The 115343-nt window shown below is 53.9% G+C and carries 110 protein-coding genes, 1 other RNA gene, 1 pseudogene and 1 other annotated feature (2 of these 113 running past the window's edge); of the genes and pseudogenes, 59 read left to right on the top strand and 53 right to left on the bottom strand.

Features of this window, described 5'->3' with window-relative positions; all coding sequences use genetic code 11:
- Positions 1-571, top strand: partial view of a tRNA uracil 4-sulfurtransferase ThiI gene (thiI, locus tag EQV24_RS11085; protein ID WP_020686381.1) — the 3' portion only. The gene continues 878 nt to the left of window position 1, outside the view; 571 of the gene's 1449 nt are visible here — the last part of the coding sequence; its start codon lies beyond the left edge, outside the window; it ends in the stop codon at positions 569-571.
- A gap of 132 nt (positions 572-703) precedes the next feature.
- Here the strand turns inward: thiI and yajL are convergent, their stop codons facing one another.
- Together yajL and panE are read right to left on the bottom strand one after the other, a co-directional pair.
- Complete coding sequence (gene yajL, locus EQV24_RS11080) at positions 704-1297, bottom strand: protein deglycase YajL (RefSeq protein WP_013095845.1); 594 nt, start codon at positions 1295-1297, stop codon at positions 704-706.
- Entirely contained in the window at positions 1260-2171 is a 912-nt protein-coding gene (panE, locus tag EQV24_RS11075) for a 2-dehydropantoate 2-reductase (RefSeq protein WP_130626580.1), read from the bottom strand. Before panE ends, yajL begins: the two co-directional genes overlap by 38 nt.
- A 128-nt stretch (positions 2172-2299) precedes the next feature.
- Here panE and EQV24_RS11070 point away from each other — a divergent pair, with 128 nt between their 5' ends.
- Positions 2300-2791: a YajQ family cyclic di-GMP-binding protein gene (locus tag EQV24_RS11070; protein WP_008503327.1), complete on the top strand. Its 492-nt coding sequence runs from the start codon at positions 2300-2302 to the stop codon at positions 2789-2791.
- Between the two features lie 32 nt (positions 2792-2823).
- Here EQV24_RS11070 and EQV24_RS11065 read toward each other — a convergent pair whose 3' ends face one another.
- The 8 genes from EQV24_RS11065 to EQV24_RS11030 all read right to left on the bottom strand — a co-directional run bounded on the left by EQV24_RS11065 (position 2824) and on the right by EQV24_RS11030 (position 11697).
- Positions 2824-4185 (bottom strand): MFS transporter, encoded by a 1362-nt coding sequence (locus EQV24_RS11065; protein ID WP_097534047.1) that lies wholly within the window; start codon positions 4183-4185, stop codon positions 2824-2826.
- A 149-nt stretch (positions 4186-4334) separates the two neighbouring features.
- Positions 4335-5222, bottom strand: a complete 888-nt coding sequence (gene cyoE, locus EQV24_RS11060; RefSeq protein ID WP_013095848.1) for a heme o synthase — start codon at positions 5220-5222, stop codon at positions 4335-4337.
- 11 nt (positions 5223-5233) lie between these two features.
- Entirely contained in the window at positions 5234-5560 is a 327-nt protein-coding gene (locus EQV24_RS11055; protein WP_006176899.1) for a cytochrome o ubiquinol oxidase subunit IV, read from the bottom strand.
- Positions 5560-6174 (bottom strand): cytochrome o ubiquinol oxidase subunit III, encoded by a 615-nt coding sequence (locus tag EQV24_RS11050; RefSeq protein WP_003859057.1) that lies wholly within the window; start codon positions 6172-6174, stop codon positions 5560-5562. The genes EQV24_RS11055 and EQV24_RS11050 overlap by 1 nt, the downstream gene beginning before the upstream one ends.
- Positions 6164-8155 (bottom strand): cytochrome o ubiquinol oxidase subunit I, encoded by a 1992-nt coding sequence (cyoB, locus tag EQV24_RS11045; RefSeq protein WP_013095850.1) that lies wholly within the window; start codon positions 8153-8155, stop codon positions 6164-6166. Before cyoB ends, EQV24_RS11050 begins: the two co-directional genes overlap by 11 nt.
- 16 nt (positions 8156-8171) lie before the next feature.
- Complete coding sequence (gene cyoA / locus EQV24_RS11040; RefSeq protein WP_013095851.1) at positions 8172-9119, bottom strand: cytochrome o ubiquinol oxidase subunit II; 948 nt, start codon at positions 9117-9119, stop codon at positions 8172-8174.
- Between the two features lie 478 nt (positions 9120-9597).
- Positions 9598-11073 carry a muropeptide MFS transporter AmpG gene (gene ampG / locus EQV24_RS11035; RefSeq protein ID WP_130626579.1) on the bottom strand — a complete coding sequence of 492 codons (1476 nt, stop codon included), beginning with the start codon at positions 11071-11073 and terminating at the stop codon, positions 9598-9600.
- 45 nt (positions 11074-11118) lie between these two features.
- Positions 11119-11697 (bottom strand): lipoprotein, encoded by a 579-nt coding sequence (locus tag EQV24_RS11030; RefSeq protein WP_130626578.1) that lies wholly within the window; start codon positions 11695-11697, stop codon positions 11119-11121.
- Between the two features lie 305 nt (positions 11698-12002).
- Here EQV24_RS11030 and bolA point away from each other — a divergent pair, with 305 nt between their 5' ends.
- The 9 genes from bolA to EQV24_RS10980 all read left to right on the top strand — a co-directional run bounded on the left by bolA (position 12003) and on the right by EQV24_RS10980 (position 22366).
- The gene (gene bolA, locus EQV24_RS11025) at positions 12003-12320 is read left to right on the top strand and encodes a transcriptional regulator BolA (protein WP_013095855.1); all 318 of its coding nucleotides are present in this window, start codon (positions 12003-12005) and stop codon (positions 12318-12320) included.
- A gap of 330 nt (positions 12321-12650) precedes the next feature.
- Complete coding sequence (tig, locus tag EQV24_RS11015) at positions 12651-13949, top strand: trigger factor (RefSeq protein WP_013095856.1); 1299 nt, start codon at positions 12651-12653, stop codon at positions 13947-13949.
- Positions 13950-14207: 258 nt separating this feature from the next.
- Positions 14208-14831, top strand: coding sequence for an ATP-dependent Clp endopeptidase proteolytic subunit ClpP (gene clpP / locus EQV24_RS11010; RefSeq protein WP_013095857.1), 624 nt, complete (start codon positions 14208-14210; stop codon positions 14829-14831).
- 127 nt (positions 14832-14958) lie between these two features.
- Entirely contained in the window at positions 14959-16233 is a 1275-nt protein-coding gene (gene clpX / locus EQV24_RS11005; protein WP_013095858.1) for an ATP-dependent protease ATP-binding subunit ClpX, read from the top strand.
- A 184-nt stretch (positions 16234-16417) separates the two neighbouring features.
- The gene (lon, locus tag EQV24_RS11000) at positions 16418-18772 is read left to right on the top strand and encodes an endopeptidase La (RefSeq protein WP_013095859.1); all 2355 of its coding nucleotides are present in this window, start codon (positions 16418-16420) and stop codon (positions 18770-18772) included.
- A gap of 210 nt (positions 18773-18982) precedes the next feature.
- Positions 18983-19255, top strand: a complete 273-nt coding sequence (gene hupB, locus EQV24_RS10995; protein WP_002444653.1) for a nucleoid-associated protein HU-beta — start codon at positions 18983-18985, stop codon at positions 19253-19255.
- Between the two features lie 212 nt (positions 19256-19467).
- Complete coding sequence (gene ppiD / locus EQV24_RS10990; RefSeq protein WP_130626576.1) at positions 19468-21339, top strand: peptidylprolyl isomerase; 1872 nt, start codon at positions 19468-19470, stop codon at positions 21337-21339.
- 148 nt (positions 21340-21487) lie between these two features.
- Complete coding sequence (locus EQV24_RS10985) at positions 21488-21868, top strand: helix-hairpin-helix domain-containing protein (RefSeq protein WP_058661724.1); 381 nt, start codon at positions 21488-21490, stop codon at positions 21866-21868.
- Between the two features lie 99 nt (positions 21869-21967).
- Positions 21968-22366 (top strand): YbgC/FadM family acyl-CoA thioesterase, encoded by a 399-nt coding sequence (locus EQV24_RS10980; RefSeq protein ID WP_014830880.1) that lies wholly within the window; start codon positions 21968-21970, stop codon positions 22364-22366.
- A 63-nt stretch (positions 22367-22429) separates the two neighbouring features.
- Here the strand turns inward: EQV24_RS10980 and queC are convergent, their stop codons facing one another.
- Entirely contained in the window at positions 22430-23125 is a 696-nt protein-coding gene (queC, locus tag EQV24_RS10975; RefSeq protein WP_023621392.1) for a 7-cyano-7-deazaguanine synthase QueC, read from the bottom strand.
- Between the two features lie 66 nt (positions 23126-23191).
- Complete coding sequence (locus EQV24_RS10970) at positions 23192-24892, bottom strand: SgrR family transcriptional regulator (RefSeq protein ID WP_130626575.1); 1701 nt, start codon at positions 24890-24892, stop codon at positions 23192-23194.
- Between the two features lie 101 nt (positions 24893-24993).
- Here EQV24_RS10970 and cof point away from each other — a divergent pair, with 101 nt between their 5' ends.
- The gene (cof, locus tag EQV24_RS10965) at positions 24994-25812 is read left to right on the top strand and encodes an HMP-PP phosphatase (RefSeq protein ID WP_130626628.1); all 819 of its coding nucleotides are present in this window, start codon (positions 24994-24996) and stop codon (positions 25810-25812) included.
- Positions 25813-25853: 41 nt separating this feature from the next.
- On the opposite strand, the gene EQV24_RS10960 is transcribed toward cof, so the two are convergent.
- Positions 25854-26900, bottom strand: a complete 1047-nt coding sequence (locus tag EQV24_RS10960) for a PLP-dependent cysteine synthase family protein (RefSeq protein WP_130626574.1) — start codon at positions 26898-26900, stop codon at positions 25854-25856.
- A 115-nt stretch (positions 26901-27015) separates the two neighbouring features.
- On the opposite strand from EQV24_RS10960, the gene EQV24_RS10955 reads away from it, so the two are divergent.
- The 6 genes from EQV24_RS10955 (at position 27016) to EQV24_RS10930 (ending at position 34088) form a co-directional block, all read left to right on the top strand.
- Positions 27016-27474 carry an Lrp/AsnC family transcriptional regulator gene (locus tag EQV24_RS10955; protein WP_020686133.1) on the top strand — a complete coding sequence of 153 codons (459 nt, stop codon included), beginning with the start codon at positions 27016-27018 and terminating at the stop codon, positions 27472-27474.
- A gap of 30 nt (positions 27475-27504) precedes the next feature.
- Entirely contained in the window at positions 27505-29277 is a 1773-nt protein-coding gene (locus tag EQV24_RS10950) for a SmdA family multidrug ABC transporter permease/ATP-binding protein (protein ID WP_023621395.1), read from the top strand.
- Positions 29270-31051 (top strand): SmdB family multidrug efflux ABC transporter permease/ATP-binding protein, encoded by a 1782-nt coding sequence (locus tag EQV24_RS10945; protein WP_013095870.1) that lies wholly within the window; start codon positions 29270-29272, stop codon positions 31049-31051. Before EQV24_RS10950 ends, EQV24_RS10945 begins: the two co-directional genes overlap by 8 nt.
- A gap of 222 nt (positions 31052-31273) precedes the next feature.
- Positions 31274-31612 carry a P-II family nitrogen regulator gene (gene glnK, locus EQV24_RS10940; protein WP_008503304.1) on the top strand — a complete coding sequence of 113 codons (339 nt, stop codon included), beginning with the start codon at positions 31274-31276 and terminating at the stop codon, positions 31610-31612.
- A 35-nt stretch (positions 31613-31647) separates the two neighbouring features.
- Complete coding sequence (amtB, locus tag EQV24_RS10935; RefSeq protein ID WP_130626573.1) at positions 31648-32934, top strand: ammonium transporter AmtB; 1287 nt, start codon at positions 31648-31650, stop codon at positions 32932-32934.
- A gap of 152 nt (positions 32935-33086) precedes the next feature.
- A complete protein-coding gene (locus tag EQV24_RS10930; protein ID WP_243649028.1) occupies positions 33087-34088 on the top strand; it encodes an IS4 family transposase in 1002 nt (333 codons plus the stop codon).
- A gap of 270 nt (positions 34089-34358) precedes the next feature.
- On the opposite strand, the gene tesB is transcribed toward EQV24_RS10930, so the two are convergent.
- Positions 34359-35219 carry an acyl-CoA thioesterase II gene (tesB, locus tag EQV24_RS10925; protein ID WP_013095873.1) on the bottom strand — a complete coding sequence of 287 codons (861 nt, stop codon included), beginning with the start codon at positions 35217-35219 and terminating at the stop codon, positions 34359-34361.
- A 203-nt stretch (positions 35220-35422) separates the two neighbouring features.
- Between tesB and EQV24_RS10920 the strand changes: the two genes are divergently transcribed.
- The gene (locus tag EQV24_RS10920) at positions 35423-35950 is read left to right on the top strand and encodes a YbaY family lipoprotein (RefSeq protein WP_013095874.1); all 528 of its coding nucleotides are present in this window, start codon (positions 35423-35425) and stop codon (positions 35948-35950) included.
- A gap of 29 nt (positions 35951-35979) precedes the next feature.
- On the opposite strand, the gene EQV24_RS10915 is transcribed toward EQV24_RS10920, so the two are convergent.
- A complete protein-coding gene (locus EQV24_RS10915) occupies positions 35980-36291 on the bottom strand; it encodes an MGMT family protein (RefSeq protein ID WP_045292934.1) in 312 nt (103 codons plus the stop codon).
- A 169-nt stretch (positions 36292-36460) separates the two neighbouring features.
- Between EQV24_RS10915 and ffs the strand changes: the two genes are divergently transcribed.
- The 3 genes from ffs to EQV24_RS10900 all read left to right on the top strand — a co-directional run bounded on the left by ffs (position 36461) and on the right by EQV24_RS10900 (position 39102).
- Positions 36461-36557: signal recognition particle sRNA small type (gene ffs / locus EQV24_RS10910), an RNA gene on the top strand.
- Between the two features lie 109 nt (positions 36558-36666).
- Positions 36667-37737 (top strand): site-specific integrase, encoded by a 1071-nt coding sequence (locus tag EQV24_RS10905; protein ID WP_130626572.1) that lies wholly within the window; start codon positions 36667-36669, stop codon positions 37735-37737.
- 888 nt (positions 37738-38625) lie between these two features.
- A complete protein-coding gene (locus tag EQV24_RS10900) occupies positions 38626-39102 on the top strand; it encodes a hypothetical protein (protein ID WP_001572616.1) in 477 nt (158 codons plus the stop codon).
- A gap of 543 nt (positions 39103-39645) precedes the next feature.
- Here EQV24_RS10900 and EQV24_RS10895 read toward each other — a convergent pair.
- Entirely contained in the window at positions 39646-40260 is a 615-nt protein-coding gene (locus tag EQV24_RS10895) for a S24 family peptidase (protein ID WP_130626571.1), read from the bottom strand.
- Positions 40261-40362: 102 nt separating this feature from the next.
- On the opposite strand from EQV24_RS10895, the gene EQV24_RS10890 reads away from it, so the two are divergent.
- From EQV24_RS10890 to EQV24_RS10880, 3 genes are read left to right on the top strand one after another with little or no spacing between them, the layout of a single operon-like run.
- A complete protein-coding gene (locus tag EQV24_RS10890) occupies positions 40363-40629 on the top strand; it encodes a helix-turn-helix domain-containing protein (protein ID WP_130626570.1) in 267 nt (88 codons plus the stop codon).
- A gap of 14 nt (positions 40630-40643) precedes the next feature.
- Positions 40644-41201 carry a hypothetical protein gene (locus tag EQV24_RS10885; RefSeq protein ID WP_130626569.1) on the top strand — a complete coding sequence of 186 codons (558 nt, stop codon included), beginning with the start codon at positions 40644-40646 and terminating at the stop codon, positions 41199-41201.
- 35 nt (positions 41202-41236) lie between these two features.
- A complete protein-coding gene (locus EQV24_RS10880; protein WP_105604588.1) occupies positions 41237-41596 on the top strand; it encodes a hypothetical protein in 360 nt (119 codons plus the stop codon).
- Positions 41597-41786: 190 nt separating this feature from the next.
- Here EQV24_RS10880 and EQV24_RS10875 read toward each other — a convergent pair whose 3' ends face one another.
- The 3 genes from EQV24_RS10875 to EQV24_RS10865 are packed head-to-tail and all read right to left on the bottom strand — an operon-like array spanning position 41787 to position 44481.
- On the bottom strand, positions 41787-43433 hold the full coding sequence (locus tag EQV24_RS10875) for a hypothetical protein (protein WP_130626568.1): 1647 nt from the start codon (positions 43431-43433) through the stop codon (positions 41787-41789).
- On the bottom strand, positions 43430-44149 hold the full coding sequence (locus EQV24_RS10870) for a nucleoid-associated protein (protein WP_243649039.1): 720 nt from the start codon (positions 44147-44149) through the stop codon (positions 43430-43432). Before EQV24_RS10870 ends, EQV24_RS10875 begins: the two co-directional genes overlap by 4 nt.
- Entirely contained in the window at positions 44149-44481 is a 333-nt protein-coding gene (locus EQV24_RS10865) for a hypothetical protein (protein ID WP_130626566.1), read from the bottom strand. The genes EQV24_RS10870 and EQV24_RS10865 overlap by 1 nt, the downstream gene beginning before the upstream one ends.
- Positions 44482-44868: 387 nt before the next feature.
- Between EQV24_RS10865 and EQV24_RS10860 the strand changes: the two genes are divergently transcribed.
- From EQV24_RS10860 to EQV24_RS10845, 4 genes are all read left to right on the top strand, one after another.
- A complete protein-coding gene (locus EQV24_RS10860) occupies positions 44869-45489 on the top strand; it encodes a recombinase family protein (protein ID WP_175572505.1) in 621 nt (206 codons plus the stop codon).
- Positions 45490-45706: 217 nt separating this feature from the next.
- Entirely contained in the window at positions 45707-45934 is a 228-nt protein-coding gene (locus EQV24_RS10855) for a DUF2188 domain-containing protein (RefSeq protein WP_001572622.1), read from the top strand.
- A 489-nt stretch (positions 45935-46423) separates the two neighbouring features.
- Positions 46424-46675: a hypothetical protein gene (locus tag EQV24_RS10850; protein WP_020686138.1), complete on the top strand. Its 252-nt coding sequence runs from the start codon at positions 46424-46426 to the stop codon at positions 46673-46675.
- Complete coding sequence (locus tag EQV24_RS10845) at positions 46672-46887, top strand: hypothetical protein (protein WP_013095877.1); 216 nt, start codon at positions 46672-46674, stop codon at positions 46885-46887. Before EQV24_RS10850 ends, EQV24_RS10845 begins: the two co-directional genes overlap by 4 nt.
- Positions 46888-46965: 78 nt before the next feature.
- On the opposite strand, the gene EQV24_RS10840 is transcribed toward EQV24_RS10845, so the two are convergent.
- Positions 46966-48387: a PLP-dependent aminotransferase family protein gene (locus tag EQV24_RS10840; protein ID WP_130626564.1), complete on the bottom strand. Its 1422-nt coding sequence runs from the start codon at positions 48385-48387 to the stop codon at positions 46966-46968.
- A gap of 85 nt (positions 48388-48472) precedes the next feature.
- On the opposite strand from EQV24_RS10840, the gene EQV24_RS10835 reads away from it, so the two are divergent.
- The 3 genes from EQV24_RS10835 to EQV24_RS10825 all read left to right on the top strand — a co-directional run bounded on the left by EQV24_RS10835 (position 48473) and on the right by EQV24_RS10825 (position 53428).
- Entirely contained in the window at positions 48473-49084 is a 612-nt protein-coding gene (locus EQV24_RS10835; RefSeq protein ID WP_013095879.1) for a membrane protein, read from the top strand.
- A gap of 77 nt (positions 49085-49161) precedes the next feature.
- Positions 49162-50232: a LacI family DNA-binding transcriptional regulator gene (locus EQV24_RS10830; RefSeq protein ID WP_020686140.1), complete on the top strand. Its 1071-nt coding sequence runs from the start codon at positions 49162-49164 to the stop codon at positions 50230-50232.
- A 103-nt stretch (positions 50233-50335) separates the two neighbouring features.
- A complete protein-coding gene (locus EQV24_RS10825) occupies positions 50336-53428 on the top strand; it encodes a beta-galactosidase (protein WP_130626563.1) in 3093 nt (1030 codons plus the stop codon).
- A 33-nt stretch (positions 53429-53461) separates the two neighbouring features.
- On the opposite strand, the gene EQV24_RS10820 is transcribed toward EQV24_RS10825, so the two are convergent.
- Positions 53462-54283 (bottom strand): nickel/cobalt efflux protein RcnA, encoded by an 822-nt coding sequence (locus EQV24_RS10820; protein WP_045292924.1) that lies wholly within the window; start codon positions 54281-54283, stop codon positions 53462-53464.
- A gap of 134 nt (positions 54284-54417) precedes the next feature.
- Between EQV24_RS10820 and EQV24_RS10815 the strand changes: the two genes are divergently transcribed.
- Complete coding sequence (locus EQV24_RS10815; protein WP_014830896.1) at positions 54418-54693, top strand: metal/formaldehyde-sensitive transcriptional repressor; 276 nt, start codon at positions 54418-54420, stop codon at positions 54691-54693.
- On the opposite strand, the pseudogene EQV24_RS10810 reads toward EQV24_RS10815, so the two are convergent.
- Positions 54674-56252 (bottom strand): annotated as a pseudogene (locus EQV24_RS10810) (EAL domain-containing protein). The gene EQV24_RS10815 and the pseudogene EQV24_RS10810 sit on opposite strands and share 20 nt — an antisense overlap.
- Before the next feature lie 231 nt (positions 56253-56483).
- Here EQV24_RS10810 and EQV24_RS10805 point away from each other — a divergent pair.
- Together EQV24_RS10805 and ykgO are read left to right on the top strand one after the other, a co-directional pair.
- A complete protein-coding gene (locus tag EQV24_RS10805; protein WP_006176933.1) occupies positions 56484-56744 on the top strand; it encodes a type B 50S ribosomal protein L31 in 261 nt (86 codons plus the stop codon).
- Positions 56745-56746: 2 nt separating this feature from the next.
- Entirely contained in the window at positions 56747-56887 is a 141-nt protein-coding gene (gene ykgO / locus EQV24_RS10800; protein ID WP_003859006.1) for a type B 50S ribosomal protein L36, read from the top strand.
- Here the strand turns inward: ykgO and EQV24_RS10795 are convergent.
- Entirely contained in the window at positions 56884-57594 is a 711-nt protein-coding gene (locus EQV24_RS10795) for a GNAT family protein (RefSeq protein ID WP_130626562.1), read from the bottom strand. The two genes, ykgO and EQV24_RS10795, sit on opposite strands and share 4 nt — an antisense overlap.
- A 101-nt stretch (positions 57595-57695) precedes the next feature.
- Here EQV24_RS10795 and EQV24_RS10790 point away from each other — a divergent pair, with 101 nt between their 5' ends.
- Positions 57696-59156 (top strand): PLP-dependent aminotransferase family protein, encoded by a 1461-nt coding sequence (locus tag EQV24_RS10790; RefSeq protein WP_130626561.1) that lies wholly within the window; start codon positions 57696-57698, stop codon positions 59154-59156.
- Here the strand turns inward: EQV24_RS10790 and EQV24_RS10785 are convergent.
- The 6 genes from EQV24_RS10785 to acrA form a co-directional block, all read right to left on the bottom strand.
- A complete protein-coding gene (locus EQV24_RS10785; protein WP_013095887.1) occupies positions 59128-59595 on the bottom strand; it encodes a YlaC family protein in 468 nt (155 codons plus the stop codon). The genes EQV24_RS10790 and EQV24_RS10785 overlap by 29 nt on opposite strands.
- 115 nt (positions 59596-59710) lie before the next feature.
- Positions 59711-60262: a maltose O-acetyltransferase gene (gene maa / locus EQV24_RS10780; protein WP_013095888.1), complete on the bottom strand. Its 552-nt coding sequence runs from the start codon at positions 60260-60262 to the stop codon at positions 59711-59713.
- Positions 60263-60471: 209 nt separating this feature from the next.
- Entirely contained in the window at positions 60472-60690 is a 219-nt protein-coding gene (locus EQV24_RS10775) for an HHA domain-containing protein (protein ID WP_013095889.1), read from the bottom strand.
- Positions 60691-60717: 27 nt separating this feature from the next.
- Positions 60718-61092, bottom strand: a complete 375-nt coding sequence (gene tomB, locus EQV24_RS10770) for an Hha toxicity modulator TomB (protein WP_008499288.1) — start codon at positions 61090-61092, stop codon at positions 60718-60720.
- A gap of 512 nt (positions 61093-61604) precedes the next feature.
- Positions 61605-64751, bottom strand: a complete 3147-nt coding sequence (gene acrB / locus EQV24_RS10765) for a multidrug efflux RND transporter permease subunit AcrB (protein WP_013095890.1) — start codon at positions 64749-64751, stop codon at positions 61605-61607.
- Positions 64752-64773: 22 nt separating this feature from the next.
- A complete protein-coding gene (gene acrA, locus EQV24_RS10760; protein WP_023620093.1) occupies positions 64774-65967 on the bottom strand; it encodes a multidrug efflux RND transporter periplasmic adaptor subunit AcrA in 1194 nt (397 codons plus the stop codon).
- Positions 65968-66108: 141 nt separating this feature from the next.
- Between acrA and acrR the strand changes: the two genes are divergently transcribed.
- Both acrR and mscK read left to right on the top strand, forming a co-directional pair.
- Positions 66109-66762 carry a multidrug efflux transporter transcriptional repressor AcrR gene (gene acrR, locus EQV24_RS10755; RefSeq protein ID WP_013095892.1) on the top strand — a complete coding sequence of 218 codons (654 nt, stop codon included), beginning with the start codon at positions 66109-66111 and terminating at the stop codon, positions 66760-66762.
- A 113-nt stretch (positions 66763-66875) separates the two neighbouring features.
- Entirely contained in the window at positions 66876-70223 is a 3348-nt protein-coding gene (mscK, locus tag EQV24_RS10750; RefSeq protein WP_038418817.1) for a mechanosensitive channel MscK, read from the top strand.
- Between the two features lies 1 nt (position 70224).
- Here the strand turns inward: mscK and rsmS are convergent, their stop codons facing one another.
- A complete protein-coding gene (rsmS, locus tag EQV24_RS10745; protein ID WP_023620091.1) occupies positions 70225-70410 on the bottom strand; it encodes a pleiotropic regulatory protein RsmS in 186 nt (61 codons plus the stop codon).
- Positions 70411-70422: 12 nt separating this feature from the next.
- On the bottom strand, positions 70423-70950 hold the full coding sequence (priC, locus tag EQV24_RS10740) for a primosomal replication protein N'' (RefSeq protein WP_130626560.1): 528 nt from the start codon (positions 70948-70950) through the stop codon (positions 70423-70425).
- A gap of 50 nt (positions 70951-71000) precedes the next feature.
- On the opposite strand from priC, the gene EQV24_RS10735 reads away from it, so the two are divergent.
- From EQV24_RS10735 to EQV24_RS10695, 9 genes are all read left to right on the top strand, one after another.
- Positions 71001-71378 carry a DUF454 family protein gene (locus EQV24_RS10735; RefSeq protein ID WP_013095896.1) on the top strand — a complete coding sequence of 126 codons (378 nt, stop codon included), beginning with the start codon at positions 71001-71003 and terminating at the stop codon, positions 71376-71378.
- Between the two features lie 151 nt (positions 71379-71529).
- A complete protein-coding gene (apt, locus tag EQV24_RS10730) occupies positions 71530-72081 on the top strand; it encodes an adenine phosphoribosyltransferase (RefSeq protein ID WP_000127359.1) in 552 nt (183 codons plus the stop codon).
- A gap of 88 nt (positions 72082-72169) precedes the next feature.
- Positions 72170-74098 (top strand): DNA polymerase III subunit gamma/tau, encoded by a 1929-nt coding sequence (gene dnaX / locus EQV24_RS10725; RefSeq protein ID WP_047023616.1) that lies wholly within the window; start codon positions 72170-72172, stop codon positions 74096-74098.
- Positions 73428-73492, top strand: a sequence feature (DnaX frameshifting element). (Overlaps the previous gene by 65 nt.)
- A gap of 53 nt (positions 74099-74151) precedes the next feature.
- Positions 74152-74484 carry a YbaB/EbfC family nucleoid-associated protein gene (locus EQV24_RS10720; protein WP_003858972.1) on the top strand — a complete coding sequence of 111 codons (333 nt, stop codon included), beginning with the start codon at positions 74152-74154 and terminating at the stop codon, positions 74482-74484.
- A complete protein-coding gene (gene recR, locus EQV24_RS10715; protein WP_013095898.1) occupies positions 74484-75089 on the top strand; it encodes a recombination mediator RecR in 606 nt (201 codons plus the stop codon). Before EQV24_RS10720 ends, recR begins: the two co-directional genes overlap by 1 nt.
- Before the next feature lie 110 nt (positions 75090-75199).
- Positions 75200-77074, top strand: coding sequence for a molecular chaperone HtpG (htpG, locus tag EQV24_RS10710; RefSeq protein WP_023620089.1), 1875 nt, complete (start codon positions 75200-75202; stop codon positions 77072-77074).
- Positions 77075-77269: 195 nt separating this feature from the next.
- Positions 77270-77914 (top strand): adenylate kinase, encoded by a 645-nt coding sequence (gene adk / locus EQV24_RS10705; protein WP_006809841.1) that lies wholly within the window; start codon positions 77270-77272, stop codon positions 77912-77914.
- A gap of 124 nt (positions 77915-78038) precedes the next feature.
- Positions 78039-79001, top strand: coding sequence for a ferrochelatase (gene hemH / locus EQV24_RS10700; protein ID WP_013095900.1), 963 nt, complete (start codon positions 78039-78041; stop codon positions 78999-79001).
- A 62-nt stretch (positions 79002-79063) separates the two neighbouring features.
- Complete coding sequence (locus EQV24_RS10695) at positions 79064-80368, top strand: inosine/guanosine kinase (RefSeq protein ID WP_020685011.1); 1305 nt, start codon at positions 79064-79066, stop codon at positions 80366-80368.
- A 104-nt stretch (positions 80369-80472) separates the two neighbouring features.
- On the opposite strand, the gene ybaL is transcribed toward EQV24_RS10695, so the two are convergent.
- Both ybaL and EQV24_RS10685 read right to left on the bottom strand, forming a co-directional pair.
- Positions 80473-82149, bottom strand: coding sequence for a YbaL family putative K(+) efflux transporter (gene ybaL / locus EQV24_RS10690; RefSeq protein ID WP_040021505.1), 1677 nt, complete (start codon positions 82147-82149; stop codon positions 80473-80475).
- Positions 82150-82377: 228 nt separating this feature from the next.
- Complete coding sequence (locus tag EQV24_RS10685) at positions 82378-83598, bottom strand: MFS transporter (protein ID WP_013095903.1); 1221 nt, start codon at positions 83596-83598, stop codon at positions 82378-82380.
- Between the two features lie 163 nt (positions 83599-83761).
- Between EQV24_RS10685 and ushA the strand changes: the two genes are divergently transcribed.
- Positions 83762-85414 (top strand): bifunctional UDP-sugar hydrolase/5'-nucleotidase UshA, encoded by a 1653-nt coding sequence (gene ushA / locus EQV24_RS10680; protein ID WP_013095904.1) that lies wholly within the window; start codon positions 83762-83764, stop codon positions 85412-85414.
- Positions 85415-85536: 122 nt separating this feature from the next.
- Here ushA and ybaK read toward each other — a convergent pair whose 3' ends face one another.
- From ybaK to copA, 3 genes are all read right to left on the bottom strand, one after another.
- Positions 85537-86016 (bottom strand): Cys-tRNA(Pro)/Cys-tRNA(Cys) deacylase YbaK, encoded by a 480-nt coding sequence (ybaK, locus tag EQV24_RS10675; protein WP_010428207.1) that lies wholly within the window; start codon positions 86014-86016, stop codon positions 85537-85539.
- Positions 86017-86215: 199 nt separating this feature from the next.
- Positions 86216-87010 carry a TraB/GumN family protein gene (locus EQV24_RS10670; protein ID WP_013095905.1) on the bottom strand — a complete coding sequence of 265 codons (795 nt, stop codon included), beginning with the start codon at positions 87008-87010 and terminating at the stop codon, positions 86216-86218.
- Positions 87011-87158: 148 nt separating this feature from the next.
- Complete coding sequence (gene copA / locus EQV24_RS10665; RefSeq protein ID WP_130626559.1) at positions 87159-89657, bottom strand: copper-exporting P-type ATPase CopA; 2499 nt, start codon at positions 89655-89657, stop codon at positions 87159-87161.
- Between the two features lie 108 nt (positions 89658-89765).
- Here copA and cueR point away from each other — a divergent pair, with 108 nt between their 5' ends.
- Positions 89766-90176 (top strand): Cu(I)-responsive transcriptional regulator, encoded by a 411-nt coding sequence (gene cueR / locus EQV24_RS10660; RefSeq protein ID WP_013095907.1) that lies wholly within the window; start codon positions 89766-89768, stop codon positions 90174-90176.
- Here the strand turns inward: cueR and EQV24_RS10655 are convergent.
- Both EQV24_RS10655 and EQV24_RS10650 read right to left on the bottom strand, forming a co-directional pair.
- The gene (locus EQV24_RS10655) at positions 90173-90625 is read right to left on the bottom strand and encodes an NfeD family protein (RefSeq protein WP_020685017.1); all 453 of its coding nucleotides are present in this window, start codon (positions 90623-90625) and stop codon (positions 90173-90175) included. The two genes, cueR and EQV24_RS10655, sit on opposite strands and share 4 nt — an antisense overlap.
- The gene (locus tag EQV24_RS10650) at positions 90622-91536 is read right to left on the bottom strand and encodes an SPFH domain-containing protein (RefSeq protein WP_008499312.1); all 915 of its coding nucleotides are present in this window, start codon (positions 91534-91536) and stop codon (positions 90622-90624) included. The genes EQV24_RS10655 and EQV24_RS10650 overlap by 4 nt, the downstream gene beginning before the upstream one ends.
- Positions 91537-91698: 162 nt before the next feature.
- Here EQV24_RS10650 and fetA point away from each other — a divergent pair, with 162 nt between their 5' ends.
- Together fetA and fetB are read left to right on the top strand one after the other, a co-directional pair.
- The gene (gene fetA, locus EQV24_RS10645) at positions 91699-92370 is read left to right on the top strand and encodes an iron ABC transporter ATP-binding protein FetA (protein WP_038982815.1); all 672 of its coding nucleotides are present in this window, start codon (positions 91699-91701) and stop codon (positions 92368-92370) included.
- Entirely contained in the window at positions 92363-93145 is a 783-nt protein-coding gene (gene fetB / locus EQV24_RS10640; RefSeq protein WP_020685020.1) for an iron export ABC transporter permease subunit FetB, read from the top strand. The genes fetA and fetB overlap by 8 nt, the downstream gene beginning before the upstream one ends.
- Before the next feature lie 47 nt (positions 93146-93192).
- Here fetB and EQV24_RS10635 read toward each other — a convergent pair whose 3' ends face one another.
- The 3 genes from EQV24_RS10635 to tesA are packed head-to-tail and all read right to left on the bottom strand — an operon-like array spanning position 93193 to position 95528.
- Complete coding sequence (locus EQV24_RS10635; RefSeq protein ID WP_013095911.1) at positions 93193-94047, bottom strand: co-chaperone YbbN; 855 nt, start codon at positions 94045-94047, stop codon at positions 93193-93195.
- A 58-nt stretch (positions 94048-94105) separates the two neighbouring features.
- Positions 94106-94876, bottom strand: a complete 771-nt coding sequence (locus tag EQV24_RS10630; RefSeq protein ID WP_013095912.1) for an SDR family oxidoreductase — start codon at positions 94874-94876, stop codon at positions 94106-94108.
- Between the two features lie 28 nt (positions 94877-94904).
- A complete protein-coding gene (tesA, locus tag EQV24_RS10625; protein WP_013095913.1) occupies positions 94905-95528 on the bottom strand; it encodes a multifunctional acyl-CoA thioesterase I/protease I/lysophospholipase L1 in 624 nt (207 codons plus the stop codon).
- Between tesA and ybbA the strand changes: the two genes are divergently transcribed.
- The 3 genes from ybbA (at position 95499) to EQV24_RS10610 (ending at position 99924) form a co-directional block, all read left to right on the top strand.
- Positions 95499-96185, top strand: coding sequence for a putative ABC transporter ATP-binding protein YbbA (gene ybbA, locus EQV24_RS10620; protein ID WP_013095914.1), 687 nt, complete (start codon positions 95499-95501; stop codon positions 96183-96185). The genes tesA and ybbA overlap by 30 nt on opposite strands.
- Positions 96182-98596 carry a putative ABC transporter permease subunit YbbP gene (gene ybbP, locus EQV24_RS10615; protein ID WP_130626558.1) on the top strand — a complete coding sequence of 805 codons (2415 nt, stop codon included), beginning with the start codon at positions 96182-96184 and terminating at the stop codon, positions 98594-98596. Before ybbA ends, ybbP begins: the two co-directional genes overlap by 4 nt.
- 182 nt (positions 98597-98778) lie before the next feature.
- Positions 98779-99924: a porin gene (locus tag EQV24_RS10610; RefSeq protein ID WP_130626557.1), complete on the top strand. Its 1146-nt coding sequence runs from the start codon at positions 98779-98781 to the stop codon at positions 99922-99924.
- 123 nt (positions 99925-100047) lie between these two features.
- On the opposite strand, the gene mnmH is transcribed toward EQV24_RS10610, so the two are convergent.
- The 7 genes from mnmH to ppiB form a co-directional block, all read right to left on the bottom strand.
- Positions 100048-101118, bottom strand: coding sequence for a tRNA 2-selenouridine(34) synthase MnmH (gene mnmH / locus EQV24_RS10605; RefSeq protein ID WP_130626556.1), 1071 nt, complete (start codon positions 101116-101118; stop codon positions 100048-100050).
- A gap of 95 nt (positions 101119-101213) precedes the next feature.
- Positions 101214-102281 carry a 5-(carboxyamino)imidazole ribonucleotide synthase gene (purK, locus tag EQV24_RS10600; protein WP_013095918.1) on the bottom strand — a complete coding sequence of 356 codons (1068 nt, stop codon included), beginning with the start codon at positions 102279-102281 and terminating at the stop codon, positions 101214-101216.
- On the bottom strand, positions 102278-102787 hold the full coding sequence (gene purE, locus EQV24_RS10595; protein ID WP_013095919.1) for a 5-(carboxyamino)imidazole ribonucleotide mutase: 510 nt from the start codon (positions 102785-102787) through the stop codon (positions 102278-102280). Before purE ends, purK begins: the two co-directional genes overlap by 4 nt.
- Before the next feature lie 161 nt (positions 102788-102948).
- Complete coding sequence (locus EQV24_RS10590; RefSeq protein ID WP_020685024.1) at positions 102949-103134, bottom strand: hypothetical protein; 186 nt, start codon at positions 103132-103134, stop codon at positions 102949-102951.
- Between the two features lie 65 nt (positions 103135-103199).
- The gene (locus EQV24_RS10585) at positions 103200-103409 is read right to left on the bottom strand and encodes a YdgH/BhsA/McbA-like domain containing protein (protein ID WP_013095921.1); all 210 of its coding nucleotides are present in this window, start codon (positions 103407-103409) and stop codon (positions 103200-103202) included.
- Positions 103410-103549: 140 nt separating this feature from the next.
- On the bottom strand, positions 103550-104272 hold the full coding sequence (gene lpxH / locus EQV24_RS10580) for a UDP-2,3-diacylglucosamine diphosphatase (protein ID WP_130626555.1): 723 nt from the start codon (positions 104270-104272) through the stop codon (positions 103550-103552).
- 3 nt (positions 104273-104275) lie between these two features.
- The gene (gene ppiB / locus EQV24_RS10575; RefSeq protein WP_130626554.1) at positions 104276-104770 is read right to left on the bottom strand and encodes a peptidylprolyl isomerase B; all 495 of its coding nucleotides are present in this window, start codon (positions 104768-104770) and stop codon (positions 104276-104278) included.
- A gap of 174 nt (positions 104771-104944) precedes the next feature.
- Between ppiB and cysS the strand changes: the two genes are divergently transcribed.
- The gene (gene cysS / locus EQV24_RS10570; RefSeq protein ID WP_020685027.1) at positions 104945-106330 is read left to right on the top strand and encodes a cysteine--tRNA ligase; all 1386 of its coding nucleotides are present in this window, start codon (positions 104945-104947) and stop codon (positions 106328-106330) included.
- A gap of 89 nt (positions 106331-106419) precedes the next feature.
- On the opposite strand, the gene EQV24_RS10565 is transcribed toward cysS, so the two are convergent.
- The 5 genes from EQV24_RS10565 to folD all read right to left on the bottom strand — a co-directional run bounded on the left by EQV24_RS10565 (position 106420) and on the right by folD (position 110939).
- The gene (locus EQV24_RS10565) at positions 106420-106947 is read right to left on the bottom strand and encodes a metal-dependent hydrolase (RefSeq protein WP_057071960.1); all 528 of its coding nucleotides are present in this window, start codon (positions 106945-106947) and stop codon (positions 106420-106422) included.
- A 74-nt stretch (positions 106948-107021) separates the two neighbouring features.
- Positions 107022-108038: a Mal regulon transcriptional regulator MalI gene (gene malI, locus EQV24_RS10560; RefSeq protein WP_020685029.1), complete on the bottom strand. Its 1017-nt coding sequence runs from the start codon at positions 108036-108038 to the stop codon at positions 107022-107024.
- 83 nt (positions 108039-108121) lie between these two features.
- Positions 108122-109621 (bottom strand): PTS transporter subunit EIIC, encoded by a 1500-nt coding sequence (locus tag EQV24_RS10555; RefSeq protein WP_014830936.1) that lies wholly within the window; start codon positions 109619-109621, stop codon positions 108122-108124.
- Between the two features lie 237 nt (positions 109622-109858).
- Positions 109859-110071, bottom strand: a complete 213-nt coding sequence (ybcJ, locus tag EQV24_RS10550; protein WP_013095928.1) for a ribosome-associated protein YbcJ — start codon at positions 110069-110071, stop codon at positions 109859-109861.
- Between the two features lies 1 nt (position 110072).
- A complete protein-coding gene (gene folD, locus EQV24_RS10545) occupies positions 110073-110939 on the bottom strand; it encodes a bifunctional methylenetetrahydrofolate dehydrogenase/methenyltetrahydrofolate cyclohydrolase FolD (protein WP_130626553.1) in 867 nt (288 codons plus the stop codon).
- 311 nt (positions 110940-111250) lie between these two features.
- Here folD and fimA point away from each other — a divergent pair, with 311 nt between their 5' ends.
- The 4 genes from fimA to EQV24_RS10525 form a co-directional block, all read left to right on the top strand.
- A complete protein-coding gene (gene fimA / locus EQV24_RS10540; protein WP_013095930.1) occupies positions 111251-111814 on the top strand; it encodes a type 1 fimbrial major subunit FimA in 564 nt (187 codons plus the stop codon).
- A 68-nt stretch (positions 111815-111882) separates the two neighbouring features.
- Entirely contained in the window at positions 111883-112428 is a 546-nt protein-coding gene (fimI, locus tag EQV24_RS10535) for a type 1 fimbrial protein subunit FimI (protein ID WP_013095931.1), read from the top strand.
- Positions 112429-112462: 34 nt separating this feature from the next.
- Positions 112463-113155: a type 1 fimbria chaperone FimC gene (gene fimC / locus EQV24_RS10530; protein WP_013095932.1), complete on the top strand. Its 693-nt coding sequence runs from the start codon at positions 112463-112465 to the stop codon at positions 113153-113155.
- 14 nt (positions 113156-113169) lie between these two features.
- A protein-coding gene (locus tag EQV24_RS10525; RefSeq protein ID WP_013095933.1) for a fimbrial biogenesis usher protein crosses the window boundary here: on the top strand, positions 113170-115343 show its 5' portion. It continues 391 nt past the right edge of the window; the window shows 2174 of its 2565 coding nt (coding positions 1-2174); the start codon lies at positions 113170-113172; its stop codon lies off the right edge, out of view.

The raw sequence follows: 115343 nt of genomic DNA, 5'->3' as shown, positions 1-115343 counted from the left end.
TTCCAGCCAGACGCTGACCAACCTGCGTCTCATCGACAATGTCTCTGACACCCTGATCCTGCGTCCGCTGATCTCTCACGACAAAGAGCACATCATCGATCTGGCGCGCGAAATCGGCACTGAAGATTTTGCCCGTACCATGCCAGAGTACTGCGGCGTGATTTCGAAGAGCCCGACGGTCAAAGCGGTAAAAGCGAAGATCGAAGCGGAAGAAGAGAACTTTGATTTCAGCATTCTGGATAAAGTGGTGGAAGAAGCCTCCAACATCGACATCCGTGAGATTGCCCAGCAGACCGAGCAGGAAGTGGTTGAAGTTGAAACCGTGAGCGGTTTCGGTGCCAACGACGCGATTCTGGATATCCGCTCCGTTGATGAGCAGGACGACAAGCCGCTACAGGTGGAAGGGGTGGAAGTGGTTTCTCTGCCGTTCTATAAGCTGAGCACCAAATTTGGCGACCTCGACCAGAGCAAAACATACCTGCTGTGGTGTGAGCGTGGGGTGATGAGTCGCCTGCAGGCGCTGTATCTGCGTGAGCAGGGCTTTGCGAATGTGAAGGTGTATCGTCCGTAGTTTTTTGCGGGGGTGTGTGGCTTGATGCCCTCACCCCGACCCTCTCCCACGGGGAGAGGGCGCAAACATTAAAAACGGCAACCTGAGGTTGCCGTTTTGCTTTTACCTACCGCCACCCGGCTTTTCTTTGCACTACTCTTCATAGTAGTTATAAATCCCCGCCGCCATCACCAGCGTGGAGGCGACTTCGTAGGCTTTCTCCCGCCCGACCAGCAGGTCAACAATCTTTAAGCCAAAGTCTATCGCGGTACCAGGCCCCTGGCTGGTGAGCAGGTTGACGCGCGGATCCCAGACGACGCGTTTATCCACCCACTGCTCTTCCGGGATGGTCTCTTTCAGCCCCGGGAAACCGGTCATGTTACCGATGGGAAAGATATTATGCGGAACCAGCACGGTACCGGCGGCGGCACAAATGGCAGCAACGATACGTCCCGACAGATGAAACTGTCTGACGGTTTCGACTAACAGAGTGCTGTCGCGAAAATACTCCGCCCCTTTCAGGCCGCCGGGCAGCACGATGATGTCATAGTCCCCGTCGGCCACCTGTACCAGTGGCGCATCCGCGAGGAGTTTCACTCCTCGGGAGCAGGTAATAGCCAGGTTGCCATCGCTGGCGACGCTGGCGGTGGTCACCTGAATACCACCACGCACCATGATATCGATGGTGGTGACCGCTTCTGTCTCTTCGCTACCAGGGGCGAGGCAAACCAGTGCCGACGCGCTCATATTCACTCTCCTTACGTTTTACCAGGTCATACAGGCGGGCGTTTTCCGGCACAATGATACCGTGTGCGCGGGCGCGTTTTAGCAGATAGCCGGTGATGTAGTCGATTTCCGTGTGGCGTAGCGCCCGAACATCCTGCAACATGGATGAGATATTTTCTGCCGTACTATCAATAACCTGCTCGACATAATAGCGTAAATCATCCGCCGATGTGTGTAAGCCTTCACGCTCGATCACCGAGGCGACCTCGGCACAGAGGGTGGCAACCTCCTGCGGATGGTGCTTCAGTTCCCCGTTCGGGCAGTCCCACAGCGCCGTCAGCGGATTGATCACACAGTTAACGGCCAGCTTACGCCACAGCTGAGGGCGGATGTTGTTGTGCCAGGCCACGTCCGGAAGCACCGTTTGCAGAATGTCTGCCAGATAACTGTAGTCGCCGTCCTGATCCCGGGCAGGTCCAATATGCGTGACGCCGCTGGCGACATGCACAATGATATTGCCGTCACGGCGTGCGGCGTGCGTGGTGGTGGCCATCAGCAGCGGCTGCACAATGCTTTTCAGTTCATCAATCGTCCCCATGCCGTTATGCAGCAATAAAACGGGCGACGTGGGGGGAAGCTGGGCGGCCAGCGTTTTTACCGCATCTGAAACTTGCCACGCTTTGAGCGTCACCAGCAGCAGGTCGCTATGCGCCAGGAAATCAGGATCGTTCGCGGTGAGGGATTCGTTAAAGATACTTCCGTCTTCACCAATCAGGTTTACACTGCAATAGGGCTGAGGTACGCGCAGCCAGCCCTGAACTTCGTGTCCGTGCTTGCATAGTGCGGTCAGCCAGAGTTGACCAAGGGCTCCGCATCCGAGCACTGTAATTTTCATTGTTCCTCCTCACCTGCAACTGCGCCAGGTGTTACGGCCTAAGTATAGCGCCGTCAGCTAAGCTTCTGTTGAGTTATGCCTCGTAGCGGGTATTATGCAACGCAACAAAAATGAAGGGAGAAGAAAAGATGCCATCTTTCGATATTGTTTCCGAAGTTGATATCCAGGAAGTTCGCAACGGCGTAGAAAACGCAACCCGCGAAGTTGAGTCACGTTTCGATTTTCGTGGCGTTGAAGCCTCGTTTGAGCTGAACGATGCCAATAAGACCATTAAGGTGCTGAGCGAATCTGATTTCCAGGTCAACCAGCTGCTCGATATTCTGCGTGCCAAGCTGTTAAAACGCGGCATTGAAGGGACCTCGCTGGATGTACCGGAAGAGTTCGTGCACAGCGGTAAAACCTGGTTTGTTGAAGCCAAACTGAAGCAGGGCATTGAGAGCGCGGTTCAGAAGAAAATCGTTAAGCTCATCAAAGACAGCAAGCTGAAGGTTCAGGCGCAGATCCAGGGCGAAGAAATTCGTGTTACCGGAAAATCCCGTGATGATCTGCAGTCCGTCATGGCGCTGGTGCGCGGCGGCGATCTGGGACAACCGTTCCAGTTTAAAAACTTCCGCGATTAAAACGAAAAAGCCCGGTTTAACCGGGCTTTTTTTCAGGCTTTCAGCGCCTGTTCAACTTCAAAGCGGTTTGTCACCTTACTGTCTATTTTGACATACGCGCTGCGCTCTTCTGCCGCGAGAAGCACTTCACTCACGCCCTCTGTCGATGCAAGACGCTGTTTAAGCGCATCGTTGATCTCAACGCCGTCAGGAATTTCTACCCGCAGGCTACTGACGTAGCGCGGCTCTTTCATTGTACCGGCAACCAGCAGCCAGACCGTCGCCAGCAGTGCGCCTGCGAGGAAGACGGTTTGGGAATCAAACAGGCCGTCGACCCAGCCGCCGAGGGCACCGCCAATGGCCACGCCGATGAACTGGCTGGTGGAGTAAATCCCCATCGCCGTGCCTTTATAACCGGCAGGGGATTCTTTGCTGATCAGCGACGGCAGCAGGGCTTCCATCAGGTTAAACGCCAGGAAGAAGAGCTGCACACCGGCAACCAGTTCCCAGAAGTGGGGGCCAGCGCCCCAGAGCACGATCTCGGCAATCAGCAATACCGCCACACAGCCAATGAAAACGCGCTTCATTTTGCGCTTCACTTCGGCATAGATAATAAACGGTACCACCGAGACGAACGAAATCACCATCGTCACCAGATAGATTTTCCAGTGTTCTGCCGCCGGGAAACCTGCGGCAGCCAGTTGACCGGGCAGGGCGACAAAGGTCGACATCAGCAGAATGTGTAGACACATAATGCCGAAGTTAAGCTTCAACAGGCGCGGCTCAACCAGTACCTTGCTAAAGCAGCCTTTGACCATCCCGGATTCACGGTTGAGGACGTGGTTTTTGCTGTCCGGTACCACCCACAGCGTTAAGGCAATACCGATGGTCGCCAGCACGGCAATCATCCAGAACAGGGCGTGCAGGCCAAGCGTGTGGGTAATAATGGGGCCGAGCACCATCGCAATCGCAAACGTGACGCCAAAGCTCACGCCAATAAATGCCATCGCTTTGGTACGGTTCTGTTCACGGGTTAAATCCGACAGCAGCGCCATCACGGCGGCGGCAATCGCGCCGGAGCCCTGCAGGGCGCGGCCAAGAATAATTCCCCAGATGGAGTGGGAGAGGGCGGCGATGATGCTACCGAGCACAAAAACCAGCAAACCACCGACAATGAGCGGCTTGCGGCCGACGCGGTCAGAGAGCAGACCAAACGGGATCTGGAATACCGCCTGAGCCAGACCATAAATACCAATCGCCAGGCCAATCAGCGCTTCGCTGGCGCCCTGCAATGCCATGCCGTACGTGGTCAGAACAGGCAGGACCATAAACATGCCAAGCATCCGTAGCGAGAAAACAGTCCCTAAACCCCAGGTCGCACGCAGCTCGCCCGGTGTCATTTTATAATCGTTCATTGCCACCTCAATTCAAAAGCAGGCCATAGTGTAGTGCGGGGAAGGGGCGGGGTAAATAAAGGGTTATTTAACAAATATTACATGCGTTATTGATAGATTCAGTGAATAAAAAAGGGTGCCGAAGCACCCCTTTATTCACCTGTTGTGGCTTACCAGACGTAAGTCAGCAGGTTATGCGAATCCGGCACCATAAAGTCCACGGACATCATCACGGACAGCGAGGTGATGGCAACAATCGAGAACACAAACAGTTTGCGCGCCCAGACTTTGTCATCTTCCACTTTGTAACCGCGCAGGGCCATACCGAGCCACCAGACGCTTACCGCTGCGGCCACCGCCAGATATTTATACCCGGCGTAACCTCCCAGCGAGAGCATCAGCGTTGCCACGGCAAAGGCGATGATGTACAGCGTGATGTGGTTCTTGGCAACGGAAATACCTTTCACGACCGGCAGAACCGGAATGTTCGCTGCCTGATAATCCTTAAAGCGGAAAATCGCGATGGCATAGGAGTGCGGCATCTGCCACAGGCTAAAGATAGCCAGCAGGATCAGCGCACCGCTGTCGAACTCGTTCGTGACGGCGCAGTAGCCAATCACCGGCGGCGCAGCGCCGGAGAGAGAACCAATCAGCGTGCCGTAGACGGAGTGACGCTTCATATACAGGCTGTAAACGCCCACATACACCACGAACCCCATCACCCCCAGCCAGCAGGCCAGCGGGTTAGCACCAAACCACAGCAGCATAAAGCCAGCAATACCCAGCAAGGTGGCGTACACCAGCGAGACGGAAGGGGCGATCAGGCCTTTCACCAGCACCCGATTTTTGGTCCTTTCCATCTTCTTGTCGATATCCATGTCGATGTAGTTGTTAAATACACAACCGGACGCAACAACCAGTGACACACCGACCAGCGTGTAGATAAAGAGGGTGTAATCAATGCTGCCTTTGGAGGCCAGCAGGAACCCTCCGATCACGGAGATCAGGTTGCCAAAGATGATGCCTGGTTTCGTTACTTGCAGGTATTGCTTAAACATACTCGCCGCTCTTAGTGAACCATCATGTTGTAGTTAAGGTTCCACATAATCCAGATGGAACCGACTACCAGGATAGCGATGATAATCACGGTAAAGATGAAAGCCGTCATGTTCCAGCCTTCATCGGACTTGGTGTTCATGTGCAGGAAGCAAACCAGATGCACCAGAATCTGAATCACCGCGGTCACCAGGATTGCACCCAGAATAACCGGCTTAGACGCAGAACCGCTCATCACCATCCAGAACGGGATCACCGTCAGGATGATCGACAGGATAAAACCTGTCATGTAGGTTTTTACGCTACCGTGGGAAGCGCCATGATCGTTTGAATGACTCATTACATCGCCCCCATCAGATAGACAACAGAGAACACACAGATCCACACCACGTCCAGGAAGTGCCAGAACAGGCTCAGGCACATGATACGGGTACGGTTAGTGCTGGTCAGGCCGCGACGGGAGATCTGGAACATCAGAACCGCCATCCAGATCAGACCGGAGGTCACGTGCAGACCGTGGGTACCGACCAGCGCGAAGAACGCAGACAGGAAGCCACTGCGATCCGGCCCGAAGCCTTCCATAATCAGGTGATGGAATTCATAGATTTCCATCCCGATGAATCCAGCACCAAACAACCAGGTCAACGCCAGCCAGGAGACAACCTGGCTCTTGTTGTTTTTGTACATGGCGATAGCCGCCATGCCGTAGGTGATGGAGCTGAATAACAGCAGTGCGGTTTCAACCAGAACGAACGGCAGTTCAAAAATGTCCTTGCCGGTCGGGCCGCCCGCTGTGCCGTTCACCAGAACGGCATAGGTTGCGAACAGACAGCAGAACAGAATGCAGTCGCTCATCAGGTAGATCCAGAACCCGAAGACTTTCGTCGGTCCTGTATCGTGGTGCGCATGTTCATGCGCGTGGGCAGTCGAGTGCGCCAGAGTATCAGTTGCCATTTTTCAGCCCCGCTTTAGAAATCTCGTCGAAATGCTGATTTTCCAGCTTTTCAACTTCACGGACTGGTACGTAGTAGTCCACGTCCTCGTCAAAGCTCTTCACAATCCAGCTGATTACGATGCCAGCGAAGCCAACAATCGCCATCCACCAGATGTGCCAGATCATTGCGAAACCAAATACCGTTGCGAAAGCGGCAATCACGATGCCCGCTGCGCTGTTTTTCGGCATATGGATCTCTTCGTAATGGTCAGGTTGCTTGTACGCTTCACCTTTTTCTTTCATTTCCCAGAATGCATCACGTTCGTGAATGTGCGGCACTACGGCAAAGTTATAGAACGGAGGTGGAGAAGAGGTCGCCCACTCCAGCGTACGGCCACCCCATGGGTCACCGGTCAGGTCGCGGTTCAGGTTACGGTCACGGATGGACACGTAGTACTGAATCAGCTGGCACAGGATACCGCAGGCAATCAGCGCGGCACCGCCCGCTGCAACCATCAGCATTGGGTGGAACTGCGGATCGATCTGCTGGCTCAGACGACGGGTCATACCCATGAAGCCCAGCACGTACAGCGGCATAAATGCTACGAAGAAGCCAATGATCCAGAACCAGAACGCGCGTTTACCCCATTTCTCGTTCAGCGTGAAGCCGAACGCTTTTGGCCACCAGTAGGTTACGCCAGCGAAGCAGCCGAAGACCACGCCACCGATGATAACGTTATGGAAGTGCGCAATCAGGAACAGACTGTTGTGCAGAACGAAGTCAGCACCCGGTACCGCCAGCAGTACGCCGGTCATCCCACCTACAGAGAAGGTGACGATGAAGCCGATGGTCCACAGCATCGCTGAGTGGAACACGATACGGCCCTGGTACATGGTGAACAGCCAGTTGAAGATCTTCACCCCGGTAGGGATGGCGATAATCATGGTGGTAATACCGAAGAAGGCGTTTACGTTCGCGCCCGCACCCATAGTAAAGAAGTGGTGCAGCCAAACGATGAACGACAGAACGGTAATACAGACGGTTGCCCACACCAGAGAGGTGTAACCAAACAGACGTTTACGCGAGAAGGTTGCTGCGATTTCGGAGAACACACCGAAGACAGGCAGAACCAGAATGTACACTTCCGGGTGACCCCAGGCCCAAATCAGGTTGATGTACATCATCATGTTGCCACCCATGTCATTCGTGAAGAAATGGGTGCCCAGGTAGCGGTCCAGGGTCAGCAGCGCGATGGTGACGGTCAGAATTGGGAAGGATGCGATAATCAGTACGTTGGCGCACAGAGATGCCCAGGTAAATACCGGCATCTTGAACATGGTCATACCAGGCGCACGCATCTTCAGGATGGTCACGAAGAAGTTGATACCGGTCAGGGTGGTACCGACACCGGAGAGCTGAAGCGCCCAAATCCAGTAGTCAACGCCAACGCCCGGGCTGTACTCAATTCCTGACAGCGGTGGGTAAGCCAGCCAGCCGGTCTGAGCAAATTCGCCCACGCCCAGTGACAGGTTAACCAGGATAACGCCGACAACCGTAAACCAGAAGCTCAGGTTGTTCAGGAACGGGAACGCAACGTCGCGCGCGCCGATTTGCAGCGGAACGACAACGTTCATCAGACCGATAACCAGCGGCATCGCCACGAAGAAGATCATGATAACGCCGTGAGCGGTAAAGATCTGGTCGTAGTGGTGCGGTGGCAGGAAGCCGGCTTCACCCGCAGACGCGAGTGCCTGCTGGCTACGCATCATGATCGCATCCGCAAAGCCACGAATTAACATGACGATACCGACGATGCAGTACATGATACCGAGTTTTTTGTGGTCAACCGAAGTCAGCCACTCGTTCCACAGGTAGCTCCACTTACCGAAGTAAGTGATCAAGGCCAGTAAGGCCGCGCCACCGATGATAATGGCAGCCACCGTAACCATGATAATCGGTTCATGGTAGGGCACTGCATCCAGTGTCAATTTTCCGAACATTTTCTTCCTCGGCCCCTTAGTGAGCGGTTTCCGCGTGGCTCATGTCCATGCCTTCCATACCTTCATGCGCACTATGCTCGCCTTCAGGCTGGGTCATGTCCATGCTCTTGCCGTGATCCATAAATTTGCCAATAACGTCTTTGAACAAATCAGGTTTCACGTTAGAGAAGTACTCCACCTTGTTGTATTCGCTAGGTGCAGCCACTTTTTCGAACGCCGCCATGTCAGACATGGTGTTTGGAGACTGCTTCGCTTTTGCAACCCATTGGTCGAAAGCGGCACGGTCCGGCGTCGCAATAGCTTTGAACTTCATACCTGAGAAGCCCGGGCCGCTATAGCTGGCGGAGATACCATCATAGGTGCCTGCTTCATTCGCGATCAGGTGCAGGTTGGTCTGCATACCGGCCATCGCGTAAATCTGGCTACCCAGACGTGGGATGAAGAAGGAGTTCATTACGGAGTTGGAGGTCACTTTGAACTGAACCGGAGTGTTCGCCGGGAAGGCGATTTCATTCACGGTAGCAATGCCCTGCTCTGGATAGATGAAGAACCATTTCCAGTCCATGGAGACCACTTCGATGGTAATTGGTTTTTCATCGTGAACCAGCGGTTTGCTTGGCTCAAGTGCGTGAGTGGTTTTCCAGGTCAGCACAGCGAGGAACAGGATGATCAGAATAGGAACCGTCCAGACCACAGCTTCCACTTTATTGGAGTGTGACCAGTTAGGGCTATACTTCGCATCTTTATTGCTCGCACGATACTTCCAGGCGAAACCAACAGCCATCAAAATGGCTGGAATAACCACAATCAACATCAGGCCAAATGCCGTCAGTATCAGTGAACGTTGTTCCAGTCCAATCTGTCCTTTGGGGTCAAGTAGTGCAGAATCGCAGCCACTGAGTAATACAGTGCCTGCGAATAATGACAACCATCCCAAACTTTTATTGTATTTCCTGAGTCTCATTTAACGACCTCAATTCCACGGGAGTCTGGTGGCGTTTAAAGTGTGGGGGCATTTTACGGGAAGGTTACATTACTGTAAACATCATTAGGCCTGTGTCAGGAAGGTGTTACCGGGTTCTGCCGCACATGTCACAAGTGTTGCAAATTATGTCGGTTTTTATGACCGAAGCCGCATGGCATGGGCTTTATAACGAAAGGACCCCCAAGCATACCTTAAAAGGGGCAATTGGTATAACCATTGTTAAAAATAAACAAAAAATTAACAATTAATTATCAATAAAAAGACAATTAAAAAACGAAAATTCAATCTTTCCCAAGCTGAATCGTTTAATGAAAAATAGCCTGAAAGAAATGGCTCCAATAATTTCCGAATCCTATCCCGCACAAAACAACAAATATTTTTTTAGCGTTTGTCGGTTATTTCACCGTTATAATTTCGGCCGGTGATTACAACGGGAAATAACCTTTCGCTTTTATCTTCAGGTTGTCTGCGTTTTACGCAGAGCCAGAAAATCGAGCAACCCACCGAGCAGGATCCCGACGACCGCCAGCAGGGCGCCGACATCAAGGAGAAGGGCTTCAAGAGGAAGCACCAGGGGGGTAGTAGCATTGATGATAAGCACCACGAGCCATAACCCCAGCGCCAGACATCCCACCATTAACAGGCGTAGCGCAAAACGGTAGGCGCGCTGATATTCCGTTCGCGGCATAAAGTGTTCTGTTCGCTGGGTATATTCCAGCGTCTGGCGGCAGACCAGCAACAATAAAATGCCTGGCAAGGCTGCAACCACGGAGAAGAGATAAAACGTTGGCCAACCGTGCGCTTCAACAAACCAACCGGCAATCGGCCCCACATATACGCGGCCCACGGCAGAAAGCGCCGAGAGCAGGGCGAACTGCGTTGCAGAAAACGACTTGTTGCAGAGCGTCATCAGCAGGGCGACAAACGCCGCGGTACCCATTCCGCCACACAGGTTCTCAAAGAACACTGCTGCCGCCATGCTAATCATATGTTTATCGGTAATCGACAGCAGCCAGTAACCCGCGTTAGACGCCCCCTGCAGAATGCCGAAGATCAGCAACGCCCGGAACAAGGTCAGGCGCTGCATCAACACCCCGCCGTAAAGTGCGCCGACGATAGTGGCAAAGAGCCCGAGGGTTTTGTTAACCACTCCCACTTCACCGGCATCGAACCCGACGCCGCGGATCAGGAACGTGGTGGTCAGGCTCATCGCGAAGGCATCACCCAGCTTATAAAGGACGATGAGCAGCAGGATCAGCCAGGCATTGTTGCGGCCAAAGAAATCACGCAGCGGTTCGGCAACGGCCTGCTCCAGAGAACGGGGGACCGGGATCACGTCGCTCGGTTCAGGGGCGAGGAGGGTGGCAATAATGCACGGGATCAGCAGGGCGGCCATCAGCCAGTACATGCCCTGCCAGCCCAGATAGCGGTCAGCCAGCCACAGCGCCAGCCCGCCAGATACCAACATGCCGAGGCGATAGCCCAGTACGCTGATGGCCGCACCGGCTCCACGCTCTTCTGCGGGTAACACGTCCGTTTTCCAGGCATCAAACACGATATCCTGTGACGCGGAACAGAAGGCGATCACCACCGCAAGCGCCGCCATCCAGCGAAGCTGTGTCGACGGCTCAAGGAATCCCATGGCGGCGATGGCCAGCAACAGCAGGACCTGCGTCATCACCAGCCAGCCACGACGACGGCCCAGGAACGGCGGGGTGTAGCGATCCATCACCGGCGACCACAGGAACTTAAAGACATACGCCTGGCCGACGAGCGAGAAGAAGCCAATGGTTTTGAGATCGATATTCTCAACCGTCATCCAGGCCTGCAATGTGCCGGAAGTGAGCGCGAGGGGTAAACCGGAGGCAAAGCCAAGGATCAGCAGAATGGCTGATTTGGGTTGCTGGAAAATGCGTAAGTAATGACTGGACATGTTCTTAAAAACTGACCCGGTAAAACACCGGGTCAGTCAGCAGGATTAACGCGCGTTTTGCTTGATAAAGTCGTGAATGCTGGTGTCCTGCGCCATATCGGCGATGGTATCGGTCAGCACGCTGTTTACGGCGTTCGCAATGTTTTGGTTAGAGGCCTGGAAAGCACCTTCTACGGAGTAGCTGGCGCGATAGTTTTTGGTCATCTTGTTGCCGTTCTTCGCGGTAGCGATGATGGCGATGTCCGCTTTGGTGGAGATGTTGTAGCGCACGTTACCCTGGGAAACGTCAGCGTACAGGTTGTTAACGATGATCTGCAGATCAACCGCGCCGCTTGGGCCAATCATGTAACCACGAGAGGTCATCTGTTTCTCCAGCACTTCCTGCAGCAGGAAACGCAGGTCACGGGAAGCGGTCAACGTCACCAGCTGGTTGTCGCGGGTCACTTTCGCCAGGGCCTGATCCTGACGCTGATCGGCACCGTTAATGCTCACGGTCACGCCCATCAGGCTTGGATCCTGCTGAGGCAGCGTGATTTTTGGTGAGACATCAATGGTTGTTGGCGGGGTAGCGCAGCCTGCCAGCATAAAGAGGGCTACCAACGGAAAGAAGAATTTTTTTAACATTTTCGGGTTCTCAACGAATCGTAAGCATATAGAGAGAAAAATTGCCGCCATCATAACATCGCTAACGGCCAGGGGAAGTGGTCAACGCATGTAAATTCATCGCCTTGTCTGAAAACTGACCAGTTCGCCCTTTTTCTCAACCTGTGTGTGACAAAACGTATGAGCCTCACAGTGAACTTCATTCGTTTGAATGAGAAAATAAGACGAAAGCTAAATATTTGTTGTCTTGTTGTAATGGAACCGGTAAAAGCGGCTAACATTTAAAGGGATGGGTGACATCCTGGCGTTGTCGGAGGAGTAATTTCATGATGATACGTGAGCAGATAGAAGATAAATTAAGGGCAGCGTTCAACCCTGTGTTCCTCGAAGTCGTCGACGAAAGCTATCGTCATAACGTGCCGGCAGGTTCTGAAAGCCACTTCAAAGTGGTTCTGGTTAGCGATCGCTTCACGGGAGAACGTTTCCTGAACCGACACCGCTTGATCTACAGCACCTTGACGGAAGAACTCTCCACAACCGTACATGCGCTGGCATTGCATACCTACACCATTAAGGAGTGGGAAGGCTTGCAGGATACGGTTTTTGCTTCCCCGCCTTGTCGCGGTGCAGGCACCATCGCCTGATAAATCGGATTTGCAACCGCTGGAGTTTTTCCAGTATGTTGCTTACAGATTTCCTCAAAACGGCCTTCGGGCCGTTTTGTTTTGTCTGAGTTTTGAGCGGATGGTGCGATTTTAAGGCTAAAAATAGCCTTAAAGTGTGAAAAAAGCCGCAGCAACATGCCCCAACCGTTCTCGACTCACCTAAGTGATGCCGCTATAATGCCGCGTCTTATTGAATGTCTTCGGGATGATTCTGGCGACAGGGAATGTGAATCTGCACTAAGAGAGCATCCCGGTAAAACAGACAGATTCAGAGTTGACCGAGCACTGTGATTTTTTTGAGGTAACAAGATGCAAGTTTCAGTTGAAACCACTCAAGGCCTTGGCCGCCGTGTAACGATTACTATCGCTGCTGACAGCATCGAAACTGCTGTGAAAAGCGAGCTGGTCAACGTAGCAAAAAAAGTACGTATTGACGGCTTCCGTAAGGGCAAAGTACCAATGAATGTTGTTGCTCAGCGTTATGGCGCTTCCGTGCGTCAGGATGTGCTGGGTGAACTGATGAGCCGCAACTTTATCGATGCGATCATCAAAGAAAAGATCAATCCGGCCGGTGCGCCGAACTACGTTCCAGGCGAATACAAACTGGGCGAAGACTTCACCTACTCTGTAGAGTTTGAAGTGTATCCGGAAGTAGAACTGAAAGGTCTGGAATCTATCGAAGTTGAAAAACCGATTGTTTCCGTGACCGACGAAGATGTTGACGGCATGCTGGATACCCTGCGTAAGCAGCAGGCTAACTGGAAAGAGAAAGAAGGCGCTGTTGACGCTGAAGACCGCGTCACCATAGACTTCACCGGTTCTGTAGACGGCGAAGAGTTCGAAGGCGGCAAAGCGACTGACTTCGTACTGGCAATGGGTCAGGGTCGTATGATCCCGGGCTTCGAAGACGGTATCAAAGGCCACAAAGCGGGCGAAGAGTTCACCATCGACGTGACCTTCCCTGAAGAGTACCACGCTGAAAACCTGAAAGGTAAAGCAGCGAAGTTCGTCATCAACCTGAAGAAAGTGGAAGAGCGCGAACTGCCAGAACTGACTGAAGAATTCATCAAGCGTTTCGGCGTGGAAGATGGTTCCGTTGCCGGTCTGCGTACCGAAGTGCGTAAAAACATGGAACGCGAGCTGAACGGCGCTGTGCGTAACCGTGTGAAATCTCAGGCTATCGAAGGCCTGGTGAAGGCGAACGAAATTGACGTTCCAGCTGCGCTGATCGACAGCGAAATCGACGTACTGCGTCGTCAGGCTGCACAGCGTTTCGGTGGCAACCAGCAGCAAGCGATGGAACTGCCACGCGAGCTGTTCGAAGAGCAGGCAAAACGCCGCGTTGTTGTTGGTCTGCTGCTGGGCGAAGTGATTCGTACCCACGAGCTGAAAGCTGACGAAGAGCGTGTGAAAGGCCTGATCGAAGAGATGGCTTCTGCATACGAAGATCCATCAGAAGTTATCGAGTTCTACGGTAAGAACAAAGAGCTGATGGACAACATGCGTAATGTTGCCCTGGAAGAGCAGGCTGTTGAAGCGGTACTGGCGAAAGCGAAAGTGACCGAAAAAGCGACCTCTTTCAACGAACTGATGAACCAGCAGGCGTAATTTCGCCCCGAAGGTTTAAAGTTTGAACAAAAACCCGTTGCCTTCCGGCAACGGGTTTTTTTTATCGCACCAATAGCCCAGGAAGGGTGCTAAAACGCCCTTTCGGTGTTAGCGTAACAACAAAAGGTTGTTATGCTTGAAATAGGGCAATGTAAACCCCATAAGTGTGTAATCAGATGAATGAGACTGGCTGATAATCCGTCCGTAAGGTTACAATCAGTACAGCAGGTGTTTTCAATTTTGATCCAGGAGACGGAAATGTCATACAGTGGCGAACGAGATAACTTTGCACCCCATATGGCTCTGGTGCCAATGGTTATTGAACAGACCTCACGTGGTGAGCGTTCTTTTGATATCTATTCCCGTCTGCTCAAGGAACGCGTTATCTTTCTGACCGGCCAGGTGGAAGACCACATGGCGAACCTGATCGTGGCGCAGATGCTGTTTCTGGAAGCGGAAAACCCGGAAAAAGACATTTACCTGTACATTAACTCCCCAGGCGGCGTGATTACGGCAGGTATGTCCATTTATGACACCATGCAATTCATCAAGCCTGATGTGAGCACTATCTGTATGGGTCAGGCAGCATCTATGGGTGCCTTCCTGTTAACCGCAGGGGCAAAAGGCAAACGTTTCTGCCTGCCGAATTCCCGCGTGATGATTCACCAGCCGCTGGGTGGTTACCAGGGGCAGGCGACGGATATTGAAATCCACGCCCGCGAAATTCTGAAAGTAAAAGCGCGCATGAATGAACTTATGGCGCAGCATACGGGTCAATCTCTTGAGCAGATCGAGCGCGATACCGAGCGCGATCGCTTCCTCTCTGCTTCAGAGGCAGTTGAGTACGGCTTAGTCGACTCCATTTTGACCCATCGTAATTGATGCCCGCGACGCGAGTGTGCCGCTATACTAAGGTAAAGCGGCACTCTGCTTGAGAGCAGCTTGCGTCTGAAAATGGCATTTGCGTCGTCATGTGCGGCACAAAGAACTTAAAAAGAGGTTTGGACTCATGACAGATAAACGCAAAGATGGTTCGGGCAAACTGCTGTACTGCTCTTTTTGCGGCAAAAGCCAGCATGAAGTGCGTAAACTGATTGCCGGGCCGTCCGTGTATATCTGCGACGAATGTGTTGATTTATGTAATGACATCATTCGCGAAGAGATTAAAGAAGTAGCGCCTCACCGTGAGCGTAGCGCGCTGCCGACACCGCATGAAATTCGTCATCATCTGGACGACTATGTCATCGGTCAGGAGCAGGCTAAGAAAGTGCTGGCGGTAGCGGTATATAACCACTACAAACGCCTGCGTAACGGTGATACCAGCAATGGCGTAGAGCTGGGTAAAAGTAACATTCTGCTGATCGGCCCAACCGGTTCCGGTAAAACGCTGCTGGCTGAAACGCTCGCACGCCTACTGGATGTGCCGTTCACCATGGCGGATGCCACCACCCTGACCGAGGCCGGTTACGTGGGTGAAGATGTGGAAAACATCATCCAGAAACTGCTGCAGAAGTGCGATTACGACGTACAGAAAGCCCAGCGCGGGATCGTCTATATCGATGAGATCGACAAGATTTCCCGTAAATCAGACAACCCGTCTATCACCCGTGACGTATCAGGGGAAGGTGTACAGCAGGCATTGCTGAAGCTGATCGAAGGGACCGTTGCCGCAGTGCCCCCGCAGGGTGGCCGTAAACATCCGCAGCAGGAGTTCCTGCAGGTTGATACCTCCAAGATCCTGTTCATCTGTGGCGGTGCTTTCGCCGGTCTGGATAAAGTTATCTCCCACCGTGTTGAAACCGGCTCCGGCATTGGTTTTGGCGCAACGGTGAAGGCCAAATCCGAGAAAGCGAACGAAGGCGAACTGCTGTCTCAGGTTGAACCAGAAGATCTGATCAAATTCGGTCTGATCCCAGAATTCATTGGGCGTCTGCCGGTTGTGGCTACGCTGAATGAACTGAGTGAAGAAGCGCTGATCCAGATCCTGAAAGAGCCGAAAAACGCGCTGACCAAGCAGTATCAGGCGCTGTTTAACCTGGAAGGCGTTGAGCTGGAATTCCGTGATGAAGCGCTGGATGCAATTGCGAAGAAAGCGATGATCCGTAAAACCGGTGCCCGTGGTCTGCGTTCCATCGTTGAAGCTGCGCTGCTTGATACCATGTACGACCTGCCTTCCATGGAAGATGTCGAAAAAGTGGTTATCGACGAGTCCGTTATCGGTGGTCAAAGCAAGCCGCTGCTGATTTACGGGAAACCGGAAGCGCAGCAGGCATCTGGCGAATAATTCACCAAATCATACAAGCAGTTAATCAAAAAGGGGGGATTTTATCTCCCCTTTACTTTTTCCGTATTCATGGCGTTGAATGTGTGGGAAACATCCCCATATACTGGATTACATGTTAATGGTTGTGTGAAGCACAGTTACATGACCACTTTACCTGGCGGACACTAAACTAAGAGAGAGCTCTATGAATCCTGAGCGTTCTGAACGCATTGAAATCCCCGTATTGCCGTTGCGCGATGTGGTGGTTTATCCGCACATGGTCATACCCTTATTTGTAGGGCGGGAAAAATCTATCCGTTGCCTCGAAGCCGCCATGGATCATGATAAAAAAATCATGTTGGTTGCGCAGAAGGAAGCTTCGACGGATGAGCCGGGTGTAAACGATCTTTTCACCGTCGGGACCGTGGCCTCTATTTTGCAGATGCTGAAGCTGCCTGACGGCACCGTTAAGGTGCTGGTAGAAGGCCTGCAGCGTGCGCGTATTACCACCCTGTCTGACAATGGCGAGCATTTCTCTGCCAAGGCAGAGTACCTTGATTCGCCTCAGCTTGATGAGCGCGAGCAGGAAGTGCTGGTGCGCACCGCGATTAGCCAGTTTGAAGGCTATATCAAGCTGAACAAGAAAATCCCACCAGAAGTGCTGACGTCGCTGAACAGCATCGACGATCCCGCACGTCTGGCGGACACCATCGCAGCGCATATGCCGCTGAAGCTGGCGGACAAACAGTCCGTGCTGGAGATGTCCGACGTTAACGAACGTCTGGAATATCTGATGGCGATGATGGAGTCTGAAATCGATCTGCTGCAGGTTGAGAAGCGTATTCGCAACCGCGTTAAAAAGCAGATGGAAAAATCGCAGCGTGAGTACTATCTGAATGAGCAAATGAAAGCCATTCAGAAAGAACTCGGCGAGATGGACGACGCGCCGGACGAAAACGAAGCGCTGAAGCGTAAGATCGACGCGGCAAAAATGCCGAAAGAGGCCAAAGAGAAAGCGGAAGCTGAACTGCAGAAGCTGAAAATGATGTCTCCGATGTCGGCTGAAGCGACGGTGGTGCGTGGCTACATCGAGTGGATGGTTCAGGTGCCGTGGAATGCCCGCAGCAAGGTCAAAAAAGACCTGCGTCAGGCGCAGGAGATCCTGGATACCGACCACTACGGCCTGGAGCGTGTTAAAGACCGTATCCTTGAGTACCTTGCGGTACAAAGCCGTGTAAACAAACTGAAAGGCCCAATCCTCTGTCTGGTTGGACCGCCAGGGGTAGGTAAAACCTCTCTGGGTCAGTCCATTGCGAAAGCGACCGGACGTAAATATATCCGTATGGCGCTGGGTGGCGTACGCGACGAAGCGGAAATCCGCGGCCACCGTCGTACCTACATCGGTTCTATGCCGGGTAAATTGATCCAGAAGATGGCGAAAGTAGGGGTTAAAAACCCACTGTTCCTGCTCGATGAGATCGACAAAATGTCGTCGGATATGCGTGGCGATCCGGCCTCGGCTCTGCTGGAAGTGCTTGATCCAGAACAGAACGTGGCGTTCAGCGATCACTACCTGGAAGTGGACTACGATCTGAGCGATGTGATGTTCGTGGCAACCTCCAACTCCATGAACATTCCGGCTCCGCTGCTGGATCGTATGGAAGTGATCCGTCTGTCTGGTTATACCGAAGACGAGAAGCTGAATATTGCGAAGCAGCATCTGCTGCCGAAACAGATTGAGCGTAACGCACTGAAAGCCAACGAACTGACCGTCGAGGACAGCGCGATTATCGGCATCATTCGCTACTACACTCGCGAAGCGGGCGTGCGTAGCCTTGAGCGTGAAATCTCGAAACTGTGCCGTAAGGCGGTGAAACAGCTGCTGCTGGATAAGAGCCTGAAGCACATCACCATTAACGGCGACAATCTGCATGCCTATCTGGGCGTTCAGCGTTTCGACTATGGTCGTGCGGACAACGAAAACCGCGTGGGTCAGGTCACCGGTCTGGCATGGACGGAAGTGGGCGGCGATCTGCTGACCATCGAAACCGCCTGTGTGCCAGGTAAAGGTAAGCTGACCTACACCGGTTCTTTGGGTGAAGTCATGCAGGAGTCCATCCAGGCGGCCTTGACTGTGGTTCGCGCACGTGCGGAGAAACTGGGGATCAACCCGGATTTCTACGAAAAACGCGACATTCACGTTCACGTCCCGGAAGGGGCAACGCCGAAAGATGGCCCAAGCGCCGGTATCGCGATGTGTACCGCGCTGGTCTCCTGTCTCACAGGGAACCCGGTGCGTGCTGATGTAGCAATGACCGGTGAAATCACTCTGCGTGGTCAGGTTCTGCCAATTGGTGGGTTAAAAGAAAAACTGCTGGCGGCACATCGTGGTGGGATCAAAACCGTATTGATTCCTTACGAAAATAAACGCGATCTGGAAGAGATTCCGGACAACGTGATTGCCGATCTGCAGATTCATCCTGTTAAGCGAATTGAGGAGGTTCTTACTCTCGCATTGCAGAATGAACCCTCCGGAATGCAGGTTGTGACCGCAAAATAGTGACCTCGCGCAAAGAGCGTCAATAAAAACAAGGCTGGTAAGTCATTTCGCACTTGCCAGCCTTTTTTTGTATAGCTAATTTAGATTGCTGATTAGGTCAGCCATCAACAACGGGTGTTGTAAGGTCATGGCAGGCCTGATATAACTGCTGCGCGGTCGCGTTGTGAAGGATTCAGGCGCGATATAAATTATAAAGAGAGGAAGAGAACAGTGAATAAATCTCAACTGATTGACAAAATTGCTGCTGGTGCTGATATTTCTAAAGCTGCAGCTGGACGTGCGTTAGATGCATTAATTGCTTCTGTTACTGAATCTCTGCAGGCTGGGGACGACGTTGCACTGGTAGGCTTCGGTACTTTTGCTGTTAAAGAGCGTGCTGCCCGTACTGGCCGCAACCCTCAGACCGGTAAAGAGATCACCATTGCTGCCGCTAAAGTGCCGGGTTTCCGTGCAGGTAAAGCGCTGAAAGACGCAGTAAACTGATTGCTTTCCCGTTTCAGGGAAGCCGAAAAGTACAAGGGCGCATCATTTGATGTGCCTTTTTTATTTGTCCAGACCTGATTTGTGCGAGTTTATGCGAGTTGTGGGCTGACAATCGCCCCGTTTTCTTGTCACAATACGCCTTTACGCGCGACGGTCAGGATTTTCCGTTAGCGTCAGGTAACCAGTCACCTACAGCGGAGTGTTGTTACACCATGATGGACAGCTTACGCACGGCTGCTAACAGTCTCGTGCTCAAGATTATTTTCGGTATCATTATCGTGTCGTTCATATTGACCGGCGTGAGCAGTTACCTTATCGGCGGTGGCGCAAACTATGCCGCAAAAGTGAACGGCCAAGAAATCAGCCGCGGTCAGTTCGAGAACGCGTTTGCCGGTGAACGTAACCGTATGCAGCAACAGCTGGGCGACCAATTCTCTGAGCTGGCTGCGAACGAAGGATACATGAAAACCCTGCGCCAGCAGACGCTGAACCGCCTGATTGACGAAGCGCTCCTCGATCAATATGCCAAAAAACTGGGTCTGGGTATCAGCGATGAGCAGGTTAAAAAAGCCATCTTCTCGACTCAGGCTTTCCAGTCTAACGGCAAGTTCGACAATGCTCGCTATAACAGCATTGTGAATCAGATGGGCATGACGGCCGATCAATACGCGCAGGCGCTGCGTAACCAGCTGACGACGCAACAGCTCATCAATGCGGTGGTTGGTACTGATTTCATGCTCAAAGGTGAAACTGACGAACTGGCAGCCCTGGTGGCACAGCAGCGTGTTGTGCGTCAGGCGACCATCGATGTGAATGCGCTCGCGGCGAAGCAGCAGGTGAGCGACGCAGAGGTTAACGCCTGGTACGAGCAGAATAAAAACAGCTTTGTTGCACCTGAGCAGTTCCGCGTGAGCTATATCAAACTGGATGCTGCTGCGTTGCAGGAAACCGCGACTGATGCAGAAATCCAGTCTTACTACGATCAGCATCAGGATCAGTTCACTCAGCCGCAGCGCAACCGCTACAGCGTGATTCAGACCAAAACCGAAGCCGATGCCAAAGCGGTGCTGGATGAGCTGAACAAAGGCGCAGATTTCGCCACCGTTGCGAAAGCAAAATCCACCGACATCATTTCTGCCAAAAATGGCGGCGATATGGGCTGGCTGGAAGCGGCGACTACGCCGGATGAGCTGAAAAATGCCGGTCTGAAAGACAAGGGTCAGCTGTCGGGTGTGATTAAATCGTCCGTTGGTTTCCTGGTTGCGCGTCTGGATGATATCGAAGCCGCTAAAACCAAACCTCTGGCTGAGGTGCGTGATGATATCGCCGCCAAAGTGAAGCAGGAAAAAGCGCTTGATGCGTACTATGCCCTGCAGCAGAAAGTGAGCGATGCGGCGAGCAACGACAACGAATCTCTGGCCGGTGCAGAGCAGGCTGCTGGCGTGAAAGCGGTTGAGACCGGCTGGTTTGGCCGTGACAACCTGCCGGAAGAGCTGAACTTCAAACCGGTTTCGGATGCCATCTTCAACGGTGGTCTGGTGGGCGAGAACGGTACGCCGGGCAGCAACTCCGATATCATTACCGTTGACGGTGACCGTGCGTTTGTTCTGCGCGTGAGCGAGCACAAGCCTGAAGCGGTAAAACCGCTGGCGGAAGTGAAAGATCAGGTTGTGGCGCAGGTTAAACATAGCAAAGCGGAACAGCAGGCAAAACTGGATGCTGAGAAGATCCTGGCTGACCTGAAAGCCGGTAAAGAAGACGCCCTGAAAGCGGCGGGTCTGAGCTTCGGTGACGCGAAAACGCTGAGCCGTACCGGTCAGGACCCAATCAGCCAGACTGTGTTTGGTCTGAGCCTGCCAGCGAAAGACAAACCGAGCTTCGGGACAACAACCGACATGCAGGGGAACGTCGTTCTGCTGGCGCTGGATGAAGTGAAAGCCGGCACCATGCCAGAAGCGCAAAAGAAAGCAATGGTTCAGGGTATTACCCAGAACAATGCCCAGATTGCTTTCGAAGCGATGATGAGCAACCTGCGTAAAGAAGCCAAAATCAAGCTGGGCGATGCCATCACTCAGCAGCAATAATTACGTATCTGCTCGCAGATTTTCGTAACGCTCTGCAAACCCTGAAGGCCGCTTTCGCGGCCTTTTCCATTTCTGTAAATGCATATTTGAGCCTCCTTTGGCTGACGGCTATGGTGACATGGCTGTCAACAAACAAGGAGATAACAGCATGAAATGTGGAATCAAAGCACTGCTAATCACACTGGCTATTGCCACTACCGGAATGAGCGCAGGCGCACTGGCGGCGCCCCCCGCAGCCAAAACGCAGTCTGTACAGAGCAAAACTGACCCCGCTGCACAAGCATCTGCCCAAACCAAAGCCGCTGAACCTGGCAAAAGCACAGAGGACGACGGTACACGCGTCAGCATCAATACGGCCTCGGCTGAAGATCTCGCCCGAGTGATGAACGGCGTAGGGCTCAAAAAAGCGCAGGCTATCGTCAGCTACCGTGAAGAGTACGGCCCGTTTAAAACGGTTGACGACCTCAGGCAGGTTCCGGGGATGGGCAGTTCACTGGTTGAGCGCAACCTCTCACACCTGACGTTGTAATTTCAGTTTTACTTGCACAGCAGCAAAAGTTTGCCAGGATAAAGAGGTCATACCAGTCTTGACCTCTTATCCTATAACAACAGTAAAGGCTATTGCGCTATGCAGACAAAAATCAAAGTACGCGGTTTTCATCTTGATGTTTACCAGCACGTGAATAACGCCCGCTATCTCGAATTTCTTGAAGAGGCGCGCTGGGACGGGCTGGAAAACAGCGAAAGCTTTCAATGGCTGACCGCGCACAACATCGCGTTCGTGGTCGTCAACATCAATATCAACTACCGTCGCCCGGCCGTGCTGGGGGATGTGCTTACAGTGACCAGCCAGGTGCAACAGCTAAACGGGAAGAGTGGCGTGCTCAGTCAGGTCGTGACGCTGGATCCGGAAGGGCAGGTGGTAGCCGATGCGCTGATCACCTTCGTTTGTATCGATCTGAAAACGCAGAAAGCACTGCCGCTGGAAGGGGAGTTGCGGGAAAAGCTGGAGCTGATGATCGTGTAGGGAGCATTTATCTGAATGCCTGTGCTGTCGACTTTATCAGTGCGACAGCACAGTGAAGTAACTTTATTTCAGCCCGGTTTTTTTCTGCATTGCGGCCATCACACCGGCTTTATCTGCCAGGTAGTGATTCAAGCCATTGGCACGCAGGTTACAGGCGGCGCACTGGCCACATCCGTCGCCCTTAATGCCGTTGTAGCAGGTCAGGGTTTCGCTGCGAACCAGATCCAACTTGCCCCAGTAGTCCGCCAGTGCCCAGGTTTCCGCTTTATCAAGCCACATTAGCGGAGTTTCAAAGCGCGTCTCCTTGGCCATCCCCAGATTTACCGCGTGATTGAGCGCTTTCACAAACTCGTCGCGGCAGTCCGGGTAACCGGAGAAGTCGGTTTCGCAAACGCCGGTGATCACCGCTTCGGCTTGCACCTGGTAGGCGTAGATGGCCGTCAGGGTCAGAAAAAGAATATTACGCCCTGGCACAAAGGTATTGGGAATACCGCTGGCGTCAGGTGTGTAATCAGGAACAGGAATACTGTCGCGGGTGAGGCTGCTGACGGCCAGTTCGTTCAACAGAGTGACGTCCAGCACCTTATGCGCGCGTGCGCCCAGTTTCAGCGCCAGTTCGCGGGCAACGTCGATTTCAGCGCGATGGCGCTGGCCATAATCGAAAGTGACACAATGCACTTCATCGTACTGGTGAAGCGCCTGAACCAGGCAGGTAGTGGAATCTTGTCCTCCGCTGAACACGACGACGGCACGTTTCATAAATCATCTCGACAGTTACGGTAAAAACATTATGTTACCGTCTGACTTCGGCGACGACCAGCTTCTTCACGACCGGGGGGCTGGAAGCCAGGCTTCAGTGAAATCAAACCAGCCACGGGTATTCAGTCGTATTCCGTTTACCCCCGGTGGCGCGCTGATTTGATACTGGTAGTTAAACAGCGGCGTCAGCACCGCATTATCCATCAGCCGGGTAAAGATGGCCCTCAGGCCAGCGTGTCTTGCCTGTTCATCGGCCTGAGTCTGTACGGCATCCAGCGTGGCTTGCAAATGCGCAACTTGTGGCGCGCTTAGCAGATGCGGCCAGAGGGTATCGCACCGAAGCCACTGTTCAAGTGTATACTCCGGCGCTTCGCCAATCAGCCTGTCCCCCATCATCATGTCCGCATCGGCAAGCTGCGGACATCCGTCCCACGTCTTCGCATCGTGAAAGATAACGGTCAGTTCGCAGCCCTGCTGCGCAAGGTACTGTTTTAGCTGGTTTGCCATGGTGTGTAACTCAACGGGCAAATGGTAGACGAGGGTTAACGCTGCCGGTAAAGAAACGTGCGTTAAATCCGGCCACCGGGGAATAGGCAGGCCTGGAAGCAGCTCTTCTGTTGGTGTAATCAACCCTTCGTTCAGCGGGAGCGTATGCAGCAGCGTTGAGAGATGGATGATATTAATTAGCCGTCTAGCCTGCAGTTCACTCATCCGGTCGCTCTGTTTCAGGATGAGATAACAGAAGCCCAGGCTGGTGCTGTTACTTACCAGCCGCAGGCTCTCCAGTTCATCAGGCTCGCCAATGGCAATCTGGACCGGATGACGACAGCTGGTCCCCAGTCCGTAATCAAATAGCGTCGGCGTGATCCAGTATTCAATCGCCTTGATCAGCGGGTGGCTAAGATGGTACTGCTCGTGGCTTTCCAGACGCACCAGCTCGGAATCAAACACGCTCAGCCTGAAAGGGCCGCTGCCCGTCATGGGCTGGTCAGGGTGGGCCAGACGGCTACAGTAGGTCGCCAGACGATGGGGCAACCAGTAGTCCGGTTGATGCAGGGTAAACGTCAGGCACTGCGGGTGAGTGACCTCGATGTCTAATACGCTCTGGAACAGTTTGCGCAGGGCTGGCAGCATAAGCAGGGCCTTCAGGCTCCGCTGCAACTGCGCTGTCTCAATTTTGTCGCCGTTATGCCAGTGCAGGGTCGAGCGTATATAAAAATGCCAGCGCAGGCCGCCATCCGTGACTTCCCAGTGATGGGCAAGATCGCCCGTTGGTTCGCTGTTGTTGCCGTTAAAGCGCGTCAGCCCGGAGAAAACCTGGCCTGCCAGGTGCTGCTCCGCCCGGCCGGGTAAAAAGCCAGGCTGTAGCGCATCCAGTGAGCGGTAATAGGGAATGCGCAGCGTCGGCGTATCGTTTTGCCACTGTCCGCCCAAAAAGGGATGCAGCAACTCCCGCAACTCTTCCGGCGCAAGCTGGGCCAGCTCCAGGGCGTTATGCTGCTGCCCATGCTTCAGCGCTTCTTCCATCATCGTATTGCGCAGTGATTCCGGGCTGACATAAAACCTGAGCTCGCCGCGCTTGCCGCGACCAGACTGCGCATGCCAGTTCAGCCAGCCAGCCTCCTGCGCCTGACGCAGCAGGGTGCGAACATGCCGCTCGCTGCAAAAACAGCGGCTGGCGAGCTCCGCAATGGTGACCTGCTGCGGTGCCCCTTCGGAGGGTTGCCACAGGCGTTGATACTGTTTGAGGCGGTTGAGCTGGCGCATGATAAACCCGGAACAATAATTCTCATCTATTCACTATTACTTCCGTATATCTCACGCAATACTGATGCACAAGTTAATCGCATCACATTTCGGGAGTTATGATGGCTCGGCTCGCTGCATTTGATATGGACGGCACGTTGTTAATGCCGGATCACCGTTTAGGGGAGAAAACCCTGAACACCCTTAAGCGTCTGCGTGAGCGTGATGTAACCCTGACGTTTGCCACTGGCCGTCATGTGCTGGAGATGCGCCATCTGCTGGGCGCATTTTCCCTGGATGCATTTCTGATTACCGGCAACGGAACACGAATTCATTCGGTCGAAGGGGAGGTGCTGCACCGTCAGGATCTCAACCCGGAAGTGGCGGATATCGTGCTGCACAGTACCTGGGATACCCAGGCCAGCGTTCATGTCTTTAACGATAACGGCTGGTTTACCGGTCGTGAAATCCCTCAACTTCTCCATGCGCATGTCTACAGCGGTTTTCGCTATCAGCTAATGGATCTGCGCCGCATCCCTGCCCACGCGGTGACCAAGATCTGTTTTTGTGGCGATCACGACGATCTCTGCCGCTTACGTATTCAGTTGAATGAGGCGTTAGGCGACCGGGCCCATCTGACCTTTTCGGCGGTGGATTGTCTGGAAGTGTTGCCGGTGGAGTGTAACAAAGGTTCTGCCCTGGCGGTCCTGAGCGACCACCTGGGCTTGACGCTGCAGGAGTGTATGGCGTTTGGTGACGCCATGAACGACCGCGAGATGCTGGGCAGCGTCGGGCGCGGTTTGATTATGGGGAATGCTATGCCGCAGCTGATCTCTGCGCTTCCTCATCTGCCGGTTATCGGACACTGCCGTAATGAAGCGGTGTCCCATTTTTTAACACATTGGCTGGACAACAACACCCTCCCATATTCCCCCGAATAGTGAGACCCTTCCAGCAAGCCAGACTTCGGTCTGGCTTTTTTTTATTTCACCTGCTGTGCGATTTGCGCTTGCCACGGCGCAATATCGCCGATGTTTGCCTGCACCCACTCCGCGTTGTAGTAGGTTTCCAGGTAGCGCTCCCCGCTGTCGCACAACAGCGTGACGATAGAGCCCCTGCGGCCCTCTTCACGCATGCGTGCTGCCAGCTGCAGCGCACCCCACATATTGGTACCGGTAGAGGCACCCACCTTGCGGCCCAGCTGCGTCTCCAGCCAGTGGGCCGTCGCGACGCTGGCGGCATCCGGTACGCGGAGCATTTCATCCACCACATCAGGAATGAACGACGGCTCAACGCGCGGGCGGCCAATCCCTTCAATTTTACTGCCCACCGGACTGCGCAGGTCGGCATTGCGGCTTTGCCAGTAGTCGAGGAATACCGAGTTTTGCGGATCAACCACCATCAGTTGCGTATCGTAGCCCTGACAGCGGATATAGCGGCCAATGGTGGCCGAGGTTCCGCCCGTACCGGCGCTCATGACGATATATGACGGAACCGGATGGGGCTCATGAGTCATCTGACGGAAAATACTGTCCGCTATATTGTTATTGCCACGCCAGTCGGTTGCACGCTCGGCGAAGGTGAACTGATCCATATAGTGGCCGTTCAGCTCACGGGCCAGCATTTCCGAGGCGGCGTAAATTTCGCAGGCGCTTTCTACAAAGTGGCAGCGTCCGCCATAAAATTCGATCTGTTCGATTTTGCGTTTCGCGGTGCATGAGGGCATGACAGCGATAAACGGCAGGCCCAGTAAACGGGCGAAATAGGCTTCGGAGACGGCGGTCGAACCGGATGACGATTCAATAATTGTCGTGCCTTCTTTAATCCAGCCGTTACACAAGCCATACAGGAACAGCGAACGCGCCAGACGATGCTTCAGGCTGCCCGTAGGATGGGTACTTTCATCTTTCAGATACAGCTGAATCCCCGCAAACCCCGGCAGGGCGAGGCGGATTAAATGGGTGTCGGCCGAGCGCTGGTAGTCGGCATTGATTTCGCTGATGGCATGTTTAACCCAGTTGCTATTCATCGTAATTATCCGTTTGTCATTTTGTGCCCAGCATAGCGAAAAGCACAGAAAAAATTGTTGCTATCTGGCCTTTAAAATAGAATGAAGGGAGAAAAATTTTCTCTGTGAGGTGGGTATGCTAGATAAAATTGACCGCAAGCTGCTTTCATTGCTGCAAAGTGACTGCACCCTCTCTTTGCAGGCGCTGGCAGATGCCGTTAATCTGACCACCACACCGTGCTGGAAGCGCCTCAAGAAGCTGGAAGATGACGGCATTCTGCTGGGGCGTGTCGCGTTATTAGATCCCGAAAAACTGGGGCTGGGCCTGACGGCCTTTGTCCTGATAAAAACGCAGCATCACAGCAGCGAATGGTATTGCCGCTTCGTAAACCAGGTCTCTGACATGCCGGAGGTCCTCGGCTTCTGGCGTATGGCCGGGGAGTACGATTATCTGATGCGTGTCCAGGTGGCAGACATGAAGCGTTATGATGATTTCTACAAGCGGCTGGTGAATAGCGTACCGGGCTTGTCGGACGTCACCTCAAGCTTCGCCATGGAACAGATTAAATACACCACAGCGTTACCTATTGAATAACTCCATAAAATACCTTCAGGAACAAACCGCGTGCGATTATTTGCCCAACTAAGCTGGTACTTTCGTCGGGAGTGGCAGCGCTACCTCGGCGCAGTTCTCCTGCTTATCATCATTGCCATTTTGCAGCTGATCCCGCCGAAGGTGGTGGGCTACGTCGTGGATGGCGTTACGGAACAGCATTACACCACCGCACGGGTGTTGATGTGGGTTGGCACGCTGGTGCTGACGGCCGTCATCGTCTATTTGCTGCGTTACGTCTGGCGCGTGCTGCTATTTGGCGCGTCCTATCAGCTGGCCGTTGAGCTGCGCGAGGATTTTTACCGTCAGCTGAGCCGCCAGCACCCCGAGTTTTACCTGCGCCATCGTACCGGGGATCTCATCGCCCGCGCCACCAACGACGTCGATCGCGTGGTGTTCGCCGCCGGGGAAGGGGTGTTAACGCTGGTGGATTCGCTGGTGATGGGCTGCGCGGTTCTGATTGTGATGTCCACTCAGATTAGCTGGCAACTTACCCTGCTGGCATTGCTGCCGATGCCGCTGATGGCGCTGGCGATCAACCGTTATGGCGAACAACTGCACGAGCGTTTCAAGCTGGCGCAGGCGGCGTTTTCGTCGCTAAACGATCGCACGCAGGAGAGTATGACCAGTATCCGCATGATCAAAGCCTTTGGTCTGGAGGATCGGCAATCTGCCCTGTTTGCGGCCGATGCCGCAGACACCGGCGCAAAAAACATGCGCGTTGCGCGTATTGATGCGCGCTTTGATCCGACCATCTATATCGCTATTGGCATGGCCAACCTGTTGGCCGTCGGTGGCGGGAGCTGGATGGTGGTGCAGGGCACCTTGACCCTGGGGCAGTTAACCAGTTTTGCCATGTACCTGGGGCTGATGATTTGGCCGATGCTGGCGCTGGCCTGGATGTTTAACATCGTGGAGCGCGGCAGTGCCGCCTATAGCCGCATTCGCGCCATGCTGTCTGAAGCGCCAGTGGTCAACGACGGTACCGAACCGGTACCGGAAGGGCGTGGGGTGATGAACGTCGACATCCGTACGTTTGTTTATCCGCAGACGGAACATCCGGTGCTGGAAAACGTCAGCTTTACGCTGCAACCGGGGCAAATGCTCGGGATCTGTGGCCCGACGGGATCCGGTAAAAGTACCGTTCTTTCGCTGCTCCAGCGTCACTTTGATGTCACGCAGGGGGACATTCGTTTCCACAATCTTCCTCTCACGACACTGCAACTAGACGACTGGCGTCGCCGACTGGCCGTGGTCAGCCAGACGCCGTTTCTCTTTTCTGACACTGTGGCGAACAACATAGCCCTTGGCTGTCCATCGGCCACGCAGGAAGAGATAGAGCATGTGGCGCGCTTAGCCAGCGTACATGACGATATTTTGCGTCTGCCGCAGGGGTATGAAACGGAGGTGGGTGAACGTGGCGTTATGCTCTCTGGCGGGCAAAAACAGCGAATTTCCATTGCCCGTGCGCTGCTGCTTAATGCTGAAATCCTGATCCTGGATGATGCGCTTTCTGCTGTGGATGGTCGAACCGAGCACCAGATCCTGCATAACCTTCGCCAGTGGAGCGACGGACGGACGGTGATCATCAGTGCCCACCGTTTGTCAGCGCTGACGGAAGCCAGTGAAATTCTGGTGTTGCAGCACGGGCACATTGCCCAGCGCGGGCAGCATGACCAGCTTGCGGAGCAACCGGGGTGGTATCGCGACATGTATCGCTATCAGCAGCTTGAAGCGGCACTCGACGATGCCCCGGAACAGGAAGAGGAGGACGCTAATGCGTAAATCAAAAACGCAGTGGCCGACGCTAAAACGCCTGCTGGCCTACGGTTCGCCATGGCGAAAACCCCTTGCTCTTGCCGTCGTGCTGCTGTGGATTGCGGCGATTGCAGAAGTGAGTGGTCCGCTGCTCATCAGTTATTTCATCGACAATATGGTTGCGAAAAGCTATTTGCCGCTGGGGTTGGTGGCGGGGTTAGGCGTGGCCTATGTGGGGCTACAGCTGGCAGCGGCTGGCCTGCACTATGCGCAGTCGCTACTCTTTAACCGGGCGGCGGTGGGTGTGGTTCAGAAGCTGCGTACCGACGTTATGGATGCTGCGCTGCGCCAGCCGCTGAGCGAGTTTGATATCCAGCCGGTCGGGCAGGTGATTTCGCGGGTGACCAACGATACCGAGGTGATTCGCGATCTGTACGTGACGGTTGTGGCGACCGTGCTGCGCAGTGCCGCGTTGATTGGCGCCATGCTGGTGGCGATGTTCAGCCTTGACTGGCGCATGGCGCTGGTGGCGATCGCGATTTTCCCGGCGGTGCTGATTGTGATGGTGATCTATCAACGCTACAGCACACCTATTGTACGTCGGGTGCGGACCTATCTGGCCGATATTAACGATGGCTTCAACGAAGTGATCAACGGCATGAGCGTCATCCAGCAGTTCCGCCAGCAGGCTCGCTTTGGCGAGCGCATGGGCGAAGCCAGCCGTTCGCACTATATGGCGCGTATGCAGACGCTGCGCCTTGATGGTTTCCTGCTGCGTCCGCTGCTGAGCCTCTTCTCGGCACTGGTGCTTTGCGGCCTGCTGATGCTCTTTGGCCTGAGTCCGGGCGGAACGATTGAAGTGGGGGTTCTGTATGCTTTTATCAGCTATCTGGGACGCCTGAACGAGCCGCTGATTGAACTCACAACCCAACAATCCATGTTGCAGCAGGCGGTGGTTGCTGGCGAGCGCGTCTTTGAACTGATGGACAGACCGCGTCAGACCTATGGTGAGGATACAGCACCGCTGCAAAGCGGGGCCATTACCTTTGACCATGTCTCGTTTGCCTACCGTGAAGACAGGCTGGTGTTGCAGGACATCAATCTTGATGTGCCGTCGCGCGGCTTTGTGGCGCTGGTGGGGCATACCGGCAGCGGCAAGAGTACGCTTGCAAGCCTGTTGATGGGCTACTACCCGTTAACGAAAGGCGAAATTCGTCTGGATGGACGTCCGCTGGCGTCGCTCAGCCACAGCGTATTGCGTAAAGGTGTAGCGATGGTGCAGCAAGATCCGGTTGTGCTGGCCGATACCTTTTACGCCAACGTGACCCTGGGGCGTGATTATACCGAGGAGCAGGTCTGGGCAGTGCTGGAAAAAGTGCAGCTCGCGGAGCTGGCACGCGGATTCAGCGACGGAATCAACACCCGGCTGGGCGAGCAGGGGAATAATCTTTCTGTCGGGCAAAAACAGCTTCTGGCGCTGGCGCGTGTGCTGATTGAAACGCCACAGGTGCTGATTCTGGATGAAGCGACGGCCAGCATCGACTCCGGTACTGAACAGGCTATCCAGCAGGCACTGGCCGCCGTGCGCGATCACACGACGCTGGTGGTTATCGCGCACCGTCTTTCAACGATTGTCGACGCAGATACCATTCTGGTGCTGCATCGCGGACAGGCCGTTGAACGCGGTACGCACCGGGCGCTCCTGGAGGCGAAAGGCCGCTACTGGCAGATGTATCAGCTGCAACTGGCGGGTGAAGAGCTGGCGGCCAGCGTCCGGGAGGAAGAGTCGCTTAGCGCCTGATGCACCAAAAACAGGCAACGTGCTAACAGTCACCGCTGTTGGTGCAAAACCGAAACGCGCCATGCACTGCCATGGTGCGTTTTTTTTCACCTGTTGACAATGAATGGTCTTTTAACGCGCATTGCACCGCTTTTCCCTTCCGTTTTCATTTCTGGCACACCCCTTGCAATGTCTCCTGCGTGTTAGCTGCGGCCATTACCGAATTCTGACTGGAGGGGATCTATGAAGCTGGTTACGGTGGTAATCAAACCATTCAAACTCGAAGACGTGCGTGAAGCGTTGTCTTCAATGGGTATTCAGGGACTGACTGTCACCGAAGTGAAAGGCTTCGGTCGTCAGAAGGGTCATGCCGAGCTTTATCGCGGGGCGGAATACAGTGTTAACTTCCTGCCAAAAGTAAAAATTGATGTCGCGATTGCTGATGACCAGCTTGATGAAGTCATCGATGTGATCAGCAAAGCGGCCTATACCGGCAAAATTGGCGACGGCAAAATTTTCGTTGCCGAACTGCAGCGTGTCATTCGCATCCGTACCGGCGAATCTGACGAAGCGGCACTGTAAGTAACTCCTGGCACACAGTGATAGGGATCGAGAAAATGAAGATAGCAACAATCAAAACGGGTCTGGGTTCGCTGGCACTGCTGCCGGGCCTGGCAATGGCTGCTCCTGCGGTGGCAGACAAAGCCGATAACGCCTTTATGATGATCAGCACCGCGCTGGTGCTGTTCATGTCTATTCCGGGTATCGCGCTGTTTTACGGCGGCCTGATCCGTGGCAAAAACGTTCTCTCCATGCTGACGCAGGTTGCCGTGACGTTCGCGCTGGTTTGCGTGCTGTGGGTGGTCTACGGCTACTCTCTGGCCTTCGGTGAAGGTAACGCCTTCTTCGGCAACTTCAACTGGGCCATGTTGAAAAATATTGAACTGACCGCGGTGATGGGCAGTTTCTATCAGTACATCCACGTTGCGTTCCAGGGATCGTTCGCCTGTATCACCGTGGGGCTGATTGTGGGTGCGCTGGCTGAGCGTATTCGCTTCTCTGCCGTTCTGATCTTTGTAGTGGTCTGGCTGACGCTCTCCTATGTGCCGATTGCACACATGGTCTGGGGTGGCGGTCTGCTGGCGTCGCACGGCGCACTGGATTTCGCAGGCGGTACCGTTGTTCACATCAACGCTGCGGTGGCGGGTCTGGTGGGGGCATACCTGATTGGCAAACGCGTGGGCTTTGGCAAAGAAGCGTTCAAACCACACAATCTGCCGATGGTCTTTACCGGTACAGCAATCCTCTATTTTGGCTGGTTCGGCTTCAACGCCGGCTCTGCGAGCGCTGCTAACGAAATCGCTGCGCTGGCCTTCGTGAATACCGTGGTGGCCACGGCGGGTGCAATCCTCTCATGGGTGTTTGGTGAGTGGGCGGTTCGCGGTAAACCTTCTCTGCTGGGCGCGTGCTCGGGTGCCATTGCCGGTCTGGTGGGTATCACGCCGGCATGTGGTTACGTCGGTGTCGGTGGTGCGCTGCTTGTCGGCCTGGTGTCAGGTCTGGCGGGTCTGTGGGGTGTGACGGCGCTGAAACGTCTTCTGCGTGTGGATGACCCTTGCGATGTCTTTGGCGTGCACGGCGTGTGCGGTATCGTCGGTTGTATCATGACCGGTATCTTCGCCGCGAAATCGCTGGGCGGAGTGGGTTACGCTGACGGCGTTGACATGGTTCACCAGGTGCTGGTGCAGCTGGAAAGTATCGCCATTACCGTTGTGTGGTCTGCTGTGGTGGCCTTCATTGGTTACAAACTGGCGGACATGACTGTGGGTCTGCGCGTACCGGAAGAGCAGGAGCGCGAAGGTCTTGACGTCAACAGCCACGGCGAGAATGCGTACAACGCATAATAAACAGCAAAACGGCAATCTCCGATTGCCGTTTTTAGTATTTATTCCCTCTCCCCGTGGGCTGAGGGTTCCCCAGAAAAATGAAAAGCACGATGAAGTGTGATCTACTGGTTGCGCTAACAAATCAGAAGAGACCTCGAAGAGACCTCATCGTGCCTTTACAGACAGTCTGCCAGAAATTTTTCTCCGCGTCTTTACCGGACGTTCACAGCTTCCGGATTAATGTCCTTGTTTCCATGGCCGTTGCCCTCACGCACGGTGCGGATCTGACCCTGACCAGCCTTGGTCGCACTCTTCCCGGCAGAGCGCACGTCAAAAATAAAATTAAACGTGTTGACCGTGCCCTGGGTAATACCGCCCTTCACCGGGACATTCCCCGTATTCAGCACCTGCTCACACATTCCATCACTTCCCTGATGCCCTTCTGTGTAATTGCTGTCGACTGGACCGGCTGGCATGACAGGAACTGGCATCTGCTGCGGGCAAGCCTGGTCTGTAATGGTCGCTCACTGCCGCTTATGAGTGAGGTTGTCCCCGCAGAGCTGGCGCAGAACAGCGATGTACAGTGCCGCTTCCTTGACCGCCTGCATGATGCCATCCCGAAAGATAAAGCCGTCACCATCATTACGGATGCAGGCTTCCGGACAGACTGGTTCCGGCATGTCATCCAGCTGGGCTGGAGCTTCACCGGCAGGGTCAGGGGCTGCATCAGCTTCCGGCTGGACGGAGATAAAAAGTGGATGAAAATCAGTGAGCTTGAGGCTACCGGACAACCGGTCTGCGTGGGTTACAGTGTCCTGTCCCGTAAACCACGAACGCCCTGTTACGGCCGGTTCTATCTGCATAAGCGCCCTGACGCAGGGCGTCAGGGAAAAGGGGGGATGCCGAAAACACAGCGGGAACACCGCAGTAGCGCGCGGGAGCCCTGGCTGCTGTTCAGTAATGCAGAGGAACTGGAGCCGCACCAGATAATGGCCCTGTACAGCCGCAGAATGCAGATAGAACAAAACTTCCGGGACGACAAAAGTCCACGCTTCGGGTTCGGTCTGAGGCTGAGCCGGAGTCAGGGAAAAGGGCGACTGGAAGTGCTGAATATGGTCGCGGCAATGGCAAGCCTGGTGATGTGGCTGGCAGGTTACAGGGCAGAAAGGTAGTGTTTACACTGGCACTATCAGGCAAGCAGCATCAGGCACAGACGGGTTCTGTCATACCTGAGTCTGGCAGAAGAAGTCATCCGGCATGAACCCGGGAAAGTAAGACGGCTGAATATAGTTAACGAGATGAGAAAGCTGGGAAAAGAGTACAGTAATATGGTCATGGTGGCATGACCATATTACTGGGGATCCCTCAGCCCAAAGTGAGAGGGGGCCGTCTGTGCAGGCATTATTTATGGGTATCCCTCAGCCCTGTGGGTGAGGGCATCATCACCCGCGATTACGCATCACCCCTTCCTGCACCGTCGAGGCGACCAGCACGCCGTCCTGCGTATAAAACTCTCCACGTACAAACCCGCGAGCGCTGGACGCCGACGTGCTTTCCACGCTGTAGAGTAGCCAGTCATTCATGTTAAATGGACGATGGAACCACATCGAGTGATCGATCGTCGCAACCTGCATCCCTTTTTCAAGGAACCCCACGCCGTGCGGCTGCAGTGCAACCGGCAGGAAGTTAAAATCTGACGCATAGCCCAGCAGATACTGATGCACGCGGAAATCCTCTGGTACGGTGCCGTTGGCGCGGATCCAGACCTGGCGTTTCGGCTCGGCCGTATGGCCTTTCATCGGGTTATGGAATTCGACCGGGCGGATCTCCAGAGGTTTATCACAAAGGAACTTCTCTTTGACCTGCGGTGGCAGCAAGTGGGCCAGCGCGCGGGCGATATCGGTCTCCGATTTGAGATCGTCCGGCGACGGTGCCGCTGGCATCGTTTTCTGGTGCTCATAACCCGGTTCCGGTGCCTGGAAAGAGGCGGTCATGTAAAAGATGGGCTTGCCATTCTGAATGGCTGCCACGCGGCGCGCGCTAAAGCTGTTGCCGTCACGCAGCACTTCCACGTCGTACACAATGGGTTTTGCGCTATCGCCAGGACGCAGAAAATAGCTGTGAAAGGAGTGCACCAGACGGTCTGCCGGGACGGTCTCCTTGGCAGCGTACAGTGCCTGTCCGACGACCTGCCCGCCGAAGACCTGACGCAAGCCCAAATCTTCGCTCTGTCCGCGAAAGAGTCCTTCCTCAATTTTTTCCAGATTCAGTAATGTCAGCAGATTGTTCAGTGCCTGACTCATAGTTGTCCTCAATAAACGCCGTGGCGAAAGATAGGCAGAGTATAACGCAGAAATGAAAGTGGTCCGACGGGTAGAATTATCTGAATATCAGGGAGAATTTAGGCATTAATCAGTGATCTGTGCCACACTTGAATACGATATGTGTTTGAAACGACATCGGATGGGATCGATCCCGCTGGTGCATTGATGATAAGGAGACTTCAATGAAACTCGTGCCCATGCTAAGTGGTGTAGCTATTGCGGTGGCGTTGTCCGCCTGTGCAGGTAAGAGCGCCCAGGTGCCGGTGCCAGCAGCAGATCCAAATGGGATTAATACACTCTCACAGCAATCCATTCAGCAACCTAATGTTTCCGGTACTATCTGGATCAAACAGCGAGTCGCTTTACCACCGGATGCGGTATTAACGGTCACGCTGTCTGATGCTTCTCTGGCCGACGCGCCGTCGAAAGTGGTGGCCCAGCGTGCTGTTCGTACCGAAGGTAAGCAGGCACCGTTTAGCTTCGTGCTGCCGTATAACCCGGCAGACGTACAGCCGAACGCCCGTATCCTTCTGAGCGCTGCGGTAACCATCAACGGTAAGCTGGTGTTTATTACCGATACGGTTCAGGAAGCCATCAACAACGGTGGGACGAAAATCGACCTGAACCTGGTGCCGGTGCAGCAAACCGAAGTGCCGATTGCACCACAGACGAACCAACCGTCTGTACCTACCCCACCGACTCAGCTGTAATGTGTTCCCCTCTCCTTCGGGGGAGGGGGTCAATACACCCAGCGATACTTCTGCAAATCAATCTGCCCTGACCCGGACACCTGTATCCCTTCTGAAAGTAATGCCTGCCTCTGGCGCTGCAAATTCGGCCCGGTGAGCGAGATGGCACCATGACGATTCACAACCCGATGCCAGGGCAATGTACTGCCTTCAGGAAGCCGTTTTAGCACGCCACCCACCTGACGCGCCGCGCGGGGGGAGCCGGCAAGACGTGCGACGTCACCATAGGTTGTCACGTAGCCCTCCGGAATGGAGGCCACAATTTGCCACACTCGCTGTGGAAAGGAGTCGTGTTCGTCCATCAGTACACCTGTGGGGATGAGTGAAGTGCCATGTTAAACGAAGATTGCGCCGATTGCTGTGCCTGTTTGCGCAAGAAACCACCATCCGGTTGCTGGCAGCTTGCAATTGACCGTTAGCACAGGGATAATGCGCCAGCGCGTTGGGTAACAACGCTCACAATGGGGGCTCTGTTGGTTCTCCCGCAACGCTACTCTGTTCACCAGGTCAGGTCCGGAAGGAAGCAGCCAGGGCAGACGACGTGTGTGCCGGGATGTAGCTGGCAGGGCCTCCACCCATTTCTGGGTAAGTACTTGATAGCTGTACGCTAAAGTACTGAAACCTCTCTCCCTAAGCCTTAGTGGTACAAAAATTGTGTATCACCAGTAGGCTGCACTATGTCCCTTATGCTCTCCCGTCATGGGATCTGGTATTACCGTAAAGTTAACGTTTTACCCTGTGGTAAACGCCGTGAGTTTCGTCGTTCGCTAGGCACTCGTTCAAAGACTGAAGCGACAAAGCGATCTTTACGCTTTGCAGATCGCCCTTGGCTGATTGCTGAAACTGTCAGTCCTACAATCGGTATGAGCCAAACCCCTCAATCAGAATTGTCATTCCAAGAGCTAAAATTACAGGCTGTACAGTATGTTGAGTTTAAAAACCTTGAAGTTTGCGAGAGGGAAGCCGCTTCTATCAAACGCTGTATTGATAAGTACTTTAGCTTCACTGATGAGGTGTTTAAGCGTAGCAGAGCTGCTGAATTCATTAGCGGGCTGGATGTCGCGATTCCTACAAAGAACAAATATGTCAAGAAAATCAGTGGGTTTTTCCGATGGCTGAAACACCGTACTGACTATGATTTTCAGAATCCTTTTGAGGGATTGCTCCAAAAGGATCGAGAGCCAGTTTCCCAAAAGCGAGAGGCATATACCTCTGCTCAGATCAGATGCCTGGAGAATGGGGTCAGTACTTTACCTGAGTGGAAGAAATGGATTATTTTGCTTGGACGATTTACAGGGATGAGAGCTAACGAAATTTGCCAACTATATCATGGTGATATATTAGAAGATGGGGGGAAGTGGTGCATCAGGATTGATGATCGTCATGATGGACAGGTGGTTAAAACAGAGAACAGTAAACGTACAATACCAATTCATAACAAATTGATAGATGCCGGATTTTTGGTCTATGTACAGAAACAGAAGGGCAGGCTTTTCCCGCAGTTAACTTTCTATAAAGGGTCATACAGCCACTACTTCACCCGCTGGTTTAGCGGTTATCGCAAAAAATTAGGGGTTCCAGAGTTTCATTCACTGCGACATTACATTGCCACTAAGTTAAAAAATGCTGGTGTAGTGGAGCATTATGCTGCTGCATTCTTAGGACATGCAGATAATTCAATCACATACAGAAGATATGGTAAGTCAGTCGCGGTATCTCAACTATATGATCTATTAGAACATATTTGATTCGTACTAAGCGGCCTCTTCGCTGAGAGCCTGCTTAGTGACGGGAGAGCATAAGGGACATAGTGCAGCCTACTGGTGATACACAATTTTTGTACCACTAAGGCTTAGGGAGAGAGGTTTCAGTACTTTAGCGTACAGCTATCAAGTACTTACCCAGAAATGGGTGGAGGCCCTGCCATCAGCCATTAGTACTAAATTGTGTTGGTTAATCAATTGGTTATATTGGTAGTACTACAACAGTACTGTACCACTTTCGATAGTACCGTCCAGCACAAAATCTTGCAAGGTAACGTGTTTTCAATGATTTACAGATAATTTTTTGTCTTTAATAGTCCAGTATTCCATTGGATCGTACTGTGGCATAAATGTTTGTACCACTTGGAAAGTACAAGAGTACATTTGAAATAATTAATGAATGTATCAGTAAAGAAGTACAAAGATACCTGCGACTTAATTGAAGGATGTATCACTTAGAAAGTACAGCGATAGTGCTAAAAGCGGAAAATAATCTATGGACTATTAATCAACTGAATTGTCGAGAAAAGTTGCAACTACTCCTTGATTGAGCCATTTTTGCCCGTTAACATGTAACTAATCGAATAAGAACAGCGGCCTTAAAATATTTGCCATGAGATGAGTTTTTTAATAATTTAATAGTAAGTACAATGCATTATATTATCATTAAAAATAAATGAAACGAAAAATAAAGATAAGCTATAATATATCCTGAAATTAAATGATAGGTGGGACTATCAATGATGTTGACAATTGATATATTGACGCTGATTAAATTAGTACTGCACTAGAAATTAAGCAACATCATAGCAATAGTCTGATTATTGGAACACTACAGGTCAATAGTAATTGATTCAAATCATAGGGAGAATTATGGCAGGAAAAAAACAAAATTTCGATAATAGTGAATTTAAATCATTAGCTGGTAACTTTAAAGAATATAACGACCTAACAATTGAAGGGAAAAGAATAGTAATCGAAATTATTACGAAATGTGCTGGTAAGAAAGGGTATCCGAAAGATAAAGTGTATTATGTTCTCTTCAATTGTTTGAATGTTAACAGGGATAGTATTAGGTACTGGCTACAGTACTACTATGGATTACATAGGGATGATTCACCACCTTCTGATTACACGATACGTAAGTTTCTCACTATCACTAAGCAATTGTCCGTTGCGATGGTAGAGGCACACAACAATGGGGTAAAGTTATTCAAAACCGCACAAGATGGCATGTATTACATAACACCCGTACAGAAGTATGAAATCGATAAGATGTACGATAGCGGCCTTTCTGCACAGGAAATGATTACCGCATTACAGAAAATGATAGATGAATCTGCGAAATAAACGCGTTGCAACATGAGTGTTTACTTCGCAAGATGGCTGAGTGTGTGGCTGAATATAGCATGTTAATCATTGTTTTACTGCTATATATTGCGTTTCATGACATCTTGCGACCTTATATTAATATTAACCTATACCTATAACTTTGAAGTATAAAGGTCCTACTGATATTCAGTCTCTATAGAGCCTAACTTCGCTTTCGCTCGTTAGTCTCTATAAAAACAAATATTAGATCGTAACTTTGCGTTTTTCTCGCCAGTACTCGAAAGAACGCCAAAGCCCTTACTCGCTCTCGCTCAAACAGGTAACAGTACTGACAAACCGACTTGATCAAAATGATTTGGGTCGGCTTCCGGCCTAAAGTCTCCGTGAGTAACTACGCGTCGCATGGCTCCTTGTCGGAGTTATCGGGCTGTTCAAGCCCTTACTGTAAGACAACCCGCCGACAAAGCCCACAGAAAATTCTTGAAATCGAAGTGGCTTAAAACAGTACACAGGTATCGAACCTGTCAGAAAATGCCTCAGAAATATACCGAGAGCGTAAAACTACAGGTGATTCAGTACTACCAGTATTTCCCCTAGGACGTCAAAGGAAGATAGTGAATCCTGATTGACGGTCATCGTGCTGTACTTGGTGTTATCACTGCTTAAATTGTATCCATCAGGTACTACCTGAACTCGCTTGTACAAGTAGTCACCTTCTTTGTGCAGTGCTACAACTTTCCCGTCTCGTAACTGCTTTTGGTACTGATCTATAAGCAAGACGCTGCCAATCGTGAATGTTGGCTCCATTACATCAGTCTTAACGCGAAGGGCTGCGAGGTTTGCTCTTTTATCCAACAAATTGGGGAAAATACTTGAATTCAGTAAAAGGAACTCTTCTCTATCAATAAAAGGTATTTCCAATAGTTGTTCGGTTTGCTCTGTTCTTACTGACTTTGTTGATTCCTTGCCAGTAGCTAGCCATTCAACCGAGACGTCACCAGCTTTAGCAAGAAGTACAAGATTCTCAAGCGTAGGGCTTGATACAGCTTGTAGGTAGTTGTGTACAGTACTGTACCCTATGCCTGCTTTTTTGGCGAAATCTCGACCTGACCCAGAAGGTACTATCGATTTTAACCTTTCGCTGAACTGTTCAACGCTTTCTTTTTTGCCAGCCATGCAAAACCCATCGTATTAAAAGGAACTTTGTTCCTTACTTTTATTTGACGAATTCCTTTTAATGATCAATCATGTTCCCAATGTTAGTAATGAGTGGTCATTATGAGTATTCACAATAAGTTAGAATCTCAGATAAAGGAGCAAAATGCCAGTCCTAAGAACTGGCATAGAGCGGATATTTTGGCAGCTATCAAGAAGCGAGGAGGGACATTAGCACAGCTATCTAGAGACAACGGCTTACATGAAAGAACGCTTTACAACGCACTAGAGAGGCATTGGCCTAAAGGTGAAAGAATTATTGCCGATTACATAGGTGAAGAAGTACAAGATATTTGGCCTGAACGCTATAAAAAACTTAACGCAAACTAAATTTTGGGGGATTTATGTCTGGTTTGATTGTTTTTATTATCTGTATAGTTCTTGCTGTAATTACGTATAGGAAAGTTTCAAACCGTTCCAGAAATAAAGATTGGGGAAAGTTCCGTACTTTAACACTTTCCTTATTAATGAGTTTTATTGTGTTTTGTGTGTCGCTAGGTATTGGTGCAGGTGTTTTGTCTGAAGATAAAAGTACTGATGCAAAGACTTCAGCGGCTGGCAGTCCTGAAAAGACAAAGTCCAATGTTTATAAATGCGATAAGTTTGATGCGATAACCCAAACTCGACAAGGAACAAAAAATGATTCTGGATACTATTCAGATAAAGGTATTTTAATAGAATATACCGTTTCTGATGATAAGTTGATCATGCGAATGCCAATTCCAAATGATAAAGATAGTATCTATATAGGTACATTCAACAAGATTGCTGCTGATGGTTCAAGGAAGTACGGAAACTCATCAGCTAACTATTTCGTATCTAAGCTTAATGATAGTACGATAAAAGTAATAACCGTAAATTTTGATGTGCAAATGACACTGACACAAATTTGCTCCAAATAAATGGCGTTATTAAAAATTACTAAGGATAATAGCAGGTGAAGAAACTAATATGTGCAGTACTGCTGACCATTATTCCATTAACTACGGTTGCGGCTACTATTCCTGATGGGAAAATCGAAAATCCCTTTGTTGTTGGTAATGAAGTAGTTTGTCTAAAAGAAATTCAGAAGCAAATTACTCCTTATCTTAAGTCATTTGAAGAAGAAGAGGGAGTCAGATATAAGTATAATGTTAAATCAGGTTTGTCGTACAAAGATACTATGGGGCTACGGCTACAGATCAACCGCGTAGATTCGGGGCTGAATGTTCGTGTAGCCGACCTGGATTACTATTGGCTACAGGAGCGTGGAAGCATGTGCCAACCAACGTACATGGTACTTGATCGTTCTCAATAACTGCCTGTAATGGTATAAGGTCGCGTATGCGACCTTCGTCGAGTACAATTGAAACGTCGATAAGATTACTGGCCTTAAACAAACTATATTATAGAATTATAGTTTTCTTGCTTTTAGTGCTAAAAGTAAAGGAATCGTTTACGCAAATAAAAATAAAGGCTATTTTTTTCTACACGAATTAAAATATCACTTAATTTTTATTTAGATCTTGATTTTGCAATTTCTGCTTTGTATTTTGTGGCTGTGGCTGTGGCTGTGGCTGTGGCTGTGGCTGTGGCTGTGGCTGTGCTTTTACCTCTTCTTCTAATTTATTACTCGGTGACATATTATTATCTAAACAAAACAACCCCAATACCACTATTGCAATAACAGCATTAAAACTATTCCAAATAATTGAAAATCTTTTCCGTCTGGACTCTATATATGCAGTGTCATCTGCTTTTAATTTTTCCGTATTAATTATGTTATTCAAATCGTCTTCATTAAGAAGATCTTTATATCTATTTTTGATTGTGTCATAACGGCTGAGTAATCTATCTTTTTCTTCCAATACTTCTTTATTTGTAAAATACCAATAGACAACAGAGAATAAAATAAACACCAGAGTTACAACTAGAGTTTCTAAGGTTACAGTTCCTCTATAACTATTAGATGTGATTATCTTAATGAGAAATACCGAAATAAAGAATGTAATAATACTCCAAAAACTAGTTTTGAAGGTAGAAAACATGTTTTTAGTAATGTCAGATGCCTTGTCTGATTGCCCAACGAGAAACTCAGAAATTTTATTTTTTATTTCAATGTATTGTTTTACATTATCCTTAAGGTAAATGTCATAGCCTGATTCTATGGACTTTAATGTGCCATGATTTATCGATGTCATACTCTTATCCACCATATGAATGGATATTATATTTCGAGCAAGACCAATTTTATCTATGAAGTTGCCGCTATTATAGACCCACTTGTAAATATCGAAAAGCTCACTTGTGCTGTTATTGCTCATATCTTTTATTGCAATAACTTCACTGATTAGTCTATAACCTTTGAATTTATAATCAATATATAAATCATTACTATCATTCTCAACTGAAATCTCAGATGTATCAGCGAGATAAACAATGAGAAAAGTTGTTAACAGAGAATCAAATGTGTTTTTTATATCAGAATGACAAGACCCTGAAGGGGGCAGGAAAAAATCATCGGGAATGAATTTATATTGTGAATCATTTATAAAATGGCAGCTTTTATTTCTTTTTGAGATGATGGAATCCCGGGCTATGCTGAGAGTATTAGAACCAACCAAATCTTTTTGGCTAACAAATTTGATTGTTTCACTACCAAAGGAGTTAATGTCGTCCCAGACATTAAAAAGCAACTCCTTATGTAGATCAAAGCAGTTAAGATATGTCAGAATACTGGACACATTCGCCCCAAAGACATTTTTGATGAAATCATCAAAGTTAAAAATATGTATTTTATTGTCTTTATCTAAGGCGATTTTTTTATCAATAGAAATGCAAATAATAATGGTATCATCAGTTTCTGAAAATTGAATAGCATCGTCAATTTTATCTTTAACTTGTTGAAGATCACTACAATATTCTGGGGAAATAAGAAGGGTGAATGAATCACAAGTCTCAAACTTAAAGTCAATTTCAATATCTAGATTGTTAGCTATGACTTCATTTGTTAATTCTTCCACCCGTTGAGAATAATCCTGATGGATAGTAGTTTCTAAAATACGATATTCAGCCTTAAATAAATGAAAGTTATCGCAAGAAGAAACTTCTTGCGATGGCATGAATAAATCGGCTATTTTAGATACTATATTCATACGTTATCTTCTTTTCCTGCACTAAATTCTTCGTAACCAGTATCTGAGTAGATTTTCAGATATTTACCTAACGCATCTGATTCGGGAACAATTTTTTTACGGAAATCAGCAACTTCCCCGTTGATTCTTAATTCAATGTTGTCCGACAAAGCTATTGTTTTCTTTATTCTAGCACGAATTACATTTGGTTCTAATTGAAATTGCCTATCAAATTTCGAATTTTTATGATCTGGCAATGCTTTGAATTTCTCGATTATTTGGTCGAAACGTTCATCAATAGCTGGGCTTTCTGGCTTATGAGAACGTACTTTCTCTACTAATTCATCGTATGCAAATTGCTCATTATTTCTAAAGTAAGCAATAATGTCATTACGCATATACCAATAATCCACGGAAGAGTGCTTTTCAACTTCCCTTTTAAGAAAGTTTTCAATTGAACCAAACGCATTTTTTGTATTAAGTTCAGAGCTTTGAAGTTCTACAGTACTGAGGAAGTTTTTCCACCAATATTCACTAATTATAGCTCCACTATCCGATATAAGAATCTCTTCAACATCATATGTGTTGCTGAAACTAACTAAACATGATTTTTGGAGCCTTTGACGATTAAGAGGAAGTCCTTTTTTGATTTTTGACTCTATCTCATCAAAAAAATCGCTATGTTCAATTTTAAGTATTACGAAATTGAAATTATTGTCACGAGAAAGTAATAAAATTAATAAGGCTCCTTTTTTAATTTTTTCTTCATAGCCTTAATTTTATCTTGAGCATCTATTTCCACGGACAAAAGTTTTTCAGCAATTCCAAGTGTTCTCTTGTCCCACTCGTTTTGATCATTAACAAGCACGTTAAGATGAGCAGGGACAAATTCTTCTATTGCCCTGAATTTAAAGGATTTGCTGCGAGTATTTTCCAGTAACTCATCTAACAATTGGCCGCAATACTTCTGAAAATCGCCCTCACCGTGTTCAAGGTCTACCTTGCTTGCTTCTGCCTGTTCTACGGATATGTTAAACATTGCGTGTGATATAACTTTAAGTTCACTCATTGCTGATAAGTCCTTATAAGAAATCAAATCACAGCACTGGTTATTCATACAGTATATTCCGAATGAATCTATCTACCAGCACCTTTACAAAAAATTAGAAGAGGTTGTCACTAACATAAACACTGCCGACTTCGATACATCTAATTAAACATGAAAAATTCTCTATAAGCCAGACAGTTAGCTCGATTTTGTCTATGCGTAAATGGATATTATTTCATTGGAAATAGTAACTTTTTGTTATTGATGTGCAGTATTCCTAGTGCATCATACGTATACCTCAAGCAGACCTGCACAGATCTTCATTCAAAGTGGTTCATTAAATGAATTTTACAACCTAAAACAGACTATATATAATGAACCATATAAAACAGACTGAGGGTGAGTATCATGCGTGTATGGGCATATCTAAGAGCATCGACGAAAGAGCAAGATGCAGATAGGGCTTTGAAAGAGTTGGAGGCATTTGCTCATTCACATGATCTGAAAATATCAAAGTACTTTAAGGAAAATGAATCAGGTGCAAGCCTACAGCGGCCTCAATTGTTTTTACTCTTAGATATCGCGGAACGTGGCGACATTCTGCTCTGTGAGCAAATAGATCGTATAAGCCGACTTACAGCAGAGGACTGGAAAACCTTACGAGGACTCATCGAATCTAAAGGGATCAGGGTCGTATCGTTAGACTTGCCTACGAGCCATCAGCTTTTGCATGTTCAGGATGAGTTCACCGCTCGTATGTTTGAAGCAATGAATTCTATGATGCTCGATATGCTGGCGGCAATCAGCCGCAAGGACTATGAAGATCGCCGCAGACGACAAAAGCAAGGTATTGAAAGGGCCAAGAGAGAGAAAAAGTATCGTGGTCGTCCAGTCGATCAGATCTTGCATCATAAAGTACAAGAACTACTGTCTGACGGTAAAAGCTGGAGCAAAATTCAGGCTTTGATCGGTTGTTCAAGGGCTACTATCGCAAAGGTGGCTAAAAACTCATCTCTTACAGAAGAATAGTGGGTAATAAAGGGCAGAGTAGGCCAGCACTGCCAGATTGTTAACGAATATAGCGGTATAGGGTTAAGAAAGGGTATTTACAGTTTCGTAGTGAACGAATCCTTTCGATATCTATCCACTTTTTGTGATGAAAATCAATTTAAACACAATATGTAGTGTTGAGTAGTTGTTTTTGTCGCTATATGCTGATGTTTCCATGGAAATAGAGGGTTCGATTATGGGTAAAGATCAGCATGTTGTTCCTCATGATGGAGGTTGGGCCGTTAAGGGTGCAGGAAACAGTAAAGCGACCTCCGTTCACTCAACAAAGCAATCTGCGGTGGACGCTGCAAGAGGGATTGCTACAAATCAAAGAAGTGAGCTTGTGATCCATAACAAGGATGGCAGGATCGCAAAAAAAGATTCGCATGGTAACGATCCTTGTCCACCAAAGGACAAGAAGTAACTGAATAAGGGGCTTTTCGCCCCTTTTTTATGTACATCGGATAAGCACTTTCGACACTATAAATTTCGAAAATTACATGTCATGTCCCCAACCCTTAAGGCACGTTACCTTGCAAGATTTTGTGCTGGACGGTACTATCGAAAGTGGTACAGTACTGTTGTAGTACTACCAATATAACCAATTGATTAACCAACACAATTTAGTACTAATGGCTGATGGCAGGGCCCCCACCCATTTATGTTTCTGGCAACATCTCCCCGTTTTTTACTTCCTTCCGGCATGGCTATTCCACAGAATTAACAGGGTTTAATTCGTTATGTAATATATATTTCATCGCGCTGAAATATTACTGTCATAAACCTGTAATAATAGACTGTCATTTTATTTCTGGGCGTCTTTTTTCTGTCATAAGTTAAAAATATATATCTGGATTACATTGTTAACATCGTGTATTAAATAAAGCACTTATTCCGAAGGGAAGTGACAATCATGGCTACTGCGGTATTAAACGTTAAGATTGACGAAGCGCTAAAAGAAAGACTTCGCCACTATGCGGAAGTGAATAACGAGAACTTAAGCGTGACCACAGAGAAGTTGCTGCTGCTGGCATTTGAAGCCGCAGACGAGGTGGGAGTATCGGAAGAGGATATTGATAATCAGCATACGGAAGAAGAGAGTGTAACGCCTTTTACTCCTAAAGAAATCAAAGCTCTACGTAAACTTCTGAAGAAGAGAAAATGAAACAACAACTATCGACCGCCAGTGACTACAAAGAAGCCTGCGATCTGTTGCGTTCAGGCTACGTGAAGCATGTCCGTCTTGGCTGGAATGTAGGAAGTGATGAGTTCTTTCGTATTGCGTCTGACTGGTGTGATACCGGCGCAAAAATAAAGAAAGACGGTGAAAGTTTTGTTATTTCACTGAAGGGTTTTCCTATTCCTCCTCAGCACTGATTCCTGACTGGTGAAAACTGCTGACTGCCGTATGACAGTCAGCAGTTTTTATTTTATGATCCACTTCAAACTTTTATATTAAACAAGACTGCGTTTTACCGACGGCGCGGTTTTATTTAATGCGAGCCAAACCGGTTTGATTCGTAGCAACGCCTGCTCAAGCTCTGCCGACTCAAGCGAGAAGGGCATGCGTAAGTAGCGGTCAAACGCACCCGATAAACCAAAGCGTGTGCCGGTTCCCAGATTAATCCCCAGCATTTCTGCACGTGCGGCGAGCTGTGTCGCCAGCATGCCCGGCAGCTCGATCCAGTAGGATAGCCCGCCTTCCGCCTCCTGAAACCGCCACTGGGGAAAATGTTCGCGCAGCAGTTCACCGCAGCGGTCGCGTCGCTCCTTCAGTATTTTCCGGCGCGCAGGCAGAAATGTCTCGCTATTGTTGATGAGCCACAGCGTGGCCAGCTGTTCCAGCAGCGGCGAGCCTAAATCCAGCGTATCCCGCGTCTGGGCAAGTGTGGCAATGGTGCGCGACGAGGCGCGGATCCAGCCGAGGCGCAGCCCACCCCAGAAACTTTTTCCCGCCGAACCCAGGGTGATCACCGTAGCCTGCGAATTAAACGACGCCAGCGGCGGCGGGGGCGGTGCTTCAAACCAGAGATCGACCATCGTTTCATCGACCACCAGCGTGGTACGGGTGCGAGCGGCAATGTCGGTTATTTCCTGACGGGTGGCGATATCCATGCATCGCCCTGTTGGATTGTGAAAATCCGGCATCAGGTACGCCAGGCGCGGTGCTGTCTGCGCCAGCGTGGCGGCAAAGCCATCCGTATCCCAGCCGCTTTCCGGCAGCGACACGCCCACCGGCCGACACGATGCCCCCTGGATGGCTGCAATCGCCAGCGGATAGGTGGGATGATCGACCACGACGCGATCGCCCGGGCCGGCCATCATCCGCAGTACCAGCGCAAAACCGCTGACGGCACCATTGACCACCATCACTTCGTCTGCGCGGGTCGGCAGCCCGCGTGCGGTATAGCGAGCGGCAATGGCGTCGCGCAGAGCCGCCAGGCCGAGCTGATCGTAACCGGTCAGCGTAAGATGCTGGGTGATCGCGGTGAGCGCCCAGGTGTAAGCCTGGTGGATCTCTGGCCCGGCATTCAGGGCGGCAGTCGAGAGATCCAGCGCTGCGCTTGCCGCTGAAAGCGTCGGTACGGCACGGGTATCGGGCAGGATCACGCGTGAACCGCTGCCGTGGCGGCTCTCCAGATACCCTTCTTCTCGCAGATGGGCCAGCGCGCTGCTGATGGTCGTCCGGCTTACATCTAACGCCGTGGCCAGTTCACGTTCACCGGGCAGGCGCGTGCTCAACGCCAGCCTGCCGTCGAGGATCAGCAGGCGCAACGCGTCGGCCAGCTGTCGCCAGAGTGGGGTTCGGGACGGGGTTTGTTGCCAGTGGCCCAAAAGGCGAACCAGCGACTGACTTCCGAAACGGCGTGATGACATATGCAGTCCACTATTTGAAAACTGGACATTAATCATAGTGCCATTTTCGAACAAGATGAAAGCCTGGTTCACTGGAGAAGCTAAAATGGTACGTCGTCTGCTGCAACTGTACGTTGGTTTAGGCCTGTACGGGCTTTCAACCGCGATGTTTATTCGTTCGGATCTGGGGGTTGACCCGTGGGATGTGTTTCACCTTGGGGTGGGATTACAGCTGGGGATGACCATCGGTACGGTGATTATTTTGACCGGTGCCGCGGTGCTGCTGCTGTGGATCCCGCTGCGTCAGATGCCTGGGCTGGGAACGCTCAGTAACGTTGTCTGTATTGGCCTGGCGGCGGATGCCTCGATGGCCCTTATCCCCGAGCTGGATCTTCTCCCCATTCGGATTGCTCTGCTGGTTGGGGGCATTGTGCTGAACGCGATAGCAACCGGTATGTATATCGGTGCCGGGTTCGGGGCGGGCCCACGCGATGGACTGATGACCGGCATTCACGCCCGGCTGGGGTGGTCAATCCGCAGCGTTCGGACCTCAATTGAAGTGAGTGTTCTGCTGATTGGCTGCGTCCTTGGCGGAACGTTTGGCGTCGGGACGGTACTGTATGCCCTGACCATCGGCCCGCTTATCCAGCTCTGTTTGCCGTGGTTCCGTCAGAAGCCGCGTACGGATAACGTTCCTCAGCCAGAGCGGGTTGTTTAATTTTGCGAAGCGCTCACAGGTATTAATGGCCGCGCTGTGCCACAATAGACGGCTCTGTTAACACCAAGCCGGAACGCATGAAAGCCATTACCCTCTATGATGTTGCCCTCCTTGCGGGGGTGTCTTATCAAACCGTTTCCCGTGTGATTAACGACGCGGAGCATGTTTCTGCCCGGACACGGGAAAAGGTGCAGCAGGCCATGGCGGAGCTGCACTATGTTCCTAACCGTGGCGCGCAGCAGCTGGCGGGCAAGCGCACCCGTACGCTGGGACTGATCACTACCGATCTGGCGCTGCATGCGCCTTCGCAAATTGTCTCTGCGGTCAAATCCCGGGCGGTAGAAAAGGGGGCGAGCGTACTGATCTCAATGGTGGAACATCCGCAACAGTGCCAGGCCGCGCTTCAGGAGCTGCTGGCGCAGCGCGTGGAAGCCCTGCTGGTGAACGTGCCGCTTGACGATCCCCATGCCGAACAACTCAAGGCACTGGCGTCGCCCGTGCCGGTGTTGTTTCTGGATGTCTCTCCGTCGGCAGCGGTCAACAGCCTGGTGTTCAATGCTGAACAGGGCGCTCGTCTGGGCGTTGAACATTTGCTGTCGCTCGGGCATCAGCGTATTGCATTGCTGAGCGGGCCGGAAAGCTCTGTTTCCGCTCGTGCCCGTCTGGCGGCATGGAAAGCCGCGCTGGCGGAAGCTGGCCTTGAGGCGGCGGCGGTGGCCTACGGCGACTGGAGCGCAGCCTGCGGTTATGAGAAGGGGCATGCGCTGTTGTCTGCTGCAACGTTACCGGATGCCATTCTGGTGGCTAACGATCAAATGGCGCTGGGGGTGATGCGGGCCTGCGCGGAAAAAGGGGTGACGATCCCGGGCCAGATATCGATAGTGGGGTTTGACGATACCGCCGACAGCGCCTGGTTTTCACCTCCGCTTACCACCATCCGTCAGGCATTTCGCGAGGCAGGTGAACAAAGTGTGGAGTGGCTGCTGGCTCCCGCCCGCCATGAAGCTTGCTGGCAGGTTCAGTTGCCCGTCACGTTGATTAGCCGACAATCCAGTGCCCGTCGCACCCCGCAGCAGGCCGATCGTGAGGATCTTGCGCAGCAGCTCAGAAGCCTGGCCCTGCTGGCAGAGCAACTTGCTCGCCAGTAACACTTTTGTGATCTGACTCGCTACACGGCGATCCCACGCTTTACCGCGGCAGTTTGCCAGGGCATGTTGAGTAAAATTGTGAGCGCTTCGCAAAGAGGAAAACATGTCCAATACTGTCTCGCTGACTCTCAGCGCACTTCTGGCCCGTCGGGACTGGGAAAATCCCGGCGTCACCCAGTGGAACCGGCTGGCGGCGCATGCGCCATTTCATAGCTGGCGTAATGAACACGCCGCCAGAGAGGACGCGGCATCCATCAGCCGACGTTCCCTGAATGGGGAGTGGCGATTTAGCTTCTTTTCTGCACCTGAGCAGGTTCCGCAGGCATGGACAGGCGAAGATTGCCCGGATGCCGTTGCGATGCCGGTGCCGTCAAACTGGCAGATGCAGGGGTTTGATACACCTGTTTACACCAACGTCACCTATCCCATTCCCGTCAATCCGCCCTTTGTTCCGGCAGAGAATCCGGTCGGTTGTTACTCGCTCACATTTGAGGTGGAGGACGCGTGGCTCGAGGGCGGGCAAACCCGCATTATCTTTGATGGCGTGAACTCGGCGTTTCATCTCTGGTGCAACGGTCAGTGGGTGGGGTATTCCCAGGACAGCCGTCTGCCGGCCGAATTCGATCTCTCGGGCGTATTGCGTGCTGGCCAGAACCGCCTGGCCGTGATGGTTTTGCGCTGGTGCGACGGAAGCTATCTGGAAGATCAGGACATGTGGCGCATGAGCGGGATTTTCCGCGATGTGTCGCTGCTGCATAAGCCGGAGACGTACATCGCGGATTATCAGGTGGTCACCGACCTCAATGCGGAGCTGGATCGCGCCGTGCTGAAGGTGGATGTCGCCCTGGCGGGCGCTCACTTTGCGGAGTGCGAGGTGGCAATAACGCTCTGGCGCAACGGTGAACGCTGTGCCAGCGCCACCCGGCGGCCAGGCTCGGCCATTGTGGATGAACGTGGCAACTGGGCCGAGCGGTTGACGGTGGCGATCCCGGTTGCGTCACCCGCCTTATGGAGTGCTGAGACCCCAGCGCTTTATCGGCTGACGATCGCGCTGCTGGACCCGCAGGGTGAGGTGCTGGAGATTGAAGCCTGTGACGTGGGCTTCCGCCGCGTTGAAATCAGCAATGGCCTGCTGAAGCTCAACGGCAAGCCACTGCTCATCCGCGGGGTCAACCGGCATGAACATCACCCGGAAAACGGCCAGGTGATGGACGAAGCGACGATGCGTCGCGATATCGAAATCATGAAGCAGCACAACTTCAACGCCGTGCGCTGCTCGCACTACCCAAACCATCCTCTGTGGTACCGGCTTTGCGATCGCTACGGCCTGTATGTGGTTGACGAGGCCAATATCGAAACCCACGGCATGGTGCCGATGAGTCGTCTCGCTGACGATCCCCGCTGGCTGCCCGCCATGAGCGAGCGCGTGACCCGCATGGTGCAACGCGATCGTAATCATCCGTCCATTATCATCTGGTCGCTGGGCAATGAGTCTGGCCACGGTGCAAATCACGACGCGCTGTATCGCTGGCTAAAAACCACCGATCCGACGCGCCCGGTTCAATATGAAGGCGGTGGAGCGAATACGGCGGCGACCGATATCATTTGTCCGATGTATGCCCGTGTTGATCAGGATCAGCCGTTCCCGGCAGTGCCGAAATGGTCCATTAAAAAATGGATCGGGTTGCCGGATGAAACCCGACCGCTGATCCTCTGCGAATACGCCCACGCAATGGGCAACAGCTTTGGCGGCTTCGCCAGATACTGGCAGGCGTTTCGTAGCCATCCGCGTCTGCAGGGAGGATTTGTCTGGGACTGGGTCGACCAGGCGCTGACGAAGAAAGATGAAAATGGCACCCCGTTCTGGGCCTACGGCGGCGATTTTGGTGATACACCCAATGACCGACAGTTCTGCCTTAACGGGCTGGTGTTCCCCGATCGCACGCCGCACCCGGCACTGTATGAGGCTCAGCGTGCGCAGCAGTTCTTCACCTTTACGCGGGTAAGCACTTCTCCGCTGGTGGTGGACGTGCAAAGCGATTACCTGTTCCGTCATACGGATAACGAGCTGCTCAGATGGTCAGTGATCCGTGACGGAACGGTGCTGGCTAAGGGGGAGGTTACGCTCTCCATCGCGCCTCAGGAGACTCAGCGTCTGGAAATCTCGCTGCCCGCGCTGACGGCAGAGCCGGGCGAGGTCTGGCTGAATGTAGAGGTGTACCAGTTGAAAGCAACGCCGTGGTCACCGGAAAACCATCGCTGCGCGTGGGATCAATGGCCACTCCCGGCACCGTTGTTTATCGCCCCGCCCGCACCGGTGGGTGTGCCGCCGGTACTGACGCAAACCGATGAGATGCTGACCCTGACGCACCAGCAGCAGCGATGGATATTTGACCGTACCTCAGGACACCTGACGCAGTGGCTGAACAATGGCGTTGAAACGCTGCTCTCGCCGCTGACGGATAACTTTACCCGCGCGCCGCTGGACAATGATATCGGGGTCAGCGAGGCCACGCGTATCGATCCAAATGCATGGGTGGAGCGCTGGAAGGCAGCGGGGATGTACGACATCACCCCGCGGTTGCTGCGTTGTGAAGGAGAGCAGCATGCCCGCGAGGCGGTAGTCACGACGCTGCATGCCTGGGAACATCTCGGCAAAGCGCTGTTCCTGAGCCGTAAAGTCTGGCGGGTGGACGATCAGGGTGTGCTGCACGGTGAGGTTGAAGTAGAGGTTGCGTCTGATATTCCGGAGCCTGCGCGTATTGGCCTGAGCATGCATCTTGCCCGGCCGCCGGAAGCCGTTCACTGGCTGGGGCTGGGGCCGCATGAAAACTACCCGGACAGAAAGCTGGCAGCACAGCAGGGACGCTGGACGTTGCCGCTGCAGGCAATGCATACGCCGTACATCTTCCCGACGGAAAACGGCTTGCGGTGCGATACCCGTGAACTGGTGCTGGGGACGCATCAGTTGAACGGGCAGTTCCATTTCTCTGTGAGCCGCTACAGCCAGCAACAGCTGCGTGAGACAACCCATCACCATCTGCTGCGTGACGAGCCGGGGTATTGGCTCAATCTTGATGCGTTCCATATGGGCGTGGGTGGAGATGACTCCTGGAGCCCCAGCGTCTCGCCGGAATTCATCCTGCAAAATCGTCAGCTTCGCTATCGCTTTAGCTGGCGTCAGAACCTCAACTGACCTTCGGTGGCGGCCACGCGTTGGCCGCCTGGTTCAGGCCAGGATACCGCCTAACCCGTGCAGGATCATGTAACCCCCCACCAGGATAATCAGTGCCGCAGAGAACCACGGTGCTTTGCGAGAAAATTCGCTGAAACCCGGCCAGCGTTTTGTGGCATGTTTAAGGCTTAACGCGGCAATCGCGCCCGATGCCACCAGCGTTAACGCCAGACCAATACTGAAGCTAAATACCAGCGTGGCGCCCAGGGCAAAGTGCTTGAGCTGCAGACAGATCAGCAGGACGGTGATTGACGCCGGGCAGGGGATCAACCCGCCGGTCAGCCCAAACATCGCAATTTGCCCGGTGGTGACGTTTTGTCCGTTAAAACGACGATTGATATCCTGCGCATGGGCGCGCTGGTGGGCGTCTTGCCACTCCTCTGCAACCAGTTGATGTTCATGGTGGTGATGATCATGATGGTGGTCATGGTCATGGTCATGGTCATGGTCATGGTGGTGATGATGATCGTGCGGCTGATTCTCCTTCCAGGTACGCCACGCCATCCACAGCGCGATCAAAACGATCAATACCCCAGAGATAAGCTGGAACCAGGGTTCAGAGGTTTGCGCATCCCAGCCGCGACCAAACCATAATCCCGCCATGGCAATGATCCAGACCACCGCGGTATGGGAAAGCGTGGCCGCCAGCCCCAACAATACCGCCTGTTTCAGCGTGCCGCGGATCGCCACAATAAAGGCCGCCATCATTGTTTTAGAGTGGCCCGGCTCAAGACCATGCAGGGCACCGAGCAGGATCGCGCTGGGAATGAATAGCCATGCGTTGCCCTGTTGCAGAAGAGAAGCAAAATCGTTCATTACAAAATCCGCACTGGAAAAGGTGCGCAGATAGTACTCCCCCCCAGTAGTTGAATACTACCCCCCAGTAAAAAAATACTCAGGGGGAGTAGGGCGTGTTATGCTTTACCCGCCAGAAGAAGAAGGATGCAGAGATGTCACATACGGTTCGTCACAAGAAGATGTTATTGACTCGCCTGAAGAAAATTCAGGGACAGAGCACCGCGCTGGAAAAAATGCTCAGTAACGACGAGCATGAGTGTGCCGAGGTATTACAGCAGCTGGCCGCGATCCGCGGTGCGGTGAATGGCATGATGCTGCAGGTGATCGAAGGCCATTTAACCGATCACGTCGTCAAAGAGCCTGAGGAAGATCAGCGTGAGGCCGATCTTGGCGTGGTTTTACAGGTGATCAAATCTTATCTGAAGTAGAAGGGGCGTTAAGGTTATTTTCTGCCCATGCCATAAATTCCGCTTTTGGCAGCGCCTTACTGTAGTACCAGCCTTGCCCGTATTGCACGCCGTGACGGTGCAGCCAGGCGAGCTGCCCTGCGGTTTCCACTCCCTCAGCAACCATCGCCAGCTTCAGTGATTTCGCCATTTCTATAATGTGTGGCGTTACGTTTTTGTACTCCAGCGCATCCACGAACGACTTATCAATTTTCAGCGTGTCGACGTCCAGATCCTGCAGATAGCTCAGGCTGGAATAGCCCGTGCCAAAATCATCGATGTAAATGGCGTGGCCCGAACGGCGAAAAGCGGCGATGGCCGGGGCGCTGATTTTGGGATCGGCAAAGCCGCGTTCGGTTAATTCAAGCGCTATCTGTTCCGGGCGGACTTGCCATTTATTTAGTAGCTGGCTCAGAAGCGGCGGCAGCTTGCCGGAGGTTAAATCTGCAGGCGCGAGGTTGACGGAGATATGCTGATCGGCATGGAGATGCAGCCAGTTGCCCCATATCCTCGAACACTTTTTCGATCACCAGATGCGTGAGGCGCGAGATAAGCCCCGTTTGTTCCGCCAGCGGGACGAAACTGTCAGGCGACAGGCTACTCCCGTCAGGCTGAGGCCAGCGCGTTAGCGCCTCTGCGCCCACTATTTTCCCGCTACAGAGCGCCACAATAGGCTGGTAGTGAACCTCGAATTCGCGGTTATTGATGGCATCAAGCAGGCGGTTACGCGGTGACTGGATGCGACGCAATATCCGCAGAACAAACAGGGCGGCAAGCAGGCTTATCAGCATGCCAAACGGCAGCCAGAAAAGGAGCTGCCGGTGCCAGGTTTCCGCCAGCGGTTTTAGTGCAGCCCATGCAACAACGTTTATTCCCAGCTCCGGTACGGGCTTCATGACGTACATTGCACCGTTGTACTCAACACTGACCATCTCCTGATCTTTAATCATGTTGCGGATGTGCGGATCAAGTTTGCTGCTGCTGGAGAACACGAGATGCGTTGCGTTCGCTACCAGGGCGGCATCGATAGAAATATCGGCGAAGGGGATCACATCCACCAGCGAGGCGGGATCGACCAGTACAAGATAATGTCCTTGCCCCAGCACGGCCATGTTGCGGTTGAAACCGAGTTCATTTGGCCTCGTAAGCCACGCGCTATAGCCATCTTCCGTAATGCGCATGGGCGGCGGGAACGCGGTCGCTTTGCTGACCTGTTCCAGCGACGAGCACAGTGGTTTAAGGTTATCGGTGTAGATCACTTCCTGAACATAGAGCCACGAGAAGGCGATCCGGCGCATTTCCCGTAAATGCAAATGGCTACACGGAGGGCCTTTAAAGGTCTGCAGCTGCGTGAGTGCTTCCTTGGCCTGCCCAACAACCCTGTCCGTACGCAACAGCACGCGTGAGGCATAGCTGTCCAGCGCATCGACAAATTTTTCTTCCGCCTGGCGATGCGCCAGCCAGATACTGAGGCAAATCGGTATCAGCACAGAAAAGATCAGTATGCCAGTCACCAGGCTGACCAGATGTCGGGTTTTCATGCTGCCGTGTCCTTCCTCATATGCCCACTCCAGGGCACTGAGACGCTTGCCAGAGGAGAAAGTTTTTACCGCGAAATGATATAGTTATAGCACGTGAGCGTCATGGTTTTCGTTCCGCAGCAGCGAAATCAAAAAATATCGTCGGAAATGTGATGCACTCTCGGGGGTTGTTTTTACCGCAGAGCCTGGATATTATTTTGTTATGTTATAACAAAACATGAGTGATTCACGATGAAACCCAATATCCATCCAGCCTATCGCACCGTGGTGTTTCACGACACCAGCGCCAATGAATACTTTAAAGTTGGTTCAACCATCAAGACTGACCGCGAAATTGAACTCGACGGTGAAACCTATCCTTACATCACCATCGAGGTCTCTTCAAAATCGCATCCGTTTTATACCGGCAAACAGAAAACCTTCTCGACGGATGGCAGCGCGGCGCGCTTCCGTAAACGTTTTGGCGGCTTTCTTAATGCGAAGCGGGGGTGATCATGCAGGTACTTAACTCGTTGCGGAGTGCGAAACAGCGTCACCCGGATTGCCAGATAGTCAAACGTAAGGGACGCCTGTATGTGATTTGCAAATCAAACCCGCGCTTTAAAGCGGTGCAGGGACGTAAAAAAAGACGCTAGACGCCCGTTTCACGCCAGCTTTCCAGGGATCTTTTCTGTTTGCCATCGGCAGTAAAATTGTCGGTGGCAAGCCAGCTTTTAAAGGCGCTCGCCAGCGCTGGCCACTCTTTGTCGATAATCGAAAACCAGTCCGTGTCCCGGTTATGGCCTTTGGTGACCAGCGCCTGGCGAAAACGCCCCTCAAACAAAAAGCCCAGACGCAGCGCAGCCTTGCGGGAAGGCTCGTTCAGGCTGTTGCACTTCCACTCATAACGCCGGTAGCCCAGGGTATCGAACACGTATTGCATCAGCAGAAACTGCGCTTCGGTAGACATTGGCGTGCGGCTCAACAGCGGGGAAAAATGAACGTGTCCCACCTCCACAACGCCATTTTTGGGGTCGATACGCATCAGGGCCAGGGTTCCCACCGGGGAGCGGGTCTGATTATCGAAGACGGTAAAGTGTATCGGGTCTGATAATTCACTCACGCTTGCCACCCATGCGGCAAATTCACCTGCCGTGGCATCGGGTTCACGCAGAAGCCATGTCCAGCTTCGGGTATCCCCGGCGAGCGAATAAGCGGCAAACAGCGCACCGGCATGCTCCACCTGCAGCGGCTCAAGCCAGCAGTAGCGGCCCTGAAGGACCACCCGGGAAGGGTGCTGACGGGGCTGCCAGTCGATTAGCGCTTCGCCCACCGGTTGCCCAAACTGATTGAAAGTATTCATCTTCATCTCCGTGACGTTGTAAAGAGTTCCAGACTAGTGAAGAAGTGGTTCCTTAAAAAGTACCAACAGGCTATGTTTTGGTGGTACCACGAGGAGGGGCGATGAATATTCCAGGCGATGAACTGTATACCTTGCTGAATACGGCGCTGAAAAACCGCGGACAAGAGACGCTGCAGCGCACGCTTTATCTTTCATTGCGGGAGTACATATTGTCCGGCAGGTTACAGTCCGGTAGTCGCCTGTCTGGTTCCAGAACGCTGGCCGGGCATCTCTCCCTTTCCCGAAACACCGTTAATGGGGCACTGGAACAGCTCACCCTTGAAGGGTATCTGTTGCGTAGCCGCCAGGGAACGCGGGTGGCACCGCTGGCGGCCCGTCAGCTCGCGCAGGATTTACCGGCACCTGCGGTTGCGCTTGCCGGGCGGGTTAGCGCACTGCCTGCCCCTGTACCGCGTAGCACGCCGGTTCTGGCCTTTACGCCGGGGACACCGGCCATCAACTATTTTTCCTTGCCGCTCTGGCGGCGCCTGTACGATCGCGTGTTGCGGGAGGAGGGAAGTACCCTGTTGGGCTACGGCGATCCCGCCGGGGAACCTGCTTTGCGGGCGGCCATTGCCCGCCACCTTGCGCTTTCCCGCGGGATTGACTGCGACGCCAGCCAGATTGTGATCACCGAAGGCGCACTGGAAGGTGTGAACCTCTGCACCCTGCTATTGAGTGAGCCGGGCGATGTTGCCTGGGTGGAAGATCCCGGCTATGCCGGCGCAAAAAGCGCCTTTGTGAAAGCGGGTTTAGCCATAACGGGAATACCGGTTGATGGAGAGGGCATGTGCTGGGAAGGAACAGATGCGCCGTCCCCTTCGCTTATTTTTACTTCACCTTCACATCAGTTTCCGTACGGAAGTGTCCTCAGCGCGCGGCGGCGTCTGGCGTTACTGGATGTGGCGCGACAACATAACGCCTGGATTATCGAGGATGATTACGACAGCGAGTTTCGTTATAGCGGTGAGCCGGTACCGGCGATGCTGGGAATGATTAACCATGCGCCCGTTGTTTATCTGGGAACATTCAGCAAAACGTTATTCCCGTCGCTCAGAATGGGGTTTATGGTTTTCCCCCGGGCGCTGGCGAAAGCGGCACGCCCGGCCATCGGTTCGTTATTGCGCGGCGGGCATCGCGCCGAGCAGCGTACCCTGGCGCTGTTCATTGAAGAGGGTCACTATGCCCGCCATTTGGCAGCCATGCGCCGTCTCTATCGTAAACGCTATCGACAGTTGCGCGAGGCACTGAATGCGGAGCTTCATGTGCCACACCGGGTTCTGGCGGGGGAAGGGGGCATGCATCTGACGGTGGCGATTGACGGAATCGACGACAGGCAACTGGTGGAACAGGCCAGGGCGTATCAGCTGGCTCCTGCGGCATTGAGCGGGTATTACCTTGATACAAAACAGGGGCAGAGTGGTCTGGTATTAGGCTACGGGAACACATCGGCATCACTGTATGCGTCGGCTATCCGACGCATACAGATACTCATCACGCAACAGCAGGGCGGGAAAGGGTAAAGACATCATAGAAAGAGAGCTGGCCTTTGGTTGAGACCATTTTTTGCAGTTTCTCTTTTTGTTCGGTTTCTACCGCAGGTGAGTGCAGAATGCTGTCGATCAGCTCCGGCGGGACAAAACGGGTGTTGTACCACTCGCCGTTGTAGCAAACCCGGAAATCGAGCACGTCGATATCTTCATAACGATAGCGCGGATGCACGTCAAAAAAGAAAAACGCGTTAAACACCACAAACAGCACCACAAGCAGCCAGACGGAGTCCACCAGCGTTTCGGATTTCAGCATGACAATCAGCGTTGCCAGCCAGGCGGCATACATTGCGACAAACAGGCCTGGATGTTTGCGAATAAAGCTAATGCTAAAGCGCGGGCGATTATCGCGCTTTTCGCGGATGTTGAGATCGTCGATGGTGGCGGTAAGCAGGCGCTGTATTTCGGTCATTTTTTGCCTTCATGATTGTTGAATACAGGGGATCTGCCTATTTTAGGGGAGCCATTTGACTGAAAAAAGTAACAGTTATGTGCTGAAAGACCATAACAGTTGGCTCCCCACACCTTCACAGCATTTTGATAATTTTCGCCGGATTACCCCCGACGACGGCATTGGCCGGGACATCTTTTGTCACCACAGCGCCGGAGGCGATCACCACATTATCCCCCACCGTGACGCCCGGGTTAATCACTGCCCGTCCGCCGATCCAGACATTATTGCCAATGCGCACGGGTTTACCGTATTCCACTCCGCTGTTGCGTTCTTCGGCATCCAGCGGGTGGGTGGCCGTATAAATATGCACGCCAGGCGCGAGCATACAGTTATCACCAATATGAATAGGGCAGACATCGAGCATCACGCAGTCGAAGTTAGCGTAAAATTCTTTGCCCAGGAAAATGTTATAGCCATAGTCACAACGGAAAGCTGGCTCAATATAAGCCCCTTCACTTTGCCCCAGCAGTTCCGCCAGAATCTTCTGGCGTTCTGTTTTCTCATCGGGGGCGGAGTGGTTATAGCGGTGAACCAGATGGCGGGCGCGCAGTCGGTCGGCCCGTAATGTTTCATCACCAGGACGGTAATGTTCACCCGCAATCATTTTCTGCTTTTCTACGCTCATAGGATGCCTCTCTGGGTTCGATTACCGCAGGGTAATCGGGATAAGCCGGGAAGGGAACGTTCCCGAAAAGCGCGTGTGACTAAAGTCACAACATTGTTGCTAATGATCACGTTTTACACGGAGACCTGGCTTTAACACCGGGATCGTAATTCGAAAGGTATAAACAACTAAGAGAGTGGCGTAGAACCTCTACAGACACACTGCAACAACTAACGGACAAATTTCCACACGGAAGGAGGGATTTTGTCATACAGTTTATTCATGGTCAGCTCGGCAAGGCGATGGTCAGCGGCTGAATAAAATACGGTCAGTTCATTATCAGAAAGCTCGTATTTATTTTTTTCAATCACGCGTTCGAGTGTGTCAATTGACTGACAACGTCGTAAGCGCATCAAATAATCGGTTTTTGTGAGTGGTTTATCAGACATAAATTCACCTTAGTCATTGTAATAATTTTAACAGGAAAGGCTAACCGGGTTAGCTCTGCTCACGTTGACGAAACAGCGGAATAGCCGGTTTCCAGATTTACGCCATTTCTGCAAATCCTGCGCGTTAATGCCGTAGCTGCTGAACAACATAAAGGTGTCATCCAGGTATTCGTCAATTTGCTCAATCAGTTTATTATCTTCATTGTACTTAATTTTATAATTAAGTGCGAAGGTCGCGATATGCTCTATCAACTCATTCAATTGCAAATTGATGGCCGATGTTGGATCGTTCACCCAGCCATGATTACTTTCATCAAGATTGGCAAGGCAGTCATGGTACAAGGATTCGCAGAGAAATTTCAACTGCGCGATATCATGCCTTTTTGGCGAGTACTCGTCCATAGCGCATCCCCTTCTGAGTGATTTCTTACTCACCGAACATCATTGTCGGGATGGATACAACCTACTTAGCTCTACGGGTGCTGTGCTCCTGTTCACTCTAACTATAAGCCACTCTGATCAGGATTTCACCGCGCTATTACGAAAAATTACAATTAAAATCAGAGTCTGCGAGCGTTTACGCAATAGTACATCCTAAGATGAACACTTTTATCCAAATTAACGCTGGTTTTTTTTCGCTTCCTTACGTTTCATTGATTTAGCGTAAACACGCGGAAAAAGTCCGGATTCAGAATTTTCTTTGTATGGACTTGTTATTAGGAATATTCCTAATAAGTTAAGCGGCGAAATGGAATTAAAACAATCCTGAGTTCGCCCATTAAGTTTTCTGCTAATTATGATATGCCTTTTAAACATGGCATAAAATAAATAAAACGACAATAAGCGTATTTTATGATTTTTTTCAGAAATGAAAAAGGCCGCTAATGCGGCCTTTTTATCATGTGAAACCGGTATCAGTGAGGTTCTACCGAATGACTGTGTTCAATATCTTCATTCTTCCGGCTGAAGCGGCGGCGAACCACCACAAAGAACACCGGTACGAAGAAGATAGCCAGTACGGTCGCGGTGATCATACCGCCCATTACCCCGGTACCTACCGCGTTCTGTGCGCCGGAACCCGCACCAGAGCTGATAACCAGCGGCAGTACCCCGAGGATAAATGCCAGTGAGGTCATCAGAATAGGACGCAGACGCATACGAACAGCTTCAAGCGTGGCTTCGATCAGGCCTTTACCTTCTTTCTCCATCAGATCTTTGGCGAATTCGACGATAAGTATCGCGTTCTTCGCCGACAAGCCAATGGTTGTCAGCAGACCTACCTGGAAGTACACGTCGTTGGTCAGCCCACGGAACGTTGCGGCCAGCAGCGCACCGATAACCCCCAATGGCACCACCAGCATAACGGAGAACGGAATTGACCAGCTCTCATACAGTGCCGCCAGACACAGGAACACCACAATCAGTGAAATGGCGTACAGGGCAGGGGCCTGGTTACCGGACAGACGTTCCTGATAGGACATACCGGTCCAGTCATAGCCAATACCCGCAGGCAGCTTGCTGGCCAACTCTTCCATCAGGTTCATGGCTTCACCGGTGCTTCGACCCGGCGCGGCCTGACCCAGAATTTCCATAGATGGCAGCCCGTTATAACGTTCCAGACGCGGTGAACCGTATTCCCAGCGCGACGTCGAGAAGGCTGAGAACGGCACCATCTGGCCATCGCTGCCGCGAACGTACCAGTTGTTGATATCGTTCGGCAACATACGGTATTGCGCTTCAGACATCACGTACACTTTCTTCACACGACCGCGGTCGATGAAGTCGTTAACGTAGCTACCGCCCCAGGCTGCGCCCAGTGTGGTGTTGATGTCGCTGATGGATACACCCAGCGCCTGCGCTTTCTCCTGGTCGATGTCGATCTTGTACTGCGGCGTATCTTCCAGGCCGTTAGGACGCACGCCGACCAGCAGATCAGGGTGTTTAGCCACTTCGCCAAACAGCTGGTTACGCGCCTGAGTCAGTTTCTCGTGGCCCAGACCGCCCTGGTCAATCAGCTGGAAGTCGAAACCGGTCGCCGTACCCAGTTCAACGATCGCTGGCAGGTTAAAGGCGAAGACCATCGCATCTTTAATCTGCGAGAAGGTGCCCATTGCACGGCCGGTGATCGCTTCAACCTTGTTCTCTTCGCCCGGACGTTCAGACCAGTCTTTCAGTGAAACGAAGGCGATACCGGTGTTCTGGCCACGACCCGCAAAGCCAAAGCCGTTAACCGCAAACACGGATTCAACGTTCGCTTTTTCTTTGGTGAGGTAGTAGTCCGTCACTTCATCCAGCACTTTCTGGGTACGTTCTTGCGATGCACCCGCCGGAAGCTGCGCCATCGTCAGGAATACGCCCTGGTCTTCATCTGGCAGGAACGAGCTTGGCAGACGAACGAACAGATAGGCCATGCCCACCACGATGATAATATAGAGCAGCAGATAACGACCGGTGCTGCGCAGAATGTTCCCTACGCTGTCGGTATAGTGGTGCGTACTCTTATCAAACATGCGGTTAAACCAGCCGAAGAACCCTTTGTGCTCGCCGTGACCACCTTTCTGAATCGGTTTCAGCATGGTTGCACACAGCGCAGGCGTCAGGATCAGCGCCACCAGCACCGACAGCGCCATCGCAGAAACGATAGTGATGGAGAACTGACGGTAAATCGCACCGGTAGAGCCCCCGAAGAAGGCCATCGGAATAAATACGGCGGACAGCACCATCGCGATACCGACCAGCGCGCCCTGGATCTGGCCCATGGATTTACGGGTTGCTTCCTTCGGCGGCAGACCTTCTTCCGCCATGACGCGCTCGACGTTTTCTACCACCACGATGGCGTCATCCACCAGCAAGCCGATGGCGAGCACCATCCCGAACATCGTCAGGGTATTTATCGAGTAGCCAAATATTGCCAGTATGGCGAAGGTTCCGAGCAAGACGACCGGTACGGCGATGGTTGGAATCAGCGTCGCGCGGAAGTTCTGCAGGAACAGATACATCACCAGGAAGACCAGGATGATCGCTTCTACCAGGGTTTTAACCACTTCGTGAATCGAAATTTTAACGAACGGCGTGGTGTCATACGGATAAACGATCTTCAGACCTGACGGGAAGAACGGTTCCATCTTCTTCAGTTCTGCACGGATAGCCGTTGCGGTGTCCAGGGCGTTAGCACCGGTCGCCAGTTTGATACCCAGACCGGAAGCCGGTTTACCGTTAAACTTCGCAATGATGTCGTAGTTTTCGCCACCCAGCTCCACTTTTGCCACGTCACGCAGGCGAACCTGCGAACCGTCCTGATTCACTTTCAGCAGAATTTTGCTGAATTCATCGGCGGAGGTCAGACGGGTTTGCGCGATGATGGACGCGTTAAGCTGCTGGCCTTTCACCGGCGGCGTACCGCCTAACTGACCGGCTGCAACCTGGGCGTTCTGCGCTTTAATGGCGTTGATGACGTCAACCGGCGTCAGCTGGAAGTTGTTCAGTTTGTTCGGGTCCATCCAGATACGCATCGCGTACTGGGAACCAAACAGCTGAACGTCACCCACACCTGAAGTACGGCTGATGGCGTCCTTCATGTTGGCGCCCACGTAGTCGGAAATATCCTCCTGCGTCATGGTGCCGTTGGTGTTGATAACGCCAACAACCATCAGGAAGCTACTGGACGATTTCTCGACGCTCACACCCTGCTGTTGTACTTCCTGCGGCAGCAGCGGCATCGCCAGCTGCAGTTTGTTCTGCACCTGAACCTGCGCGATGTCAGCATCAGTACCAGACTCGAAGGTCAGGGTGATCTGAACCGTACCGGTGGAGTCACTGTTTGAGGACATGTACATCAGGTTATCGATACCGTTCATGTTCTGTTCGATAACCTGCGTAACGGTATCCTGCACCGTTTTCGCATCCGCCCCCGGGTAGGTTGCGGAGATCGTCACCGCCGGTGGCGCAATGGTCGGATATTGCGCAACAGGCAGCTTCAGGATCGCAAGTCCCCCGGCCAGCATGATAATAATGGCGATCACCCATGCGAATATGGGGCGATCGATAAAGAAATTAGGCATGTCTTAACGGCTCCTGTTTAAGTTAAGACTTGGTTTGTTCTGACTGGCCAGCGGCCGAAGCTTGTTGTTTATCGTCAGACTTCACTTCCTGTGCTTTAACCTGCGCGCCAGGACGAACTTTTTGCAAACCAGTAACAATCACGCGATCGCCATCTTTCAGACCGTCCGTCACCAGCCATTTATCGCCAATCGCCTGCGTAGCAGTGATATTGCGCATTTCGACTTTGTCACCAGCGCCAACAACCAGTGCGCTCGCATCGCCGCGTGGCGTACGGGTCACACCCTGCTGTGGAACCAGAAGTGCGGTTGGGTTAGTGCCTTCTTCCAGACGTGCGCGAACGAACATACCTGGCAACAGGGTGTGGTCAGGGTTCGGGAAGATCGCACGTAAGGTGATGGAACCGGTGGTCTGGTCGACCGTCACATCAGAGAATTCCAGCGTGCCCGCCTGTGGATATTTGATGCCGTCGTTAGTGACCAGCTCCACTTTGGCTTTACCGTTCTCCTGCTTCAGGGTGCCGTTTGCCAGCTCTTGTTTCAGTCGCAGGAAATCGTTGCTGGACTGCGTCACGTCAACGTAGATCGGATCAAGCTGCTGCACGGTTGCCATCGCTGTGGCCTGACCGTTTTGCACCAGTGCCCCTTCCGTCACGGAGGATTTACCAATACGACCGCTGATAGGGGAGGTCACTTTGGTATAGGCCAGGTTGATGCGCGCGGTTTCGACAGCTGCTTTTGCTGCCACAACGGCCGCGTTAGCCTGCTGTGCATCCGCCAGGGCTGTGTCGTAGTCCTGTTGGCTGATGTACTGCGTACCGAGCAGTTTTTTGTAACGATTCAACGTCAGCTGAGAGATTTTGGCCGCCGCTTCCGCTTTCGCCAGGTCGCCTTTCGCGCTTTCATACGACGCCTGATACGTTGCGGGATCAATCTGATACAGAGACTCACCGGCTTGCACATCGCCGCCTTCGGTAAAGTTACGTTTCAGGATAATGCCGCTCACCTGAGGACGAACTTCTGCAATGCGATAAGCACTTGTGCGGCCAGGCAATTCGGTGGTGATCTGAAGAGGTTCGGATTTGAGCGTCACAACGCCAACTTCTGGCATCTGCTGCGCTCCTTGTTGAGCCTGTTTGTCGTCACATCCTGTAAGCGCTAAGCTGCCTGAGAGCATCAGAACGACCGCCAGAGGCGTTAACCCTCTGTTTTTGTTCATATGTAAACCTCGAGTGTCCGATTTCAAATTGATCAATGGTCCTGAGTCCAAAAACCCATTGCTGCGTTTATATTATCGTCATGCTATGGTACATACATTCACAAATGTATGTAAATCTGACGCCTGTAAATTCACCCACTTATGGCACGAAAAACCAAACAACAAGCGCTTGAAACCCGACAACACATTTTGGATGTGGCAATCCGCTTATTTTCTCAGCAAGGTGTTTCGTCAACCTCGCTGGCACAGATTGCTCAGGCCGCTGGCGTTACGCGGGGAGCGATTTACTGGCATTTTAAAGACAAGTCAGATCTGTTCAGTGAAATCTGGGAGCTTTCAGAGTCCAGCATTAGCGATCTCGAGAGTGAGTATCGGGCAAAATTCCCTGACGATCCACTCTCAGTATTAAGAGAAATATTAGTATATATCCTTGAAGCGACGGTAGTTGAAGAGCGCCGTCGGTTAATGATGGAAATTATTTTCCATAAATGTGAGTTTGTGGGAGAGATGGCTGTTGTGCAGCAGGCGCAACGCAGCCTCAGCCTGGAAAGCTATGACCGCATTGAACAGAACCTGAACCAGTGCATGCAGGCTAAACTGCTACCGGCCAATCTCCTGACCCGCCGGGCGGCTATTCTGATGCGCAGCTACATTTCGGGCCTGATGGAAAACTGGCTTTTCGCCCCGCAATCCTTTGACTTAAAAGCGGAAGCCCGCAGCTACGTGGCGATTTTACTGGAAATGCTACAGCTCTGCCCGACGCTGCGCAGCGACGCGCCTTCGCTCACTGCCTGAGCCATTTCCAGGATTTATCTCAGAGGCTCACGTTCGCGCTATTCTGCTTCAGGCGAGCGTGATATTCTGCACGCCGGACTATTTTCGGTCATCTTCTGACATCACTCACGACTATGCTGCACACCAATCGCTCGCAACATCCTGTTCTTGCACTACTCTTCGCGACGCTGTTTTTCTTCGCAACGGCACCGCTTTCCTGGGCCCGCGCCGATAACGGCAATGACATTCCATCACGTGCTGATGTTCAGTCGCAGCTCGACGCCCTGAATAAACAAAAAGATCTCACGCCGCAGGACAAACTCGTTCAGCAGGATCTGACGGAAACGCTGGAATCACTGGATAAAATCGATCGCGTTAAAGCGGAAACCACCCAGCTTCGTCAGAAGGTGGCGCAGGCGCCTGAAAACATGCGTAAAGCAACGGATTCGCTAAATGCCCTGAGCGACGTGGATAACGACGACGAAACGCGCAAAACGCTGGCAACGCTGTCGCTGCGTCAGCTGGAGTCGCGCGTCGCACAACTGCTCGACGATCTGCAAACTGCACAGTCGGATCTCGCCACCTACAACAGTCAGCTTGTCTCTTTGCAGACTCAGCCCGAGCGCGTACAAAACGCGATGTACGCCGCGTCTCAGCAACTGCAGCAAATCCGCAATCGCCTGAACGGCACCACGGTGGGTGAAGGCACGCTGCGCCCGACGCAGCAAACGCTGCTGCTGGTTCAGCAGTCGTTACTGAATGCGCAGATTGAACAGCAGCGTAAAAGCCTGGAAGGGAATACGGTGCTGCAGGACACGCTACAAAAACAGCGTGATTACGTGACCGCCAACATTAACCGTCTGGAACATCAGCTTCAGCTATTGCAGGAGGCGGTGAACAGCAAGCGCCTGACGCTGACGGAAAAAACCGCCCAGGAGGCGGTATCGCCGGACGAAACCGCCCGCATCCAGGCCAATCCGCTGGTGAAGCAGGAGCTCGACGCGAACCATCAGCTGAGCGAGCGTCTGATTCAGGCGACCGAAAACGGTAACTCGCTGGTTCAACAGAACATTAAAGTTAAAAACTGGCTGGACCGCGCGCTCCAGGCGGAACGTAATATCAAAGAGCAAATTGCGGTGCTGAAAGGCAGCCTTCTGCTGTCACGCATTCTTTACCAGCAACAGCAGACGCTGCCCTCTGCCGACGAGCTGGAGGACATGACCAACCGCATTGCGGATTTACGTCTGGAACAGTTTGACGTCAACCAGCAGCGCGATGCCCTTTTCCAGAGCGATACCTTTGTCGCCAAAATAGAAGAGGGTCACTCCAGTGAAGTGAACCCGGAAGTGCACGACGCGCTGTTGCAGGTGGTGGATATGCGCCGCGAGCTGCTTGACCAGCTCAATAAACAGCTGGGTAACCAGCTGATGATGGCGATTAACCTGCAGATCAACCAGCAGCAGCTGGTGAGCGTTTCTAAAAGTCTGCAGGAGATTTTAACCCAGCAGATTTTCTGGGTTAACAGCAACAAGCCGATGGACTGGGACTGGGTTAAATCCTTCCCCGAAACGCTGAAAACGCAGATTAAAAGCATGAAAATCACCGGGAACTGGGAGAAAGCCTGGCCCGCGGTGATGATTGCCTTCCTGGCGGGATTACCGCTGCTGCTGATTGCGGGCGTGATCCGCTGGCGTCTGGGATGGCTGAAGAACTATCAGGCGAAGCTGGCCTCAGAAGTGGGGCAACTGCGAAATGACAGCCAGCTGCATACACCAAAAGCGATTCTGATCGATCTCATTCGCGCGCTGCCGGTGTGCCTGATCATCCTTGCTGTTGGCCTGATCCTGCTCACCATGCAGCTCAACGTCAGCGATTTGCTGTGGGCTTTCAGTAAAAAGCTGGCCCTGTTCTGGCTGGTGTTTGGTCTGTGCTGGAAGGTGCTGGAAAAAGACGGCGTGGCGGTGCGTCACTTCAATATGCCACAGCAACTGACCAGCCACTGGCGTCGTCAGATTGTCCGCATCAGCCTGGCGCTCCTGCCGCTGCACTTCTGGTCGGTGGTTTCCGAGCTTTCTCCGCTGCATCTGATGGATGACGTTCTGGGTCAGCTGGTCATTCTGCTGAACCTGCTGTTGATTGCCATCCTGATGTGGCCGATGTGCCGCGATAGCTGGCGTGATAAAGAGTCCCACAACCTGCGCCTCGCCACCGTCACGGTGCTGGCAATCATTCCGCTGGCGCTGATGGTGCTCACGGCGACGGGCTACTTCTACACCACGCTGCGCCTGTCTGGCCGCTGGATAGAAACCGTCTATCTGGTGATCGTCTGGAACCTGCTCTACCAGACCGTACTACGCGGTCTGAGCGTGGCGGCTCGCCGTATCGCTTATCGCCGCGCCATTGCGCGTCGTCAGCATCAGGTGAAAGAGGGCGCCGAAGGCGCGGAGCCGCAGGAAGAGCCGACCATCGCGCTGGAGCAGGTTAACCAGCAGACGCTGCGTATCACCATGCTGGTGATGATCGCCCTGTTCGCGGTGATGTTCTGGGCCATCTGGTCTGATTTGATTACTGTCTTTGCCTATCTCGACAGTATCACTCTCTGGCAGTACAGCGGGACCGAAGCAGGCGCTGCGGTGATGAAGAGCGTCACCATGGGCAGCCTGCTGTTTGCGGTGGTGTCGTCGATGGTGGCCTGGGCGCTGATTCGAAACCTGCCGGGTCTGCTGGAGGTGCTGGTGCTGTCGCGCCTGAACCTGCGTCAGGGGGCGTCCTATGCCATTACCACCATCCTCAACTACGTCATTATTATTGTCGGGGCGATGACAGTCTTCGGCTCGCTGGGCGTGTCATGGGACAAACTGCAGTGGCTGGCGGCAGCGCTCTCTGTGGGTCTCGGTTTTGGCCTCCAGGAGATTTTCGGTAACTTCGTTTCCGGCCTGATCATCCTGTTCGAACGTCCGGTGCGAATTGGCGATACGGTGACCATCGGGACCTTCTCCGGTACCGTCAGCAAGATCCGCATTCGTGCGACCACCATTACCGACTTCGATCGCAAAGAGGTGATCATCCCGAACAAAGCGTTCGTGACCGAGCGTTTGATCAACTGGTCGCTCTCTGATACGACGACGCGTGTGGTGATCCGCCTCGGCGTAGCCTACGGTTCGGATCTGGATAAGGTGAAAGAGGTATTGCTGAAGGCCGCAAAAGAGCATCCAAAGGTTATGCACGAGCCGGCGCCAGACGTCTTCTTCACCACCTTTGGGGCGAGCACGCTGGATCACGAGCTGCGTTTATACGTGCGTGAGCTTCGCGATCGCAGCTACACCGTGGATGAACTGAACCGCTCCATCGACCGTCTGTGCCGTGAAAACAATATCAATATTGCTTTCAACCAGCTTGAGGTTCACCTGCATAACGAGAAAGGTGACGAGCATACGGAAGTGAAGCGTGAGATTAAGGGTGACGATCCGACTCCCGCCTGAACTATTTTCCCTCTCCCTGTGGAAGAGGGTTAGGGTGAGGGCAACCGGCCTTCACCTTTCCCTCAAAATCCCGCCGCACAATCTCCAGTGCCTTCAGCACCGTCTCAGCCGGGATCTCATGATTCTCCAGCAGCATAATCAAATCGACGGCCAGTTTGACCTCATCGGGGGCATTTTCCAGCGACATGTGTGGCTCCTTTTAACGGGTCAGGCGTTCAATGACGCGTTCGATCTCATCCAGCGCATGACGGCAACGGACAAGACGTCCATCCAGCGCGTCGATTTCGCGCATCAATAACTGCTGCTCTTCCAGCGTTTCACTGTTGTTCAGACGTGCTTCCCGCTCGCGCTTCATCTCAAAGAGACGGCGTTCAAACTCCTGGTGCTCCAGCCGTTTTCGCTGCCATTTACCGAGGCCGGGCGACGCGCTATCCCAGGTACGCAGGGGCCAGGCTGCGATCTCCCGGTGCAAAGCGGTGATCTGACTGGTGAGATGCTCCGCAAGCCAGGCCACCTGCTCATGTTTACCGTCATTCACGGCCTGTCGCAGTTCGTCGAGGTTGATCTGCGCCTCATCAAGATAGTCTTTCATCAGCGTACTTCGCGTATGAAATAACTGCCGGTCAAAGCGCGGTTTGAGCGTCGCATGCTGCATCAACGGTGACGCCTGCGTGCGCAGGGCAACGAGCTGATTTTGCAGCGTCTCTAAAAGCAGGGCTATTTTCAAGGCGCGCTCCAGTGGTAAAGTAGCCGTTCAGTTTGATAACGATTCGCATTATGCAGCGTACTATTTTAATCATCATTGGCTGGCTGGCGGTAGTGTTAGGCACCCTGGGCGTGGTTTTGCCACTTTTGCCCACGACGCCGTTTATTCTGCTGGCAGCCTGGTGTTTTGCCCGCTCATCCCCGCGTTTTCATCACTGGCTGCTGTATCGCTCGTGGTTTGGCGGCTATCTGCGCCACTGGCAGAAACACCGGGCCATGCCGCCTGGCGCAAAGCCGCGTGCGATTGCAGTCATCCTCATCACCTTCGCCATTTCATTATGGCTGGTGAAAATGATGTGGGTGCGGATCCTGCTGCTGGTTATCCTGACCTGCCTGCTTATCTTCATGTGGCGGATCCCCGTGGTTGATGAAAAGCAACAAAAGCACTGAAGCCTTATAATGGCTGTTGCAATTATTGCGCGCAGCCAGTAAATTCGACCGTTTTCGAGCACAGGCGCGCCTGGTTAAAGGTTAAGCAATTGTTACCTTTGCCGCCTCTTTGCGCGCTGTGAGTAACACTGTTTCATTTAGGCACAAACCGATGACCGCAACTGCACAGCAGCTTGAATATCTGAAAAACAGCATCAAAAGCATCCAGGACTATCCAAAACCTGGCATTCTTTTCCGTGATGTCACCAGCTTGCTGGAAGACCCGAAAGCGTACGCGCTCAGCATTGAACTGCTGGTAGAGCGTTATAAAAACGCCGGGATCACCAAAGTAGTAGGTACCGAAGCCCGTGGCTTCCTGTTTGGCGCACCGGTGGCGCTGGCAATGGGCGTAGGTTTTGTGCCAGTGCGTAAGCCGCGCAAACTGCCGCGTGAAACCATCGCGGAGAGCTATGAGCTGGAATACGGCACCGATCAGCTGGAAATCCACGTTGATGCCATTAAGCCTGGCGACAAAGTGCTGGTGGTGGACGATCTGCTGGCAACCGGTGGCACTATCGAAGCGACCGTGAAGCTGATTCGTCGCCTGGGTGGTGAAGTGACCGATGCGGCCTTCATCATCAATCTGTTCGATCTGGGCGGCGAACAGCGCCTGGAAAAACAGGGTATTACCAGCTACAGCCTGGTGCCTTTCCCGGGTCATTAATCCCGTTTCTCACAACCTCGCTCAATGGGTGAGGTTGTGATAGCATTCCCCTCCATTAATTCACCTTCCAGCGTTGCAGAGCCTGCCCATGAGTTATCAGGTGTTAGCCCGTAAATGGCGACCACAAACCTTTGCCGACGTTGTCGGTCAGGAACATGTGCTGACGGCCCTGGCGAACGGCTTGTCGCTAGGTCGTATCCATCACGCCTATCTCTTCTCCGGTACCCGCGGCGTCGGTAAAACCTCTATTGCCCGTTTGCTGGCAAAAGGTCTGAACTGCGAAACCGGGATCACCGCCACGCCGTGTGGCGTGTGTGACAACTGCCGTGAGATCGAGCAGGGGCGCTTTGTCGATCTGATCGAGATCGACGCCGCCTCGCGCACCAAAGTTGAAGATACCCGTGACCTGCTGGATAACGTGCAGTACGCCCCGGCGCGTGGCCGCTTCAAGGTCTATCTGATCGATGAAGTGCACATGCTGTCACGTCACAGCTTCAACGCCCTGCTGAAAACGCTGGAAGAGCCGCCTGCGCATGTGAAATTCCTGCTGGCTACCACCGATCCGCAAAAGCTGCCGGTGACGATTCTGTCGCGCTGTTTGCAGTTCCATCTGAAGGCGCTGGACGTTGAACAGATCCGTACTCAGCTGGAACACATTCTCGACGAAGAGAACATTGTCCACGAGCCGCGCGCCCTGCAACTGCTGGCCCGTGCAGCGGACGGCAGCCTGCGCGATGCGCTCAGCCTGACGGATCAAGCCATTGCCAGCGGTGACGGTAAACTGTCGACGGAGGCGGTCAGCACCATGCTCGGCACGCTGGACGACGACCAGGCGCTCTCCCTGATTGAAGCCACGATCGCCGCGAACGGTGAGCGCGTCATGTCGCTGGTAAATGCCGCTGCAGCCCGTGGCGTCGAGTGGGAAGCCTTGCTGGTCGAGATGCTTAGCCTGCTGCACCGTGTAGCGATGCTGCAGCTCTCTCCGTCAGCAATGGGGGCGGATATGGCGGCCATTGAACAGCGGATGCGTGAACTTGCGCGAACCGTGCCGCCTGCTGACGTACAGCTTTATTACCAGACCTTGCTGATTGGCCGTAAAGAGCTGCCGTTTGCGCCGGATCCTAGAATGGGCGTTGAAATGACGCTGCTGCGTGCGCTGGCGTTCCACCCGCGTATGCCGCTGCCAGAGCCTGAAGTGCCCCGGCAATCATTCGCCCCGACCGCCCCGACGGCAGTGATGTCGCCGCAGCAGGTGCCAGCACAGCCGGCAGCGCCGCCGCCGCAAAATGTACCGCTGTCGGATGCCACCAGTTCGGTGCTTGCCGCCCGCAGCCAGTTGCAGCGAGCGCAGGGAGCAACCAAACCAAAAAAGAGTGAACCGGCAGCGCCAGGAAGAGCGCGGCCGGTTAACAACGCCGCGCTTGAACGACTGGCCTCGGTAACGGAGCGCGTACAGGCGCGCCCGGCACCGTCCGCGCTCGAGCAAAAAGCCCCGGTGAAAGAAGAGGCTTACCGCTGGAAGTCGACGACCATCGTCGAAGAGGTGAAGAAAGAGGTTGCCACGCCAAAAGCGCTGAAGAAAGCGCTGGAGCATGAAAAAACACCGGAGCTTTCCGCGAAGCTCGCGGAAGAGTCTATCGCGCGTGACGCCTGGGCCGCTGAGGTCAGTAAACTGCAACTGCCTAAGCTGGTCGAGCAGGTCGCGCTGAATGCCTGGAAAGAGCAGGACGGTAATCAGGTGCGTCTGCATCTGCGTCCCGGTCAACGGCACCTGAACTCCCCCGGCGCACAAAAAGCACTGGCGGAGGCGCTGGCCACATTGCAGGGTGCACCGGTTGAATTGACTATCATTGAAGATGATAATCCGGCGGTGCGAACGCCACTGGAGTGGCGCCAGGCCATTTATGAAGAGAAACTCGCGCAGGCGCGTGAGTCGATTATTGCGGATAACAACATCCAGACCCTGCGCCGGTTCTTCGACGCCGATCTGGATGAAGAGAGTATTCGCCCCATTTGATCGTGAGTCTGACTTACGGTTGTCATCGTTAAACGTGAAAGAGAGAGAAGCCTATGTTTGGTGGAAAAGGCGGTCTGGGTGGCCTGATGAAGCAGGCTCAGCAGATGCAGGAAAAAATGCAGAAGATGCAGGAAGAGATCGCTCAGCTGGAAGTCACGGGTGAATCCGGTGCCGGTCTGGTCAAGGTGACCATCAACGGTGCGCATAACTGCCGCCGCGTTGAAATCGATCCAAGCCTGCTCGAAGACGACAAAGAGATGCTGGAAGATCTGGTTGCAGCCGCGTTCAACGATGCCGCTCGCCGTATCGACGAAACCCAGAAAGAGAAAATGGCCTCTGTATCCAGCGGTATGCAACTGCCGCCGGGCTTCAAGATGCCGTTCTGATGCAAACCAGTCCGCTGCTCACGCAGTTAATGGAAGCGTTGCGCTGCCTGCCGGGCGTAGGCCCGAAGTCGGCGCAGCGTATGGCGTTTACGCTATTGCAGCGCGACCGCAGCGGCGGGATGCGCCTGGCGCAGGCTCTGACCCGCGCCATGTCAGAAATTGGTCACTGTGCGGATTGCCGTACTTTTACCGAGCAGGACGTCTGTAATATTTGCTCGAATCCGCGTCGTCAGGAGAACGGTCAGATTTGCGTGGTGGAGAGTCCGGCGGACATCTATGCCATCGAACAAACCGGGCAGTTCTCTGGCCGCTATTTCGTGCTGATGGGGCATCTCTCCCCGCTGGACGGTATTGGCCCGGATGATATCGGTCTTGATCGCCTTGAACAGCGTCTGGAGTCCGAGACCATCAAAGAGGTGATCCTCGCCACCAACCCCACGGTGGAAGGGGAGGCAACCGCCAACTACATCGCCGAGCTGTGCGCGCAGTACGGCGTTGACGCCAGCCGTATCGCTCACGGCGTGCCGGTTGGCGGCGAGCTGGAGATGGTTGACGGCACCACGCTGTCGCACTCTCTGGCCGGACGTCACAAGATTATTTTCTGACCAAACGGAGGCGGCATTCGCAGCCTCCGCTTGAAAATTTCCCTGCTTATCCCCATCTCTCCCTCAACGTTTTACAACCCCATTAAATGGCATTGTTGAGGTCGACTTAGATGAAAGGACAAGAAACCCGTGGTTTCCAGTCAGAAGTAAAACAGCTTCTGCACCTGATGATCCATTCCCTGTATTCCAACAAAGAAATCTTCCTGCGTGAGCTGATTTCCAACGCCTCCGATGCGGCGGACAAGCTGCGTTTCCGCGCGCTGTCTAACCCGGATCTGTATGAAGGCGACGGCGAGCTGCGCGTGCGCGTCTCTTTCAATAAAGAGAACCGTACCCTGACCATCGCCGATAACGGCATCGGCATGAACCGCGACGAGGTGATCGACCACCTCGGGACTATCGCCAAATCCGGGACCAAAGCGTTCCTGGAATCAATGGGCTCTGACCAGGCGAAAGACAGCCAGCTGATCGGCCAGTTCGGTGTGGGCTTCTATTCGGCGTTTATCGTGGCGGACAAAGTGACCGTGCGTACACGAGCGGCGGGCGACAGCGCGGAAAACGGCGTGTTCTGGGAATCTAAAGGTGAAGGTGAATACACCGTTGATGACATCACCAAAGCGGATCGCGGCACCGAAATCACCCTGCACCTGCGCGAAGGCGAAGACGATTTCCTGAACGACTGGCGCGTGCGCTCCATCATCAGCAAATATTCCGACCACATTGCCCTGCCGGTTGAGATTGAAAAACAGGAAGAGAAAGACGGTGAAACCGTGGTCTCCTGGGAGAAAATCAACAAGGCGCAGGCCCTGTGGACGCGCAATAAGGCTGAAATCAAGGACGACGAATACAACGAGTTCTACAAACACATCGCCCACGACTTTACCGATCCGCTGACCTGGAGCCATAACCGTGTGGAAGGTAAGCAGGAGTACACCAGCCTGCTGTATATCCCGTCGCAGGCGCCGTGGGATATGTGGAACCGCGATCACAAGCACGGTCTGAAGCTTTACGTTCAGCGTGTCTTCATCATGGACGACGCCGAGCAGTTCATGCCGAATTACCTGCGCTTTGTCCGTGGCCTGATAGATTCCAACGATCTGCCGCTGAACGTCTCCCGTGAAATTCTGCAGGACAGCACCGTGACCCGCAACCTGCGTAACGCGCTGACCAAACGTACGCTGCAGATGCTGGAAAAACTGGCGAAAGACGACGCGGAAAAATACCAGACCTTCTGGAAGCAGTTTGGCCTGGTGCTGAAAGAAGGCCCGGCGGAAGACACCGCGAACGTAGAAGCGATCGCCAAACTGCTGCGCTTTGCCTCTACGCACACTGACTCCTCCGCGCAGACCGTGTCGCTGGAAGAGTACGTTTCCCGCATGAAAGAAGGGCAGGAGAAGATCTACTACATCACCGCCGACAGCTACGCCGCGGCGAAGAGCAGCCCACACCTGGAGCTGCTGCGTAAGAAAGGCATCGAAGTGCTGCTGCTTTCTGACCGCATCGACGAGTGGATGATGAACTACCTGACCGAGTTCGACGGTAAGCCATTCCAGTCTGTTGCCAAAGCCGATGAATCCATCGACAAGCTGGCGGATGAAGTAGATGAAAGCGCGAAAGAAGCCGAGAAGGCGCTGGAGCCGTTCGTTGAGCGCGTGAAAACCCTGCTGGGCGATCGTGTGAAAGAGGTGCGCTTCACCCACCGTCTGACCGATACGCCGGCGATTGTGACTACCGATGCGGACGAAATGGGTACCCAGATGGCGAAACTGTTCGCCGCGGCAGGTCAGGCGATGCCAGAAGTGAAATATATCTTCGAGCTGAACCCGGATCACCCGCTGGTGAAACGCGCGGCGGATACCCAGGACGAAACCCGCTTTGCCGAGTGGGTTGAACTGCTGCTGGATCAGTCTCTGCTGGCCGAGCGCGGCACGCTGGAAGATCCTAACCTCTTCATTAAACGTGTGAATGCGCTGCTGCTGGCGTAATTGACCACGCCTCCCCTGGTCTTCTCCCTCTCCCCGTGGGAGAGGGCCGGGGTGAGGGCACCAGACCGCACTCCCCCAAATTATCTCCCCCCATTAACCGTTTCAGCCCTCCCGCCTTCCTTGAGCCGCATCCGTTCTGGTGGTATTGTTTAGCGCTTTTGAAAAATTGAATCGACTTTTGAGGGGATTTTCGCAATGCGTATTATTCTGCTTGGCGCTCCGGGCGCGGGTAAAGGAACTCAGGCTCAGTTCATCATGGAGAAATACGGTATTCCGCAAATCTCCACCGGTGATATGCTGCGCGCCGCTGTTAAATCTGGCTCTGAGCTGGGTAAACAAGCGAAAGACATCATGGACGCTGGCAAACTGGTGACCGACGAGCTGGTTATCGCTCTGGTCAAAGAGCGCATTGCTCAGGAAGACTGCCGTAACGGTTTCCTGCTGGACGGCTTCCCACGCACCATTCCTCAGGCTGACGCCATGAAAGAAGCGGGCATCAACGTAGACTACGTGCTGGAGTTCGACGTACCAGACGAGCTGATCGTTGATCGTATCGTTGGTCGCCGTGTGCACGCTGCTTCTGGCCGCGTTTACCACATTAAATTCAACCCACCTAAGGTTGAAGGTAAAGACGACGTAACCGGCGAAGAGCTGACCACCCGTAAAGACGATCAGGAAGAGACCGTGCGTAAGCGCCTGGTGGAATACCATCAGATGACTGCGCCGCTGATCGGCTACTACACCAAAGAAGCGCAGGCGGGTAACACCAAATACGCGAAAGTTGACGGCACTAAAGCCGTGGCTGACGTTCGTGCAGAGCTGGAAAAAATCCTCGGCTAATCGCACTGCTCTCACCCGGGGCCCCGGGTGAGAATATTTCTCATCTTACCTATTACAGCAATGGGTTCCGTTTAAACGCATTTCCGCTACAATTGACAACCATTCAAATGGTTAAGAGGCGTGAATGAGTCAGGCGAAAACCGGCATCCTGCTTGCCAATCTGGGCACCCCAGAAGCACCTACGCCAGAAGCGGTAAAACGCTATCTGCGACAATTTTTAAGCGACACGCGCGTTGTGGATACCCCAAGACTGCTGTGGTGGCCATTACTGCGTGGCGTGATTCTGCCCATTCGTTCACCGCGCGTCGCCAAACTCTATCAGTCTGTCTGGATGGAAGAGGGCTCGCCGCTGATGGTCTACAGCCGTCGTCAGGAGAAAGCGCTGGCTGCCCGCCTGCCGGATATGCCTGTCGCACTCGGCATGAGCTATGGCAAACCGTCTCTGGAAAGTGCGGTCGACGCGCTGCTGGCGCAGGGGGTTGAGCACATTGTGGTGCTGGCACTCTACCCGCAGTACTCCTGCTCGACAGTCGCTGCGGTGTGGGACGAACTGGCCCGCATTCTGGCGACCCGCCGCCGCATTCCGGGCGTGACCTTTATACGCGACTACGCCGATAACGAACTCTATATCAAAGCGCTTGCCAGCAGTGCCCGCGCGTCGTTTGAAAAACACGGCGAGCCGGATCTGCTGCTGTTGTCCTATCACGGCATTCCGCAGCGTTTCGCTAACGAAGGGGATGATTATCCGCAGCGCTGTCGCGATACTACGCGTGAGCTGGTGTCCGCGCTCGGCCTGCCGCCGGAGAAGGTGATGATGACTTTCCAGTCGCGCTTTGGTCGCGAGCCGTGGTTGACACCGTATACGGACGAAACCCTCAAAATGCTCGGCGAGAAAGGCGTGAAGCATATTCAGGTAATGTCCCCGGGCTTTTCGGCCGATTGCCTGGAAACGCTGGAGGAGATCGCGGTGCAAAACCGGGAGTTTTTCCTTGAGGCTGGTGGTGAGAAGTACGAGTACATTCCGGCACTTAACGACGCTCCGGAACATATCGACATGATGGTCTCGTTGGTGACCAACAGCCGCTGATCGCACTCAGGGCCGGGTTTGTGCTACCATTCCCGGCCCATATTCTATGCACAGTTCAGACCATGAAATTTCCCGGTAAACGCAAATCCAAACACTACTTCCCTGTTGATGCCCGCGATCCGCTCCTGCAGCAAATCCAGCCTGAAAATGAAACCAGCGCGGCATGGGTCGTCGGTATCGATCAGACGCTGGTGGACATTGAAGCGAAAGTGGATGATGCGTTTGTCGCCCGTTACGGTCTGAGCGCCGGCCACTCGCTGGTGATCGAAGACGACGTTGCGGAGGCGCTCTATCAGGAGCTGGTGCGTGACAACCTGATCACCCATCAGTTTGCCGGTGGCACTATCGGCAATACCATGCACAACTACTCCGTTCTGGCAGACGACCGCTCAGTGCTGCTCGGCGTGATGTGCAGCAACATCGAAATTGGTGGCTACGCCTACCGTTACCTGTGCAATACCTCCAGCCGTACCGATCTTAACTATCTGCAGGGTGTTGACGGCCCCATTGGCCGCTGCTTTACGCTGATCGGTGAATCCGGCGAGCGTACCTTTGCCATCAGCCCTGGCCACATGAACAAGCTGCGTGCCGAGAGTATTCCCGAAGAGGTGATTGCGGGCGCGTCGGCGCTGGTGCTCACCTCCTACCTGGTGCGCTGCAAGCCGGGCGAGCCGATGCCGGAAGCCACCATGAAGGCGATTGAGTACGCGAAAAAGTACGATGTGCCGGTGGTCCTGACGCTGGGAACAAAATTTGTGATTGCCGACAACCCGGAGTGGTGGCAGGCCTTCCTGAAAGAGCATGTCTCGATTCTGGCGATGAACGAAGAAGAAGCTGAGGCTCTCACCGGCGAGAGCGATCCGCTGCTGGCCTCCGATAAAGCGCTGGACTGGGTGGATCTGGTGCTCTGCACCGCCGGACCGGTAGGGCTGTATATGGCAGGCTTCACGGAAGAAGAGAGCAAACGCAAAACCCAGCATCCGCTGCTGCCTGGCGCCATCGCCGAGTTCAACCAGTATGAGTTCAGCCGTGGCATGCGTTATAAAGACTGTGTTAATCCGCTGCGGATCTACTCGCACATCGCCCCGTACATGGGCGGCCCGGAGAAGATCATGAACACCAACGGCGCGGGCGACGGCGCGCTGGCGGCACTGCTGCATGACATCACCGCCAATGCCTACCACAAAACCAACGTGCCGAATTCCAGCAAACATAAGTTCAGCTGGCTCACCTATTCGTCGCTGGCGCAGGTATGTAAATACGCGAACCGCGTCAGTTATCAGGTGCTGAACCAGCACTCCCCGCGCTTAACGCGTGGCCTGCCGGAAAGGGAAGACAGCCTCGAAGAGGCGTACTGGGACAGGTAAAAGAAAACCCCTCACCCTAACCCTCTCCCCACAGGGGAGAGGGAACTCAAACACCCTCGCCCCTGTGGGGAGAGGGCTGGGGTGAGGGGACCAGGCCGCACAAGCTAGCCCGTCACCTCTTCTTCAACCGGCGGCTTCGCCAGCAGCGCCAGCATCGTATTCGCAATTTCGCGCTCACCCATCACCACCTGATTCGCACCCCGTTCGGTGATGTAATCCACCTCGTCGTCGTAATGGGCGCGGGCAATGATCTCAATCGTTGGGCATTTCTCACGTGCTGTGGCCACAATCTCACCCGCTTCGTAGCCGTTTGGAATGGTCAGCAGCAGCCAGCGGGCGCAGTCCAGATGCGCCAGGTTCATAATTTCTTCGTTCGCCGCATTGCCCAGCACCGCGCGAATACCGCGCTCGCGAAGCTCATCGACGCGGGTACGCGAGGTTTCAATCACCACCAGCGGGATCCCCTGCGCCATCAGCTTCTCGCCGAGCAGGCTTCCCACGCGGCCAAAGCCGACCAGCAGGGCGTGGTTGCAAATATCCACCGGGATCTGCTTCTCTTCTTCAATGGCCTCTTCGAGCGTCTGCTCTTCAAGGGTTTCGGTTTTATCGAGATATTTTTCCAGCAGCGCGAACAGCACCGGGTTCAGCATAATCGAGAGGATCGCTCCCGCCAGCACCAGGTTCTGCCCGGCCTGCGGCAGCAGGTTCAGCGCCATCCCCAGACCCGCCAGAATAAAGGCGAACTCACCAATCTGTGCCAGGCTGGCGGCGATGGTAAGAGCGGTACGCGGCGAGTGGCCGAACATTCGCACCAGGAAAAAGGCGGCGACCGACTTACCAAAGATGATAATCGCCAGCGTCCCCAGTACGGCCAGCGGCTGCTGAACCAGAATCATCGGATCAAACAGCATCCCGACGGAGACAAAGAACAGCACCGCGAAGGCATCACGCAGGGGGAGGGTGTCGTGCGCCGCTCGGTGGCTCAGTTCGGATTCGTTCAGCACCATCCCGGCGAAGAACGCGCCAAGGGCAAAGGAGACGTCAAAGAGCTCCACTGCACCAAAGGCAATCCCCAGCGCCAGCGCAAGGACGGAAAGGGTGAACAGTTCACGCGAGCCGGTGGCCGCGCTGCGCGACATGATCCACGGCACCAGACGGCGGCCTACCAGCATCATGATGGCGATAAACGCCACCACTTTTCCGATGGTGATGCTCATATCCAGCGCCAGCGAGGCAAAGCCGAGGGTGTCTTTTTCCATCATTCCGGCGACGGCAGGCAGCAGGACCAGCGTCAGCACCATCACCAGATCTTCAACAATCAGCCAGCCGATTGCGATTTGTCCGCGCTGGCTGTCTATCAACTGCCTCTCTTCAAGCGCGCGCAGCAGCACCACGGTACTGGCGGTTGAGAGACACAGCCCAAATACGATGCCGGTCATTAACGACCAGCCCAGTACGGCTGAAAGCGCCATGCCCAGCAGCGTCGCCACCCCTATCTGGGCGATCGCTCCCGGTATGGCGATCGACTTTACCGCCATCAGGTCCTTCAGGGAAAAATGCAGCCCCACGCCAAACATCAGCAGAATCACGCCCAGTTCCGCCAGTTCAGGTGCCAGTTTGGTATCCGCAACGAAGCCAGGCGTAAACGGTCCCGCCAGTACCCCGGCTAACAGATAGCCCACAAGAGGGGAAATACGCAGTTTATTGGCAATCATGCCGAGAATAAAAGCGAGCACAAGTCCACCAACAATGGTGGTGATAAGCGGTGTGGCGTGGTGCATTCCGTCTCCTTTCGTTGTGGGTGTTCCATTTTGGTGAAAACCAAAAACCGAGTAATAGTTTATGACAATTTTTACCCTTGTGTTTATGAATAATTGTTGAAGTTTGAATAAAACGGCAATATGCCTCAGAAAAGGCAGGTTTTGATAAATTCAGAGAAGGGATGAACAGGAAAGCCTTATGCCATGAGGGCATCAGGCTGCCAAAGTTACACTTTGGCAGCCATGAAATTACGCTTTATGACGATTATCAGGCAGGAATATGGTCAACATCCCCAGAAGTGGCAGGAAAGCGCAGATTTTATAAACCAGGAAGATACTGGTGTGGTCGGCAACCATACCTAACACGGCTGCACCAAGGCCGCCCATGCCAAAGGCGAAACCAAAGAAGAGCCCGGAAACCATACCAATACGCCCCGGTAACAACTCCTGCGCATACACCAGGATAGCCGAGAACGCCGAAGCCAGAATAAAACCAATAATCACCGTTAAAATGCCCGTCCATTCAAGGCTGGCGTAAGGCAAAATAAGGGTAAAGGGAGCAACGCCAAGGATAGAGCCCCAAATAACATATTTACGGCCGATTTTATCCCCGACTGGCCCGCCAATCACCGTCCCTGCTGCGACGGCAAACAGGAAAGCAAACAGATGGAACTGCGCGTTTTGTACCGATAATCCGAATTTTTGCATCAGGTAAAAGGTGTAATAGCTGCTGATGCTCGCCATATAGAAATATTTCGAGAAAATCAGCACCAGCAGCACGGACACGGCCAGGATCACCTTATTGCGTGGAAGGGGATTGATAACCTTCACTTTTGGTTTGCCTTTGTTTACGCGGTGCTGTGCGGCATACCAGCGGCTGATCTGGGCGAGCACAACGATCGCCAGCAGGGCGGCCAGCACAAACCAGGCGACGTTACCCTTGCCGTAGGGGGCGATGATCACTGCCGCCAGCAGCGGGCCGAGGGAACTGCCAAAATTACCGCCCACCTGGAAGAGTGATTGCGCCAGCCCGTGGCGCCCGCCGGAGGCCATACGTGCCACGCGGGAGGACTCCGGATGGAAGACCGACGAGCCGGTCCCCACCAGCGCGGCGGCAAGCAGCACCGCTTCAAAACTGCCCGCCATAGCCAGCAGCACCAACCCGCTCAGGGTGAAGCACATGCCAATCGGCAGCGACCACGGCATCGGATATTTATCCGTCCAGTAACCGACGATAGGTTGCAGTAGCGAAGAGGCCAGCTGGAAGGTCAGGGTGATCATCCCAATCTGCACGAAGGTTAATGAAAACTCGGACTGCAGCAGCGGGTAAATCGCCAGGATCAGCGACTGGATCATGTCGTTGAGCAGATGGGAGAGGCTAATAGCGCCTAAGACTTTAAATGAGGTGCGCGAGGGTGGCGGCGACGCCGGCGCGCCCGAAACGGGCTGGGTTGATTCACTGATTGCCATAAATACCACGTCGTTAGTGATGAAAAATGCAGGGGGTAATTATTATCCAACTAACATACCTGCCAGCGACATTTGAAGAAAGTCGCAATTATGAAAACTTATTTGTCTATTCTTGTTACTCACTGTAATTTTTGCATTTGTCTATTGGTCAGGGAGAGAGAAGATGAAGTTAATGAAGCATGGCGTCGCGTTGGCGCTGCTCGCCGCCTGGGGTCTGGCAAGCCTGCCCGCACAGGCGTATGAAAAAGACAAAACGTATAAAATTACGATCCTGCATACCAACGATCACCACGGCCATTTCTGGCGCAGCGAGTACGGCGAATATGGTCTCTCCGCGCAAAAAACGCTGGTGGATGGCATTCGTAAAGAGGTTGCCGCCGAAGGGGGCAGCGTGCTGCTGTTATCGGGGGGCGATATCAATACCGGCGTGCCGGAGTCCGATTTACAGGATGCCGAGCCTGATTTTCGTGGCATGAATTTAATCGGTTACGATGCGATGGCCGTCGGAAACCATGAGTTTGATAACCCGCTGAGCGTGCTGCGCCAGCAGGAAAAGTGGTCCAAATTCCCATTCCTCTCCGCCAATATCTATCAGAAAAGTACAGGTGAACGCCTGTTTAAACCGTGGGCGCTGTTTAAGCGTCAGGATCTGAAAATCGCGGTGATTGGCCTCACCACGGACGATACGGCAAAAATTGGCAACCCGGAGTTCTTTACCGATATCGAATTCCGTAAACCGGCAGACGAAGCGAAGCTGGTGATTCAGGAGTTGCAGCAAAACGAAAAACCGGACGTGATCATCGCCACCACCCATATGGGACATTACGACAACGGCGAGCATGGTTCTAACGCGCCGGGCGATGTTGAAATGGCGCGCAGCCTCCCTGCGGGCTCGCTGGCAATGATTGTGGGTGGTCACTCACAAGATCCGGTGTGCATGGCCTCGGAGAATAAAAAGCAGGTGGATTATGTTCCCGGCACGCCGTGTGCACCAGACCGTCAGAACGGGATCTGGATTGTGCAGGCGCACGAGTGGGGTAAATACGTTGGCCGTGCCGACTTTGAGTTCCGTAACGGCGAGATGAAACTGGTGCATTATCAGCTCATCCCGGTCAACCTGAAGAAAAAAGTGACCTACCCGGACGGGAAAAGTGAGCGCGTGCTCTACACCCCGGAGATCCCCGAGAACCCACAGATGCTCTCCCTGTTAACCCCGTTCCAGAATAAAGGCAAAGCGCAGCTGGACGTGAAAATCGGTACGCTGAACGGGCGTCTGGAAGGGGACCGCAGCAAAGTCCGTTTCGTACAGACCAATATGGGGCACCTGGTGCTGGCGGCACAAATCGCGCGCACCGGCGCTGATTTTGGTGTGATGAGCGGCGGCGGGATCCGTGATTCCATCGAAGGCGGGAATATCACCTATAAAGATGTGCTGAAGGTGCAGCCGTTTGGCAACGTGGTGGTTTATGCCGATATGAGCGGGAAAGAGGTGATTGAGTACCTTACCGCCGTGGCGCAGATGAAGCCGGACTCCGGCGCCTATCCGCAGTTCGCTAACGTCAGCTTTGTGGCCAAAGACGGCAAGCTCAACGATCTCAAAATCAAGGGTGAGCCGGTTGATCCCGCGAAAACCTACCGTCTGGCAACCTTAAGCTTTAACGCCACCGGCGGCGACGGTTATCCGCACATCGATAACAAACCGGGCTATGTGAATACCGGCTTTATTGATGCCGAGGTTCTGAAGCAGTTTATCGAGCAGAATTCACCGATCGACGTGAATGCGTATGAGCCGAAAGGCGAGGTGAGCTGGCAGTAACGTTGTGCGGCCTGATGCCCTCACCCCAACCCTCTCCCACCGGGAGAGGGCGCGAACACAAAAAACGGTAACGTCTGTTACCGTTTTGCTTTTACCTCGCAGCTGCCACCCGGTTTTTTCTTTTAATCCCTGCGCGCAATATCCGCAAACTTCGCATCCAGCATTTTGGCCAGATCGCCTGCGGCCAGTTCGATATCCAGCCCGCGCTTGCCGCCGGAAATATAGATGGTTTCAAATTCCTGCGAAGGGGCGTCAATCAGCGTTGGCAGGCGTTTTTTCTGCCCGAGCGGGCTGATCCCGCCCACCAGATAACCCGTGGTGCGTTGCGCAACCATTGGGTCTGCCATATCTACCTTTTTCGCTCCCAGCGCTTTGGCCACTTTCTTCAGGTCCAGTTGACCAGCCACGGGCGTGACCGCGACGGCGAGATGCTTCATATCGCCATTCACGGCCACCAGCAGCGTTTTATAGACCTGGTCGGCGTTCAGCCCCAGTTTGCGCACCACTTCATCACCAAAATTGGTTTCGTTCGGATCGTGATCGTAAGTGTGGATCCGGAAAGAAATTTTGTTTTTTTCGAGTAATTTAACGGCGGGAGTCATAGCTATCCTTCTTACGACAGACAATTCATGCTGACAGCATACGCCTGACGTTTGTCTAAAAAATAGCACCATCTTGCGCAATAGTATTGGCAGTGATGGTCACTTTGAGCGACAATCGGCTCAACCGAAGGTCTCCTTCGGCATAATAAAAACGATGAAATTCCTCTTTGACGGGCCAATAGAAATATTGGCCATTTTTTTATTTCAGCAGCGACGGCAAGTTTCCTTCTCCGTACAAATGTAATGCCCCCACCGCAACCACGTAATGCCCGGCAGGTAACGCATGCAGCGTCTGCCGCCATGCCGCATTGCGTGCATTCATCAGCACATCATACAGCGATTCACTGAACGTCGACGGCAGCGTTAATTTCCCCTCAGCAGGCGGGGCATCCAGCCACCAGCCAATCATGGTTTGCAGCAGACGGGCGTTGGTATGCCAGTGCGTTAGCGTATCATCAAGAAGAATGAGACCGTCATCAGGCAGCTGGCGAAGGAGGGCAATCTGGCTATCGGTACCTTCCAGCTCAATGATCGGCAGACGTCGTGCCCGGGCCGCATTCAGCAGCTGGTAATCAATACCGTAATCACCGCGCAGACCCAGACGCTGCGCCTGCGTCGCCTGTAATATCATGGCAATCTGCCAGAGCGGCAGGGTGTCCAGCATCGAGAGCGAAACGCCGGTTTCATCCGCCACGCGCGTCAGTTCGGCGAGCTGAGCCTCGTCCAGACGGTCGGCCAGGGTCAAATCGCTCTCCAGCCCGGCAAAGGGAGACTCGTGGCCTGAAATATCCGCCTCAACCACCAGCGCATCGGCCTGCTTCAGGAGGGATAACAGACCAGAGGGCAGCGGAGACATATCCTGCGTGCCCATATGTATGCTGCCCACCAGGTGCAGATGCTGACCGCCGGGGAGCGAGATATCCATTCCGGGCCAGGTATAACGGCGGGGGAAGAGGGCGCGAAACGATGTTTTTATACGGCGAAACAGACTCATACGCGCTCCATAAACGGAAAGGTTCATGCTAACGCGTGGGGAAGGGCGGCGCAACAGGTGAACGTCGGCACGTTTCGTAGGCCTGATACGCGCAGCGCCATCAGGCAAAAAAGCCGGGTGGCGCTGCGCTTCCCCGGCCTGCAACGTATTACGCTTTCGGTTTAAAGCGCAGCAGACGGTTGGCGTTACTCACTACGGTAATGGAGGAGAGCGCCATCGCCGCACCTGCGACCACCGGGTTAAGCAGCGTACCGGTCAGGGGCCACAGAATGCCGGCAGCAATCGGGATACCGAGCGAGTTATAGATAAACGCACCCAGCAGGTTCTGCTTCATGTTGCGCAACGTGGCTTTCGAAATCGCCAGCGCATCGGCAACACCCATCAGGCTGTGTCGCATCAGTGTGATAGCTGCCGTCTCAATGGCAACGTCGCTTCCGCTTCCCATGGCAATCCCCACTTCTGCCTGTGCCAGCGCCGGCGCATCGTTAATACCGTCGCCAACCATCGCGACCTGGCGCCCCTGCTGTTGCAGCGTCTTAATGGCGTCCGCTTTGCCGTCCGGCAGGACACCGGCAATGACTTCATCGATCCCCGCCTCTCTGGCGATGGCGTTGGCCGTGGTTGGGTTATCCCCGGTTAACATCACCAGGCGGTAGCCCGCGCGGTGCAGTCGTTGTAAGGCATCCACACTGTCCTGACGTAACGGATCGCGCACGGCCAGCAGGGCCGCAATATGACCGTCCACCGCAAGCAGCACAGGGGTTGCGCCCTGCGATGCCTGGGCATTCAGTTCACTTTCCAGCGCTGAAGTTGCTATGCCGTTTTCATTCATCAGGGCCTGGTTACCCAGCAGCAATGTGTGCCCTTCGGCCTCACCGCTGACGCCTAATCCGCGCAGGGTGCGGAAGTTGTTCACCTGCGGCAGGCTGGCCTCACCGGCTTTCTCAATGATGGCTCGCGCCAGCGGGTGGCTGGAGCCTTGTTCCAGGGCCGCGGCGAGACGCAGCGCATCTGCCTCCGCGAAGCCTGAGGTATGCACGGATACAACCTGCGGTTTACCTTCGGTCAGGGTACCGGTTTTATCAAAGACCAGCGTGTCGAGAGTGCTGGCGCGTTGCAGGGCATCTGCATCACGCACCAGCACGCCAAACTCGGCGGCGCGGCCCACGCCGGAGATAATCGACATCGGCGTCGCAAGGCCGAGCGCGCAAGGACAGGCGATAATCAGTACCGTGGTGGCGATCACCAGGGTATAGACAATTTGCGGCGCCGGGCCGAAGAAATACCAGATAGCCGCGCTCAGCAGCGCGATGCCCACTACTACCGGCACAAAAATGGCGGAGATTTTATCGGCCAGCTGACCTATTTCAGGCTTACTGCTCTGTGCCTGGCGCACCATGCGGATAATACGGGACAGCGTGGTATGGCTCCCCACCGCACTGGCGGTGAACAGCACGCTGCCGTCCTGCACCACCGTACCGGCATGCACGCCATCACCCTGTGATTTCTGCTGCGGAATGGGTTCCCCGGTGAGCATCGCTTCGTCAAACCAGGCTTCGCCCTGCGTAATGTCTCCGTCCACGGGAACACGGTCACCGGTGGTCAGACGCAGCGTCATACCGGGCTGAACCTCGGCCAGCGGAACGCTTTTTTCTCCGTCGTCAGTGACCACGCGGGCGGTTGGTGGGGTTAAATCCAGCAGCCGCTCCAGCGCCTTTGAGGAGCGCTGACGGGCACGGGCTTCCAGCATATGGCCCAGGTTAATCAGGCCGATGATCATCGCGCTCGCTTCATAATAGAGATGGCGGGCTTCCATCGGGAACCACTGTGGCCAGACGTTCACGCTCATGGAGTAGAGCCATGCCGCACCCGTGCCGAGTGCCACCAGCGTATCCATGGTTGCGGTGCGGTTTTTCAGGCTCTTCCAGGCGCTGGAGTAGAAATATCCGCCTGCAAATACCATTACACCAAGCGTAATAATACCAATGACCAGCCACAGCGTGCGGTTATCGTCGGTGACCATCATGTTGTCACCGATCATGCCCCACACCATCACCGGGATCCCGACCAGCAGCGCAACAATGGCCTGCCAGCGGAAGCGTTTCATGGTGGCGATAGCCGTTTCCTGCTGGCGTTCGCGGCGTTTGGCATCATCTTCGATGGCCTCTGCGCCATAGCCCGCTTTTTCAACGGCCTGCACTAATTCTGCGGCGGAGGCACTGCCCATGACCAGCGCAGTACGCTCCGCAAGATTGACCCGTGCCTGCGCGACTCCGGGTACCGCCTGCAAGGCATTTTGCACCCGGGAGACGCAGCTGGCGCAGCTCATGCCGTTGATCAGCAGCTGTTGGCTGTCATCGATATCATCAGCTGCCGGAAGCTCAGGAGTGGCCGCTGTCAGTGCTTCCGACGGGGATGATGACTCTGCCAGCGGTTTAGCCTTTGGGTGGCTCAGCTCCGCCCCATAACCTGCCTGTTTGATGGTATCAATCAGCGCTTGCGCACTGGCGCTGCCGGTGACGGCGGCGTGATCGATAGTGACGTCAGCGCTTTCGACATCAGGACGCTGTTCCAGACTTTCTTTTACGCGTTTGACACAGTGGCCGCAGGAGAGGCCGTCCAGTGTCAGGTCAATTGTGTGAGACATAACAAAACTCCCGTATAATGAACTGGTCAGTTGTTGACCGGAGTAACGCTTTTCGCTAACTGTTATGAAGGTTAAACCTTCCATCAAGGGGAAGGTCAAGGGGGAAATGTGAATATCAGCGATGTTGCGAAAAAAACCGGATTGACCAGCAAAGCAATCCGCTTTTATGAAGAGAAGGGGCTGGTGACGCCGCCGCTGCGCAGCGAAAACGGCTACCGTAGCTACACGCAACTGCATCTGGACGAGCTGACCTTACTGCGTCAGGCGCGTCAGGTGGGTTTTAACCTTGAAGAGTGCGGTGAGCTGGTGAATCTGTTCAATGATCCAAAACGCCACAGTGCAGATGTAAAAAAACGGACGCTGGAAAAAGTGGCGGAGATTGAACGGCACATTACGGAACTGGAAGCGATGCGCAAGCAGCTGCTGGCGCTGGCGGAATCCTGCCCGGGAGATGACAGCGCCGACTGCCCGATTATCGATAATCTTGCCGGCTGCTGTCATCGTAAGGCGCAGGCTTAGCAGGCTTTCACCCGAAGCGTAATCCCTTCCACCGCGATGACCTCAACCCGCGTCCCGGCGCTGAGGTCATCGTCGGCCACCACCGGCCAGGAGCTATCGCCCACGCGCATATGTCCGCGGCCGTTCACCAGCGCGGTCTCAAGCGTAAAGCGCTGGCCGACGATCTGCTGTCCACGCTGATTGAGATGGGTATCCAGCGGTTTTTGCTCGTTAACCTGACGGTTCAGCCAGCGCCACCACAGCCAGGCGGCCACCAGCGTCAGCACGGCAAACAGCGCACCCTGCCACGCCCAGTCCAGGGGAAGCAGCCAGACCAGCAGCCCGGTAATCACCGCGGCCACACCGCTCCAGAGCAGATAACCGTTGCCACCAAGCATCTCTGCGGCCAGCAGTAAGCCACCCAGGCTTAGCCAGAAAGCATGAGGATGTGCGACGATCAGCTCAATCATTTTTTGCGCTCGTTTCCGCTGTCTTTGATAAGTTCAGCAATCCCGGCGATGGAGCCCATCAGACTACTGGCATCCAGCGGCATCATCACCACTTTGCTGTTATTTGCCGAGCCGATCTCTTTCAGCGCATCGGTATATTTTTGCGCGACAAAGTAGTTCACGGCCTGGATGTCACCGGCGGCAATGGCCTCGGATACCATCTGGGTTGCGCGGGCTTCCGCTTCGGCAGAACGTTCACGCGCCTCTGCCTGCAAGAAGGCAGACTGGCGATCCCCTTCCGCTTTCAGAATTTGCGACTGTTTTTCCCCTTCGGCTTTAAGGATCTCCGCCTGACGCACCCCTTCGGCTTCCAGAATATAGGCGCGCTTGGTTCGTTCTGCCTTCATCTGGGCGTTCATCGAAGCGATAAGCTCCGCAGGTGGGCGAACGTCCCGGATTTCAATGCGGGTCACTTTAATGCCCCACGGGTTTGTCGCTTCATCAACAATGTGCAGCAGACGGGTGTTGATGCTGTCACGCTGAGAGAGCATTTCGTCCAGCTCCATAGAGCCGAGTACTGTACGGATGTTGGTCATCGTCAGATTAACAATCGCTAGCTCCAGGTTGCTCACCTCATAGGCGGCTTTGGGCGCATCAATTACCTGAATAAAACAGACGGCATCGATGGTGACGTTGGCGTTATCCTTCGAAATAACTTCCTGCGAGGGGATATCCAACACTTGTTCCATCATGTTGATCTTGCGACCAATTCTGTCCATGAAGGGAACAATCAGGCTCAAACCTGGCTGGAGTGTATTGGTGTAGCGGCCGAAGCGTTCAACGGTCCACTGATATCCCTGCGGGACAATTTTGACCCCGGCGCCCACAATAACCAGCGCAACGAATATAAGGACAGGAACAACGATAAGCATAAAAACCTCCTGTTTTGCATGCTGTTGATGAGTAAAAATGCATGTTTATTGTTCATCAGTATATCGGCTATCGGGCTGAAATTCGCCTCTGAAAATAGGCTGGGAAGGGACAAAGGATTATGCTACAGACGATTTTTACCAGAAGCGGTTAACGGAAGCGGAATGAACGATCAAAAAAACATATTACATCTCAGGGATGTCGGGTTTCGTGTTGGGGGGAATACGATCCTTCAGCACGTCGAATTTTGCCTTTCACCGGGCGAGTTTAAATTAATCACCGGGCCGTCAGGCTGCGGCAAAAGCACGTTACTGAAAATTGTGGCTTCACTGCTAAGTCCTACGGAGGGAACCGTTCTGTTTGAGGGCAACGATATTGCGACCCTCTCCCCGGAACGCTATCGCCAGCAGGTCTCTTATTGTGTACAGACCCCTTCACTGTTCGGCGAAACGGTCTATGACAACCTGATCTTCCCGTGGCAGATTCGCCAGCAAACGCCGGAGCCGAATAAATTTATCGCTGACCTGGCCCGCTTTGGCCTGGCGCAGGAGACATTGACCAAATCCATTAATGAGCTCTCCGGGGGCGAAAAGCAGCGCGTTTCGCTGATTCGTAACCTGCAGTTTTTACCGAAGGTGCTGCTGCTGGACGAGATCACCAGCGCGCTGGATGAGGCCAACAAGCGCAACGTGAACGACATCATCCATCGCTACGCCAGTGAACAGAATATTGCCGTGCTGTGGGTGACGCACGACGCAAATGAAATTGCCCATGCGGATGATGTCATCACGCTGCAGCCGCAGGGTGGGAAATGGCAGGAGGCAAACCATGGGTGAGCATAATATCACCAACGCATCGCTGGCGTTTTCCATGGTGCTGGTACTGGTGGCGATTTTAGTGAGCTACCGGGAAAAGCTGGGGCTGGAGAAAGATATCCTCTGGAGCATCTGCCGCGCGGTGATTCAGCTCATCATCGTTGGCTATGTGCTGAAGTACATCTTTAACGTCAACCACGCGGTGCTGACGCTGCTGATGGTGCTGTTTATCTGCTTCAACGCAGCGTGGAATGCGCAGAAGCGCAGCAAATATATCGATAAGGCGTTTGTCTCGTCATTTATTGCCATTACGACCGGGACCGCGCTGACGCTGGCGGTGCTGGTGCTATCTGGCTCTATTGAGTTTACGCCGATGCAGGTGATCCCCATCTCCGGGATGATCGCCGGGAACGCCATGGTGGCGGTAGGGCTGTGCTACAACAACCTTGGCCAGCGCTTCAGCAGTGAGCAACAGAAGCTGCAGGAGAAGTTAAGCCTGGGGGCCACGCCAAAAGTGGCGTCGGCGCGGCTGATTCGTGAGAGTATCCGCGCGTCGCTGATCCCCACGGTGGATTCGGCGAAAACGGTCGGGCTGGTGAGTCTGCCGGGGATGATGTCAGGGCTGATCTTCGCTGGCATTGATCCGGTGAAAGCGATCAAATATCAGATCATGGTGACCTTTATGCTGCTCTCCACGGCGAGCCTGTCGACCATCATTGCCTGTTATCTGACGTATAGGAAGTTCTACAACGCGCGCCACCAGCTGGTGGTCACACAGCTAAAAAAAGCGGATTAAGCCTGTTTGTGTAGGCCCGGTAAGCGTGAGCGCCACCGGGCATTTTTTTAGTAGAGCAGCGCGTACAGCTGACGACGGTACTTCGAGGCCAGCGCATCGCCGGTACCCAGCGCGGCCAGGATCTCCTGGAACATTTTCCGCGCCTGACCGTCTGCGGCAGCCAGATCGTTTTGCAGGTGGCTGAACAGCAGTTCCAGGGCCTCTTCATTTCGACCCACCTGATGCAGCTGGAGTGCCAGCTGGCTTGCCAGCGCTGCGTCGGCCGGGTTATCGGCAACCTGCTGCTGGAGTTGTTGGATTTCCGGGGTATCCGCCGCCTGTTTCAGCAGATCAATTTGCGCCACCAGGCCCTGATAGCGGGTGTCCTGATCCTGCAACGGGATCGTTTTTAGCACGGCTTCAGCATCTTCTGAGCGGTGCAGGGCAATCTGCGTTTCAGCCAGCAGCAGGCCAATCTGGCTGTTCTGCTTAGAGAGCTGCCAGGCGTCTTTCAACAGCGGCAGGGCTTCGTCGTATTTACCTTCCTGCATCAGCGCCATGGCTTCCTGCGCTTTTAGCTCCTCCTCACGCGGCAGCACTTTATCCAGCAGGGCGCGGATCGCCTCTTCAGGCTGCGGTCCCTGGAAGCCATCAACAGGCTGTCCATTCTGGAAAAGATAGACCGTGGGGATGGCGCGCAGGCCAAACTGTGAGGCCACCATGGGTTCTGCATCACAGTCCAGTTTGGCGAGAATAAACTGGCCATTGTATTGTGCGGCAAGGCTTTCGAGGACCGGCGTCAGCTGCAGACAGTGTTGGCTGCGTTCAGACCAGAAGTAGAACAGTACCGGTTTAACCATCGACTGTTCGAGGACCTGTTGCAGGTTTGCTTCAGTAATATTGACGATATTCTGTACGGACATGCGGTATTCTCTTTTATCGGTTTGTTATTTACATGGGGGTGAGCGTCGTCGCTTCAACTCAACCGTGTAAAATTTTGTCCATCATCCGGCCCGGCAGCAGACGTTTTAACCAGCCTACGGCATGGGTGACCAGCGTTACCGGATAGCGCATTTTTGGGTTATCGCTCTCAAAAGCATGGCGCACTTTCGCAACAACCGCTTCCGGCCCAAGGGTAAAACGTGCGGCGATGCCGGGGTTTTCGACCGGTTTGTCCGCCTGCGTCTGGTTGACGTTATCCGTAAAACGGGTGCGGATGGGGCCGGGTTCAATCAGGCTCACCTTAATCCCGCTGTGACGCAACTCCATGCGCAGGGCGTCCGACCATGCTTCCAGCGCATATTTGCTGGCGGCATACGCGCCGCGGCCGGGGGTAGAAATCAGCCCCATCACCGAGGAGGTCATCACGATACGCCCTTCACCGTGAGGCAGCATCGCCGGAAGCAGGCGCATGGTGAGCTGATGCACACCGAAAAAGTTGCTGGAAAACTGTTGTTCAAGCTGTTCGCGGGAGATCGTATTCAGCGGGCCATAGAGACCGTAACCGGCATTATTGAACAGACCGTACAGACGGTTGCCGGTAAGGGCGATCACCTCATCGGCGGCGCGTTCAACGCTTTCCGGTGAGTCCAGATCCAGCAACACGCTGGTGAACCCCATCCCGTTGAGGCGTTCCACATCGTCAGGTTTACGGCAGGCCGCCAGCACCTGAAATCCCTGACGCTTTAATTCGAGCGCGCTTTCAAGACCAATTCCGCTGGAACATCCTGTAATTAAGACCGATTTTTGCATAACTTTACCTGTCAGGATCTCCGCTTAATCAGGAGTCATGGTTAACTAAAGGAGCCAGCCGCGTTGCCATCCAGTCGGCAATAAACGGCTGTGCATCGCGATTGGGGTGGATCCCGTCATCCTGCATCCAGTTGGGTTTGAGATAGACCTCTTCCATGAAAAATGGCAGCAGCGGAATATCAAACTCGTTGGCAAGCTTAGGGTAGATCGCGCTAAAGGCTTCATTATACCGACGACCGTAGTTGGCGGGCAGGCGAATTTGCATCAGCAGCGGCTGGGCGTTCGCCGCTTTAATGTCCTTCAGGATGGTGCGCAGGGTTTGTTCCGTTTGCTGAGGCTGGAAGCCACGCAATCCGTCGTTACCGCCCAGCTCCACCAGTACCCATCGCGGTTGATGCTGTTTGAGCAAAGCCGGCAGGCGCGACAAGCCCTGTTGCGAGGTATCACCGCTGATGCTGGCGTTGATAACAGACGTTTTGCTCTGCCATTTTTCGTTGAGCAGAGCCGGCCAGGCCGCACTGGCCGCCATACGATAGCCTGCGCTGAGGCTGTCGCCGAGAACCAGTAACGTGTCCGCTGCCGCCGCGCGGAAAGTCATCAGAATCAAAAACAGGAAGGGCAAATGCCAGCGGAAAACATTGTTGAAGTTCATCGTCTTAAGAAGTCCGTCGGTCAGGGGGAACACGAGCTTTCCATCCTCACCGGAGTTGAACTCGTTGTCAAACCTGCCGAAACCATTGCGCTGATTGGCGAATCCGGTTCCGGTAAGTCCACGCTGCTGGCTATTCTGGCCGGACTGGACGACGGCAGCAGCGGCGAGGTTAACCTGGTCGGACAGCCGCTGCATCAGCTTGATGAAGAGGCGCGTGCCGCGCTACGTGCCCGTCACATCGGTTTTGTGTTTCAGTCCTTCATGCTGATCCCCACGCTGAACGCGCTGGAAAATGTTGAGTTGCCCGCGCTGCTGCGCGGAGAAAGCAGCCGTGAAAGCCGCGATCATGCGAAGGCATTGCTGGAACAGCTGGGGCTGGGGAAACGCCTTGACCATCTTCCGGCGCAGCTTTCCGGTGGAGAGCAGCAACGCGTGGCGCTAGCCCGCGCATTTAATGGTCGCCCGGAGGTGCTGTTTGCCGATGAACCCACCGGGAACCTGGACCGTAAAACCGGCGATAAGATTGCCGATCTGCTGTTCTCGCTCAACCGGGAACATGGCACCACGCTGATTCTGGTCACGCACGATCCGCAGTTGGCCGCCCGCTGCGATCGCCGCCTGCGGCTGGTCAACGGTGAATTGCAGGAGGAAGCATGATTGCCCGCTGGTTCTGGCGCGAGTGGCGCTCGCCTTCACTGCTGATCGTCTGGCTGGCGTTAAGCCTGGCGGTGGCCTGCGTGCTGGCGCTGGGCAGCGTCAGCGATCGCATGGAGAAAGGGCTTAGCCAGCAAAGCCGCGAATTTATGGCGGGCGACAGGGCGCTGCAAAGCTCGCGCGCCGTCCCGCCGGGCTGGATCGACGAAGCGCGCAAGCGGGGGCTCAAGGTCGGGGAGCAGATAAGCTTCCAGACCATGACCTTCGCCGGTGACACGCCGCAGCTGGCCAGCGTCAAAGCCGTGGATGATATCTACCCGATGTACGGTGAACTGCAGACCAGCCCGCCAGGCGTCAAGCCGAAACCCGGTACGGTGCTGCTGGCACCGCGACTGATGGCGCTGCTGAACCTGAAAAAAGGTGACAGCATCGACGTGGGGGACGCGACGCTGACCATTGCCGGGGAGGTGGTTCAGGAACCCGATTCCGGCTTCAACCCGTTCCAGCTCGCCCCACGCTTGCTGATGAACACCGCAGACGTGGCGAAAACCAACGCCGTCCAGCCGGGGAGCCGTGTCACCTGGCGCTATAAGTTTGGCGGCACGCCTGCGCAGCTGGAGGCGTATGAAAAATGGCTTCTGCCGCAGTTAAAACCGGAGCACCGCTGGTACGGGCTTGAGCAGGATGAAGGCGCGCTCGGCAAGTCTCTTGAACGCTCTCAGCAGTTTCTGCTGCTCTCGGCGCTGTTAACCCTGCTGCTGGCCGTCGCGGCGGTAGCCGTGGCGATGGGACACTACTGCCGCAGCCGTTACGATCTGGTGGCGATCCTCAAAACTCTTGGCGCGGGCAGGGCGCAATTGCGGAGGCTGATTGTTGGCCAGTGGCTGATGGTGCTGGCGCTGTCGGCCGTCACCGGTGGGGCGACAGGTCTGCTGTTTGAAAAGCTGCTGATGATGCTCCTGAAACCGGTACTGCCTGCCGCGCTGCCGCCAGCAAGCCTCTGGCCGTGGCTGTGGGCAATTGGCGCGATGACCGTGATTTCATTGCTGGTGGGGTTGCGCCCGTACCGGCTCCTGCTCGCCACCCAGCCGCTGCGCGTGCTGCGCCGCGATGTGGTGGCCAGCGTCTGGCCGCTCAAATACTACCTGCCGGTGATGGTTGCCGTGGTGGTCGGGCTCCTTGCCTGGCTGATGGGCGGGAGTACCCTGCTGTGGGCCGTGCTGGTCGGGGCGGTGGTTCTGGCGCTGCTGTGTGGCATGCTGGGCTGGATGTTGCTCACTGTTCTGAAAAGGATGACGATTAACTCCCTTCCCGTGCGGCTGGCGGTGAACCGTCTGCTGCATCAGCCGTGGTCAACGCTGAGCCAGCTTTCGGCGTTTTCGCTCTCGTTTATGCTGCTGGCGCTTTTGCTGATGCTGCGCGGCGATCTGCTGGATCGCTGGCAACAGCAGCTTCCGCCGGAAAGCCCGAACTATTTTCTGATCAATATTGCTCCAGAACAGGTGACGCCACTGAAGGGTTTTCTCTCTGAGCATCACATTATTCCCGAGTCGTTCTATCCGATCGTGCGTGCGCGCCTGACGCAGATCAACGGTCAGTCGACCGAGGGAAATAAAGATGAGTCGCTCAACCGTGAGCTAAACCTGACCTGGCAGGAGAAGCGCCCGGATCACAACCCGATCACCGCCGGTAGCTGGCCGCCAAAGGCCGGGGAAGTGTCGATGGAAGAGGGGCTGGCAAAGCGTCTGAATGTGAAGCTGGGAGATAGCGTGACCTTTACCGGCGACACGCAGGATTTCAGCGCCAGAGTGACCAGCCTGCGCAAAGTGGACTGGGAAAGCCTGCGGCCAAACTTCTTCTTTATCTTCCCTGTCGGGGCGCTGGATGGACAGCCGCAGAGCTGGCTCACCAGCTTCCGCTGGGAAAACGGCAACGGCATGTTGACGCAGCTTAACCGGGAATTCCCGACGGTCAGCCTGCTGGATATTGGCGCGATACTGAAACAGGTCGGTCAGGTGCTGGAGCAGGTCAGCCGCGCGCTGGAGGTGATGGTGGTACTGGTGACGATTTGCGGCGTGCTGTTGCTGCTGGCACAGGTGCAGGTTGGCATGCGTCAGCGACATCAGGAGCTGGTGGTCTACCGTACGCTGGGAGCCGGCAAGCGTCTGCTGAGGGCAACGCTGTGGAGCGAGTTCGCCCTGCTGGGGCTGGTGGCAGGCCTGGTGGCCGCCATTGGCGCAGAGGCGGCGCTGGCAGTGCTGCAGTCGAAAGTCTTCGACTTCCCGTGGGAGCCAGACTGGCGCCTGTGGCTGACGCTGCCGGTGTGCGGTGCGCTTTTGCTTTCACTTTGCGGCGGCTGGCTCGGAACGCGGCTGTTAAAAGGCAAAGCACTTTTCCGCCAGTTTGTCAGTTAGTTCACAGACGTGATGGTTGCGTGCCGGTTTAAATGCTGGTACGCAGCCCGTTAACAGCACAAATCGATAATACCCACTCATTTAGTAGCACAAAACATTAAAAACCCGCCCACACAGCCCGATTATTTCCAGTTAATATTCACACGCTAAATATTTAGCAGCGTGTCTATTAAGGAAAAATAATGACTATAAAAACAACCGCGCTGGCGACAGCTATTGGCGCAGCAGTGGCATTAACCTCCTTCGCATCTCAGGCGGAAATCACGGTTCTTAAGCAAGATCCTCAGGCGGATAACCCGCTGAGCCGTCTGAACTTTACCGTTGGCGGCAGTATTCGTCCTCAGTTCCAGAACATGACGGGCGACGACGGTAAAAACAGCTACAAACGTAACGGCTTCGACGGCGGCACCCGTTTCCGTTTTGCGGCAGATTACTATCTGTTCGACGACATCAGCTGGATCAGCTACTACGAACTGGGTGTGAATATCCCTGCCCAGTTCAACTGGGATCATCATTATGCTGAAGGTGCTCACGACACCACGCGCCGTATGCTCTACACCGGCCTGAAGAGCGACACCTGGGGTACGCTGACCTTCGGTCAACAGAACAGCGTGTACTATGATGTGGTGGGCGTGAAAACCGATATCTGGGACTACGACATGATCGGTCAGGCACCAGGTAACGGTATCAACGGCGACTACGATGGCTCTTATCGTTCACGCAATATGCTGAAATATAAGAAAACCGTTGGCGATGCTGATATCTACGCCTCTTACCTGTTTGAAGACAGCGAATACCTGCCGGGCAACGGTCTGCGCTACAAGCGTAAAGGCGGCGGTTCCCTGGGTATCGATTACCACCTGACCACCGATCTGACCTGGGGCGCGGCATGGAACTACACCCGTGCGGATATGCGTAACCCGGACAACGGCGACAGCAAAACCTATGACCAGAACATCCTCGGTACCGCGCTCAGCTGGACACCGGATAACTGGACCTTCTCTGCTGGCGGCGGCTGGTACCAGAACTTCCTGACCACCAAAAAAGTGTCTGTTAACGACTACTTTGCCGGTGACGCATGGGGTATCGAATACTTCGCAGGGTACAAATTCCCAATCAATCAGTATGCGGTTAAATCCATCCAGCCATACTTCATGGGTGACCGTATCGAGTACGTGAACGGCCGTAACTACCAGCGCATCGACAACGGTGTGGGTATCAGCTTCCAGCTGGACTACGGTTTCCGTGTGGATTACGAACACGTGTTCACCTCCAGCACCGACAACCTGGGCGATATGAACCTGGTGCGTCTGCGTTACGACTTCTAAGGTCGAAGCACAGGGTGCGGTCTGATGCCCTCACCCTGACCCTCTCCCACAGGGAGAGGGTACAAACATTAAAAACGGCAACCAGGTTGCCGTTTTGCTTTTACCTCGCCACCCGGCTTTCTTTCAGCGATCAAGCCAGTCAGCGACCTCGCCATACGTCCCGCGATACACAATCTTCTCCGCTTTCTTCTCCAGCTGATAGCCGTACATCGGGTCGTAATAATCTCTGAGCAGCGGCGCAAGCCAGCTAAAATGTGCGTCAGTGCTGCCAGAGCGTTGTTGTTCCAGCAGCGCGGAATCTAACAGCGCGGTGAATTCCGCATAACGCTGCAGGCCCAGACGGCGGCGAATGGCGAACAGGCCGTGGTGCAGATACTCGCTATACTCCTTCCAGCCTGCCTCTTCGCCGCAGGCGGCAGAAAAATCGGCCCACATATGGTCGAAATACTCTTCGCGCAGGCGCTCAAGACGAATGTCAAACGGATCCTCTACCACCACGATAGGGGCTTCGGCCATCCGGTCGCGCAGGCATTCCGGCAGATGGTTAGAGCCAATCATCCTGCCCTCATCCTCCAGCACCCAACGTGCGGCATCTTTTTTCAACAGCTCGACGGCCAGATGATTTTCAAAGCTTGCCTGGGAAAGCTGTGGCGTCAGCGTGCGGCCAAACGATGAGCCGCGATGGTGGGCCAGCCCTTCCAGATCGATCCCCTGCGCGTGCTGCTTCACCAGCAACGTTTTACCGTTTCCGGTACAGCCGCCGATAAGCACCATCGGTTTTTGTGACTGCTCAATAGTGACCTGAATCGCCGTCTGACGCAGGGCTTTATAGCCGCCGCGGATCAGCGGGTAATCCACGCCCGCCTCTTTCAGCCAGGCCTGCGTAATATGCGAGCGCTGTCCGCCGCGCGCGCAGCAGATAAAGCCCTCAGGACGGGCAAGACAGGCTTCGCGCCAGGCGTTGATCCGGGCCTCCCGCGTGTCGCCGTTCACCAGACTATGGCCGAGCGCCAGCGCAGCGTCGGGCCCCTGGCGTTTGTAGCAGGTCCCCACGGCGGCGCGTTCGTCGTCGTTCATTAAAGGCAGGTTGATTGCCGCAGGCATCGCACCCTGCGCAAATTCGATCGGCGCGCGAACGTCAATCAAAGGGGTATCGGACGCGAGTATCGCGCGATAATCCGTTCCATCGTTCATGGTTATTCCAGAAATCAAAACAGCAATGGAGGGGGATTTTACGCGCGTGAGGAGAGGCCGGGGAAGGGGAAGATCAACTCCCCGGCAATTATCGCTTATTTGAGCTTTGATTGCGCCCAGACAATCCCGCTTGCGTATTCCGGCGGCAGGAGAGGGATCATCGCTTCCAGGGTAGCGCTCAGGCGGCCTGCGTCGCTGTCGTTCAGGTTCAGGTGACCCACTTTACGCCCCGGACGAACCTCTTTGTCGTACCAGTGCAGGTGCACCAGCGGCAGCTTCAGCCAGTCGTAGTTCAGATCGGTACCGATCAGGTTGATCATCACTGAAGGGCTGTTAACCACCGGCTGCGGCAGCGGCAGGTCAGTAATGGCGCGCAGGTGCAGCTCAAACTGGCTGATTGATGCGCCGTTTTGCGTCCAGTGACCGCTGTTGTGAACGCGCGGTGCCAGTTCGTTGATCAGCAGACCAGACGGCGTTACAAAACACTCCATCGCCATCACGCCCACATAACCCAGTTCATGCATAATGGCCGAGAGCATCTCTTCCGCCTGGGCCTGCTGTTCAGCATTGGCCTGCGGGAAGGCGACGCTGGTGCGTAAGATCCCGTCCTGATGCAGGTTATGGGTCAGAGGATAAAATACGGTACGCCCGTCGTGGCCGCGAGCGCCAACCAGCGACACTTCACCGCTGAAGTTGATGCCCTGCTCAACGATGCACTCTCCGTAGCACTCTTCCGGCAGTTCGGCGGTTTCGTGCGCGCGCAAACGCCACTGTCCGCGGCCGTCATAACCGCCGACGCGACGCTTTACAATCGCCAGTTCGCCCAGCATAGCGAAGACATCGTTCCACTCGCTTTTATCAGACAGCAACTGCCACGGCGCGGTCGCCAGTCCGAGCTTGTCGAACAGCTGTTTTTGCGTCAGACGGTCAGCAATGATTGGGAACACGTCGCGGTTCACAAAAGCGTTATGGCGCGCCAGTTCACGGGTCAGCGCGGTTTCCGGCCAGCGTTCAATCTCAGCGGTAATGACGCTCTGGTGGAACGGCACGGCTTCGGGTTCGGCATCCAGACCGACCGGCCAGACGGCAATACCCAGTGGTTCACCGGCCTGGCGCAGCATGCGGCCTAACTGACCGTTACCGAGGACGCAAACCTGCTTCATGCCGCACCCCGCGGGTCCGGGTTGTCCAGCACTTCGTCGGTCTGGGCTTTACGCCAGTCCGCCAGACGCTGATGTAAGGCTTTATCGTGCGTCGCCAGGATCTGCGCCGCCAGCAGAGCCGCGTTTGCCGCGCCCGCTTTGCCGATGGCCAGCGTACCCACAGGAATACCACGCGGCATCTGCACGATGGAGTAAAGGCTGTCGACACCGCTCAGTGCGGCGCTCTGCACCGGAACACCCAGTACCGGCACCAGCGTTTTGGCGGCAATCATGCCCGGCAGATGTGCTGCGCCACCCGCACCAGCAATGATCACCTCGTAACCGTTCTCTTGCGCGCTTTCGGCAAAGCTGAACAGTTTATCCGGCGTGCGGTGTGCGGAAACCACTTCAACGTGGTGAGGAACATTCAGGATTTCAAAGATTTCGGCGGCGAACTGCATGGTAGCCCAGTCGCTTTTGGACCCCATCACGATGGCGACACGCGCCGGATTATTGCGGGAAGACATGCGTCTTAAAACTCCTGTGGTGCGAAACACACTGCTTTCGAGGGCACAGAGAATAGCATGTAATACGGGCAAGGAAAACGGTTGCGCGGTTAAAAACCGAGCCGTTGTGGTGCACAGGGAATAACAAAATAGACCGCATTCAGGCGGTCTGTTTTGAGAGGTTACTGAAGATCCCCTGCGGTCAGGTTCTCTTTGTCGAATGCGTGGCTGACATCAATATGATTCACCATGCTGGTGTCGATATTCGAGCCGGCTTCCGGTACACAGAAGCCATTCTCTGCTGCTATCGCGCCAGCGGACAGTCCAGCGGCCAGCAGCAGGGCACTTACGATGCTGATTTTTTTCATTCTCTTTCCTTCCTCATCGTCTTGTCGCTGTCGCGGATCTACTGGCGGCACGGCAAACGGCGATCTTATTTAGTCAGTTCTGCAGTCATGTGCACGCGGTTATTGAACTGTGCGCTGGTGATTTTGTAAGACGCGCCCTGTTCAGCAGCCTGAGCGGCAATTTTCGCTTCTGCACGATCCAGGGTTGAGGCTGTCGCGCTAACGCTTTGTGCGAAAGAACCGAAAGAGATCAGAGACAGAGCGGCAACTGCAACGAAAGTTTTGATAGATTTCATGGTCGTAATCCTTAAGTGTTTTGTTTGGGATAGGGCGTGTTGCCCTGATGTGATAAATGATAGGCCGACCACGGGCTGATTAAAATCGAAACAATTTGCCGATATCGTTCAAAAAAATAGAATGATTTTTGCGGGAGAAATTAAAACGGGAAAGCGATCAGTTCCACACCTTCAGGCGTGACTTTCACCATCGATCCTTCGCTGTGCCACGCGCCCAGTACCACACGGTGAGCCGGTTCGCCGTTCGCGACCAACGTATGCACGTCGGGACGGTGGGTATGACCGTGGATCAACCACTGGACGTGGTGTTTCTCCATCATGTTGACCACTGCCTGCGGGTTGACGTCCATGATGGTCATCGACTTGCTGTTGTTGGCGGCTTTACTGCCCGCGCGCATTCTGGCGGCGATACGGTTCCGGATAAACAGCGGCAGGGCAAGGAACACCTTTTGGATCCACGGGGTGTGGACCTTCGCGCGAAACGCCTGATAGCCGGTATCGTCCGTACAGAGCGTGTCACCGTGCATGATCAGGACTTTTCGACCATAGAGGTCAAGCACCTGTTCTTCTGGCAGCAGCGTCATGCCGCTTTCGCGGGCGTAGCGAGGGCCGACCAGAAAATCGCGGTTGCCGTGAATGAAATAGCAGGGAACGCCGGAGGTGACCAGCGCGTGAATGGCGGCAGCCATTTCACGGTGCAGCGGGTTGGGGTCGTCGTCGCCGATCCAGGCTTCAAACAGGTCGCCAAGGATGTAAAGCGCGTCGGCGTGTCTGGCTTCACCCGCTAAAAAACGCAGAAAACCGGCGGTGATCGCCGGTTCTTCTGTTTGCAGGTGCAAATCTGCAATAAAGAGTGTCGCCACGAATTACTCGCTGACGGTCACGCTGGTAATCACAACGTCTTCTTTTGGAACGTCCTGGTGCATGCCGCTGCGGCCGGTGGAAACGGCTTTGATCTTGTCGACCACGTCCATGCCTTCAACCACTTCTGCGAATACGCAGTAGCCCCAACCCTGCAGGCTTTCGCCGGAGAAGTTCAGGAAGTCGTTGTCAGCCACGTTGATGAAGAACTGCGCGGTGGCAGAGTGAGGTGCCTGAGTACGCGCCATCGCCAGCGTGCCGCGGGTGTTTTTCAGGCCGTTATTGGCTTCGTTTTTGATCGCTTCTTTTGTATCTTTCTGCTTCATACCCGGTTCAAAACCGCCGCCCTGGATCATAAAGCCGTTGATCACACGGTGGAAAATGGTGTTGTTGTAGAAACCTTCGCGGCAATAGTCCAGGAAGTTTTTAACTGTTTCAGGCGCTTTGTCATCAAAGGTTTTGATTACGATATCGCCATGATTAGTGTGGAAAGTAACCATTTTTGCATCCTGTTCCGTTATTGTGGTACGTCGACCCGCGTTCGGGTCAGATATAGGGGCCTGTTATAGCATAACCACAGGATGCGATCACCTTGCATTGTGTGCTGCTTCGGGTTTGAATTACGGGTAGAATACCCGGTTTTCGTCCACACACGTGTTTACATGGAATCTTCGATGTTAAAAATCTTTAATACAATGACGCGCCAGAAAGAGGAATTTAAACCTATCCATGCCGGGGAAGTCGGCATGTACGTGTGTGGTATTACGGTTTACGATCTCTGTCATATCGGCCATGGCCGTACCTTTGTCGCATTCGATGTCGTGTCGCGTTACCTGCGTTTCCTCGGGTATAACCTGAAGTACGTGCGTAACATCACCGATATTGACGACAAAATCATCAAGCGCGCTAATGAAAATGGCGAAAGCTTTGTCGCGCTGGTGGATCGTATGATCGTTGAGATGCACAAGGATTTCGACGCGTTAAACATTTTGCGCCCGGATAGCGAGCCGCGTGCGACCCACCATATTCACGAAATTATCGAGATCACGGAAAAGCTGATCGAACGCGGCCACGCGTACGTTGCGGACAATGGCGACGTGATGTTCTCAGTGCCAACCGATCCTACCTACGGCTCGCTTTCCCGTCAGGATCTTGACCAACTGCAGGCTGGCGCCCGCGTTGACGTGGTTGACGTGAAGCGTAACCCAATGGACTTCGTGCTGTGGAAGATGTCCAAAGAGGGCGAACCAAGCTGGCCATCTCCATGGGGAGAAGGGCGTCCGGGCTGGCACATTGAGTGCTCGGCGATGAACTGCAAACAGCTGGGCAAACATTTTGACATTCACGGCGGCGGTTCAGACCTCATGTTCCCGCACCACGAAAACGAAATCGCGCAGTCCACCTGTGCGCACGGCGGCGAGTATGTGAACTACTGGATGCACTCCGGGATGGTGATGGTTGACCGCGAGAAGATGTCTAAATCGCTGGGCAACTTCTTCACCGTGCGTGACGTGCTGAAGTATTACGATGCGGAAACCGTACGTTACTTCCTGATGTCAGGCCACTACCGCAGCCAGCTGAACTACAGTGAAGAGAACCTGAAACAGGCACGCTCTGCGCTGGAGCGTCTGTACACTGCGTTGCGCGGTACCGACAAGTCCGTGGAGGCCGCGGGCGGCGAGGCGTTTGAGGCCCGCTTTGTTGAGGTGATGAACGATGATTTCAACACCCCGGAAGCCTACTCGGTGCTGTTCGATATGGCGCGTGAAGTCAACCGCCTGAAGTCAGAAGATATGGCGGCGGCGAATGCGCTGGCTTCTCACCTGCGTAAACTCTCTTCCGTGCTTGGCCTGCTGGAGCAGGAGCCGGATGCTTTCCTGCAGAGCGGTGCGCAGGCGGATGACGGCGAAGTGGCAGAGATTGAAGCGCTGATTAACGCGCGTCTGGAAGCCCGTCAGGCGAAAGACTGGGCGGCAGCGGATGCGGCGCGCAATCGCCTGACCGAGATGGGGATCATCCTGGAAGATGGCCCACAAGGGACCACCTGGCGCCGTAAGTAATTTTCCCCTCACCCTAACCCTCTCCCACAGGGAGAGGGGATTGTTAGGTGTTCTCCCTCTCCCTGTGGGAGAGGGCCGGGGTGAGGGCATCAGCGTGCACGCTTTCGCCACCACAACAACCCCATCAGCACCACTCCCGGCAGCCACACCCACAGCAGTTCAGAGATAATCACCTGATGCCCGTACGGCGTGGTATAGCGCGACAGGGCAAACGGGGCGACCTTAATCACCTGCCACGGCGCAAAGAACCGTTCATCTGACCACGGCCACAGCCAGCCGACGCCCTTGCCGCCGGTGGTGACGGAATCGAGCAGGCTGTGCGACAGCAGCGACACGGTTAAAAACAGCCAGCAGCGCGTCAAACTTGCCCTGAACCATTGTCGCCCGACCAGTACGCAGAGTATCGGCACCACGAAGGCAAACAGCAGTGAATGGGTAAAGCCGCGATGACCGAAAACATTGCCGTAAGCAACGCCGAACTTAAACGCCAGCACGTCGGCATCGGGCAGCATCGCGAGCACGACACCGGCGAAAAGCAGGCGGGGAGGAATAACCCGGGTTCCCAGGCCTAAGCCCAGGCAAAGCGGAACAGCAGCGTGAGTGATAACAGTAGGCATCGTAATTTTCCATGACAAATCATGGGAATATAGCAGCGATTTCGCTGGAACTGACCTGTGCTAAATTCCGATTTTTACGCCGATTCCCGCGCGATAAGCTGGCCGGAGAGGGTAATGCGCTGCGTCTGCAGCTCTGGCTCTTTCAGCTTACGGATGATAAGACCCGCCGCCTGGCGGCCTGTCTCGTCACTGGCGGAGGAGACATAGGTAAACGACGGCGAGGTCAGGTTGACGTGCAGCATATCTTCAAAGCCCACCAGCGCGACCTGCTGCGTCAGAAACACGTCTTTTCCCACGGTACGGCCCACCTGATGAATGCCGCTAATGCAGCCGATCATCGCATCCGGTGAATGACAGAGCAGGGCGGTGATGGTGTTGTTTTTCTCAAGCAGCTGGCGGGTCGCCATTGCGGCGGCTTGCGTGTCATCGCTGCAGGCCGGGGAGCTTTCATCGCGCCACACCAGCCCGTTCTGGGTCATTGCGCTGCGAAATCCAAGCAGGCGTTGTTCGCGAATAAGGCAGCCTTCCCGTCCGCCAATGTAGGCGATGTTGCGGTGCCCGCGCTCGATAAGATAGCGCGCGGCCAGGTTTGCCGCCTGGCGGTTATCGCGCATCACCAGGTTGCATTTTTCATCCAGCAGAGACTGCGAGACCACCACCAGCGGCAGCGGGCACTGGCGGATCTGCTCCGGCAGGGTTGAGGAGCGCGTATCCGACGCGAGATAGATCACGCCCGCCACGCCCTGTTGCTTAAAGGAGAGCAGGGTGCGCTCTAAATGCTCCCGATCGTTCAGCGGCTGGCCGAGAAAAACCATATAGCCCTGCTTCTCCAGCTCCTGGACGATACTCGCCATGACTTTGATGGAAAAGCTGTCGCTAAAATCACGCAGGATCAGGCCGATCAGGTTGGAGGTGTTGGCGCGAAGGTTAGCAGCGGCAACGTTATGAACATAGCCCAGCGTCGTGATGGCGGCATTGACCTTCTCGATCGTTGCTTCGGAGATTTTCCCTTTCTGGCGCAGCACCAGCGATACGGTAGAGACCGACACCCCCGCGTGCTTTGCGACATCAATGATGCTGACTTTCTTCAAAACCGCTCCCTGAAATTTACCGATTATCAGCCAGATACGACACGTCTCTCAGCCTACAGGAGACGTGTCGTTCCGGCATCTTATTATTTGCCAATCATGGTGGACATGGTCTGGGCGATAAACTGTGCTCTGGCACCGAAAATCACCTGAATTCCGTTATCACCCACGAAGACCACGCCGCGTGCGCCGAGTCCGTTCAGGCCATCTTTATCCACTGCATCACTTTTTGCCACTTCCAGGCGCAGACGGGTGATACAGGAGCCAACGGAGTCGATGTTATGTGCACCGCCCAGCAGGGTAATGATTTCGGTGGCGAGTTCAGAATCGGATTTATCATCCGCGCTGGCGGTCACTTCGGTACGGCCCGGCGTTTTCACGTCAAAGCGACGGATCACGAAACGGAAGGTGAAGTAATAAATCAGGCCCATCGGAATACCAATGATAATGGCATTGAGGAAGTTGGTCTGATAGCCGTTGAATGACGGCAGGATCCCGAACGACAGATAATCGATAAAGCCTGCCGAGAACGACTTGGCGATATGGGCGTGCAGCAGATACATGGTCATGTACGCCAGGCCCGCCATAATGGCGTTAAAGACGTAGAGGATCGGCGCGACGAAGATGAAAGTGAACTCCACCGGCTCGGTGATCCCCGTCAGGAAGCAGGTGAGTGCCGCAGAGAACAGAATACCGGCCGCGATTTTTTTATTTTTGGTATGCGCTTCATGATACATCGCCAGACACGCCGCAGGCAGGGCAAACAGCATCAGCGGGAATTCACCCTGCATGAACTTACCGGCGTTCTGGTAGGTGTCGCTGCTGAAGGATTTCACACCTTCTTCCAGCATCTTGAACCAGATGGTCTGGTCGCCGTGGATCACCTGGCCCGCCTGAGTGGTGTAATCACCAAATGAATACCAGAAAGAGGGATACCAGATATGGTGCAGACCGAGCGGGATGAGGGCGCGTTCGACCAGACCGAAGATAAAGGTTGAGGCGGCCTGATTATCGCCGTTCACCACCACGGAGAGCGCGTCGATGCCTGCCTGAATGTGTTGCCAGACGTAGGGCAGCAGCAGACCGAGCAGGAACGAGAGAAACGCCGTGGCAATCGCCACAAAGCGTTTGCCGGAGAAGAAGCCAAGGAACTCCGGCAACTGCATGGTGTGGAAACGGTTATAGCACCACGCCGCCAGAATACCGCAGATAAGCCCGCCAAAGACGCCCATCTGCAGCGTCGGGATGCCGACCACCATAGCGTATTTACCGCCCTGAGAGGCCATTTCCGGCGTAATGCTCAGCACGGTACTGATGGTGATATTGGTAACAAACACCGAGACGGCGGCAGACAGTGCGGCAATGCCGGATTCCGATGCCAGACCCACGGCGGAGCCAATGGCAAACAGCATGGGCAGGTTATCAAAGATAACCCCACCCGCGTTCATCATCAGCGGCAGGTGAAACTTATCGCCAAAGGCCAGCAGCAGGCCCGCAGCGGGAAGCAGTGAAATTGGCAGCATTAAGGCGCGACCAATCATCGATAACTTAGACAGCGATTTAACAAACCCTGATATCAGACTCATGCTGATTTCCCCCGAGAAGCGCTTTTTTTGGCGCTGTTATTGTAAGTAGAACGTTTTAGTAGAACGTTCTACTTATCGTGGGCAAAGCGTGAAAAACGCGCAACACAATTTTCACTTTTCAACAGATGAAATAGTGATTATTTGAAGTTGATCGATAATTAACCGTGATGGGTGTGGGGGGATTTTTTTATCCCCTCTCCCGACCGGGAGAGGGTTAGGGTGAGGGCATCAGACGGCTCAGGCCGTAACGGTCACGCTCTGACCTTCAAAGCTGACGGTCTGACCGGCAACAATCTTGCAGCGCTTACGCGTTTCTACCACGCCGTCGACGAAAACCAGCCCGTCGGCAATGGCAATCTTGGCCTGCGCACCGCTCTCGCTCCAGCCTTCCAGCTTCAGCAGATCGCACAGCTCAACGTGTGGATGTTTACCTAATGAAAATGTCGCCATGTTACGCGTCCTCTACGTCGTGATACTCCTCGCATGCCTGCAAGGTATTCTGAATCAGGGTTGCTACGGTCATCGGGCCTACGCCGCCCGGTACCGGGGTGATGTAAGAGGCACGCGCTGCGGCATCTTCATAAACCACGTCGCCAACCACTTTGCCGTTTTCCAGACGGTTAATCCCGACGTCCACGACAATCGCCCCTTCCTTAATCCATTCCCCGGGAATGAAGCCCGGCTTACCGACCGCGACGATCAGCAGATCGGCATTCTCGACGTGATGACGCAGGTTTTTGGTGAAGCGGTGGGTCACGGTGGTGGTGCAACCGGCCAGCAGCAGCTCCATGCTCATCGGACGGCCCACGATGTTGGAGGCGCCAATCACTACGGCGTTCAGTCCGTAGGTGTCGATGTTATAACGCTCCAGCAGCGTCACGATGCCGCGTGGGGTGCAGGGACGCAGGCGCGGCGCGCGCTGGCACAGACGGCCAACGTTATACGGGTGGAAACCGTCCACGTCTTTATCCGGCGCGATACGCTCCAGTACCTTCACGTTGTCGATGCCTGCCGGCAGCGGCAGCTGGACCAGAATACCGTCGATCGCTTTATCGGCATTCAGGGTGTCAATAAGTTCCAGCAGTTCTGCTTCGGTGGTGGTTTCCGGCAAATCGTAAGAGCGGGAGACGAACCCCACCTCTTCACACGCTTTGCGTTTGCTGCCGACATAAATCTGCGATGCCGGGTTGCTACCAACCAGCACAACGGCAAGCCCTGGTGCGCGAAAACCAGCCGCTTTACGCGCCTTCACTTTTTCCGCGACCTCAGAGCGCACCTGCTGCGCAATCGTTTTACCGTCAATAATCTTTGCTGCCATCAGAGAGAAGATTCCGTCTGTAACGTTTGAAAGGGGGGATGGCCTGTATTTTGTCAGAAGCGAGCGCCGCTGTCAGTCACCCTTTGCGAGTTTTCCTCCGGCGGGCGTAAAGACCCTTCTCGGGTGATGGTCAATTTCTTAGGCGGGATTAGGATGTGACCTGGTAAAATGGCAGCGTTTTGACATATTTAAAAATAGTTTCCTGAGCTACTTTGTCTCCTCCGAAATAAGCTTTCAATTTTTTCAATTGAACGTATTTCTTATTCCCGATAATTCGCGGGAAGGGTTATTTACATTTTAAAGGAATAGACATGAAACTCAGCAACATTGCTTCTACTGTTATTGCTTCACTTGCCCTGGTCGCGGGTGCCGCTCACGCTGCCGATCCGGTTACGCCAGTTTCCGTAAATGGCGGTACCGTGCATTTTAAAGGTGAACTGGTTAATGCTGCATGTTCAGTAAATACCGATTCTTCCGAGCAGACCGTTAATCTCGGTCAGTACCGTACCGCGAAATTCACCAAAGTGGGTGATACCACCACCAATATTCCATTCACCATCGAACTGAACGATTGCGATCCGCTGGTGGCGAAAACGGCTGCTGTGGCGTTCACCGGTCAGATCGACGCAACTGACAAAACCCTGCTGGCAGTGACTTCAGGTAGCAACGACAACACCGCGAAAGGTGTAGGTATCGAGATCCTCGACAGCAAATCCAGCGTTCTGACGCCAGACGGTGCCACCTTCTCTGCTGCGCAGAACCTGATCCAGGGCACCAACACCCTGAACTTCAGCGCGCGTTATAAAGCCACTGCTGCGACCACTGAACCAGGTCAGGCAAACGCTGACGCCACATTCGTTATGAAATACGAATAATTCCTCCGTACAGGGATGTTTTGGCCTCAGGGATGAGGCCCGTCATACGCTCAGGCCAGGAACGAAGGATGACAAGGACAGGAACACTACTGCTGTTAACCCTTGCGATGGCTTCCCAGGCATTCGCCCATACGGTGGTGATTGACGGCGGCAAAGTACACCTCCGGGGTGAACTGGTGAACGGCGGCTGCGCCGTGGCGCCGGACAGCCAGAATATGCGCATCGATATGGGACAATACCGGACCAACTCGTTTTCCGGGGTGGGCAGTTTTTCCACCGTAAATGTGCCTTTTACCGTGCGGCTGCTGGATTGCAGCGTGGATGTCTCACGCACCGTCGGGATCCAGTTCCAGGGCATCACGCCCGCGGAAGACCCGCAGGTTTTTCTGGCGACATCGCGCCCCGGTGAAACACCCATCAGCAGCGGGGTGGGGCTGGCACTCTTTGACGAACAGCAGCGTCAGATTATCCCCAACGCCACGGCGGTCAGCTGGCTGCCCATTGATACCCGCGAGCTTGCGTTTCATTTTAGCGCCCGATATCGGGCTATTTCCGAACACCTTGTGCCAGGCAATATTCAGTCGGATGTCTGGTTTACGTTGATTTATCCATAACACCTGCGAACACATTATTAAAGGTACGGTTTTGATGAATACCCTAATTAAACCAGGACTGATTTTATCGTTTATTTTAATGATGGTTTCTGCAAGCGCGAATGCGTCCGGCGGTATTGCACTTGGAGCCACGCGCGTTATTTATCCGGCAGATGCTAAACAAACTTCACTGGCGATCACCAACAGTAACAAGCAAGAACGCTATTTAATTAACGCGTGGATCGAAAACGCAAACGGGCAAAAAGAAAAAACCTTTGCCGTCACGCCACCGCTGTTTGTCAGCGAGCCGGACAGCGAAAACACGCTGCGCATTATTTACGCCGGGCCTGCGTTGCCTGCCGATCGTGAATCGCTGTTTTACATGAACGTGAAAGCGATCCCGTCAGTGAACAAAGCCAAAACCGAAAACAACAACGTGCTGCAACTGGCCATCCTGTCGCGTATCAAGCTGTTTGTGCGCCCGAATAACCTGGCAATGCAGCCGGAAGAGGCGCTCTCTCAGCTGCGCTTTGAGCGCGTTGGCTCGCATCTGAAGATCAGCAACGCCTCACCGTATTACATCACGCTGGTCAATCTGAAGCTGGGCGGACAGACGCTGGATAACATCATGATTGCGCCAAAAAATTCGGCACAGCAGGCGCTGCCGGCTGGTGCGGGCGGTACGCTCTCCTGGCAGAGCGTCAATGACTACGGTGCCATTACTCCGGCGCGTAGCGTCAACCTGTGAGCAGAGTCAGGGCGATGAATAATCATCAATGGCGTTACTGCCCGGTTGCACTGGCGCTGATGGCAACGCTCTGGCCGCAGTCGGGCTGGAGCGAAAGCTACTTTAACCCGGCCTTTTTGTCCGACGATACCGCCAGCGTGGCGGATTTATCGCGTTTTGAACAAGGTCACCAGCAGGCACCCGGCGTGTATCGCGTGGATATCTGGCGTAACGATGAGTTTATCGCGACCCAGGACGTGCGCTTTGAGCAGGCCGACGATACGCCACCGGTGGCGGGCGGACTGGCGCCGTGCATCACACGTAAAATGCTGGAACGGTTTGGTGTTAACCTCGCCGCGTTTCCCGAGCTGGTAAAGGTGCAGGACGACACCTGTGTCCCGCTGGCGACAGCGATCCCCGGCAGTCTGGTCGCATTTAACTTCGCCTCGCAGCGTCTGAATATCAGCCTGCCGCAGGTGGCGATGCAGAACAGCGCCCGTGGCTATATCCCGCCTGAACAGTGGGATGAAGGGATCCCCGCCGCGCTGTTGAACTACAGCTTTACCGGCAACCGGGGAAGCGAGGATGACAGCTACTATCTGAACCTGCAGAGCGGGCTGAACTATGGCGCCTGGCGTTTACGCAATAACGGCGCCTGGCGTTATACGCAAAACAACGGTCAGCGGCACAGTAACTGGCAGAACATTGGCACCTGGGCGCAGCGCACCGTCATTCCGCTCAAAAGCGAGCTGGTGCTGGGCGACAGCAATACCGGCAATGATGTCTTTGACAGCGTCGGTTTCCGCGGCGGGCGGCTTTTCTCGTCCGACAGCATGTACCCGGACAGCCTGCAGGGCTATGCGCCAACCGTGCGCGGTATCGCCCGTACCCCGGCCAAAGTGGTTGTTCGCCAGAACGGCTATGTTATCTACCAGAGCTATGTCCAGCCTGGCGCGTTTGCCATTACCGATCTGAACCCTACCTCCTCAAGCGGCGATCTGGAAGTGACCGTAGAAGAGAAAGACGGCAGTCAGCAACGCTATACCGTGCCGTACTCCACCGTGCCGCTGTTGCAGCGTGAAGGTCGCTGGAAGTATGACCTCGTGGCCGGGGATTATCGCAGCGGTAACAGCGATCAGGACACGCCGTTCTTCACCCAGGGCACGCTGATTACCGGTCTGGCCAATGGTTACACGCTCTACGGCGGTACGCAGCTGGCGTCGCGCTATACCGCGGTGGCCATTGGCGCCGGGAAAAACCTCGGTGACTGGGGGGCTGTGTCGGTCGATATCACCCATGCCCGCAGCCAGCTGGCGGATGACAGCCGCCATGAAGGCCAGTCCCTGCGTTTCCTGTATGCAAAATCACTCAACGGATTCGGCACCAACTTCCAGCTGCTGGGCTATCGCTACTCCACGAAAGGGTTTTACACCCTGGATGATGTGGCCTGGCGTTCGATGGAAGGCTATCAGTATGCCGACAGCAAGGATGATGACGGCGTGCCGGACGTGCAGAGCTATCACAACCTGACGTGGAACAAAAAAGGGCGCTTCCAGCTCAATATCTCTCAGTCGCTGGGTGATTACGGCTCAGTCTATGTCTCCGGCAGCGAGCAGACCTACTGGGGCACCAGCCAGTCGAACCTCTGGTATCAGCTCGGCTATGCCGGAGGTGTAAAAGGGATCAACTACTCCCTGTCATGGTCGTGGAACAAGTCCGTCGGGATAGAGGGCACGGACCGGATCGCGTCCTTTAACGTCTCGGTGCCGTTCAGCCTCTTTACCCGTCAGGGATATCGCCGGGACAGCGCCATCGACCGCGCTTACGCCACGGCCTCAGCCAGCCGCAACAGCGACGGTGATACCAGCTGGCAAACCGGGGTCAGCGGCACCCTGCTGGAAGATCGCAACCTGAACTACAGCGTTACGCAGGGGCACACCAGCACCAACGGCTCAAGCGGTAGCGCCAGCGCAAACTGGCAGGCGACCTACGGCACGCTGGGGGTGGGCTACAACTACGCGCGCGATCAGCACGATCTCAACTGGCAGCTCTCCGGTGGGGTGGTGGGCCATGCCGACGGCGTCACCTTCAGCCAGCCGCTGGGCGACACTAACGTCCTGATCAAAGCGCCGGGAGCCTCGGGCGTCAGCGTGGAAAACCAGACCGGGGTGAAAACCGACTGGCGAGGCTACGCGGTCATGCCGTATGC

It is taken from the genome of Enterobacter sp. A8 (genome assembly GCF_004296595.1).
Lineage (GTDB): Bacteria > Pseudomonadota > Gammaproteobacteria > Enterobacterales > Enterobacteriaceae > Enterobacter > Enterobacter cloacae.
Note: the sequence above shows the minus strand (reverse complement) of the source record. Positions and strands in the feature narration are given on the sequence as shown.

Excerpts from the sequence above, each read along its gene's own strand:
- yajL (WP_013095845.1), bottom strand. The coding sequence starts at position 1,297 with ATGAGCGCGTCGGCACTGGTTTGCCTCGCCCCTGGTAGCGAAGAGACA.
- panE (WP_130626580.1), bottom strand. The coding sequence starts at position 2,171 with ATGAAAATTACAGTGCTCGGATGCGGAGCCCTTGGTCAACTCTGGCTG.
- EQV24_RS11070 (WP_008503327.1), top strand. The coding sequence starts at position 2,300 with ATGCCATCTTTCGATATTGTTTCCGAAGTTGATATCCAGGAAGTTCGC.
- EQV24_RS11065 (WP_097534047.1), bottom strand. The coding sequence starts at position 4,185 with ATGAACGATTATAAAATGACACCGGGCGAGCTGCGTGCGACCTGGGGT.
- cyoE (WP_013095848.1), bottom strand. The coding sequence starts at position 5,222 with ATGTTTAAGCAATACCTGCAAGTAACGAAACCAGGCATCATCTTTGGC.
- EQV24_RS11055 (WP_006176899.1), bottom strand. The coding sequence starts at position 5,560 with ATGAGTCATTCAAACGATCATGGCGCTTCCCACGGTAGCGTAAAAACC.
- EQV24_RS11050 (WP_003859057.1), bottom strand. The coding sequence starts at position 6,174 with ATGGCAACTGATACTCTGGCGCACTCGACTGCCCACGCGCATGAACAT.
- cyoB (WP_013095850.1), bottom strand. The coding sequence starts at position 8,155 with ATGTTCGGAAAATTGACACTGGATGCAGTGCCCTACCATGAACCGATT.
- cyoA (WP_013095851.1), bottom strand. The coding sequence starts at position 9,119 with ATGAGACTCAGGAAATACAATAAAAGTTTGGGATGGTTGTCATTATTC.
- ampG (WP_130626579.1), bottom strand. The coding sequence starts at position 11,073 with ATGTCCAGTCATTACTTACGCATTTTCCAGCAACCCAAATCAGCCATT.
- EQV24_RS11030 (WP_130626578.1), bottom strand. The coding sequence starts at position 11,697 with ATGTTAAAAAAATTCTTCTTTCCGTTGGTAGCCCTCTTTATGCTGGCA.
- bolA (WP_013095855.1), top strand. The coding sequence starts at position 12,003 with ATGATGATACGTGAGCAGATAGAAGATAAATTAAGGGCAGCGTTCAAC.
- tig (WP_013095856.1), top strand. The coding sequence starts at position 12,651 with ATGCAAGTTTCAGTTGAAACCACTCAAGGCCTTGGCCGCCGTGTAACG.
- clpP (WP_013095857.1), top strand. The coding sequence starts at position 14,208 with ATGTCATACAGTGGCGAACGAGATAACTTTGCACCCCATATGGCTCTG.
- clpX (WP_013095858.1), top strand. The coding sequence starts at position 14,959 with ATGACAGATAAACGCAAAGATGGTTCGGGCAAACTGCTGTACTGCTCT.
- lon (WP_013095859.1), top strand. The coding sequence starts at position 16,418 with ATGAATCCTGAGCGTTCTGAACGCATTGAAATCCCCGTATTGCCGTTG.
- ppiD (WP_130626576.1), top strand. The coding sequence starts at position 19,468 with ATGATGGACAGCTTACGCACGGCTGCTAACAGTCTCGTGCTCAAGATT.
- EQV24_RS10985 (WP_058661724.1), top strand. The coding sequence starts at position 21,488 with ATGAAATGTGGAATCAAAGCACTGCTAATCACACTGGCTATTGCCACT.
- EQV24_RS10980 (WP_014830880.1), top strand. The coding sequence starts at position 21,968 with ATGCAGACAAAAATCAAAGTACGCGGTTTTCATCTTGATGTTTACCAG.
- queC (WP_023621392.1), bottom strand. The coding sequence starts at position 23,125 with ATGAAACGTGCCGTCGTCGTGTTCAGCGGAGGACAAGATTCCACTACC.
- EQV24_RS10970 (WP_130626575.1), bottom strand. The coding sequence starts at position 24,892 with ATGCGCCAGCTCAACCGCCTCAAACAGTATCAACGCCTGTGGCAACCC.
- cof (WP_130626628.1), top strand. The coding sequence starts at position 24,994 with ATGGCTCGGCTCGCTGCATTTGATATGGACGGCACGTTGTTAATGCCG.
- EQV24_RS10960 (WP_130626574.1), bottom strand. The coding sequence starts at position 26,900 with ATGAATAGCAACTGGGTTAAACATGCCATCAGCGAAATCAATGCCGAC.
- EQV24_RS10955 (WP_020686133.1), top strand. The coding sequence starts at position 27,016 with ATGCTAGATAAAATTGACCGCAAGCTGCTTTCATTGCTGCAAAGTGAC.
- EQV24_RS10945 (WP_013095870.1), top strand. The coding sequence starts at position 29,270 with ATGCGTAAATCAAAAACGCAGTGGCCGACGCTAAAACGCCTGCTGGCC.
- glnK (WP_008503304.1), top strand. The coding sequence starts at position 31,274 with ATGAAGCTGGTTACGGTGGTAATCAAACCATTCAAACTCGAAGACGTG.
- amtB (WP_130626573.1), top strand. The coding sequence starts at position 31,648 with ATGAAGATAGCAACAATCAAAACGGGTCTGGGTTCGCTGGCACTGCTG.
- tesB (WP_013095873.1), bottom strand. The coding sequence starts at position 35,219 with ATGAGTCAGGCACTGAACAATCTGCTGACATTACTGAATCTGGAAAAA.
- EQV24_RS10920 (WP_013095874.1), top strand. The coding sequence starts at position 35,423 with ATGAAACTCGTGCCCATGCTAAGTGGTGTAGCTATTGCGGTGGCGTTG.
- EQV24_RS10915 (WP_045292934.1), bottom strand. The coding sequence starts at position 36,291 with ATGGACGAACACGACTCCTTTCCACAGCGAGTGTGGCAAATTGTGGCC.
- EQV24_RS10905 (WP_130626572.1), top strand. The coding sequence starts at position 36,667 with ATGTCCCTTATGCTCTCCCGTCATGGGATCTGGTATTACCGTAAAGTT.
- EQV24_RS10900 (WP_001572616.1), top strand. The coding sequence starts at position 38,626 with ATGGCAGGAAAAAAACAAAATTTCGATAATAGTGAATTTAAATCATTA.
- EQV24_RS10895 (WP_130626571.1), bottom strand. The coding sequence starts at position 40,260 with ATGGCTGGCAAAAAAGAAAGCGTTGAACAGTTCAGCGAAAGGTTAAAA.
- EQV24_RS10890 (WP_130626570.1), top strand. The coding sequence starts at position 40,363 with ATGAGTATTCACAATAAGTTAGAATCTCAGATAAAGGAGCAAAATGCC.
- EQV24_RS10885 (WP_130626569.1), top strand. The coding sequence starts at position 40,644 with ATGTCTGGTTTGATTGTTTTTATTATCTGTATAGTTCTTGCTGTAATT.
- EQV24_RS10875 (WP_130626568.1), bottom strand. The coding sequence starts at position 43,433 with ATGAATATAGTATCTAAAATAGCCGATTTATTCATGCCATCGCAAGAA.
- EQV24_RS10865 (WP_130626566.1), bottom strand. The coding sequence starts at position 44,481 with ATGAGTGAACTTAAAGTTATATCACACGCAATGTTTAACATATCCGTA.
- EQV24_RS10860 (WP_175572505.1), top strand. The coding sequence starts at position 44,869 with ATGCGTGTATGGGCATATCTAAGAGCATCGACGAAAGAGCAAGATGCA.
- EQV24_RS10855 (WP_001572622.1), top strand. The coding sequence starts at position 45,707 with ATGGGTAAAGATCAGCATGTTGTTCCTCATGATGGAGGTTGGGCCGTT.
- EQV24_RS10850 (WP_020686138.1), top strand. The coding sequence starts at position 46,424 with ATGGCTACTGCGGTATTAAACGTTAAGATTGACGAAGCGCTAAAAGAA.
- EQV24_RS10845 (WP_013095877.1), top strand. The coding sequence starts at position 46,672 with ATGAAACAACAACTATCGACCGCCAGTGACTACAAAGAAGCCTGCGAT.
- EQV24_RS10840 (WP_130626564.1), bottom strand. The coding sequence starts at position 48,387 with ATGTCATCACGCCGTTTCGGAAGTCAGTCGCTGGTTCGCCTTTTGGGC.
- EQV24_RS10835 (WP_013095879.1), top strand. The coding sequence starts at position 48,473 with ATGGTACGTCGTCTGCTGCAACTGTACGTTGGTTTAGGCCTGTACGGG.
- EQV24_RS10830 (WP_020686140.1), top strand. The coding sequence starts at position 49,162 with ATGAAAGCCATTACCCTCTATGATGTTGCCCTCCTTGCGGGGGTGTCT.
- EQV24_RS10825 (WP_130626563.1), top strand. The coding sequence starts at position 50,336 with ATGTCCAATACTGTCTCGCTGACTCTCAGCGCACTTCTGGCCCGTCGG.
- EQV24_RS10820 (WP_045292924.1), bottom strand. The coding sequence starts at position 54,283 with ATGAACGATTTTGCTTCTCTTCTGCAACAGGGCAACGCATGGCTATTC.
- EQV24_RS10815 (WP_014830896.1), top strand. The coding sequence starts at position 54,418 with ATGTCACATACGGTTCGTCACAAGAAGATGTTATTGACTCGCCTGAAG.
- EQV24_RS10805 (WP_006176933.1), top strand. The coding sequence starts at position 56,484 with ATGAAACCCAATATCCATCCAGCCTATCGCACCGTGGTGTTTCACGAC.
- ykgO (WP_003859006.1), top strand. The coding sequence starts at position 56,747 with ATGCAGGTACTTAACTCGTTGCGGAGTGCGAAACAGCGTCACCCGGAT.
- EQV24_RS10795 (WP_130626562.1), bottom strand. The coding sequence starts at position 57,594 with ATGAATACTTTCAATCAGTTTGGGCAACCGGTGGGCGAAGCGCTAATC.
- EQV24_RS10790 (WP_130626561.1), top strand. The coding sequence starts at position 57,696 with ATGAATATTCCAGGCGATGAACTGTATACCTTGCTGAATACGGCGCTG.
- EQV24_RS10785 (WP_013095887.1), bottom strand. The coding sequence starts at position 59,595 with ATGACCGAAATACAGCGCCTGCTTACCGCCACCATCGACGATCTCAAC.
- maa (WP_013095888.1), bottom strand. The coding sequence starts at position 60,262 with ATGAGCGTAGAAAAGCAGAAAATGATTGCGGGTGAACATTACCGTCCT.
- EQV24_RS10775 (WP_013095889.1), bottom strand. The coding sequence starts at position 60,690 with ATGTCTGATAAACCACTCACAAAAACCGATTATTTGATGCGCTTACGA.
- tomB (WP_008499288.1), bottom strand. The coding sequence starts at position 61,092 with ATGGACGAGTACTCGCCAAAAAGGCATGATATCGCGCAGTTGAAATTT.
- acrB (WP_013095890.1), bottom strand. The coding sequence starts at position 64,751 with ATGCCTAATTTCTTTATCGATCGCCCCATATTCGCATGGGTGATCGCC.
- acrA (WP_023620093.1), bottom strand. The coding sequence starts at position 65,967 with ATGAACAAAAACAGAGGGTTAACGCCTCTGGCGGTCGTTCTGATGCTC.
- acrR (WP_013095892.1), top strand. The coding sequence starts at position 66,109 with ATGGCACGAAAAACCAAACAACAAGCGCTTGAAACCCGACAACACATT.
- mscK (WP_038418817.1), top strand. The coding sequence starts at position 66,876 with ATGCTGCACACCAATCGCTCGCAACATCCTGTTCTTGCACTACTCTTC.
- rsmS (WP_023620091.1), bottom strand. The coding sequence starts at position 70,410 with ATGTCGCTGGAAAATGCCCCCGATGAGGTCAAACTGGCCGTCGATTTG.
- EQV24_RS10735 (WP_013095896.1), top strand. The coding sequence starts at position 71,001 with ATGCAGCGTACTATTTTAATCATCATTGGCTGGCTGGCGGTAGTGTTA.
- apt (WP_000127359.1), top strand. The coding sequence starts at position 71,530 with ATGACCGCAACTGCACAGCAGCTTGAATATCTGAAAAACAGCATCAAA.
- dnaX (WP_047023616.1), top strand. The coding sequence starts at position 72,170 with ATGAGTTATCAGGTGTTAGCCCGTAAATGGCGACCACAAACCTTTGCC.
- EQV24_RS10720 (WP_003858972.1), top strand. The coding sequence starts at position 74,152 with ATGTTTGGTGGAAAAGGCGGTCTGGGTGGCCTGATGAAGCAGGCTCAG.
- recR (WP_013095898.1), top strand. The coding sequence starts at position 74,484 with ATGCAAACCAGTCCGCTGCTCACGCAGTTAATGGAAGCGTTGCGCTGC.
- htpG (WP_023620089.1), top strand. The coding sequence starts at position 75,200 with ATGAAAGGACAAGAAACCCGTGGTTTCCAGTCAGAAGTAAAACAGCTT.
- adk (WP_006809841.1), top strand. The coding sequence starts at position 77,270 with ATGCGTATTATTCTGCTTGGCGCTCCGGGCGCGGGTAAAGGAACTCAG.
- hemH (WP_013095900.1), top strand. The coding sequence starts at position 78,039 with ATGAGTCAGGCGAAAACCGGCATCCTGCTTGCCAATCTGGGCACCCCA.
- EQV24_RS10695 (WP_020685011.1), top strand. The coding sequence starts at position 79,064 with ATGAAATTTCCCGGTAAACGCAAATCCAAACACTACTTCCCTGTTGAT.
- ybaL (WP_040021505.1), bottom strand. The coding sequence starts at position 82,149 with ATGCACCACGCCACACCGCTTATCACCACCATTGTTGGTGGACTTGTG.
- EQV24_RS10685 (WP_013095903.1), bottom strand. The coding sequence starts at position 83,598 with ATGGCAATCAGTGAATCAACCCAGCCCGTTTCGGGCGCGCCGGCGTCG.
- ushA (WP_013095904.1), top strand. The coding sequence starts at position 83,762 with ATGAAGTTAATGAAGCATGGCGTCGCGTTGGCGCTGCTCGCCGCCTGG.
- ybaK (WP_010428207.1), bottom strand. The coding sequence starts at position 86,016 with ATGACTCCCGCCGTTAAATTACTCGAAAAAAACAAAATTTCTTTCCGG.
- EQV24_RS10670 (WP_013095905.1), bottom strand. The coding sequence starts at position 87,010 with ATGAGTCTGTTTCGCCGTATAAAAACATCGTTTCGCGCCCTCTTCCCC.
- copA (WP_130626559.1), bottom strand. The coding sequence starts at position 89,657 with ATGTCTCACACAATTGACCTGACACTGGACGGCCTCTCCTGCGGCCAC.
- EQV24_RS10655 (WP_020685017.1), bottom strand. The coding sequence starts at position 90,625 with ATGATTGAGCTGATCGTCGCACATCCTCATGCTTTCTGGCTAAGCCTG.
- EQV24_RS10650 (WP_008499312.1), bottom strand. The coding sequence starts at position 91,536 with ATGCTTATCGTTGTTCCTGTCCTTATATTCGTTGCGCTGGTTATTGTG.
- fetA (WP_038982815.1), top strand. The coding sequence starts at position 91,699 with ATGAACGATCAAAAAAACATATTACATCTCAGGGATGTCGGGTTTCGT.
- fetB (WP_020685020.1), top strand. The coding sequence starts at position 92,363 with ATGGGTGAGCATAATATCACCAACGCATCGCTGGCGTTTTCCATGGTG.
- EQV24_RS10635 (WP_013095911.1), bottom strand. The coding sequence starts at position 94,047 with ATGTCCGTACAGAATATCGTCAATATTACTGAAGCAAACCTGCAACAG.
- EQV24_RS10630 (WP_013095912.1), bottom strand. The coding sequence starts at position 94,876 with ATGCAAAAATCGGTCTTAATTACAGGATGTTCCAGCGGAATTGGTCTT.
- ybbA (WP_013095914.1), top strand. The coding sequence starts at position 95,499 with ATGCCAGCGGAAAACATTGTTGAAGTTCATCGTCTTAAGAAGTCCGTC.
- tesA (WP_013095913.1), bottom strand. The coding sequence starts at position 95,528 with ATGAACTTCAACAATGTTTTCCGCTGGCATTTGCCCTTCCTGTTTTTG.
- ybbP (WP_130626558.1), top strand. The coding sequence starts at position 96,182 with ATGATTGCCCGCTGGTTCTGGCGCGAGTGGCGCTCGCCTTCACTGCTG.
- EQV24_RS10610 (WP_130626557.1), top strand. The coding sequence starts at position 98,779 with ATGACTATAAAAACAACCGCGCTGGCGACAGCTATTGGCGCAGCAGTG.
- mnmH (WP_130626556.1), bottom strand. The coding sequence starts at position 101,118 with ATGAACGATGGAACGGATTATCGCGCGATACTCGCGTCCGATACCCCT.
- purK (WP_013095918.1), bottom strand. The coding sequence starts at position 102,281 with ATGAAGCAGGTTTGCGTCCTCGGTAACGGTCAGTTAGGCCGCATGCTG.
- purE (WP_013095919.1), bottom strand. The coding sequence starts at position 102,787 with ATGTCTTCCCGCAATAATCCGGCGCGTGTCGCCATCGTGATGGGGTCC.
- EQV24_RS10590 (WP_020685024.1), bottom strand. The coding sequence starts at position 103,134 with ATGAAAAAAATCAGCATCGTAAGTGCCCTGCTGCTGGCCGCTGGACTG.
- EQV24_RS10585 (WP_013095921.1), bottom strand. The coding sequence starts at position 103,409 with ATGAAATCTATCAAAACTTTCGTTGCAGTTGCCGCTCTGTCTCTGATC.
- ppiB (WP_130626554.1), bottom strand. The coding sequence starts at position 104,770 with ATGGTTACTTTCCACACTAATCATGGCGATATCGTAATCAAAACCTTT.
- cysS (WP_020685027.1), top strand. The coding sequence starts at position 104,945 with ATGTTAAAAATCTTTAATACAATGACGCGCCAGAAAGAGGAATTTAAA.
- EQV24_RS10565 (WP_057071960.1), bottom strand. The coding sequence starts at position 106,947 with ATGCCTACTGTTATCACTCACGCTGCTGTTCCGCTTTGCCTGGGCTTA.
- EQV24_RS10555 (WP_014830936.1), bottom strand. The coding sequence starts at position 109,621 with ATGAGTCTGATATCAGGGTTTGTTAAATCGCTGTCTAAGTTATCGATG.
- ybcJ (WP_013095928.1), bottom strand. The coding sequence starts at position 110,071 with ATGGCGACATTTTCATTAGGTAAACATCCACACGTTGAGCTGTGCGAT.
- folD (WP_130626553.1), bottom strand. The coding sequence starts at position 110,939 with ATGGCAGCAAAGATTATTGACGGTAAAACGATTGCGCAGCAGGTGCGC.
- fimA (WP_013095930.1), top strand. The coding sequence starts at position 111,251 with ATGAAACTCAGCAACATTGCTTCTACTGTTATTGCTTCACTTGCCCTG.
- fimI (WP_013095931.1), top strand. The coding sequence starts at position 111,883 with ATGACAAGGACAGGAACACTACTGCTGTTAACCCTTGCGATGGCTTCC.
- fimC (WP_013095932.1), top strand. The coding sequence starts at position 112,463 with ATGAATACCCTAATTAAACCAGGACTGATTTTATCGTTTATTTTAATG.